General features: G+C 60.4%; 114 protein-coding genes (2 of these 114 only partly in view). 51 read left to right on the forward strand and 63 right to left on the reverse strand.

Annotated features, from left to right (window positions below; genetic code table 11):
• The 4 genes in view from EDD52_RS04625 to EDD52_RS04640 are tightly spaced (at most 36 nt apart) and all read right to left on the reverse strand, a layout consistent with a single transcriptional unit that may run on beyond the window.
• Window positions 1–155, reverse strand: the 5' portion of a protein-coding gene (locus EDD52_RS04625; protein ID WP_132242329.1) for a MarR family winged helix-turn-helix transcriptional regulator. 289 nt of this gene lie to the left of the window's left edge; only the first 155 of its 444 coding nucleotides appear in the window; it begins with the start codon at window positions 153–155; the stop codon falls past the left edge of the window.
• Window positions 155–985, reverse strand: coding sequence for a carbon-nitrogen hydrolase family protein (locus tag EDD52_RS04630; RefSeq protein ID WP_132242331.1), 831 nt, complete (start codon window positions 983–985; stop codon window positions 155–157). The genes EDD52_RS04625 and EDD52_RS04630 overlap by 1 nt, the downstream gene beginning before the upstream one ends.
• The gene (gene grxC, locus EDD52_RS04635; protein WP_132242333.1) at window positions 985–1,242 is read right to left on the reverse strand and encodes a glutaredoxin 3; all 258 of its coding nucleotides are present in this window, start codon (window positions 1,240–1,242) and stop codon (window positions 985–987) included. The genes EDD52_RS04630 and grxC overlap by 1 nt, the downstream gene beginning before the upstream one ends.
• A gap of 36 nt (window positions 1,243–1,278) precedes the next feature.
• Entirely contained in the window at window positions 1,279–2,028 is a 750-nt protein-coding gene (locus tag EDD52_RS04640; protein ID WP_132242335.1) for a ComF family protein, read from the reverse strand.
• On the opposite strand from EDD52_RS04640, the gene EDD52_RS04645 reads away from it, so the two are divergent.
• Together EDD52_RS04645 and hemH are read left to right on the forward strand one after the other, a co-directional pair.
• Window positions 2,027–2,845: a class I SAM-dependent methyltransferase gene (locus EDD52_RS04645; protein ID WP_132242337.1), complete on the forward strand. Its 819-nt coding sequence runs from the start codon at window positions 2,027–2,029 to the stop codon at window positions 2,843–2,845. The two genes, EDD52_RS04640 and EDD52_RS04645, sit on opposite strands and share 2 nt — an antisense overlap.
• A 55-nt stretch (window positions 2,846–2,900) precedes the next feature.
• Complete coding sequence (hemH, locus tag EDD52_RS04650) at window positions 2,901–3,962, forward strand: ferrochelatase (RefSeq protein WP_132242339.1); 1,062 nt, start codon at window positions 2,901–2,903, stop codon at window positions 3,960–3,962.
• A gap of 84 nt (window positions 3,963–4,046) precedes the next feature.
• Here hemH and EDD52_RS04655 read toward each other — a convergent pair whose 3' ends face one another.
• Window positions 4,047–4,247: a ferrochelatase gene (locus tag EDD52_RS04655; RefSeq protein ID WP_132242341.1), complete on the reverse strand. Its 201-nt coding sequence runs from the start codon at window positions 4,245–4,247 to the stop codon at window positions 4,047–4,049.
• Window positions 4,248–4,396: 149 nt separating this feature from the next.
• Window positions 4,397–4,999 (reverse strand): L,D-transpeptidase, encoded by a 603-nt coding sequence (locus EDD52_RS04660; protein ID WP_132242343.1) that lies wholly within the window; start codon window positions 4,997–4,999, stop codon window positions 4,397–4,399.
• A 167-nt stretch (window positions 5,000–5,166) separates the two neighbouring features.
• On the opposite strand from EDD52_RS04660, the gene dalA reads away from it, so the two are divergent.
• On the forward strand, window positions 5,167–5,685 hold the full coding sequence (gene dalA, locus EDD52_RS04665) for a divisome-associated lipoprotein DalA (RefSeq protein ID WP_132242345.1): 519 nt from the start codon (window positions 5,167–5,169) through the stop codon (window positions 5,683–5,685).
• 64 nt (window positions 5,686–5,749) lie between these two features.
• Here the strand turns inward: dalA and EDD52_RS04670 are convergent, their stop codons facing one another.
• The 7 genes from EDD52_RS04670 to hslO all read right to left on the reverse strand — a co-directional run bounded on the left by EDD52_RS04670 (window position 5,750) and on the right by hslO (window position 14,096).
• The gene (locus EDD52_RS04670) at window positions 5,750–6,244 is read right to left on the reverse strand and encodes a L,D-transpeptidase family protein (protein WP_132242347.1); all 495 of its coding nucleotides are present in this window, start codon (window positions 6,242–6,244) and stop codon (window positions 5,750–5,752) included.
• 100 nt (window positions 6,245–6,344) lie between these two features.
• The gene (locus EDD52_RS04675; RefSeq protein WP_132242349.1) at window positions 6,345–7,559 is read right to left on the reverse strand and encodes a class I SAM-dependent RNA methyltransferase; all 1,215 of its coding nucleotides are present in this window, start codon (window positions 7,557–7,559) and stop codon (window positions 6,345–6,347) included.
• A gap of 46 nt (window positions 7,560–7,605) precedes the next feature.
• On the reverse strand, window positions 7,606–9,438 hold the full coding sequence (locus tag EDD52_RS04680; protein ID WP_132242351.1) for an ABC transporter ATP-binding protein: 1,833 nt from the start codon (window positions 9,436–9,438) through the stop codon (window positions 7,606–7,608).
• On the reverse strand, window positions 9,435–11,291 hold the full coding sequence (locus tag EDD52_RS04685) for an ABC transporter ATP-binding protein (protein ID WP_132242353.1): 1,857 nt from the start codon (window positions 11,289–11,291) through the stop codon (window positions 9,435–9,437). The genes EDD52_RS04680 and EDD52_RS04685 overlap by 4 nt, the downstream gene beginning before the upstream one ends.
• A gap of 69 nt (window positions 11,292–11,360) precedes the next feature.
• On the reverse strand, window positions 11,361–12,515 hold the full coding sequence (locus tag EDD52_RS04690; RefSeq protein ID WP_132242355.1) for a CCA tRNA nucleotidyltransferase: 1,155 nt from the start codon (window positions 12,513–12,515) through the stop codon (window positions 11,361–11,363).
• Window positions 12,512–13,111: a CoA pyrophosphatase gene (locus EDD52_RS04695; RefSeq protein WP_243651837.1), complete on the reverse strand. Its 600-nt coding sequence runs from the start codon at window positions 13,109–13,111 to the stop codon at window positions 12,512–12,514. The genes EDD52_RS04690 and EDD52_RS04695 overlap by 4 nt, the downstream gene beginning before the upstream one ends.
• Entirely contained in the window at window positions 13,101–14,096 is a 996-nt protein-coding gene (gene hslO, locus EDD52_RS04700) for an Hsp33 family molecular chaperone HslO (protein ID WP_132242359.1), read from the reverse strand. Before hslO ends, EDD52_RS04695 begins: the two co-directional genes overlap by 11 nt.
• 175 nt (window positions 14,097–14,271) lie before the next feature.
• Between hslO and EDD52_RS04705 the strand changes: the two genes are divergently transcribed.
• On the forward strand, window positions 14,272–14,619 hold the full coding sequence (locus EDD52_RS04705) for an NUDIX domain-containing protein (protein ID WP_341539833.1): 348 nt from the start codon (window positions 14,272–14,274) through the stop codon (window positions 14,617–14,619).
• 3 nt (window positions 14,620–14,622) lie between these two features.
• Here EDD52_RS04705 and EDD52_RS04710 read toward each other — a convergent pair whose 3' ends face one another.
• Window positions 14,623–15,852 carry a PP2C family protein-serine/threonine phosphatase gene (locus EDD52_RS04710; RefSeq protein WP_243651838.1) on the reverse strand — a complete coding sequence of 410 codons (1,230 nt, stop codon included), beginning with the start codon at window positions 15,850–15,852 and terminating at the stop codon, window positions 14,623–14,625.
• A 212-nt stretch (window positions 15,853–16,064) separates the two neighbouring features.
• On the opposite strand from EDD52_RS04710, the gene EDD52_RS04715 reads away from it, so the two are divergent.
• On the forward strand, window positions 16,065–16,382 hold the full coding sequence (locus EDD52_RS04715; RefSeq protein WP_132242363.1) for an Hpt domain-containing protein: 318 nt from the start codon (window positions 16,065–16,067) through the stop codon (window positions 16,380–16,382).
• 26 nt (window positions 16,383–16,408) lie between these two features.
• Here EDD52_RS04715 and ilvA read toward each other — a convergent pair whose 3' ends face one another.
• Window positions 16,409–17,635, reverse strand: coding sequence for a threonine ammonia-lyase IlvA (ilvA, locus tag EDD52_RS04720; protein ID WP_132242365.1), 1,227 nt, complete (start codon window positions 17,633–17,635; stop codon window positions 16,409–16,411).
• Between the two features lie 38 nt (window positions 17,636–17,673).
• Window positions 17,674–18,426 carry a hypothetical protein gene (locus tag EDD52_RS04725; RefSeq protein ID WP_132242367.1) on the reverse strand — a complete coding sequence of 251 codons (753 nt, stop codon included), beginning with the start codon at window positions 18,424–18,426 and terminating at the stop codon, window positions 17,674–17,676.
• Between the two features lie 126 nt (window positions 18,427–18,552).
• Here EDD52_RS04725 and EDD52_RS04730 point away from each other — a divergent pair, with 126 nt between their 5' ends.
• Complete coding sequence (locus EDD52_RS04730) at window positions 18,553–19,776, forward strand: argininosuccinate synthase (RefSeq protein WP_132242369.1); 1,224 nt, start codon at window positions 18,553–18,555, stop codon at window positions 19,774–19,776.
• A 46-nt stretch (window positions 19,777–19,822) separates the two neighbouring features.
• Here EDD52_RS04730 and EDD52_RS04735 read toward each other — a convergent pair whose 3' ends face one another.
• A complete protein-coding gene (locus EDD52_RS04735; RefSeq protein WP_132242371.1) occupies window positions 19,823–20,542 on the reverse strand; it encodes a sulfotransferase-like domain-containing protein in 720 nt (239 codons plus the stop codon).
• 156 nt (window positions 20,543–20,698) lie between these two features.
• On the opposite strand from EDD52_RS04735, the gene msrA reads away from it, so the two are divergent.
• A complete protein-coding gene (msrA, locus tag EDD52_RS04740; RefSeq protein WP_132242373.1) occupies window positions 20,699–21,358 on the forward strand; it encodes a peptide-methionine (S)-S-oxide reductase MsrA in 660 nt (219 codons plus the stop codon).
• A 3-nt stretch (window positions 21,359–21,361) separates the two neighbouring features.
• Here the strand turns inward: msrA and EDD52_RS04745 are convergent, their stop codons facing one another.
• Both EDD52_RS04745 and EDD52_RS04750 read right to left on the reverse strand, forming a co-directional pair.
• The gene (locus EDD52_RS04745) at window positions 21,362–22,237 is read right to left on the reverse strand and encodes a ribokinase (protein ID WP_132242375.1); all 876 of its coding nucleotides are present in this window, start codon (window positions 22,235–22,237) and stop codon (window positions 21,362–21,364) included.
• 22 nt (window positions 22,238–22,259) lie between these two features.
• The gene (locus EDD52_RS04750) at window positions 22,260–24,515 is read right to left on the reverse strand and encodes an NADP-dependent malic enzyme (RefSeq protein WP_132242377.1); all 2,256 of its coding nucleotides are present in this window, start codon (window positions 24,513–24,515) and stop codon (window positions 22,260–22,262) included.
• 132 nt (window positions 24,516–24,647) lie between these two features.
• On the opposite strand from EDD52_RS04750, the gene mutS reads away from it, so the two are divergent.
• On the forward strand, window positions 24,648–27,287 hold the full coding sequence (gene mutS, locus EDD52_RS04755) for a DNA mismatch repair protein MutS (RefSeq protein ID WP_243651839.1): 2,640 nt from the start codon (window positions 24,648–24,650) through the stop codon (window positions 27,285–27,287).
• Between the two features lie 36 nt (window positions 27,288–27,323).
• Here mutS and EDD52_RS04760 read toward each other — a convergent pair whose 3' ends face one another.
• Both EDD52_RS04760 and hrcA read right to left on the reverse strand, forming a co-directional pair.
• Window positions 27,324–27,881 carry a nucleotide exchange factor GrpE gene (locus EDD52_RS04760; protein ID WP_132242379.1) on the reverse strand — a complete coding sequence of 186 codons (558 nt, stop codon included), beginning with the start codon at window positions 27,879–27,881 and terminating at the stop codon, window positions 27,324–27,326.
• 9 nt (window positions 27,882–27,890) lie between these two features.
• A complete protein-coding gene (gene hrcA / locus EDD52_RS04765) occupies window positions 27,891–28,955 on the reverse strand; it encodes a heat-inducible transcriptional repressor HrcA (RefSeq protein ID WP_132242381.1) in 1,065 nt (354 codons plus the stop codon).
• 116 nt (window positions 28,956–29,071) lie between these two features.
• Between hrcA and rph the strand changes: the two genes are divergently transcribed.
• The 3 genes from rph to hemW are packed head-to-tail and all read left to right on the forward strand — an operon-like array spanning window position 29,072 to window position 31,546.
• A complete protein-coding gene (gene rph, locus EDD52_RS04770; protein ID WP_132242383.1) occupies window positions 29,072–29,785 on the forward strand; it encodes a ribonuclease PH in 714 nt (237 codons plus the stop codon).
• Window positions 29,782–30,393, forward strand: a complete 612-nt coding sequence (gene rdgB, locus EDD52_RS04775; protein ID WP_132242385.1) for an RdgB/HAM1 family non-canonical purine NTP pyrophosphatase — start codon at window positions 29,782–29,784, stop codon at window positions 30,391–30,393. The genes rph and rdgB overlap by 4 nt, the downstream gene beginning before the upstream one ends.
• Window positions 30,356–31,546: a radical SAM family heme chaperone HemW gene (gene hemW, locus EDD52_RS04780; protein ID WP_132242958.1), complete on the forward strand. Its 1,191-nt coding sequence runs from the start codon at window positions 30,356–30,358 to the stop codon at window positions 31,544–31,546. The genes rdgB and hemW overlap by 38 nt, the downstream gene beginning before the upstream one ends.
• Here hemW and EDD52_RS04785 read toward each other — a convergent pair whose 3' ends face one another.
• The 7 genes from EDD52_RS04785 to hemJ form a co-directional block, all read right to left on the reverse strand.
• Entirely contained in the window at window positions 31,547–32,452 is a 906-nt protein-coding gene (locus EDD52_RS04785) for a ParB/RepB/Spo0J family partition protein (protein ID WP_132242387.1), read from the reverse strand. It abuts the gene before it with no gap.
• A gap of 15 nt (window positions 32,453–32,467) precedes the next feature.
• Entirely contained in the window at window positions 32,468–33,277 is an 810-nt protein-coding gene (locus tag EDD52_RS04790; protein WP_132242389.1) for a ParA family protein, read from the reverse strand.
• Window positions 33,270–33,881, reverse strand: a complete 612-nt coding sequence (gene rsmG / locus EDD52_RS04795) for a 16S rRNA (guanine(527)-N(7))-methyltransferase RsmG (RefSeq protein ID WP_132242391.1) — start codon at window positions 33,879–33,881, stop codon at window positions 33,270–33,272. The genes EDD52_RS04790 and rsmG overlap by 8 nt, the downstream gene beginning before the upstream one ends.
• Entirely contained in the window at window positions 33,878–35,743 is a 1,866-nt protein-coding gene (gene mnmG / locus EDD52_RS04800; protein WP_132242393.1) for a tRNA uridine-5-carboxymethylaminomethyl(34) synthesis enzyme MnmG, read from the reverse strand. Before mnmG ends, rsmG begins: the two co-directional genes overlap by 4 nt.
• Window positions 35,744–35,756: 13 nt before the next feature.
• Complete coding sequence (gene mnmE / locus EDD52_RS04805; protein ID WP_132242395.1) at window positions 35,757–37,034, reverse strand: tRNA uridine-5-carboxymethylaminomethyl(34) synthesis GTPase MnmE; 1,278 nt, start codon at window positions 37,032–37,034, stop codon at window positions 35,757–35,759.
• 25 nt (window positions 37,035–37,059) lie between these two features.
• Window positions 37,060–38,331 (reverse strand): transcription termination factor Rho, encoded by a 1,272-nt coding sequence (rho, locus tag EDD52_RS04810; RefSeq protein WP_132242397.1) that lies wholly within the window; start codon window positions 38,329–38,331, stop codon window positions 37,060–37,062.
• A 121-nt stretch (window positions 38,332–38,452) separates the two neighbouring features.
• Window positions 38,453–38,902 (reverse strand): protoporphyrinogen oxidase HemJ, encoded by a 450-nt coding sequence (hemJ, locus tag EDD52_RS04815; protein ID WP_132242399.1) that lies wholly within the window; start codon window positions 38,900–38,902, stop codon window positions 38,453–38,455.
• Window positions 38,903–39,322: 420 nt separating this feature from the next.
• Between hemJ and EDD52_RS04820 the strand changes: the two genes are divergently transcribed.
• The 4 genes from EDD52_RS04820 to dnaQ are packed head-to-tail and all read left to right on the forward strand — an operon-like array spanning window position 39,323 to window position 41,415.
• Window positions 39,323–39,922 (forward strand): Maf family protein, encoded by a 600-nt coding sequence (locus EDD52_RS04820; RefSeq protein ID WP_132242401.1) that lies wholly within the window; start codon window positions 39,323–39,325, stop codon window positions 39,920–39,922.
• Window positions 39,919–40,152, forward strand: a complete 234-nt coding sequence (locus tag EDD52_RS04825) for a hypothetical protein (protein WP_132242403.1) — start codon at window positions 39,919–39,921, stop codon at window positions 40,150–40,152. The genes EDD52_RS04820 and EDD52_RS04825 overlap by 4 nt, the downstream gene beginning before the upstream one ends.
• A complete protein-coding gene (gene coaE, locus EDD52_RS04830) occupies window positions 40,149–40,736 on the forward strand; it encodes a dephospho-CoA kinase (RefSeq protein ID WP_132242405.1) in 588 nt (195 codons plus the stop codon). Before EDD52_RS04825 ends, coaE begins: the two co-directional genes overlap by 4 nt.
• The gene (dnaQ, locus tag EDD52_RS04835; protein ID WP_132242407.1) at window positions 40,729–41,415 is read left to right on the forward strand and encodes a DNA polymerase III subunit epsilon; all 687 of its coding nucleotides are present in this window, start codon (window positions 40,729–40,731) and stop codon (window positions 41,413–41,415) included. The genes coaE and dnaQ overlap by 8 nt, the downstream gene beginning before the upstream one ends.
• 13 nt (window positions 41,416–41,428) lie before the next feature.
• Here dnaQ and secB read toward each other — a convergent pair whose 3' ends face one another.
• Entirely contained in the window at window positions 41,429–41,935 is a 507-nt protein-coding gene (gene secB / locus EDD52_RS04840) for a protein-export chaperone SecB (protein ID WP_132242409.1), read from the reverse strand.
• Between the two features lie 76 nt (window positions 41,936–42,011).
• Window positions 42,012–42,515, reverse strand: a complete 504-nt coding sequence (locus EDD52_RS04845; protein WP_132242960.1) for an FxsA family protein — start codon at window positions 42,513–42,515, stop codon at window positions 42,012–42,014.
• Window positions 42,516–42,620: 105 nt separating this feature from the next.
• Between EDD52_RS04845 and EDD52_RS04850 the strand changes: the two genes are divergently transcribed.
• From EDD52_RS04850 to EDD52_RS04860, 3 genes are read left to right on the forward strand one after another with little or no spacing between them, the layout of a single operon-like run.
• Entirely contained in the window at window positions 42,621–43,283 is a 663-nt protein-coding gene (locus tag EDD52_RS04850) for a Tim44/TimA family putative adaptor protein (RefSeq protein WP_132242411.1), read from the forward strand.
• Window positions 43,280–44,323: a murein transglycosylase A gene (mltA, locus tag EDD52_RS04855; RefSeq protein WP_132242413.1), complete on the forward strand. Its 1,044-nt coding sequence runs from the start codon at window positions 43,280–43,282 to the stop codon at window positions 44,321–44,323. The genes EDD52_RS04850 and mltA overlap by 4 nt, the downstream gene beginning before the upstream one ends.
• A complete protein-coding gene (locus EDD52_RS04860; RefSeq protein WP_132242415.1) occupies window positions 44,320–44,916 on the forward strand; it encodes a Smr/MutS family protein in 597 nt (198 codons plus the stop codon). Before mltA ends, EDD52_RS04860 begins: the two co-directional genes overlap by 4 nt.
• Before the next feature lie 2 nt (window positions 44,917–44,918).
• On the opposite strand, the gene EDD52_RS04865 is transcribed toward EDD52_RS04860, so the two are convergent.
• Window positions 44,919–46,082 carry an MFS transporter gene (locus EDD52_RS04865; RefSeq protein WP_341539834.1) on the reverse strand — a complete coding sequence of 388 codons (1,164 nt, stop codon included), beginning with the start codon at window positions 46,080–46,082 and terminating at the stop codon, window positions 44,919–44,921.
• 250 nt (window positions 46,083–46,332) lie between these two features.
• Here EDD52_RS04865 and EDD52_RS04870 point away from each other — a divergent pair, with 250 nt between their 5' ends.
• The 4 genes from EDD52_RS04870 (at window position 46,333) to EDD52_RS04885 (ending at window position 49,788) form a co-directional block, all read left to right on the forward strand.
• Complete coding sequence (locus tag EDD52_RS04870) at window positions 46,333–46,767, forward strand: c-type cytochrome (protein ID WP_132242419.1); 435 nt, start codon at window positions 46,333–46,335, stop codon at window positions 46,765–46,767.
• A gap of 148 nt (window positions 46,768–46,915) precedes the next feature.
• Window positions 46,916–48,235 carry a UDP-glucose dehydrogenase family protein gene (locus tag EDD52_RS04875; RefSeq protein WP_132242421.1) on the forward strand — a complete coding sequence of 440 codons (1,320 nt, stop codon included), beginning with the start codon at window positions 46,916–46,918 and terminating at the stop codon, window positions 48,233–48,235.
• 87 nt (window positions 48,236–48,322) lie between these two features.
• Window positions 48,323–49,180, forward strand: a complete 858-nt coding sequence (locus EDD52_RS04880; protein WP_165907458.1) for an NAD-dependent epimerase/dehydratase family protein — start codon at window positions 48,323–48,325, stop codon at window positions 49,178–49,180.
• Window positions 49,177–49,788: a sugar transferase gene (locus EDD52_RS04885; RefSeq protein WP_132242425.1), complete on the forward strand. Its 612-nt coding sequence runs from the start codon at window positions 49,177–49,179 to the stop codon at window positions 49,786–49,788. The genes EDD52_RS04880 and EDD52_RS04885 overlap by 4 nt, the downstream gene beginning before the upstream one ends.
• A 14-nt stretch (window positions 49,789–49,802) precedes the next feature.
• Here the strand turns inward: EDD52_RS04885 and EDD52_RS04890 are convergent, their stop codons facing one another.
• Together EDD52_RS04890 and EDD52_RS04895 are read right to left on the reverse strand one after the other, a co-directional pair.
• On the reverse strand, window positions 49,803–50,480 hold the full coding sequence (locus EDD52_RS04890; RefSeq protein WP_165907459.1) for a YjbF family lipoprotein: 678 nt from the start codon (window positions 50,478–50,480) through the stop codon (window positions 49,803–49,805).
• A 2-nt stretch (window positions 50,481–50,482) separates the two neighbouring features.
• Window positions 50,483–52,612 (reverse strand): YjbH domain-containing protein, encoded by a 2,130-nt coding sequence (locus tag EDD52_RS04895; RefSeq protein ID WP_132242429.1) that lies wholly within the window; start codon window positions 52,610–52,612, stop codon window positions 50,483–50,485.
• Window positions 52,613–52,837: 225 nt separating this feature from the next.
• Between EDD52_RS04895 and EDD52_RS04900 the strand changes: the two genes are divergently transcribed.
• The 9 genes from EDD52_RS04900 to EDD52_RS04940 all read left to right on the forward strand — a co-directional run bounded on the left by EDD52_RS04900 (window position 52,838) and on the right by EDD52_RS04940 (window position 63,203).
• Window positions 52,838–53,680: a flagellar motor protein MotB gene (locus EDD52_RS04900; RefSeq protein WP_132242431.1), complete on the forward strand. Its 843-nt coding sequence runs from the start codon at window positions 52,838–52,840 to the stop codon at window positions 53,678–53,680.
• A 110-nt stretch (window positions 53,681–53,790) separates the two neighbouring features.
• Window positions 53,791–55,092: a flagellar hook protein FlgE gene (locus EDD52_RS04905; protein WP_207905969.1), complete on the forward strand. Its 1,302-nt coding sequence runs from the start codon at window positions 53,791–53,793 to the stop codon at window positions 55,090–55,092.
• Between the two features lie 24 nt (window positions 55,093–55,116).
• Window positions 55,117–56,568, forward strand: coding sequence for a flagellar hook-associated protein FlgK (flgK, locus tag EDD52_RS04910; protein ID WP_132242435.1), 1,452 nt, complete (start codon window positions 55,117–55,119; stop codon window positions 56,566–56,568).
• Window positions 56,569–56,576: 8 nt separating this feature from the next.
• Window positions 56,577–57,581 carry a flagellin gene (locus EDD52_RS04915; protein ID WP_132242437.1) on the forward strand — a complete coding sequence of 335 codons (1,005 nt, stop codon included), beginning with the start codon at window positions 56,577–56,579 and terminating at the stop codon, window positions 57,579–57,581.
• The gene (locus EDD52_RS04920; RefSeq protein ID WP_424449890.1) at window positions 57,581–58,687 is read left to right on the forward strand and encodes a flagellar basal body P-ring protein FlgI; all 1,107 of its coding nucleotides are present in this window, start codon (window positions 57,581–57,583) and stop codon (window positions 58,685–58,687) included. The genes EDD52_RS04915 and EDD52_RS04920 overlap by 1 nt, the downstream gene beginning before the upstream one ends.
• A 201-nt stretch (window positions 58,688–58,888) precedes the next feature.
• Entirely contained in the window at window positions 58,889–60,916 is a 2,028-nt protein-coding gene (gene flhA, locus EDD52_RS04925; protein WP_243651853.1) for a flagellar biosynthesis protein FlhA, read from the forward strand.
• A complete protein-coding gene (locus tag EDD52_RS04930) occupies window positions 60,913–61,683 on the forward strand; it encodes a flagellar biosynthetic protein FliR (RefSeq protein WP_132242441.1) in 771 nt (256 codons plus the stop codon). The genes flhA and EDD52_RS04930 overlap by 4 nt, the downstream gene beginning before the upstream one ends.
• A 3-nt stretch (window positions 61,684–61,686) precedes the next feature.
• The gene (locus EDD52_RS04935; RefSeq protein ID WP_132242443.1) at window positions 61,687–62,775 is read left to right on the forward strand and encodes an EscU/YscU/HrcU family type III secretion system export apparatus switch protein; all 1,089 of its coding nucleotides are present in this window, start codon (window positions 61,687–61,689) and stop codon (window positions 62,773–62,775) included.
• The gene (locus tag EDD52_RS04940; protein WP_132242445.1) at window positions 62,772–63,203 is read left to right on the forward strand and encodes a hypothetical protein; all 432 of its coding nucleotides are present in this window, start codon (window positions 62,772–62,774) and stop codon (window positions 63,201–63,203) included. The genes EDD52_RS04935 and EDD52_RS04940 overlap by 4 nt, the downstream gene beginning before the upstream one ends.
• Before the next feature lie 64 nt (window positions 63,204–63,267).
• Here the strand turns inward: EDD52_RS04940 and EDD52_RS04945 are convergent, their stop codons facing one another.
• Genes EDD52_RS04945 through EDD52_RS04985 form a run of 9 tightly spaced genes read right to left on the reverse strand, consistent with a single transcriptional unit; the run spans window position 63,268 to window position 67,841 of the window.
• On the reverse strand, window positions 63,268–63,771 hold the full coding sequence (locus tag EDD52_RS04945; RefSeq protein ID WP_132242447.1) for a flagellar basal body-associated protein FliL: 504 nt from the start codon (window positions 63,769–63,771) through the stop codon (window positions 63,268–63,270).
• A 9-nt stretch (window positions 63,772–63,780) separates the two neighbouring features.
• Entirely contained in the window at window positions 63,781–64,512 is a 732-nt protein-coding gene (gene flgH / locus EDD52_RS04950) for a flagellar basal body L-ring protein FlgH (protein ID WP_132242449.1), read from the reverse strand.
• Window positions 64,509–64,928: a flagellar basal body P-ring formation chaperone FlgA gene (gene flgA / locus EDD52_RS04955; protein WP_132242451.1), complete on the reverse strand. Its 420-nt coding sequence runs from the start codon at window positions 64,926–64,928 to the stop codon at window positions 64,509–64,511. Before flgA ends, flgH begins: the two co-directional genes overlap by 4 nt.
• Window positions 64,928–65,713, reverse strand: coding sequence for a flagellar basal-body rod protein FlgG (flgG, locus tag EDD52_RS04960; RefSeq protein ID WP_132242453.1), 786 nt, complete (start codon window positions 65,711–65,713; stop codon window positions 64,928–64,930). Before flgG ends, flgA begins: the two co-directional genes overlap by 1 nt.
• Before the next feature lie 19 nt (window positions 65,714–65,732).
• Complete coding sequence (locus tag EDD52_RS04965; RefSeq protein ID WP_132242455.1) at window positions 65,733–66,446, reverse strand: flagellar hook-basal body complex protein; 714 nt, start codon at window positions 66,444–66,446, stop codon at window positions 65,733–65,735.
• A 1-nt stretch (window position 66,447) separates the two neighbouring features.
• Entirely contained in the window at window positions 66,448–66,717 is a 270-nt protein-coding gene (locus EDD52_RS04970) for a flagellar biosynthetic protein FliQ (protein ID WP_132242457.1), read from the reverse strand.
• Window positions 66,718–66,726: 9 nt separating this feature from the next.
• A complete protein-coding gene (gene fliE, locus EDD52_RS04975) occupies window positions 66,727–67,020 on the reverse strand; it encodes a flagellar hook-basal body complex protein FliE (RefSeq protein ID WP_132242459.1) in 294 nt (97 codons plus the stop codon).
• Window positions 67,021–67,038: 18 nt separating this feature from the next.
• Window positions 67,039–67,431 carry a flagellar basal body rod protein FlgC gene (gene flgC, locus EDD52_RS04980; RefSeq protein ID WP_132242461.1) on the reverse strand — a complete coding sequence of 131 codons (393 nt, stop codon included), beginning with the start codon at window positions 67,429–67,431 and terminating at the stop codon, window positions 67,039–67,041.
• A gap of 17 nt (window positions 67,432–67,448) precedes the next feature.
• The gene (locus tag EDD52_RS04985) at window positions 67,449–67,841 is read right to left on the reverse strand and encodes a FlgB family protein (protein WP_132242463.1); all 393 of its coding nucleotides are present in this window, start codon (window positions 67,839–67,841) and stop codon (window positions 67,449–67,451) included.
• Between the two features lie 85 nt (window positions 67,842–67,926).
• Between EDD52_RS04985 and EDD52_RS04990 the strand changes: the two genes are divergently transcribed.
• Entirely contained in the window at window positions 67,927–69,309 is a 1,383-nt protein-coding gene (locus EDD52_RS04990) for a FliI/YscN family ATPase (RefSeq protein WP_132242465.1), read from the forward strand.
• Between the two features lie 22 nt (window positions 69,310–69,331).
• Here EDD52_RS04990 and EDD52_RS04995 read toward each other — a convergent pair whose 3' ends face one another.
• The 6 genes from EDD52_RS04995 to EDD52_RS05020 form a co-directional block, all read right to left on the reverse strand.
• On the reverse strand, window positions 69,332–70,129 hold the full coding sequence (locus EDD52_RS04995; RefSeq protein ID WP_132242467.1) for a DUF1217 domain-containing protein: 798 nt from the start codon (window positions 70,127–70,129) through the stop codon (window positions 69,332–69,334).
• Window positions 70,126–70,530: a flagellar biosynthesis repressor FlbT gene (gene flbT, locus EDD52_RS05000; RefSeq protein ID WP_132242469.1), complete on the reverse strand. Its 405-nt coding sequence runs from the start codon at window positions 70,528–70,530 to the stop codon at window positions 70,126–70,128. The genes EDD52_RS04995 and flbT overlap by 4 nt, the downstream gene beginning before the upstream one ends.
• Window positions 70,527–70,892, reverse strand: coding sequence for a flagellar biosynthesis regulator FlaF (gene flaF / locus EDD52_RS05005; RefSeq protein WP_243651840.1), 366 nt, complete (start codon window positions 70,890–70,892; stop codon window positions 70,527–70,529). Before flaF ends, flbT begins: the two co-directional genes overlap by 4 nt.
• Window positions 70,893–70,984: 92 nt before the next feature.
• Window positions 70,985–72,193, reverse strand: coding sequence for a flagellin (locus tag EDD52_RS05010; RefSeq protein WP_132242473.1), 1,209 nt, complete (start codon window positions 72,191–72,193; stop codon window positions 70,985–70,987).
• A 196-nt stretch (window positions 72,194–72,389) separates the two neighbouring features.
• The gene (locus EDD52_RS05015) at window positions 72,390–72,740 is read right to left on the reverse strand and encodes a flagellar biosynthesis protein FlgN (protein ID WP_132242475.1); all 351 of its coding nucleotides are present in this window, start codon (window positions 72,738–72,740) and stop codon (window positions 72,390–72,392) included.
• The gene (locus tag EDD52_RS05020) at window positions 72,733–73,005 is read right to left on the reverse strand and encodes a rod-binding protein (RefSeq protein ID WP_132242477.1); all 273 of its coding nucleotides are present in this window, start codon (window positions 73,003–73,005) and stop codon (window positions 72,733–72,735) included. The genes EDD52_RS05015 and EDD52_RS05020 overlap by 8 nt, the downstream gene beginning before the upstream one ends.
• 114 nt (window positions 73,006–73,119) lie before the next feature.
• Between EDD52_RS05020 and EDD52_RS05025 the strand changes: the two genes are divergently transcribed.
• The 3 genes from EDD52_RS05025 (at window position 73,120) to EDD52_RS05035 (ending at window position 75,617) form a co-directional block, all read left to right on the forward strand.
• Window positions 73,120–74,376: a flagellar hook-length control protein FliK gene (locus EDD52_RS05025; RefSeq protein WP_132242479.1), complete on the forward strand. Its 1,257-nt coding sequence runs from the start codon at window positions 73,120–73,122 to the stop codon at window positions 74,374–74,376.
• Between the two features lie 9 nt (window positions 74,377–74,385).
• Entirely contained in the window at window positions 74,386–75,051 is a 666-nt protein-coding gene (locus EDD52_RS05030; protein ID WP_243651841.1) for a flagellar hook capping FlgD N-terminal domain-containing protein, read from the forward strand.
• A 371-nt stretch (window positions 75,052–75,422) separates the two neighbouring features.
• Entirely contained in the window at window positions 75,423–75,617 is a 195-nt protein-coding gene (locus EDD52_RS05035; RefSeq protein WP_132242481.1) for a hypothetical protein, read from the forward strand.
• A gap of 99 nt (window positions 75,618–75,716) precedes the next feature.
• On the opposite strand, the gene ubiB is transcribed toward EDD52_RS05035, so the two are convergent.
• Entirely contained in the window at window positions 75,717–77,249 is a 1,533-nt protein-coding gene (gene ubiB, locus EDD52_RS05040; protein ID WP_132242483.1) for a 2-polyprenylphenol 6-hydroxylase, read from the reverse strand.
• A gap of 3 nt (window positions 77,250–77,252) precedes the next feature.
• Complete coding sequence (gene ubiE, locus EDD52_RS05045; RefSeq protein ID WP_132242485.1) at window positions 77,253–78,005, reverse strand: bifunctional demethylmenaquinone methyltransferase/2-methoxy-6-polyprenyl-1,4-benzoquinol methylase UbiE; 753 nt, start codon at window positions 78,003–78,005, stop codon at window positions 77,253–77,255.
• Window positions 78,006–78,091: 86 nt separating this feature from the next.
• On the opposite strand from ubiE, the gene mutM reads away from it, so the two are divergent.
• Together mutM and EDD52_RS05055 are read left to right on the forward strand one after the other, a co-directional pair.
• Window positions 78,092–78,943, forward strand: coding sequence for a bifunctional DNA-formamidopyrimidine glycosylase/DNA-(apurinic or apyrimidinic site) lyase (gene mutM / locus EDD52_RS05050; protein WP_132242487.1), 852 nt, complete (start codon window positions 78,092–78,094; stop codon window positions 78,941–78,943).
• A 64-nt stretch (window positions 78,944–79,007) separates the two neighbouring features.
• Window positions 79,008–79,784, forward strand: coding sequence for an enoyl-CoA hydratase (locus tag EDD52_RS05055; protein WP_132242489.1), 777 nt, complete (start codon window positions 79,008–79,010; stop codon window positions 79,782–79,784).
• A 75-nt stretch (window positions 79,785–79,859) separates the two neighbouring features.
• Here EDD52_RS05055 and EDD52_RS05060 read toward each other — a convergent pair whose 3' ends face one another.
• Window positions 79,860–80,045: a hypothetical protein gene (locus EDD52_RS05060; RefSeq protein WP_132242491.1), complete on the reverse strand. Its 186-nt coding sequence runs from the start codon at window positions 80,043–80,045 to the stop codon at window positions 79,860–79,862.
• A gap of 271 nt (window positions 80,046–80,316) precedes the next feature.
• Here EDD52_RS05060 and rpsT point away from each other — a divergent pair, with 271 nt between their 5' ends.
• The 5 genes from rpsT (at window position 80,317) to gyrB (ending at window position 87,437) form a co-directional block, all read left to right on the forward strand.
• Complete coding sequence (gene rpsT, locus EDD52_RS05065; protein ID WP_132242493.1) at window positions 80,317–80,580, forward strand: 30S ribosomal protein S20; 264 nt, start codon at window positions 80,317–80,319, stop codon at window positions 80,578–80,580.
• 512 nt (window positions 80,581–81,092) lie between these two features.
• A complete protein-coding gene (gene dnaA, locus EDD52_RS05070; RefSeq protein WP_132242495.1) occupies window positions 81,093–82,466 on the forward strand; it encodes a chromosomal replication initiator protein DnaA in 1,374 nt (457 codons plus the stop codon).
• Window positions 82,467–82,614: 148 nt separating this feature from the next.
• Window positions 82,615–83,733, forward strand: a complete 1,119-nt coding sequence (gene dnaN, locus EDD52_RS05075; RefSeq protein ID WP_132242497.1) for a DNA polymerase III subunit beta — start codon at window positions 82,615–82,617, stop codon at window positions 83,731–83,733.
• Between the two features lie 49 nt (window positions 83,734–83,782).
• Window positions 83,783–84,892, forward strand: a complete 1,110-nt coding sequence (recF, locus tag EDD52_RS05080; protein ID WP_132242499.1) for a DNA replication/repair protein RecF — start codon at window positions 83,783–83,785, stop codon at window positions 84,890–84,892.
• Window positions 84,893–85,019: 127 nt separating this feature from the next.
• On the forward strand, window positions 85,020–87,437 hold the full coding sequence (gene gyrB / locus EDD52_RS05085; protein WP_132242501.1) for a DNA topoisomerase (ATP-hydrolyzing) subunit B: 2,418 nt from the start codon (window positions 85,020–85,022) through the stop codon (window positions 87,435–87,437).
• A 163-nt stretch (window positions 87,438–87,600) separates the two neighbouring features.
• Here the strand turns inward: gyrB and EDD52_RS05090 are convergent, their stop codons facing one another.
• On the reverse strand, window positions 87,601–88,197 hold the full coding sequence (locus tag EDD52_RS05090) for a TetR/AcrR family transcriptional regulator (protein WP_165907460.1): 597 nt from the start codon (window positions 88,195–88,197) through the stop codon (window positions 87,601–87,603).
• Between the two features lie 119 nt (window positions 88,198–88,316).
• On the opposite strand from EDD52_RS05090, the gene EDD52_RS05095 reads away from it, so the two are divergent.
• The 3 genes from EDD52_RS05095 (at window position 88,317) to EDD52_RS05105 (ending at window position 90,921) form a co-directional block, all read left to right on the forward strand.
• Entirely contained in the window at window positions 88,317–89,270 is a 954-nt protein-coding gene (locus EDD52_RS05095; RefSeq protein WP_132242505.1) for an SDR family oxidoreductase, read from the forward strand.
• A gap of 75 nt (window positions 89,271–89,345) precedes the next feature.
• A complete protein-coding gene (locus EDD52_RS05100; protein ID WP_132242507.1) occupies window positions 89,346–89,846 on the forward strand; it encodes a hypothetical protein in 501 nt (166 codons plus the stop codon).
• 121 nt (window positions 89,847–89,967) lie between these two features.
• A complete protein-coding gene (locus tag EDD52_RS05105) occupies window positions 89,968–90,921 on the forward strand; it encodes a magnesium transporter CorA family protein (protein WP_132242509.1) in 954 nt (317 codons plus the stop codon).
• Window positions 90,922–91,081: 160 nt separating this feature from the next.
• Here EDD52_RS05105 and ubiG read toward each other — a convergent pair whose 3' ends face one another.
• On the reverse strand, window positions 91,082–91,831 hold the full coding sequence (gene ubiG, locus EDD52_RS05110; protein WP_132242511.1) for a bifunctional 2-polyprenyl-6-hydroxyphenol methylase/3-demethylubiquinol 3-O-methyltransferase UbiG: 750 nt from the start codon (window positions 91,829–91,831) through the stop codon (window positions 91,082–91,084).
• Window positions 91,832–91,879: 48 nt separating this feature from the next.
• On the opposite strand from ubiG, the gene pip reads away from it, so the two are divergent.
• The 5 genes from pip (at window position 91,880) to EDD52_RS05135 (ending at window position 98,391) form a co-directional block, all read left to right on the forward strand.
• Window positions 91,880–92,851 carry a prolyl aminopeptidase gene (pip, locus tag EDD52_RS05115; RefSeq protein ID WP_132242513.1) on the forward strand — a complete coding sequence of 324 codons (972 nt, stop codon included), beginning with the start codon at window positions 91,880–91,882 and terminating at the stop codon, window positions 92,849–92,851.
• A 93-nt stretch (window positions 92,852–92,944) separates the two neighbouring features.
• Window positions 92,945–93,943 carry an ABC transporter permease gene (locus EDD52_RS05120; RefSeq protein ID WP_132242515.1) on the forward strand — a complete coding sequence of 333 codons (999 nt, stop codon included), beginning with the start codon at window positions 92,945–92,947 and terminating at the stop codon, window positions 93,941–93,943.
• A complete protein-coding gene (locus EDD52_RS05125; RefSeq protein WP_132242517.1) occupies window positions 93,940–95,112 on the forward strand; it encodes an ABC transporter permease in 1,173 nt (390 codons plus the stop codon). Before EDD52_RS05120 ends, EDD52_RS05125 begins: the two co-directional genes overlap by 4 nt.
• A gap of 4 nt (window positions 95,113–95,116) precedes the next feature.
• Window positions 95,117–96,766, forward strand: a complete 1,650-nt coding sequence (locus EDD52_RS05130; RefSeq protein WP_132242519.1) for an ABC transporter ATP-binding protein — start codon at window positions 95,117–95,119, stop codon at window positions 96,764–96,766.
• An 80-nt stretch (window positions 96,767–96,846) separates the two neighbouring features.
• Window positions 96,847–98,391 (forward strand): ABC transporter substrate-binding protein, encoded by a 1,545-nt coding sequence (locus EDD52_RS05135; RefSeq protein ID WP_132242521.1) that lies wholly within the window; start codon window positions 96,847–96,849, stop codon window positions 98,389–98,391.
• A gap of 96 nt (window positions 98,392–98,487) precedes the next feature.
• Here the strand turns inward: EDD52_RS05135 and hslU are convergent, their stop codons facing one another.
• From hslU to regB, 10 genes are all read right to left on the reverse strand, one after another.
• Complete coding sequence (gene hslU, locus EDD52_RS05140) at window positions 98,488–99,795, reverse strand: ATP-dependent protease ATPase subunit HslU (RefSeq protein ID WP_132242522.1); 1,308 nt, start codon at window positions 99,793–99,795, stop codon at window positions 98,488–98,490.
• A 65-nt stretch (window positions 99,796–99,860) separates the two neighbouring features.
• Entirely contained in the window at window positions 99,861–100,427 is a 567-nt protein-coding gene (hslV, locus tag EDD52_RS05145; RefSeq protein ID WP_132242524.1) for an ATP-dependent protease subunit HslV, read from the reverse strand.
• Window positions 100,428–100,568: 141 nt separating this feature from the next.
• Window positions 100,569–100,889 (reverse strand): thioredoxin, encoded by a 321-nt coding sequence (gene trxA / locus EDD52_RS05150; RefSeq protein ID WP_132242526.1) that lies wholly within the window; start codon window positions 100,887–100,889, stop codon window positions 100,569–100,571.
• A gap of 71 nt (window positions 100,890–100,960) precedes the next feature.
• Complete coding sequence (gene addA / locus EDD52_RS05155; RefSeq protein ID WP_132242528.1) at window positions 100,961–104,350, reverse strand: double-strand break repair helicase AddA; 3,390 nt, start codon at window positions 104,348–104,350, stop codon at window positions 100,961–100,963.
• Entirely contained in the window at window positions 104,347–107,277 is a 2,931-nt protein-coding gene (gene addB, locus EDD52_RS05160; protein WP_132242530.1) for a double-strand break repair protein AddB, read from the reverse strand. Before addB ends, addA begins: the two co-directional genes overlap by 4 nt.
• Window positions 107,270–107,929 carry a nucleotidyltransferase family protein gene (locus EDD52_RS05165; RefSeq protein WP_132242532.1) on the reverse strand — a complete coding sequence of 220 codons (660 nt, stop codon included), beginning with the start codon at window positions 107,927–107,929 and terminating at the stop codon, window positions 107,270–107,272. Before EDD52_RS05165 ends, addB begins: the two co-directional genes overlap by 8 nt.
• Window positions 107,929–108,927 carry an aminoglycoside phosphotransferase family protein gene (locus tag EDD52_RS05170; protein WP_132242534.1) on the reverse strand — a complete coding sequence of 333 codons (999 nt, stop codon included), beginning with the start codon at window positions 108,925–108,927 and terminating at the stop codon, window positions 107,929–107,931. Before EDD52_RS05170 ends, EDD52_RS05165 begins: the two co-directional genes overlap by 1 nt.
• Window positions 108,924–109,397 (reverse strand): tRNA (adenosine(37)-N6)-threonylcarbamoyltransferase complex ATPase subunit type 1 TsaE, encoded by a 474-nt coding sequence (tsaE, locus tag EDD52_RS05175; protein ID WP_132242536.1) that lies wholly within the window; start codon window positions 109,395–109,397, stop codon window positions 108,924–108,926. Before tsaE ends, EDD52_RS05170 begins: the two co-directional genes overlap by 4 nt.
• A 40-nt stretch (window positions 109,398–109,437) precedes the next feature.
• Window positions 109,438–110,952 carry a PAS-domain containing protein gene (locus EDD52_RS05180; protein WP_243651842.1) on the reverse strand — a complete coding sequence of 505 codons (1,515 nt, stop codon included), beginning with the start codon at window positions 110,950–110,952 and terminating at the stop codon, window positions 109,438–109,440.
• A gap of 79 nt (window positions 110,953–111,031) precedes the next feature.
• Complete coding sequence (regB, locus tag EDD52_RS05185; protein WP_132242538.1) at window positions 111,032–112,429, reverse strand: sensor histidine kinase RegB; 1,398 nt, start codon at window positions 112,427–112,429, stop codon at window positions 111,032–111,034.
• A gap of 106 nt (window positions 112,430–112,535) precedes the next feature.
• On the opposite strand from regB, the gene EDD52_RS05190 reads away from it, so the two are divergent.
• Window positions 112,536–112,589 carry the 5' end (the start) of an SCO family protein gene (locus EDD52_RS05190; RefSeq protein WP_424449892.1) on the forward strand. The gene runs 561 nt beyond the window's last position, so the window shows 54 of its 615 coding nt (coding positions 1–54); it begins with the start codon at window positions 112,536–112,538; the stop codon falls past the right edge of the window.

Consider the following 112,589-nt stretch of genomic DNA (forward strand, 5'->3'; position numbering starts at 1 on the left):
TCATCCGCAGAGCGGGCAAGATGGTTCAGCACCGAGAAATGCGAGATCTCCATCTTGTTCGGCAGCACCTTGTTCAGACGGTTCCGCAAGAGCTGATCGGCAGTCAGCAATTCGCTGAAGAGCAGAACGGCGGTGGCGTTGATCGATTCCGACATCAGGGGCCTTCAAAGCTGCGGTCATGGCTGAGCGAGGGGATGCGCGACCGTGCCGTCGCAACCTCATCCAGGTCAAGATCGACGATGGTCAGCCCCGGTACGGTCCCCGCATCGGCCACGATCTCTCCCCAGGGGGAGATGACCATGGAATGCCCGTAGGTCGTGCGGCTTTTCCCGGCGCTGGCGGGGTGTGTGCCGGTTTGTGCGGGCGCCAAAACCCAAGCACCGGCTTCTATGGCGCGGGCGCGCAGCAGAGGTTCCCAATGGGCCGCGCCAGTGACCGGAGAGAAGGCCGAGGGCACTGTCAAGATTTGTGCGCCCGCCTGCGCAAGTGCGCGGTAAAGATGCGGAAAGCGGATGTCGTAGCAAATGCTGAGACCCAGCGTGCCGAAAGACGTTTGCGCGACCACGGCACGGGCGCCGGGGGCGTAGCCAGAGGATTCGCGGTAGCTTTCCGTTTCTGACACGTCCACGTCGAACATGTGGATCTTGTCATACCGCGCGCGGACCCCGCCATCGGGCGCAATCAGGAAAGACCGGTTGGCAAAGCGGCCCTCTGGCGGGTCGGATTTCACCGCGAGCGAGCCGATCAACAGCCAGATGCCCAGTTCTGACGCGGTGTCTCGCAGCCCCGCCAAGGTTTCATCCTGCGCTTCGGGGCGAAGCGTCTGTGCCTGATGCGGCCTGCTCATCGACACGCAATTCGTCACTTCGGGGGTCAGGGCAAACCCTGCGCCTGCCGCAGCGGCCTCGTGCAGAAGACCCCGGACAGTCCCGAGGTTCTGTGCCGGATCATCCGACGAGGTCAGTTGCAGCAGGGCCGTGCGCATCAGCTGGCCAAGAGCGAATCCAGCTTGCCCGCGCGTTCCAGCGCGTAAAGCTCGTCGCAGCCGCCGACATGGGTTTCGCCGACAAAGATCTGCGGCACGGTGCGCCCGCCATTGGCGCGCTGGATCATTTCGGGCTTGCGACTGGGATCGGCCAGCACGTCGATTTCTGTGAAGGTCACGTCCTTCTGGGTCAGCAACCGCTTGGCCGCGTGACAAAAGCCGCAAAGCGGCGAGGTGTAGATTTCCACGTCTTGCATGTCTGGTCCCTTCTGACAGGCTTGCTTGTCAGGGATTTAGGACTCGTTTGCAACGCGCGTCAGTGCGATGACACAAACTTCACGCGCTCGGGAAGCGTAGCAGGCCTCTGTTGCCGCCGCCAGGGTCGCCCCGGATGTCATCACGTCATCGACCAGCAGGATCGAGCGGCCCTCCATCAAGGCGGTGCGTTTCGGGTGGGCGCGGATGCTGCCCATAAGGGTGGCGAAGCGTTCATTCCGCGTCAGCCCCTCCAGCGAGCGGGTCCGGTTGGCGCGGATCAGCAGGTCGGGGCAGGATGTGCGGCCTGTTTCGCGCGCCAGAGCGTCGGCCAAGAGGGCCGATTGGTTGAAACGACGGCGCGCCATGCGGGACCAGTGCAGTGGGATGGGCGCGATCAGCGTATCCTCGCGCAGAAGCGGCCTGGCGGAATGAGCCATCCACTTGGCCGCGGGGCGGACAACATCGTGCCGGTCGCCGTGCTTGAGCGACAGAACCAGCCGCCGCCCGGAATCGCGGTACATCAACGCGGCGCGGCCCTGTTGCCACGGGCGCTCCGTGGTCATGCAGCTGTCGCAATGGACCGGCACACCATCGTCGACCCCCGGAAGCGGTGTACCACACAGGTCGCAGACCAGCCCGCCGATAAATGGCGTGTCCCGCCAGCAGGGTCCGCAAAGGCCAAAGTCGCTTTCGACCATGCCGCCACAGGTCAGGCAGCGGGGCGGATAGATCAGTTGCAGTGCTGTTTGCAAACCCGCCCAAGCCACCTTATGTCTCCGCCCCATGACTGCTGTGCCCCTGACCGACCTTGCGGCGCTTGACCGCAACCGCGCCCGTGCCGCGCGTGCGCCCGCAATGTTCCTGCACGAGGCTGCACGGGATGAGGTCGAGGATCGACTCTCGATGGTTAACAGGCAGTTTACCAATCCAGCGATCATCACGCCTTTTCCCGAAATATGGCAGGATTTCCTGCCCGGCGCGAAGATCGTGGCCGATACCGAGGTTCTGGCGCTGCAAGAGGGCGCGCATGATCTGGTAATCCATGCGCTTGCGCTGCATTGGGCGAATGATCCGGTAGGGCAGCTGATTCAGTGTCGGCGCGCGTTGCGGCCCGATGGGCTGCACCTGTCGGTGGCATTTGGCGGACAAACGCTGCACCAGCTGCGCAGCGCATTGGCGCAGGCAGAAAGCGCCGTCACAGGCGGGTTGTCGCCGCGTGTCGCCCCCATGGCAGAGATACGCGATCTGGGCGCGCTGTTGCAACGGGCGGGGTTCAACCTGCCTGTCGCGGACAGCCTGCCCATGACCGCCAGCTATGCGACCCCGCTGCACCTGATGCAGGACCTGCGGGCAATGGGCGAAGGCAACGCGCTGAGCGCCCGGCTGCGCCATTTCACCCGCCGCGACGTGATCGCCGAGGCCACCCGGATCTATGCCGAAACATGGGGCGCCGCTGACGGCCGCATCCCCGCCACGTTCGAGATGATTTTCCTGACCGGCTGGGCCCCACATGACAGCCAGCCAAAGCCCCTGCGGCCCGGAACTGCGGCGCATCGTCTTGCCGACGCGCTTGGGGCGCGCGAAACGCCGCTGAAAGATTGACCTATGCTGCATTCAGGATATGTCGGACTTAACCAAATCGAACGGATGCCCGCCAATGCTTGATGCCACCCCCTCTGCCAGCCGTCCCGCCCATGCGCCCGCCGACCATCCAAAGGTGCAGGCCCCAAAGATCGGCGTGCTTCTTGCCAATCTTGGCACGCCGGACGGGCATGATTACTGGTCGATGCGGCGCTACCTGAACGAATTCCTTTCAGACCAGCGGGTTATCGACTACCCGCGCTGGAAGTGGCAGCCGCTGTTGCAATTGATCATCCTGACGAAACGTCCCTTCAGCTCCGGTGCCGCGTATCGGTCGATCTGGAACGAAGAGAAGGACGAAAGCCCGCTGATGACGATCACCCGCGACCAGACCGCAGCGATCGCGGCCGAGGTGAAGGCGCGGCATGGCGATCAGGTGATGGTGGATTTCTGCATGCGCTATGGCAACCCGTCGACCGAATCGAAGGTCCGCACGATGGTCGAGGCCGGCTGCCACAAGATCCTGTTTTTCCCGCTCTATCCGCATTACGCCGGCGCGACCTCCGGCACGGCCAATGACCAGTTCTTTCGTGCCTTGATGAAGGAAACCTGGCAGCCGACCGCCCGCGTGGTGGACCCCTATTTCGATCAACCGCTCTATATCGAGGCGTTGGCGCAATCAGTGGAACGTGCCTATGCCGAAATGGCGGAAAAGCCCGACATCTTGGTCTGTTCGTATCACGGAATGCCGAAACGCTACCTGATGCAGGGCGACCCCTACCATTGCCAGTGCCAAAAGACGACGCGACTGCTGAAAGAGCGGCTGGGTTGGGCGGATACCAAGATCTGCACCACTTTCCAGTCGGTCTTTGGCCCCGAAGAGTGGCTGAAACCCTATACGGTGAAAGAGGTCGCCCGGCTGGCAGAGGAAGAGGGCAAGAAGAAGATCGCGGTCATCGCGCCGGCGTTTTCTGCCGATTGCATCGAGACTCTGGAAGAGATCAACGAAGAGATTCGCGAAAGCTTTGAAGAAGCGGGCGGTGAGCAGTTCACCTATATTCCCTGCCTCAACGACGATCCGGCGCATGTCGCCGCGCTGGCAACGGTTATCGACGACAATCTGAAAGGCTGGGTCTGATCCCGCCTTTCGCTATCATCCAGGCATGAAAAAAGGGCGGCGCAATCGCACCGCCCTTCTTTTTGTCTAAATCCCTAGGGGATATTAGTCAGCAACGGCTGCTGCGATCACTGCCAGCAGAACCAGCGGAATGATCAGACCAGCGGAAGAGGAAGAAGCTTGTGCTTCTTCAACAACCACGACGGGCTCCATAACCACGTCGTCTTTTGCTGCGGAACCCATGGAACCAGCCATTGCGGTCGAAGCGGCTGCTGTCATTACAGCGGCGAGTGCGAGTTTCTTCATTGTATACCTCCAGTAATACGCTTGCCGTATCCACGCATGGAATAAACGGCAAGCACCCAAGACTTACCTCGTAACTCTGTCTAAGCAGCAATTTGGGCCGAATGCAAACCCAAGTTGGAGGCTCTGGAAACCGCTCCGGCGCAATGTCGTCAAATTAGCAACACTTGCGTTCCGACCTTGGCCAGACTGAACAGCTCTGCGATGTGTTCGTTGTACAAGCCGATGCAACCATTGGAAGAACGGCGTCCGATCTTGCGGGTGTCGTGCGTGCCGTGGATGCGATAATACTGCCAGCTGAGATAAAGCGCATGAGTCCCCAGCGGGTTATCCGGGCCGGGGCCGACATAATCCGGCCACTCCGGATTTCGCTGTTTCATCGACGGGGTCGGGCGCCATTCGGGGCCTTCGACCTTGCGCACAACGCTTGTCCGGCCGCGGCGCGTCAGATCCTCTGTCAATGGCACGGAGGAGGGGTAGAGCTTGTAGATCCGCTCATCCTCGGACCAGTAATGCAGCGCGCGTGACGTCAGATCGACCAGAACCGCACCATTATTCAGCGAACTGAAATACGGGCGCCAGTCCAGCGACCGAAAGCTGGATATGTTGCGGCGGACCGCACGGGAAATGTCACGTTCGATCTCGACGGTATCGGCACCATCCACATCCTGCGCCAAGGCGGGAGTGGCGGCAAAGGCGGCACCTGCGGCAAGAAAGCCGCGGCGGTCAAAAGCAGGAATGCTCGGCTTTTTCATCTTGGTACTCCATGAGTAAATCAGGCATTTGATACCATATTTATGGCTGGAATGCCTCAGTCGCAATCCAAACCGGCGTCATTGTGCCATTTCACACGGAAGTGGGTTTGAATAGCAACCAAAGCGGCGTTATGGCTGAATTAAACTAAAGAACGGATGACAGACTCATGATGCGCGTGACCTTTTTGATGATTTCGTTGGCGCTGGGGCTCGCAGCTTGTGCACCCGCGCCTGTCATCACCACCCCTGTTCTGGCAGATGGCAAACCCGCGCCATCAGTCTATCGGATCAGTTCGGCCCAGTCGGACCGCATCCAGTTCAGAATGCTTGATTCGGTCAACGCCCTGCGCCAGGAGGTCGGGGCGCAGCCGGTACAGCTGAATGCACAGCTCAACGCCGCCGCCGCCACGCATGCGCGCGACATGTCGGTGCAGAATCGCCCTTGGCACTTCGGATCGGACGGGTCCTCGCCCCTCGATCGCGTTCGCCGCGTCGGTTACACTGGCCAGATGCTGGGCGAGAACATCTCGGAAACCTACGAGACGGAACTCGAAACCCTCGCCGCCTGGATGGAATCCGAGGGAACGCGAACCGTGATCGTCGACCCGGATGCCCGCGAAATGGGCTTTTCCTGGTACCAGGAACCGAATGGCAAGATCTGGTGGACCCTTGTGATGGGCGGCTGACGCGCCACATCTGCCACCCCGCGATGCGTAGCCCCGGCCTTGAGCCGGGGCCTTGCGTTTCAAATCACGGCTGGATCGAGATCGGCGTCCCGTTCCGGACCATCGCGTAGATCTTTTCCATCTCACGGTCAGTCACGGCAATGCATCCGGCCGTCCAGTCACGCCCGCCTTTGCGGTATTTCTTGGGTCGGCCGTGAATGAAAATGTCGCCGCCCGGGCTTTCGCCCATCGCCAACGCCTCCGCGATATCGGCCTCGTTGGGATAGTTGATCCCGATCGAAAGATGGAATTCGCTGTTCGGATTACGCCGGTCGATAAGGTAGTTGCCCTCGGGCGTGCGCCCGTCGCCGCTGATCTTCTTGTCACCATTTGGCGAGAAGCCCAGCCCGATGTCATAGGCCTCAAGCACTTCGGTGTGGTGCAGCAGATACATCCGCCGCGCGCCCTTGTTGACGACGATCTGCGTCACCTCGGGACCATTGTAAGATTTGAACTTGCTCGCGCAGCCTGCCACGCCGATGATCAGCATGGCCGCCACGATTAACCTGATTACTCGCATATCTCTGCCCGTATCGTTTCTTATTGTCAGTGGGCGCAGAATACATTTTCACGGCGTTCAGAGGTAGAGGCAATTTTGACAAGCCCTCTGTTCGTCAGTTTTACAGACTGAACGCGGCGACAAGCTCGACATGAGTTGACCAGCGAAACTGGTCGACGACATCCAGCCAATCCAACTGGTAACCTGCATCGACAAGCAGCTTTGCGTCGCGGGCAAACGTCACCGGGTTGCAGGAAACATGGGCGATGACGGGAATCCCGCTCTTTGCCAGCTCTGCCACCTGCGCCTGCGCCCCTGCGCGCGGTGGGTCGATCACAGCCGCGTCGAACCCCTTCAGTTCAGCGGCATCCAGCGGATTGCGGAAAAGATCGCGCGTGGCATGGGTAACGGCGCGCAACCCTTGGGATTTGCGCCACCCGGCGTCCAGCGCCTTCATCATCTCGGCATCGCCTTCAACAGCGTGGACCGCTGCCTTTTCCGCCAATGGCAGGGCAAATGTCCCGCATCCGGCGAAAAGGTCGATGATTCGCGGGGCATTCCCGACTGCCTCGCTGACGGCACCACGCAGCGCAGCCTCGCCCTCGGGCGTGGCTTGCAGGAATGCCCCTGATGGCGGCACGACACGAACCGAGCCAAAGATCTGCTCTGCCGGACGCCGGTTCAAAGAAATCTCATCGCCCCATGACAGGCGCGCCAGATCGAACTGCTCTGCAATGGCGGCGATCTGCATCTGAAGCTGCGGATCAACCTCCTTGCCGCCCGACACGGCAACATCCAGCCCCATCAGCGAGGCTGTGACCATCACCGACAGCTCCGCCTTGCGACTGGTCCCGACAATGGCCAGCGCCTCGACCATCGGAAGCGCTGCGGCAATGGCAGGATCAACCAGCAGGCAATCAGGCACCTCGACAATCACGTCGGCGCCGCGCTTGTGGAACCCGGCCATCGCGCCCTTTTTGGTCCGCTTTGCTGAAAACCCCGCGCGGCGGCGGGTGGAGGGCGGCGACGTCACGATCCGGCGCGGCACCACATCCAACCCATGGGCAGAGAGCGCATGCCGGACCATTCCGATCTTCCAATCCGCAACGAACTGGTCAGACGCATGTTGAAGCTGGCACCCCCCGCAAGCCCCGGCATGGCGGCATGGCGGCTTCACCCGATCCGAGGAGGGCGTCACGATCTTCGGCTGAGGCATGGCCGTGCCATGTATGTCGCCCGCGACCACTTCGCCCGGCAAGGTGCGCGGCACAAAGACCGGCCCCGGCGCAATTCCGTCGCCGTGATGTCCCAGCCGTTCTATCGTCAGTCTTGTCATGGTGCTGCACTACCCCGGCGCGGCGGTACGATCCAGCCCGGATTGGTTACTCCGCAGCATCCTGCGCCCCGATGAACCCGCCCGACTGGCGACCCCAATAACGTGCATACAGCCCGCCGCGCGCCAGAAGCTGCGCATGCGTGCCTGTTTCTACAATACGCCCATCATCCATGACGATGATCCGGTCCATGGTTGAAAGCGTTGACAGACGGTGCGCGATGGCAAGGACGGTCTTACCCCGCATGACGCGTTCCAGCGCGTCCTGAATGGAGGCTTCGACCTCGGAATCCAAAGCACTCGTCGCCTCGTCCAGAACCAGGATCGGGGCATCCTTCAGGATGGCGCGGGCCAAGGCGATGCGCTGACGCTGACCGCCGGACAGCTTGACGCCCCGCTCGCCCAGATGCGCGTCATAGCCTTCGCGGCCCAGATGGTCCCGCATCTTGAGGATGAATTCATGCGCCTCCGCCTGTTTGGCCGCTTCGATCACCTCTTCGCTCGTCGCATCGGGGCGCCCGTATCGAATGTTGTCCAGCGCAGAGCGATTGAACATCGCGGTTTCCTGGGTGACCATCCCGATCGCACGGCGGAGCGATTCCTGCGTCACGCCGCCAATCTCCTGCCCGTCAATGCGGATCGTGCCATCTTCGGCATCGTAGAGCCGTAGCAGCAGCGCGACGAGCGTGGATTTCCCCGCGCCCGAAGCACCAACGATCCCCAGTTTCTCTTGCGGGCTAATCATCAGCGAAACACGCTCGATCCCGCCGCTTTGCCGCCCATAGGCAAAGCTGACATCGCGGAATTCCACGCGGGCATCCGACACGACCAGATCCTGCGCATCGGCCTTGTCCACCAGCGTATGGGACGGGGTCAGCGTACGCATCCCGTCCTCAACCTCGCCAATATTGGCGTACAGGTTCATCAGGGTGAAACTGACCCACCCGGTCATCTGCGCCAGCCGAAGCGAAACCGCCCCGGTGGCGGCAATGTCGCCGGCGCTCACCAGACCGAGGCTCCAGTAAAACAGCGCGCCACCCACCAGCAGAACCGGCAAGACGCCGGCCAGCGCCATCAGCCAGAACCGAAATGCAACCGAGATATGGCCAAACTCCACCGACCTGTCGCGATAGGTCTGCATGGCCCCCAATGCCGCGCGATCCTCGTAGTCGGCATGGGCGAACAGCTTGACCGTCTTGATATTGGTGATCGTGTCCACAATCTGGCCCGTAGCCATCGCCCGCGCCCCGGCCCGCGCCTTGGATCGTTTGCGGATGCGCGGCATGAAATGGCGGATAAGAAAGCCGTAGCCAAAGATCCAGACCAGCAGTCCGGCCGCGATCCGCAGGTCCACCGTGCCCAGCATCAACACGGCACCGACAACCGATGCCAGAGCGAACAGAACGGTGTGCAGCGTCTCGACCACCGAGTCGTTCATCGCCCGTGCTGTCTGCCACTCTTTCTGCGCAATGCGCCCGGCAAAATCATTGTCAAAGAAGGTCACCGCATGGCCCAGCGTGTACCGATGCAGGCGCGACAGGATCAGGTTCAGCACATTGGGCTGCACCATCACCGACTGCGTGACTGAGGCAAGCCCCAGCACCGTCGGGCGAAGCAGCAGGAAAAAGACCAGCGACCAGATCAGGATGCCGCGCTGGTCGGTGAAGATCGATCCAGAATCGGAGGCCAGCGCAGCATCGACCACCCAGCCCAGAAGAAGGGCGGCCACGACCTCTGTTATCCCGGCAATGACCGACACGACCCCGGCAAGCGCCAAAACGCGTTCCGCACCGCGCAAGCCCCAGCGAAAAAACGCAAGCAGCGTATGCGGCGGCGGGTCATCCGCAGGCGCGAAATGGTCGATCCAATTGGCAAGGTTCATTCTGCAGCCTCGGTGTCATCAGCATCGTCGGTTTTCAGGAAGCCGCCGGATTGGCGGGCCCAGAACCCGGCATATAGCCCGCCTTTTGCCAAAAGCGCGTCATGAGTGCCCTCTTCGACAATTCGGCCCTGATCCATCACGAGGATGCGGTCCATATGGGCAATGGTGGACAGGCGGTGCGCGATGGCGATCACCGTTTTCCCCTCCATCATGCCGTAAAGCGTTTGCTGGATCGCGGCCTCGACCTCGGAGTCCAGCGCGCTCGTTGCTTCATCCAGCAGCAGAATGGGCGCGTCCTTGAGGATCACCCGTGCCAGCGTCACCCGCTGACGCTGCCCGCCCGAGAGTTTGACCCCACGCTCGCCAACATGCACGTCATAGCCTGTCCGCCCGTTCGGGTCCTGCAGGGTCTGGATGAAGTCATGCGCCTCGGCCTTCCTGGCGGCTGCGATCATCTGCTCTTCAGTTGCCTCCGGCCGACCGTAAAGGATGTTGTCGCGGATTGACCGGTGCAGCAGCGCGCTGTCCTGTTGCACCATCCCGATCTGGCTGCGCAGACTGTCCTGCGTCACCGCCGAAATGTCCTGCCCGTCGATCAGGATGCGACCCTGTTCCACGTCGTAGAACCGCAGTAGCAGCTTGACCAGGGTCGACTTTCCGGCGCCAGACCGTCCAACGAGCCCAACCTTCTCTCCCGGCCGGATGCTGAGCGAGACGGTGTTCAACCCCCCTGCCCCGCGCCCGTAGTGATGCGACAGGTCTTCAATCTCGATCTGTCCGTCGGTCAGCGCAAGCGCCGGGGCGCCGGGCTTGTCCACCAATGTGATCGGCTGCGCAATCGTCTCCATCCCTTCGGCCACGACACCAAGCTGGCGGAAAAAGCTGGTCAGCGCCCACATGATCCATCCGGTCATCGCATTCAGCCGCAAGGTCAGCGCGGTCGCTGCCGCGACAACACCGACGGAAGCCGCCCCTTGCATCCACAACACAAGCGCCCAGCCAACAACCGCGGCAATCAGCAGCCCGTTCAGAATGACCAGCGCGACATCCATGATCGTGAAAATGCGCATCTCCGTGGCGAATGTCTCGCGCGCCTGCTCTATCGCTTCGCGGGCGAAATCAAGCTCGCGGTCGTGATGCGCAAACATCTTGACCGAATGGATGTTGGAATAGCTGTCGACCACCCGGCCCGTGACAAGGCTGCGGGCGTCGGATGCCGCTTTGGACGCGGGCCCCACACGCTTGATGGTCCAGCGGATCAGCAATCCGTAAAGGCCCAGCCACAGAACGAGCGGCACCATCAGCCGCGCATCGGCCTGGCCCAGCATGATCAGCGCACCGACCACGTAAGCCAGCGCGAAAGTGATGGCGTCAAAGACCTGAAACACCGCCTCGCCGGCGGCGGGCGGGGTTTGCATGATGCGGTTGGCAATGCGCCCGGCAAAGTCATTCTCGAACCACCCGACGGATTGCCGCAAGACATGCCCATGCGCGCGCCAGCGGATCAGCGTCCCGAAATTCGGCAGGATCGCGTTGTTCAGCAGCATCACATCCACCATCTGCAGCAGAGGGCGCAAGAACAGGATGAAGAGCGCCAACAGGATGAGGGTCGTGCCGTGATCCGCCCAGACCTGCTCTGGCTCGCCACTCAGCACGTCCACGATCCAGCCCATCGCCCAGATCAGCAGGATCTCGACCGCGGCGACGATGACGGACATCACCCCGGCATAGACAAAAACACGCCGAAACGGCACGGAATAGTCCCACATGAATGGCCACAGCCTCGTCGGCGGCCGATCCTTCTGGGGATAGTCGCAATAGGGATCAACAAGGCGTTCGAATAAGCGAAACACTGGACGGGACTCAACTTGGCTGGATGGGCGCACTCTCTCTGATTTGGTCGCCGAATGCCATGCCCAAGCTCAGGATTGGCGGAGCAATGCCTGCCGGTCCAATGTGAAATCGGACGCGATCCAACGGTCCTGGAGCTCTTTCAGCTTTGCGCCCAGCGCCGGGCCGGTCAATGCAGGCATCAGATCTGCGGCCCTGATCGGGAATTCGCGTGACGCCGCCTCGGCCGTGATACGTGGCCAATCCGGGTCTGGTGCGACCTCCAACATCGCGGCACGCAGAAGAAGCACCGAAAGCGCCACCTCAGCGCCATGAACGTAGCCCAGCGCGTTGGGACCGTCCGTTCCTCCGACCAGATCAAGCAACAAGGCAAGCTGGCGCTGCTGGGCCTTGGACAAACGAAGCGACGCACCATCCCCATAGCCCAGCGCAGCGATACGCCGCAGTGGTTCGGGCGCAAGGCCAAGGGCTGCCTCATGATGAATCAGCGGCGCCAGCGACCGGGTTGTCGCCCCGGGCATGATCACCCTCAGAACCCCGGTTTGCTCCATTACCGCCGCAGCCGGGGCGGGATCAGGCGCTGAGAACAGCTTGAGGATCTCGGCGCCAACCCGTTCGCGCGACAGGGTATCAAGCCCCTCTAGGTTGTCGGCAATCGCGGCGAGCGCCTCTGGGTCGAACCCCTGTTCGGGGTCGCCATACCATGCAGCGAAGCGGAAAAACCGCAGAGAGCGCAGGTAATCCTCGCGAATACGGTCAGCTGCGTTCAGGATGAACCGCACGCGCCGCGCCCGCAAATCCGGCAAGCCGTTCAGCGGGTCATGCACCCGGCCCGAGGCATCGGCGTAGAGCGCGTTCATGGTCAGATCCCGGCGCTTGGCATCCTCGACTATATCCTTTGAAAAGGCGACGACAGCGCGGCGACCGTCGGTTTCGACATCTGCGCGAAAGGTTGTCACCTCATGCGGGATGCCGCGCGCGACAATGGTGATGGTGCCGTGTTCGATCCCGGTCGGGACCGGCTTCAGCCCCGCGGCCTCTGCCAGTGCGACCACCTCGTCCGGTACCGCATCTGTCGCGATGTCCATGTCACTGACCGCAACGCCCAGCAGGTCGTTTCGGACGCATCCGCCCACAAGATATGCTTGATGCCCACCCGCTTGCAGTGCCTTCAGGACCGCCTGAGTTTCCGGGTTTCGGTACCAATCACCTGTCAGCTGCGTCATTGCGATAGTCTTTCTGCCAACCCCCGCAGAATACGGGCGGTGGCACCCCATATATAATAGGGACCGTAGGGCACGGCAAAATAGTGGCGCCTTTGCCCGCGCCAGCGTCGCCACTGCACCCCGTAATTGGCCGGATCCGCAAGGTGGCTGAGCGGCACGCGAAAGATTTCGTCAACCTCGCCGGGTTCCGGAACCGGGTCAAAATCCTGTGTGACCAGCCCAATGACGGGTGTGACGGTAAATGCCGTGACGGTCTCGTGGATAGGCAGGGTGCCCACAACCTCGACCAATTCGGACGGCAAACCGATTTCTTCGCGTGCTTCGCGCAGCGCGGCCGCAACGACATCCGGGTCGCCTTCATCCTGCTTGCCGCCGGGAAAGGCGATCTGACCAGGATGGTGTTTCAGGGCAGAGGACCGTTTGGTCAGGATCACCTCGGGGCCGCCCGGGCCTTCTGTCACCGCCACCAAGACACCGGCAGGCCGCAGCTTGCGACCCTCCGGCAGCACCACGCCCGGATTGAGATCAAAATCCGAGGAGGCACTGCCCGGTCTGTTCTGCGCGGCGCGCAAACGGGTCAGGGTGTCAGCTGTCACCCTCGGCACCTTTCGCTTCGAACCCGACGGTGGCCGGGTCCAACACGTAATGTGCGCCACAGAACTGGCAATCGGCGGTGACATGGCCATCTTCGGTTGTCATCTTCTCGATATCCTTCGCAGAATAGATCGAGAGGCTTTGCCGCACACGATCTTCCGAACATGTACACCCGAAACGAACCGGCTGCGTGTCGAAGACGCGCGGGTTTTCCTCGTGGAACAGACGCACCAAAAGGTCGGTCGCAGGCAGGCTCGGGCCGATCAACTCCATGTCTTCCACCGTGTCGAGCAGCAGGTTCGCCCGGTCCCAGTTTTCGGAGGCATCATCGTCCAGAACGTCATCCGCCGCCAACAGGCCACCTTCGCCGGACCCGCCGTCGCCGCTTGTCCCCGCAGACGCCTTGGGCATAGTCTGCAACATGATCCCGCCTGCGCGCCAGTGCTCCGGCGCGCCCGGCTCTGTCGAGCGTCCAAAACTCAACGCGAACCGCGTCGGCAGCTGTTCCGATTGCGCAAAATACGTCTCTGCACAGGCCGAAAGCGTCGCACCCGTCAATGGCGTGATCCCCTTATATGGCGTCATGCCTTTGCCCTGATCGACCATGATCGCAAAATAACCCTCGCCCACGTTTTCACGGATCGATCCTTCGGTCAGCCGACTGGCATCATAGCTAGCATAGGCACGGATGCGGGCCGGCTCGCCCTCTTTGCTGGGGCCGTAGAAATCAGTGGCAATCATCCGGACCGGGCCCTTTGATTGGACTTGCAGGGACAGTTTCCAGCGCAGTTTGATCGACTCGCCGATGAGTGCTGTCAACAAGGCCATCTCGGCAATCAACGCTTCGACCTGCGGCGGGTAGTCGTGCTGCTTCAGAATGCCGTCCAATACACCGTCAAGCCGGGTAATCCGGCCGCGAATGTCAGAGCGGTCAAGCTGAAAGGGCAGGACTGTATCGTCCCAGGCGAGTTTAGATCCGAGTGTCATGGGGGTTTCCTTGGACGTGGCGTCTTGGCATACCGCTTCCATATAGGCACGACAAGTGATCGGCCAAGGGGGCAATCGAGTGACACGGCAGTTCGGCAACAGTCCAGCAGCAGGAAGAGCCTATGTGGCCCGCCCCGGAGTTTACGCAATACTGCCGGGGCCCGGTGGCCTGTTGTTGACGCACCAATCCCAGCCCACCCCGGAATTCCAGCTGCCGGGAGGCGGCGTTGACGCAGGCGAACAGCCGCTGCATGCCCTGCACCGGGAAGTCCGGGAAGAGACAGGCTGGCGCATCGCCCGGCCGCGTCGGCTGGGGGTGTTCCGGCGGTTCACCTTCATGCCCGAATATGACATCTGGGCGGAGAAAATCTGCACGATCTACGTAGCGCACCCGGTCCGCCAGGACGGACCGCCCACAGAGCCCGGCCATGCCGCCTGCTGGATGAACGCGCGCGATGCCGCTCTTGCGTTGGGCAATCCCGGCGACCGGCATTTCGTTTCCAAGCTTTTAGGGTTGGTCTGACACCTAGATCGCGTTCGGCCCGGGGAATTCGAGCAGAGCCGCCGACACATCGTCACTCAGCTGCCCGGGATCTGCCATGTTCTCAGCCAGTCGCCAGAACATGTCCTGCAGGAAGTCCGATCCAGACCCTTCATAGGGCGTGGTTTGTGCAAGTTGCCGAAGCCCCTCGTCATCTAGCATTTTGCCATTATTCATCTGGCATTCCGGAAAGCCGTCGGAATAGAGAAGCAGCCTGTCACCGGGTGTCAGCTGTACCTGCGACTGTTCATAGCTCACGCCGGAAACGAGCCCCACCGGAACACCCCCGCATCCGATAAACTCCGTGCTGCCATCGGCCCGCATCAGCAACGGATGCGGATGGCCGGCTTGAACGAATTTTGCAACACCAGTGCGCAGGTCAACCACCGCATATAGCATCGACAGATATTCCTCGACGCCCGCATCTGCGTTCAGCCTGTCATTCAACATGCGCGCGACGACCTCTGGGGGGCGAAAGCTGAACGACTCGTCAGCCTCGCGCACCATGGCAATATTCTGATCCGGAAATGCGCTGTTGAGGTAGCCCGCCACACGTGCGGTCATCAGGGCCGAGGTGATGCCATGCCCTGACACGTCTATGCTGTAAAACCCAAGCTGCATGTCGTCGGGGCTGAACATGCCCACCAGATCACCGCCGACGTGACCACAGGGCTTCAACAGCAGGCTGACACGCGATTTTCCAAAGGACCGAACAGTTTCCGGAACGAGCGATTCCTGAATTTTGCGCGCCTGTTTGAGGTCTTTGTCGATGGCGTCATACAGCGTCTGCAAGGTTGCCAGCGTTTCCGAGATCACGCGGTTCTTCTGGCTGAGTTCACGCTCCATTTTCAGGATACGCCCGCCTGCCGTGATCCGGGCGCGCAGCTCTGCAGCATTGACCGGCTTGGTCAGGAAATCATCCGCACCGGCATCAAGCCCCCGCGCGATTTCGTCCTTTTCGCCTTTGGAAGTCAGCAGGATGAAATAGCCGTAGCTATCACGGCGCATCGCCCGGAATTGTCGGCAGAATTCCAATCCGTCCATGCCGGGCATCATCCAGTCGGACAAGACGAGATCAGGCTCTTGCGTCTTGCAGATCTCGATCGCCTCATCGCCCGAGGCGGCCTCGATCACGTCGAGATCCCATTTGCGCAACAGGCTGCTCATGATCTTGCGCTGGAGTCGGCTATCATCGACCACCAGGGCCAAACGCAAAGTTGCGCTGCCTGAAATGGACTTTAGTGATTTGTCCACCGCCGCGGTCACCGGAACACCCTTGTTTAAATACTGGTCAACGTATTGATAGATTTAGACTCAGCCGGATTAAGCAATGATGAATCCAGCGAAAATTTGGCAAAATCCTGTCGCAATTAAGATCGTAACAGCTCGTTAGCACTTTCCCGTTAATGTTTGCGCAGGAGGTCGCGATGATAGACTGGCAGCGCATAGCGCAACTACGCGATGAAATCGGGGTGGAAGACTTCGAAGAAGTGATCGAATTGTTTCTTGCTGAGGTTGAAGAAACGCTTGGCGCACTTCAGGATGCGCCAGAGGCGGAGCTGGAAGCCATGTTTCACCTGCTCAAGGGCTGCGCGCTGAACCTGGGTTTCCAAGGGTTCGCAGACGCCTGCCTGCGTGCCGAACTGGCCGCAAGAAATGGCGATTTCGCAAAGGTGGATAGATCAGCGGTAAAACAGATCTATGACGCCTCGCGCCATGATTTTCTTGCCGACGCCCCTGCCTGAAAGACGCTGACCCCGCTATCCCGGCCTCAGATGACGAATTGCGCCAGCGTTTCGTTCTCTGTGATGTCGGTATAGGTGAACCCGGCCACTTTCAGCTTAGCCAGGAAGGCATCGAAGTTGCTGGCATCCTTCGTCTCGATACCGATCAGGACGGAGCCGAAATTGCGCGCTGATTTCTTGAGATATTCGAACCGCGCGATGTCGTCTTCCGGACCCAGGAAATTCAGGAATTCTTTCAACGCGCCAGGCCGTTGCGGCATTCTCAGGATGAAATACTTCTTCAGACCCTGATAGCGTTGCGCCCTCTCCTTGACCTCTGGCAGGCGTTCAAAATCAAAATTCCCGCCGGAAGTCACGCAAACCACCTTGCGGCCCCGGATCGAGTGACCCAGATCCTGCAACGCGTCGATGGCAAGTGCGCCGGCCGGTTCCAGCACGATGCCTTCGACATTGAGCATTTCCAGCATCGTCACGCAAAGACGGTCCTCCGGCACAGCAAGCGCGTTTGCGAGCCCGACATCCTTGAGCCGCGCGAAGGTCCGCTCGCCGATCTGACCAACCGCCGCCCCATCCGCAAACGTGTTCACATGATCGAGCTTCACTGGTCGGCCCAGTTGCAGTGCCGCCCGCAGACATGCGCCGCCAGCCGGTTCCACAAAGGTATATTGTACATCCGCGCCAAAATAGCTGAGCACACCCGATGACAGCCCCCCGCCCCCTACCGGCAGGATCAGGTGATCGGGCTTCCCGCCCATCTGCTCTTCGACCTCCACCGCCACAGAGGCCTGCCCCTCGATCACATCCTCATCGTCGAAAGGGGACAGAAAATGGCCACCGGTTTCGGCGCAGTATGTTTGCGCCGCATGCAGAGTGTCGTCGAAATAGTCACCCGTCAGCTGGATTTCGATATTCTGGCCACCGAACATCTGAGTCTTCTGGATCTTCTGTTGCGGCGTTGTCACCGGCATGAAGATCACGCCGCGCTTGCCGAAATGTCGGCACATGAACGCAACGCCCTGCGCGTGATTGCCCGCACTGGCGCACACAAAGACCGGCGCGTCCGGTTGCTTGCGCATCGCATTAAAGGCCCCCCGCAGCTTGTAACTGCGCACAGGCGACAGATCTTCGCGTTTTAGCCAGACCTCGCAGCCATACCGCTCGGATAGGTGTGCGTTCAGCAAAAGCGGAGTCGCTGGAAAGACGTCCCGCATTGCGTTTGCGGCCTGACGCGCCTGTTCGATGAAATCACTCATAGCCGCCCATTTGGCGCATGATTGACCTTATGGCAAGGTCAGTCGATGGGCCGACCCTGGATGAAATGGCCATAGACCGTTGTCAGCAGCGATATGCCGATAATCGTGGCGAACCAGTTCACGACCAAAACGTAGATCAGGTTGATCACCGATGCCGGATCGCTGTTGATCAGGCTGGGCAGGAAAATTACCAAAGTCGCAAGCGTGATGATCACCCCAAGGACGACAAAAGTCGTGGCCTCTCCTCGCGTCGCGGCCCATGCCTCATTTAGCGAAAGCTTTTGTCCGATCGCACAAGCCGGCAGGATGGACCCGAGCCTGAAGAACAGGACCGCGCCCAGACCGATTGAAACTGGAAAGATCAGAAGACCCAAAGGCGGCGCGAGGAAGGCTACGACGCCTAAAATGAACCCTGCCCCGATCGTCCCAAGCATCACGATGATTCCGATCAAAAGGCTGCGTCCGAAATATCCAAGCATCTTGGCGCCATGCATCCTGGGCAGAAATCCGGTTGGATATTCCTCTTCTAGGACAAAACGATGCCATGCGACGGCGATCCACAGGCTGGCGACAAGGCCAAGCAGGCTGAGAAACAGTGTCGTCCCGTCGAGCTGAATTGCCTCCGGCGAAAACGCATCCGTCTCGACCTCGGCCATCGTGTCTGCATTCATGTAGCCATAGACCTGCGCCGCAGCAGATACGAGATACAGCACGAAGGAAATCCGGAAAGCGGCGCCGATGTTGTTAAGCACCAGCCGAACCGAATGTACGAAAATCTGCCAACCCTTCATCTTGCACCCCTGCATCACTTTGCAATCGTGCTAGCACGCAACAGCGCCCTGTCCAATGCCGTCATCTTGTATTGCGTCACGAAACCCGCTATCCGCCCGGCGATACTGAACAAGGAAATCCTGCACATGTCCGCGCCCAAGAAAGTCGTTCTGGCCTATTCCGGCGGCCTCGATACCTCGATCATCCTGAAATGGCTGCAGACCGAATACGGCTGCGAAGTGGTGACCTTCACCGCCGATCTGGGTCAGGGGGAAGAACTTGACCCCGCTCGCAAGAAGGCCGAATTGCTGGGCATCAAGCCCGAGAATATCTTTATCGAGGATGTCCGCGAAGAATTCGTGCGGGATTTCGTCTTCCCGATGTTCCGCGCCAACGCGGTTTACGAGGGTCTGTACCTGCTGGGCACGTCCATCGCACGGCCGCTGATTTCCAAGCGTCTGGTCGAGATTGCCGAAGCCACAGGCGCCGATGCCGTGGCGCATGGCGCGACCGGCAAGGGCAATGATCAGGTCCGGTTCGAACTTTGCGCCTATGCGCTGAACCCCGAGATCAAGGTGATCGCGCCCTGGCGGGAATGGGATCTCAGCTCCCGCACGAAGCTTCTGGCATTTGCCGAGGAAAACCAGATTCCGATCGCCAAGGACAAACGTGGCGAGGCGCCGTTCTCTGTTGATGCGAACCTGCTGCACACCTCGTCCGAGGGCAAAGTGCTGGAAGATCCCGCGCAGGACGCGCCCGATTATGTCTACCAGCGCACGGTGAACCCCGAGGACGCGCCTAACACGCCAGAATTCATCGAAATCACCTTTGAGAAAGGCGATGCGGTGGCCATCAACGGCGAGGCGATGTCGCCCGCGACCATCCTTACCAAGCTGAACGAATACGGCGGCAAGCATGGCATTGGCCGTCTTGATCTGGTCGAAGGCCGCTTTGTCGGCATGAAGTCACGCGGCATCTACGAAACGCCCGGCGGGACCATCCTGCTGGAGGCGCATCGCGGCATCGAACAAATCACGCTGGACCGGGGTGCTGCACATCTGAAAGACGAACTGATGCCCCGCTACGCCGAGATCATCTATAACGGGTTCTGGTTCTCGCCAGAGCGCGAGATGCTGCAGGCGCTGATCGACAAGAGCCAAGAGCACGTGACCGGCACCGTTCGGCTCAAGCTTTACAAGGGTCTCGCCCGCACGGTCGGCCGCTGGTCGGATCATTCGCTCTATTCCGAGGCGCATGTGACCTTCGAAGACGATGCAGGCGCTTACGACCAGAAGGATGCGGCCGGCTTCATCCAGTTGAACGCCTTGCGGCTGAAGCTCTTGGCCGCACGAAACCGTCGGCTGAAATAAGGATTACGGGCGGGACAATGTCCCGCCCGTTAAGCCGCTCCTGCGATCATGTCGCAAGACGATGACGCGCAAGCCGTTCGTAAAAGGGCAGCGCGGCCTCGACCAAACCCGCGGCGGCGCCTTCCAGCTGCGGCAAAGGTCCTTCGGGTCCCGCAAATCCCGATGACCTGTGAACAGAGCCGTACCAGACCGGCGCCCAGACACCATCAAATGGTTTGGGGCCCGTGGGCCATGACAGCATGGCCGGATCAAAATCCAACCCGATTTCGGCACAAACACGGCGCAACATGCCCTCCGGATCGTTGCGGATATCGGCGCTGTCCAGCACCAGCGGCGCGTGTCCCAAGGCCGTGACCTCGTCAAACAGCTCCGCCTGATGGGCAAAACCGATGTCATCCATCGTGGGATTTTCGTATTTCGCGGAAAAGCTGGCCACAACCCGCGCCGGGTGGCGGATCAAAAAGACATTCGTGACCTCGCCCAACCAATCGCGAGGCACGCCGGGGATCATATGTTGCGTCATATGCTTGTGATAGACATGTGGTGCGCCACCGGGATTGGGGCCCAGAAGCTCTCGCACAACCACCGCCGGATCTGTTGACTGAGACGCCACGACCTCCTCGCGCATCGGATGCGCCAGACCCGTCCGCGCCAGGTAGGCCGCGTAAAAGGGCTCATCCACCGCTGAGAAATCGGTACGGTTCGCGAAGGCGTACATCATGGCCGTCGACAGGTTGCGCGGCCCGGACCACATCGCAAGTTTCATGACACCTCCAAGGCTTGCTTTTTCGGCACGCTAGATACGCCTGCGGCCAAAGCCAAGCCGGTAAAATCGCGTCACCAATGCGTGACAAGCGATGTCACTGGCTGGACGCAAGGGGCGTCGCACTGGCACGGTCAACGGCAACGGAGGTACCAAGTCATGAACCAGTTCAAGAAATTCAAGCCTGTCCTGTTGTCCATCCTGATCTTTGCCGGTTTGGCGTTGCAGGGGCACAAGGCCGAAGCCGGCCCGACCAAGACAATCACTGTCGCCGGCGGTTGCTTTTGGTGTGTAGAGGCTGATTTCGAAAAAGTGCCCGGCGTGATTTCCGCCGTGTCCGGCTATACCGGCGGCAAGGTGAAAAACCCGACCTACAAGCAGGTCACGCGCGGCGGCACCGGCCATTACGAGGCTGTGCAGATCACCTATGATGCTGGGCGGGTCAGCCTTGATAGCCTCCTGTCCGCGTTTTTCCGCAGTGTCGATCCCACCGATGCGGGCGGGCAATTCTGTGACCGCGGTGAAAGCTATCGCACCGCGATATTCGTCTCTAACTCTGCCGAAAACGCGGCTGCAAAGAAGGCAAAGGCTGATGCTCAGGCCGCGCTCGGGACCAAAGTTGTCACGCCAATTCTGAATGCCGCGACCTTCTACAAGGCTGAGGACTATCATCAGGACTATTACAAGGGGTCCAGCCTTGTTGTGACGCGTTTCGGGCCGCTGAAACAATCCAAGGCGTACAAGCGCTACCGTGATGCTTGCGGCCGCGATCTGCGTGTCAAACAACTGTGGGGAAGTGCTGCCGCCTTTGCCAGCTGATCGCTAGAAGGCAGCGCCCTGAATATCCTTGAGGTCAGGAATAACATCCGCCGCGCCAAGCCTCGTGACTTGCAGCGCGGCGGCGCGTGTCGCCTGAGCGATCGCCTGTTCCATCGTCATGCCACGATCAAGGCCAGCCAGTACATAGCCCGTAAACGTGTCGCCGGCGCCTGTGGTATCGACCACCTCTACCGGGATCGCCGGAAAAGCGCGGCTTTCGCCGGTGTCGCTGCGGTGCCAGCGACACCCTTTTGACCCCAGCGTCACGATCACATCGCGAACGGGCAGCTTATCTGGCCCGAGGCCGCTTGCGTGTTCAAGCTGCGCGGCCTCCACCTCGTTCAGGATCAGAAAATCGCAAAACGGCAGCACGGATTCCACGGCAGCAGCGTCGAACGGTGCGGCGGCGTAGGCAACTTTCATGCCCCTCTCTGCGGCCAGTTTGGCTGCTTCGACCTGAGCGTTGGTTTCATTCTGGATCAAGAGCGTGTCGGCAGGGTCAGCCCCGGACAGGGCGGCCCCGATCATTTGCGTCGAAATTTGCCGATTGGTTCCCGGGTAGATGACGATAGAGTTCTCGCCCGCGTCGTCGACATAGATTATCGCGTGACCCGTGGCATCGGTATCCGGAACCGAGATGTGCTGCGTATCGACACCGAATTCCAGCAACCTGTCTTTCGCCCAGATACCATCAGGGCCAATGGCGCCAATATGGACAACACGGGCGGCAGCACGGGCCGCCGCGACCGACATGTTGGCGCCTTTGCCGCCCAGCCCCCGGGTCATCGAGGCGCAGGACAGGGTTTCCCCCGCACCGGGCAGATGGGGGACGCGGTAGACGATATCCGCGTTGATCGAGCCGAGATTGTAGATCGTCACTGTCGTGGCCCCCGCGCCGCCTTCAGCCCACCTTGCAGGCAGCAAGAACAGCCATGTTAAGAATATCGTTCGCGGTAGAGACGGACGAACAGATCTGAATGGACTCGCCAATGCCGGCCAGGATGGGGCCAATCACGGTTGCCCCGGCCATTTCCTGCATCAGCTTGGTCGAGATCGAAGCCGAGTGGCGCGCAGGCACGACAAGGATATTGGCCGGGCCGGTCAGGCGCGAGAACGGGTAGTTCTCCTGGCTGCGCGCGTTCAGGGCGACATCCACCGTCATTTCACCTTCGTATTCGAAATTGACGCCGCGCTTGTCCAACACCTTGGGTGCCATGTGCATCTTTTCTGCCCGCTCTGACACCGGATAACCGAAGGTCGAGAAGCTGACGAAGGCCACGCGCGGTTCCAACCCCAGATGGCGGGCCACGTCAGCGCTGCGTTCGGCGATGGTTGCCAGATCCTCTTCGTCCGGCCATTCGTGCACAAGCGTGTCGGAAATCAGCACGATCCGCCCCTTGTGAAGCAACGCGGTGACGCCAACCGCGCCGTGCTGCGCGTCGGCGTCGAAGACATGGTTGATGAGCTCCATCACATGCGCCGATTTCCGGGTCGCACCAGTGATCAGACCATCGCCATGGCCATGCGCCAGCATAAGCGCTGCAAAGACATGCCTGTCGCGGGCCGCAAGCCGGTGGATATCCTGACGGTCATGCCCCTTGCGCTGCAACCGCTCGTAAAGAAACTCCTTATACATCGGCAGGTGGCGGGTGTTCGCGGCATTCACGACTTCAAGCTCTCGCACGGCGTCGGCCATGCCGGCAGTCTCCAGCTTGGCCTTCACATCCTCTTGCCGGCCGACGACCAGCGCCTTGCCAAGACCGTTGCGCTGATACATCACGGCGGCGCGCAGCACGCGCGGATCGTCACCTTCGGCAAAGATCATGCGGGCCTGTGCCGCACGGGCGCGGGCGTTGATCCCGCGCAGAATGTTCGACGTCGGATCCATCCGCGCCTTCAGCGACGCCTCATAGGCATCCATGTCGATGATGGGGCGCCGCGCGGCACCTGTATCCATCCCTGCCTTGGCAACTGCGGGCGGGACCCTGTGGATCAGGCGCGGATCAAAGGGCGTCGGGATGATGTAATCACGCCCGAACGAAAGGTTGCGGCCGTAAGCCATCGCCACCTCGTCAGGCACGTCCTCGCGGGCAAGCTCCGCCAAGGCCTCGGCGCAAGCGATCTTCATCTCGTCGTTGATGGCGCGGGCATGGATATCCAAGGCCCCCCGGAACAGGTACGGAAAGCCCAGCACGTTGTTCACCTGGTTGGGATAATCGGACCGACCCGTCGCAACGATCGCATCCGCGCGCACCTCGTGTGCCTCTTCGGGCGTAATCTCGGGGTCGGGGTTGGCCATGGCAAAGATCACCGGATCGTCGGCCATCGACGCGACCATGTCCTGCGTCACGGCCCCCTTGGCTGACACGCCAAGAAAGACATCCGCGCCTTTCATTGCCTCTTCCAGCGTGCGGGCCTCGGTCTTGATCGCATGGGCAGATTTCCACTGGTTCATGCCCTCGGTCCGACCCTGATAGATCACGCCTTTGGTGTCGCACATGATGCAATTGTCGTGTTTGGCGCCCATGGATTTGACCAATTCAAGACAGGCGATGCCCGCTGCACCAGCACCGTTCAGAACGATCTTGCAGTCCTCGATCTTCTTGCCCGAGATGTGGAGCGCGTTGATCAGCCCTGCGGCACAGATGACGGCCGTGCCATGCTGGTCATCATGGAAGACAGGGATGTCCATTTCTTCCTTGAGCCGCTGTTCGATGATGAAACATTCCGGCGCCTTGATGTCTTCAAGGTTGATCCCACCGAATGTCGGCCCCATCAGCCGAACCGCATTGCAGAACGCATCGGGGTCTTCCGTATCCAGCTCGATATCGATGGAGTTCACATCGGCGAACCGCTTGAACAGAACCGCCTTGCCTTCCATCACCGGTTTGGACCCAAGCGCGCCCAGGTTGCCAAGTCCCAGAACTGCCGTGCCGTTGGAAATCACCGCCACAAGGTTGCCCTTGTTGGTGTAATCGTACGCAGTCTCGGGATTCTCGGCGATTTCCAGGCAGGGCACCGCCACACCCGGCGAATAGGCCAGGCTGAGATCACGCTGCGTGGTCATCGGAACCGTCGCTGCGATTTCGAACTTGCCGGGCGTTGGTTCCAAATGGAACGCAAGCGCTTCTTCGCGGGTGTATTTCAGTCTGGCCATGCGCCGGTCTCTCCTCGTGGACGGTCAATCTTGCTTAACTTAGGAAGCGGCGTGCCTCAACAGCCCGCGTTTTCGGCTTTTACCCGGAAGGCCCCTTTTGTAAGGTCACCGTCTCTAATCAAGGGGGTTCGCATGGGTGCGGCCGAAGCCACCGTTACGCCGATGATGGCGCAGTTTCTGGAGATCAAGGCGCAATATCCCGACGCGCTCTTGTTCTACCGGATGGGCGACTTCTACGAGATGTTCTTTGACGACGCCAAACAGGCGGCGGAAGCTCTCGACATTGCGCTGACAAAGCGTGGCAAACACGCGGGCGATGATATCCCGATGTGCGGCGTGCCCGTCCATGCCGCCGAAGGCTACCTGCTGACCCTGATCCGCAAGGGCTTTCGTGTGGCTGTCTGCGAACAGATGGAAAGCCCGGCCGAGGCGAAAAAGCGCGGCTACAAATCGGTGGTCAAACGCGATGTCGTGCGTCTGGTCACCCCCGGCACACTGACCGAAGAAAGCCTGCTGGAGGCGCGGCGGCACAATTTTCTGGCCGCGGTTGCGATCATTCGCGATGACGCGGCGCTGGCCTGGGCTGATATCTCCACCGGCTCTTTCTACGCGATGCCGCTGGAACAGAGCCGCATTGGCCCTGAAATGGCGCGGTTGCTTCCCTCTGAGGTTCTTGTCACGGAAGGCGCCGACATCTCGGTTTATGACGATCTTGGCATCGCCGCGACTGAACTGTCCCGTGCCAGTTTTGACAGTACTGGCGCAGAGAAGCGGCTTTGCGGCCTGTTCGGGGTCAAGACACTCGACTCCTTCGGCAGTTTTGGGCGGGCCGAGATGTCCGCGATGGGCGCACTTGTCGACTATCTCGACATCACTCAGAAAGGGCGCCTGCCTCTTCTGAACCCGCCGCAACGCGAGGTTCTTTCGGGCCTCATGCAAATCGATGCGGCGACCCGGCGAAATCTGGAATTGACGCATGCTCTTTCGGGTGGACGGGCGGGGTCCCTCCTGTCGGTGATGGACAGAACGGTTACCGCAGCCGGGGCGCGCTTGCTTGAACGACGCATCTCCAGCCCTTCGCGCGATATTCATGTCATCCACGCTCGTCTGGACGCCGTTGACTGGGCGGTAGAGGACCAGGAACAGAGACTGTTCCTGCGTGAGACGCTCCGAACCGTCCCGGATCTGGATCGTGCGATTTCGCGTCTCGCACTTGAACGGGGCGGGCCGCGCGACCTTGCTGCAATCCGCAACGGCCTGACCCAGGCAGACGCGATCGGAGGCTCTCTGGGCGAAGATCGGCCCGAACTGCTCGCCGTTGCCGCGCGTGATCTTGGCGGGCATAGCGAGCTGTCACAGCTGCTGGACGAGGCGCTGATCGCAGAGCCACCCCTTTTGGCGCGGGATGGCGGATTCATAGCCCCGGGTTTCGATGCAGAGCTGGACGAGGCGCGCAAGCTGCGAGACGAAGGGCGTGGCGTGATCGCGGCGATGCAACAGGAATACTCCGACGAAACGGGCATTTCGGCGCTGAAGATCAAGCATAACAACGTGCTTGGCTATTTCATCGAAACCACCGCCACCCACGCAGAAAAGATGCTGTCGCCTCCGCTGTCGGACAGGTTCATTCACCGGCAAACCACGGCCAATCAGGTGCGGTTCACCACGGTGGAGCTGAGCGAGCTGGAAACCCGGATCCTGAATGCCGGCGGGCGTGCAATTGAAATAGAGAAGCGGATGTTCGAAACGCTTCGGATGGCCGTGCTTGATTGTGCTGCCCAGATCAGCGCGACCGCCCGTGCTTTGGCCGAATTCGATCTAGCCTGTGGTCTGGCCGACCTCGCCACAGCGCAAAACTGGACCCGGCCCATTGTCGACAACAGCCGCTTTTTCCAGATCGACGCCGGACGCCACCCGGTTGTCGAAGCGGCACTGGCACGGCAGGGCGGCACTTTTGTTGCGAATGACTGTGCGCTGTTGGCCGAGGCGGACGCGCCCGCCATACAACTGCTGACCGGCCCCAACATGGCGGGTAAATCGACCTATCTTCGGCAGAATGCCCTGATCGCGCTTATCGCGCAGATGGGCAGCTTCGTGCCGGCCAGTTCGGCCCATATCGGAATTGTCAGCCAGATCTTCAGCCGTGTTGGCGCCTCTGATGATCTGGCACGCGGGCGGTCGACCTTCATGGTGGAGATGGTCGAGACTGCCGCGATCCTGAATCAGGCTGATGATCGTGCTTTGGTTATTCTTGACGAAATCGGACGCGGGACGGCGACCTATGACGGGTTGTCCATTGCCTGGGCCACGCTGGAACACCTGCATGACGTAAATCGCGTCAGGGCGCTATTTGCCACGCATTACCACGAGCTTACCGCGCTGGCGGGGAAGCTTCCGGGCGTTCGCAACAGCACGGTCGCAGTCAAGGAATGGGAAGGCGACGTCATCTTTCTGCACGAGGTCCGTCAAGGGGCGGCAGACAGATCCTACGGCGTTCAGGTCGCACAGCTTGCCGGCCTCCCGCCGGCTGTGATCCAGCGGGCCCGCAGTGTTCTTGACGCGTTGGAAAAGGGTGAGCGGGAACGAACCTCACCCAAAGCACTGATCGATGACTTACCGCTTTTCGCTGCAGCGCCGCCACCGATGCCAGCTGCCGCAGCCAAGACCTCTGTCGTGGAAGAGCGGCTGGCAGAAATCCTGCCGGACGATCTTAGCCCGCGAGAGGCCCTGCAAAAGCTTTACGAGCTGCGCGACCTACTGACCAAAGACTGATCCAAGAAAAATGCCCCCGAAATTCGGGGGCATTTCTTATCCGGTGAAAGAAGACACGCCGACCTGGGCCGGCCGCAAGAGCCGATCGTAGAGCAGGAACCCTTCGGCCGAGACCTGAATGATGTCGCCGGATTTCGTTCCGGGAAGCGGGGCTTCGAACATCGCCTGATGCAGCTTTGGATCGAACTTTTCGCCAACTGCGGGCGAAATAGGCTCTATCCCATGCTTCTTGAACACGTTGCGAAGCTCGCGCAGCGTCAGCTCCACGCCTTCGATCAACGCCTTGTTGTCGTCATTTGCCTCTTCAGCGGCACCCAGGGCGCGCTGGAGGTTGTCGTAAACTGGCAGCAGGTCGCGTGCCAGTTTCGAGCCGCCGTAACGCTCTGCCTCGCGGCGATCCTTCTCGGATCGTTTGCGCGAATTTTCAGCATCCGCCAACGCCCGCATGAAGCGGTCGCGCAATTCATCCCGTTCGGCCCGCAAAGCATCGAGTTCGATTGCTTCGTCGTCATCATCCGACATCACATCTTCATATGCGTCTTCTTCAGCCGAATCGATATCATCCAGGAAGTCGTCTTCCTTCGGTTCTGCCATACTTCACCTCTAGCTCCGGTCCGAGATCAATTTCCCGACCAGTTGTGCCGTGTAGTCCACAATCGGGACAATCCGTCCATAGTTCAGGCGCGTGGGTCCGATGACGCCAACCGCACCAATTATCTTTCGATCCGAGTTCATATATGGAGACACCACCAGAGAGGAACCCGAAAGTGAGAAAAGTTTGTTCTCTGAGCCAATAAAAATGCGCACGCCGTCGCCAGTTTCCGCCAATTCGAGAAACTCGGCTATGTCGCGCTTGCGTTCCAGGTCGTCAAACAGCGACCGGATGCGGTCTAGCTCGGCTTCGTCGGCCTCGTTTCCCAACAGGTGGGATCGTCCCCGCACGATAAGCCGTTCGTGGTTTTGTTCATCGCCCGTCCAGACGGCGATCCCGCTATCCACCATGTCACGGGCAAGCGAGTCGATCTCCTGCCGGCGGGCGTCAATCTCGATCTTCATCTCGCGCTGCAAGTCGGAAAGGGTCCGCCCTTCGATCAGCGCGTTAAGGAAATTCGCAGCCTCACGCATGGAGCTAGGCGTTTGGCCGGGCGGCGGGCTGAACAGCCGGTTTTCTACCTGACCATCGGCAAAGACCAAAACCACAAGGGCGCGGTCATGACCGAGGCTGACAAACTCAATATGCTTGATCGGTGCTTCGTGTTTTGGCGTCAGGACGAGCGAGGCGCCTCGCGTGACCCCCGACAGCGCAGATGTCACGCGGTCAAGCGCGTTGGACACGTCGTCCGTGTTGCTGGTCAACGTCGCATCCAGCTTTCGGCGATCATCGTCGCCCAGATCGCCGACCTCCAGCAATCCATCGACGAACATACGCAAGCCCAATTGGGTGGGCACACGCCCGGCGCTGACATGCGGGCTGTTGAGCAGGCCCAGAAATTCGAGATCCTGCATGACGTTCCGAATGGTCGCCGCGCTGACCTTTTCGCTGAGCGAACGGGTCAATGTCCGCGAACCGACCGGTTCGCCACTGTCCAGATAGCCTTCGACAACGCGCCGGAACACTTCCCGAGAGCGGTCGTTCAATTCGCCAAGTATCTTCTGACCGTCATTCATGATCAGCACCCGTATTTCGGACGGCCATTAAAGACGCTGGAGCGGAAAGGTCAATCGGGCTTGCGCCCGCCCCTTTGGCCCCTGTATCCCGGCAGCAAATCTGGGAAGGATACATCATGCGACCGTCTGGGCGAGATCTAAGCGAAATGCGCGCTGTTTCAATCGAAACCGGCGTAACAATGCATGCGGAAGGCTCTTGCCTGATCCGTATGGGCAACACCCATGTGTTGTGCACAGCCACCATCGAAGACCGCGTACCGCCCTTTATCAAGGGGTCTGGCCTGGGTTGGGTCACTGCGGAATACGGCATGCTGCCCCGCGCCACGAATACGCGGATGCGCCGTGAGGCCGCATCTGGCAAGCAAGGCGGGCGCACGGTGGAAATTCAGCGCCTGATCGGGCGCAGCCTTCGCGCCGGGGTTGATCGCGTGGCACTCGGCGAACGGCAGATCACAGTGGACTGCGATGTCATCCAGGCCGATGGCGGCACACGCTGTGCATCGATCACCGGGGGCTGGGTTGCTCTGCGTCTGGCCGTCAACAAGCTGATGAAGGTCGGTGACGTGCTGACCGATCCGCTGGTCGACCCTGTCGCTGCTGTTTCCTGCGGCATTTACGCAGGCCAGCCGGTACTTGACCTCGACTATCCCGAAGACAGCGAAGCCGGCGTTGATGGCAACTTCATCATCCACGGTGACGGTCGGTTGATCGAAGTCCAGATGTCTGCCGAAGGTGCCACATTCTCGCGCGATCAGATGAACCAGCTGATCGATCTGGCAGAAAAGGGAACGGCAGAGCTGATGGCCGCCCAGAAGGCCGCGACGGCATGACGCGGAAATTCTCTGGCGACACGCTTTTGGTCGCGACGCATAACAGAGGAAAGCTTGAGGAGATTGCAAATCTTCTTGAGCCCTTTGGCGTCAAGGTCGTGGGCGCAGCCGAGATGAACCTTGCGGAGCCGGAGGAAACGGAAACCACCTTTGTGGGCAATGCGCGTATCAAGGCGCACGCCGCGGCAAAGACCACCGGCCTGCCCGCCCTGTCTGATGACAGCGGGATCGAGATTGACGCGCTGGACGGTGCTCCCGGTGTCTATACCGCCGATTGGGCCGAAACAGAGACTGGTCGTGACTTTGTCATGGCCATGCAGCGCACTCATGACGCGCTTGAGGATGCCTCCGCGCCCTACCCGCGCACCGCGCGTTTCTGCTGCACTTTGGTCCTGGCCTGGCCCGACGGGCATGATGAGGTTTTTCCGGGCGTCATGCCGGGCCAGGTGGTTTGGCCGATGCGCGGCGATCAAGGTCACGGCTATGACCCGATTTTCCAGCCCGACGGTTATGACATAACCTTTGGCGAGATGGACCGGTGGGCAAAGAACAGGATCAGCCATCGTGCCGATGCGTTCCGAAAATTCGTCGCGGCTTGCTTTGACTGAAGACTGGCAACATGGCGGGTTCGGCCTTTATATCCATTGGCCATTCTGCGCGGCCAAATGCCCCTATTGTGACTTCAACAGCCACGTCTCGCGGCAAATCGATCAAGACCGCTGGGCGCGGGCCTATCTTTCAGAGATTGAACGCGTCGGCGCGCTGACCAAAGGGCGCGTGTTGAACACTGTGTTCTTCGGAGGCGGGACGCCTTCCCTCATGTCGCCCGACACGGTGCACGCAATTCTTGATCGAGTGCGGCGCGTTTGGCCCATGGCGAACGATCCCGAGATTACGCTCGAAGCGAATCCGGGATCTGTAGATACTGCGAATTTCGAAGCCTATGCGCAGGCCGGCGTGAACCGCGTTTCAATGGGTATTCAGGCGCTCAACGACACTGATCTTCGACGCCTTGGTAGAATCCACTCTGTCGCGGACGCGCGGGCGGCGTTTGACATCGCCCGAAAACAGTTTGATCGCGTCAGTTTCGATCTGATCTACGCGCGTCAGGATCAGAGCCTGTCGGCATGGGAGGCCGAGCTTCGCGCGGCGCTTTCAATGGCCGTCGATCACCTGTCGCTTTACCAGCTTACAGTCGAAAACGGCACAGCGTTCGGTGACCGGTTTCTGGCTGGCGGATTGCGCGGATTGCCAGACGACGACCTTTCCGCAGATATGTACCAGTTGACGCAAGATGTCTGCGGTGAACATGACATGTTTGCCTACGAGGTGTCTAATCATGCCCGCGCCGGTGCAGAATCCCGGCACAACCGGATCTATTGGCAGTACGGCGACTACGCCGGCATTGGACCTGGGGCACATGGCCGCCTGACCATAAACGGTCAAAAGCTGGCGACGGTGGGCTGGTCAATGCCTGACAAGTGGATATCCACCGCAGAGCGAGGTGACGGCACCAAGGACTCCACCGCGCTATCGGCTTTGGATCAGGCCCAAGAATACCTTCTGTTGGGGCTCCGTATCAGCGAAGGTATAGATCTTGATCGCCTTACTACATTTGGCAGAACTTATGTGGACGACAACAAGATAGACGAACTGGTCTCTCTCGGTATGGTCACACGGCGCGGCAACAGATTGGCGGCAACGAGCCGTGGTCGGCTCGTCCTGAATGCGGTGATTGAAGAGCTGATGCCGCTCGAATGATCAGCTTCCGCTGAGCATCCGGCAAAGATCATCAAGCTGGTCTAGATTGGCGTACCGGATCACCAACTGCCCGGCCTCGCCGCCAGGTTTGTGATCGACAGACACGGACATACCCAAAGCTGCGGACAAGTCCCCTTCGAGCGCCTTGGTATCTGCATCCTTCTCGACTGCACCGCGCTTTGTTTTTGGCGCGGCAGGGCCTCCGAACACATTTTCCATTGTCTTCTTCGCGGCCTTTTCGATGTCACGCACCGACCAACCATTCGCGACGGCTTTCTTGGCGAGGTCAACTGGCGCGTCCGCGGTAATCAAAGCGCGCGCATGTCCTGCCGACAACTCTCCATTCACGACCATCGTCTGGACTGGGTCGGGAAGGTTCAACAATCGCAACAGGTTTGCAATGTGGCTCCGGCTCTTTCCAAGCGCCTCTGCCATCTTTTCCTGCGTGTGCCCAAAACGGTCCATCAACTGTCGGTAGCCGGCAGCCTCTTCGATCGCATTCAAATCGGCGCGCTGAATGTTCTCGATGATCGCGACTTCGAGAACTTCGATGTCCGAAAATTCCCGGACAAGAACAGGGAGCTCATGCAAATTCGCCATCTGGGCCGCACGCCAGCGCCGTTCGCCGGCGACGATTTCGTAAAGCGCGTCATCACCCGGTTTTTTCCGAACGATCAGCGGCTGAATGACGCCCTTCACTTTGATTGACGCCGCGAGCTCTTCCAGTTGTTCCGGCGTGAAATGCCGTCTGGGCTGCTCTGGGTTGGGGACAATCTGCTCTATCGGGATCTTTCGATCTGGCCTCGGCGCTGGATCCGGCGACTCCCCGCGTGCGGGCTCTACATCCGCCATCAACGCCGTCAACCCGCGACCCAGCCCGCGCCGTTTCTCCCTGCTCTCTGCCATGCCTGCCCCCTCCGCTTATGCGGCCAATTGTGCGTTTTTTAGTAGTAGTTCGCGCGCCAGATTTCTGTACGCGGCCGCGCCCTTTGAGCTGCCGTCATACTGCAGCACCGGAAGAGCATAGGACGGCGCCTCACTCACCCGAACATTCCGAGGGATGACAGCCTCGAAGACCAGCTCCCCGAGATTGTCGCGCGCGTCGTTTTCAACCTGCTGCGACAAGTTGTTCCGAGCGTCATACATGGTCATCACCACGCCCTCAATGCGAAGATCCGGATTGGCGCTCTGCCGGACCTCCCGGATCGTCAGCATGAGCTGGCTAAGCCCTTCCAGCGCATAAAACTCGCTTTGGAGAGGCACCAGAATGGAATGTGAGGCAACCATCGCGTTCACTGTCAGAAGATTCAGCGACGGTGGGCAGTCGATCAGGATAAAGTCGAGATTGAATTCATCGATAGCTCTCTGGCGGAGTGCATCGTGTAACAGAAAACTTCTTTTTTCGTTTGAAATCAATTCGATATCGGCTGAGCTGAGGTCTACAGTCGCCGGAATTATCATCAATCCGTCAACAGCCGTCGCTTTCACTACGGAATCGAGGGCGACGTCATCAAGTAGCAGTTCATATGTCGTCAGATCGCGTTCAGAAGGCTCTATCCCCAACCCTGTTGAGGCGTTTCCTTGCGGGTCCAGATCGACAACGAGCACACGGCAGCCAAGCTCTGCCAGCGCTGCACCTAGATTTATCGTTGTCGTGGTCTTGCCGACCCCGCCCTTTTGGTTGGCGACGGCAATGATTTTCGGGCCGACGGGCCTGGTAGGATCAGACACGGGCGATGCCTCCGATGATGAGAATTGCGGCCTTCTTGTCCGTTTCACTTTGTACCACGTCTAGATCGAAACGCCATGTCTTGCGTGCGTTATCCACCTCTTTTTGCCAAGTTTCGCCTTTGGGAAAAACGGCGTGCCCCCCGGGAGCGAGGTGGCGCTCTGCAAAACCCAACAAAGCCTCCAAGGGCCCGAGCGCTCTCGCACTGATTACAGATGCGCCTACGGGATCAGCAACTTCAATGCGTTCAGAAATGACCTCCGCCTTTAGGTCTAACTCCCTAGAAACTGCCCTCAAGAATGTTGCTTTCCTGAGATCGGATTCGATCAACACAGTTTTGACGCCAGGTGCTTCGTGCTTCCTGATGGTCGCCAGAACAATGCCCGGAAGACCTCCCCCACTGCCAACATCGAGCCAAATCCCTTCTGAGCCTGAGATTGAGCGGTAAACTTGGACAGAATCTCGCACGTGGCGGTCCCAAATGACCGGAATCGTCGCCGCAGAGATCAGATTTATGCGCTTTGTCCACTTTTTTAGAAGGGTAACGTAGCGCTCTAGGTCATCAAATGTTTCACGTGAAACATCTAACTTATATGTCTCGCTCACGCCGACTTCCGCTTACGTTGGCGAAGTTTCGCTAGTAGCAGCATCAACGCAGCAGGCGTCATGCTGTCAACTTTTGCGGCCTCCGCGAGGTTACCAGGGCGTTTAGCCGTGAGCTTTGTCTTCAGCTCATTGGAAAGCCCATCGATAGTCGCGTAGTCAAAATCCGATGGTATCGCCTGCGCCTCATCTCGGCGGATAAGCTCGACATCTCTTTGTTGACGTTCAATATAATGCGCATAGAGCGCCTCAATGCTTAGCTGTTCACGCGTTTTTGCATCAATGTCCTCGAACGCGTCCGAAAGAATATCAAGATGCGAAAAATCTACGTTAGGGAACGACAGCAGTTGGAAACCGGACCGGCGCGCTCCGTCATGATTAATGCTAACACCGGCCCCACCAATTTCCTGTGATGTGAAACAGTTTTGATTCAGCAGCTCTCGCGCCGACGACAACCGCTCGCACTTGTCCTCAAACACCGCTTTGCGTTCATCCGAGACACACCCCAAAGTGATGGCATACGGAGTAAGGCGCTGATCAGCATTGTCTGCACGCAAAGAGAGGCGAAACTCTGCTCGTGACGTGAACATGCGGTAAGGTTCTTGGACCCCGCGCGTTACCAGATCGTCTATCATGACGCCAATATAGCTATCGGATCTGCTGAATTTCAACGGTCCAAGCCCATGCACTGATGCAGCGGCATTCAAGCCAGCAACCAGACCCTGTGCAGCGGCTTCCTCGTATCCTGTCGTGCCGTTGATCTGGCCTGCCAGATAGAGCCCCTTGACTGTCTTCACCGAAAGCGTCGCGTCCAAGGCGCGAGGATCGACGTAGTCGTACTCAATCGCATATCCGGGCTGTAAAATAACCGCATTCTCCAATCCGAGGATCGATGCGACATACTCGGCTTGGACATCCTCCGGCAGGGACGTCGAAATTCCGTTTGGGTAAACGGTGTCAACATCCAGGCCTTCGGGTTCGAGGAAAATCTGATGGGACTGCTTATCAGGAAAGCGAACAATTTTGTCTTCAACGGACGGACAGTACCGAGGACCAACCCCTTCGATATGACCGCCATACATCGCTGATTTACCTATGTTTTTCCTGATTATTTCATGAGTTCTCTCATTCGTGTGGGTGATTCCACAGCTGACTTGCGGCAGTGTAGTGCCGTTTGACAGGAATGAAAAAGTGACTGGATTCTCGTCCCCTGGCTGATCTTCAAGGACACTCCAATTAATACTGCGGCGGTCTAACCGCGGCGGTGTCCCCGTTTTCAGGCGCCCCAGAGAAAGATCGAATTCTTCGATGCGTGCCGCAAGCTTTATTGATGGCGCGTCGCCCATCCGACCTCCTGGACGCGATACGTCGCCGATATGGATAATCCCGTTGAGGAAAGTCCCAGTTGTGAGGACAACCGCTCTCGAGGCGATCTTTGATTGGTCGGCTAAAATAACCCCGCCGACACGGCCGCTTTCCATCATGAAGTCTGCGACCTCGCCTTCAATGATGTCCAGTTTCTGGATCGACATCAATTCACGCAACATTTCTTGACGGTAAACCTTTCGGTCAGCTTGTGCTCTAGGGCCTTGTACCGCAGGGCCCTTGCGTCTGTTCAGCAGGCGAAACTGGATCCCGGCCTTATCTGCGGCGCGGCCCATAACTCCGTCGAATGCATCAATTTCGCGGACAAGATGGCCTTTACCCAATCCCCCAATTGCGGGATTGCAGGACATTACACCGATACCGGCTTTCTTGAGCGTGACCAAAGCGGTCCGCGCACCCATACGAGCCGAAGCGCTGGCAGCCTCGGTTCCAGCATGTCCACCACCTACGATGACGACGTCGTATGCATAATGTTTCACGTGAAACACTCCATTACTTGCCAAGGCAGAAGCTGGAGAAGATTTCATCCAGCAAGTTCTCAACATCAATCCGCCCGATCAAGGCTTCCAGCTGCCGAATCGCGAAGCGCAACTCCTCTGCGGCAATATCATACTGGATGCTGCCCATATCAATAAGTGCAGATGCTTTCGCAATCGCATCCAGGGAATTTCTTATCGCGACCCGGTGCCGATCCCGCGTCGCAAGGCCAGCGCCTTGAGAGCGGGTTAGTAATGTCGACGTGATCTGCTTAACCAAATTGTCAACGCCTTGGCCGGTTAACCCGGAAACACCATCACCATTCTTATCCGCTTTTGCGACAATGGAAATATCTCCCGAAGACAACACGGCTTCTTTCGGTGGCGTACCCTCAAAAAGCAAGACCCGAAGGTCAGCCGTCCCTGCTCGCTCCATGGCCCGCTCGATCCCTAAGCCCTCGACGAAGTCGTCTGTTTCGCGAAGACCGGCGGTGTCAAGAAGCGTAACCGGCAACCCGCCAAGATCCATACGGACTTCTATGACATCGCGCGTCGTGCCCGCAATTTCAGAGGTTATTGCCGCATCACGCCCCGAGAGAGCATTCAGAAGAGTGGATTTTCCAACATTGGGCGCACCAATGATTGCGACCTCAAAACCGGTTCTGATACGTTCAGCTGCGTCAAAACCGGCCAGTTCTTTGCGCAGGGATACAGATATCTTTGTAGTGATTTCAACTACTTCTGGTCCGACATCTTCCGGGACCTCTTCGTCAGCAAAATCAATCACGGCCTCTAACAACGCCGCGGCTCTGATTAGCTGAGACCTCCAGCCCTCGACCGCTTTACCAAGATCACCTGACAAAGAGCGTAATGCCTGAACCCGCTGCGCCTCGGTCTCAGCTTCAATCAAATCAGCCAGACCTTCGACCTGCGCCAGATCGAGACACCCATTCTCCAACGCGCGTCGCGTGAATTCTCCTGGCTCTGCGAGGCGCAGTCCCGGGATGCCGGACAACTCCCGTAAAACCGCAGAGACGACGGCAACGCTGCCGTGCAAATGGAGCTCAACCACTTCTTCGCCGGTGAAGCTCGCCCCTTCGGGAAACCTTAGGATCAAAGCCTTGTCGAGAAATTCGCCGTGGACCGTGCGCACGTTTCGTACCGCATGGCGTCTAGGTTCCGGCAAGCTGCCACATAAGGCAATACCAGCGGCCTCAGCCTGAGGTCCAGAGATCCGAATAACGGCAACGCCGGCTTTGCCTTGCGCCGTCGCCAAGGCGTAAATCGTGTCCATAACTCACCTCGATCAGCAATCGTTCTCAGGTGTTCATGGAATCGAAGAATTCCGCGTTGCTCTTCGTCTGTTTGAGCTTCGACAGGAGGAATTCGATCGCGTCTGTCGTCCCCATAGGGTTCAGAATGCGGCGCAGGACAAAGGTCTTCTGAAGGTCAATTTTATCGACCAGAAGTTCTTCTTTCCGTGTACCGGACTTCAGAATATCCATGGACGGATATACGCGCTTGTCCGCCACCTTACGGTCAAGCACGATTTCCGAGTTACCTGTGCCTTTGAATTCTTCAAAGATGACTTCGTCCATCCGGCTACCAGTATCAATCAGTGCAGTAGCGATGATTGTCAGCGAACCACCTTCTTCGATATTCCGAGCCGCACCGAAGAAACGCTTTGGACGTTGCAGTGCGTTCGCATCCACACCACCCGTCAGAACCTTACCGGAAGACGGCACCACTGTGTTGAACGCCCTACCAAGTCTTGTGATAGAGTCGAGAAGAATCACAACATCTCGTTTGTGTTCGACAAGACGCTTGGCCTTCTCAATCACCATCTCCGACACTGCGACATGCCGGGTCGCAGGTTCGTCAAAGGTCGAGGAAATCACCTCGCCCTTCACAGAGCGCTGCATGTCGGTGACTTCTTCCGGCCGCTCGTCGATCAGCAGAACAATCAGATATGCATCCGGATGGTTCACCTCGATCGATCGGGCGATATTCTGCAACAGAACCGTCTTACCAGTCCGCGGCGGAGCAACGATCAGGGATCGCTGGCCCTTACCGATCGGCGCCACCAGGTCGATGACGCGCGCGGACTTGTCCTTGATCGTCGGATCCTCGACCTCCATCTTCAGCCGCTCGTCAGGATAAAGAGGTGTCAGGTTGTCAAAGGCAATCTTGTGGCGCGCCTTCTCGGGATCTTCAAAGTTGATCTTCAGAACGCTCATCAGGGCAAAATACCGCTCCGACTCCTCCGGAGCCTTGATCGTGCCTTCGATCGTATCCCCGGTGCGGAGCGAAAACTTGCGGATCATATCAGGCGACACGTAGATATCGTCAGGACCGGGCAGATAGTTCGCCTCTGGCGAGCGCAGGAAACCAAATCCGTCCTGAAGTACCTCCAGAACGCCGTCCCCGCCGATTTCCCAGCCTTCATCAGCCCGCTCACGCAGGATCTGGAACATCATTTCGCCCTTCCGCATGGTCGAGGCGTTTTCGATTTCCAGCTCTTCGGCCATCGCCAGAAGGTCTTTCGGGCTCTTGGCTTTCAGATCCGCGAGGTTCAGGGAGTCTTGTGTCATCGGAATATCCTGGTTCGCGCCATTTCGACGTCCACCGGTCCTGCAATGTGTCAGAGAACACGCACCCCGGACGGGGCGGTTGCAGGTAAATAGGCAAACTCGCCGTGACTGTCAATCGCCGTCAGAATTTCACGACAACGGAAAGGACGATCAAGACCATCAGGACAGTCGGAACCTCGTTCATCAGGCGATATTGGCGGCCAGTCAGGCTGTTCTCTCCGCGCAGGAAATCCTTTCGCCGAGCTGCCAGCCAATGGTGATACCATGTCATGCCCAATACCCCCGCTGCCTTCGTCCAGGCCCATAGCTGGCCCCAGTCAACGATGCCGGGCGTGAACACAAGCGCCAGCCCAAACAGCCAGGTCGCAATCATCGCCGGCCCCATGATGGCGCGCAGCAGCTTTACTTCCATCACTTGGAAAGTCGCGTCCGTCGCGTCACCGGTTTTACACCGCTCCACGTGATAGACGAACAATCTGGGCAGGTAGAACAGTCCAGCCATCCAGGAGATCACCGCCATGATGTGGATCGACTTTATCCATGGATAGGCCAGGCTCAGCATGTCGGACATCGTGTTCTCCCTGTGAGGTCGGGCATTCTTAAATAATTAAAGAATTATAGAAAAGATGATTAAGGAGTAGGGGACACCGACTCCTGTGGATCAATGACCTGTACCGCGACTTATCCCAAGTGGAAAACTCGGGCGTGACCCATGTGGAACATTTTGCAACATGAGAGGCAGGATGACGTTTTTTCATATTAATTTCTGATAGATAAATTATATCTCAGTCGTGGATAATTGCTGAATAACCCCGGTAGGTTCATTGCGGTTAATGAATGTACACATCGCGGATTCTATCCTTATCCTCTGTGTGGAAGGCCGAGCGACGGACTGAAAACTGCGGCTTTGGTCCCCAACTTGCAATGTCGGGGCTTTTTCCCCAGTAATGTTCCTTAACATACCCCTAAGCAAACCCACGGACTTACCCACATGCCAAATGAGTTGGTGCTTGCCTCAGGCTCCAGTATTCGGGCCCAGCTGCTTCGGGATGCGCGGGTGCCGTTCATCGTCGCTCCAGCGAAAATTGACGAATCTTCGATCAGGGCCGGCATGGAAGTGGAGGACGCGATCCCCCGTGATATTGCGGATACATTGGCCGAAATGAAAGCCAGGAAAGCCAGCGGTAAGACGCCGGGACGGCTGGTCCTAGGGTGTGATCAGGTCTTGGCGGTGGATCGTAAGGTCCTTGGAAAGCCCGACACGCCGAGAGAATTGCGGGAGCAGCTCGAGCTGTTGCGCAATCGGAAACATCAACTCCTGTCGGCCGCCGTCCTGTATAAGGATGGGGAACCCAAGTGGCGGCACGTTTCCACGGCGCGCCTGACGATGCGGGATTTCTCCAATGGCTTTCTCGACGACTATATCGCCCGAAACTGGGACAGCGTCCGGCACTGCGTTGGCGGGTATAAGCTGGAGGAGGAAGGTGTGCGGTTATTTGCGCGGATCGAAGGGGACTATTTCACCATCCTTGGCCTGCCGCTGTTGGAATTGCTGAACTATCTCGCAATCAGCGGCGAGATCGAGTCATGACCGCCCCACAGACCCTGCTGGCCGGCAAGATCGAGGTTTTGGCGTCCATGACGCGCGTGTGGCTGAATGATGCTCCCGCTCACTTCGATAGCATTTCGGCCCAACGGGAAGGATGCGTCTGCGTCGACGGTTCAGAGGCGGCGTTGAGTGAGTGGGCGCTGTCCAACAAGAAGTGGTTTGGAACCGCGGGCTCGAAAGACGATGCCGTCCGTGCTGCGGTGACGCTATGAGCTTTCGCCTCGGCCTGACCGGATCAATCGGTATGGGAAAGTCTACAACGGCGGCTATGTTCGCGGATGAGGGATGCGCCGTCTGGGACGCCGATGCGGCCGTGCATAGGCTCTATTCCGGCGCTGCCGTTCCGGCGGTCGGCGCCGTCTTTCCGAATGCGATTGTCGACGGCACGGTGTCGCGAGAGGCACTGAAGCAAATCATATCCTCTGACAGTGAAGCGCTGGGAAAGCTCGAAGCGATCATTCACCCGTTGGTACGCCAGGACAGGGCCCGGTTCGCCCGCGAAGCAGAGGCAGATATTCTGGTTTTCGACATTCCGCTGCTTTTTGAAACGGGTAGCCGGGACGAATTCGATGCGGTCACATGTGTCACTGTTTCACCTGAAATCCAGCGAGAGCGCGTGTTGGCCCGAGGAACAATGACGCAAGCCCAGTTCGAGATGATCCTTGCCAAGCAGATGCCGATCACCGAAAATGTTGCGCTCTCGGATTATGTCGTGGTCACCGACACGGTGGACCATGCGCGGACGCAGGTGAGGGACGTGGTGGCAGATATCAAAAGGCGGATGGCTGATGCGTGAAATCGTGATGGATACGGAAACCACTGGTTTTGACCCAGAAACCGGCGACCGGATTGTCGAGATTGGCGGCGTGGAGCTTTTCAACCATGTGCCGACTGGCCGGACCTATCATCAATACATCAACCCGGAACGCTCCATGCCGAAAGATGCGTTCGAGGTACACGGGCTCGGAGACGATTTTCTGCGCGACAAACCTGTTTTCGCCAAGATCGTCGATGATTTTCTGGAATTCGTCAGCGACGCGAAGCTTGTAATCCACAATGCCAGCTTCGACATGAAATTCCTCAATGCGGAACTCCGGTGGTTGAAAAAGCCGCTGCTCCCTTGGGAGCAGGCAATCGACACGCTGGAGATTGCCCGAAAGAAATTCCCCGGTTCGCCGGCGTCGCTTGACGCGCTGTGCAGACGTTTCGGAATTGATAACTCCAGCCGGACCCTGCACGGGGCGCTGTTGGACAGCGAGATCCTGGCAGAGGTCTATCTGGAGCTTATTGGCGGCAAGCAGCCTGACTTTGCGCTCGCTCCGGCGCGTGGCGAGAAATCGGCGGGGAATGCCGAGGATTGGAGGCCTTCTCGCAGGCCCACGCCCCTGCCCTCACGGATCACTGAAGAAGAAAAGGCGGCTCACGCCGCCTTTGTCGAGAAACTTGGGGATGGCGCGCTCTGGCTCAAAGGCTGAACGCGCCCGCTGCTCAGGCGTCCGCCTTGGGCTTTTCGGCCTGACGACGCTGAATTTCCGCGCGGTACAGCTGGAGAAAGTCGATATTCTCCAGGTTCAGCGGCGGGAAGCCACCATCGCGGGTCACGTCTGAAACGATACGACGCACGAAGGGGAACAGCATCCGGGGGCATTCGATCAGCAGGAACGGATGCATCTGGTCTTCTGGTACGCCCTCGATGTGGAAGACGCCGGCATAGTCAAGCTCCAGCAGGAAAAGGTGGTCGCCGGAATCCTTGGCCTTGCTGTCGACTTTCAGCTTCAGCACGACCTCGTACTGGTTGTCGGCGCTGCGCTTCTTGGCGTCCAGGTTCACCTGCACGGTAACATCAGGCTGAACTTCGCCAGTCGCACCCTTCTGCGACAGGATGTTTTCGAATGACATGTCGCGCACGAATTGTGCGAGAACATTCATCTTCATTTGCGGTGCAGCAGTTGCAGCGGCTGCATCGGGCGCTTGGGCCCCGTTTTCTTCGGCCATGCGTCGTCTCTCCCAATGGCGTAACACAATTTCGTCACCGGAGTATCAGGTACAGTCGGCGGCCTCAATGCTCTGATCAGTGCTTTGTCCAGCCCGAGGGCGGTTGATGCGTCGGTCGCTTGCCCGGCTTTACCTCGGTATACTCCCCCTCGACGACATCGCCATCAATGGGCCCTCTGGGGTGATGGTGCTGCGGACGATGTCGCTGTTGCGACCCCATTTCGAACTGCTGAACTGTCACGCGCTTTCGCGCCCATTCATATACCGCCTGGCGGATGGGCGGCGCCAACAGGGCAAAGCCCACTGCATCCGTGAAGAACCCCGGCGTGAGCAAAAGCACACCCGACACCAGGATCATTGCACCATGTGCGAGCGGCTCTGTCGGGTCACGCAGCTCTGAAAACGAAGACCGCAGGTTGGCCATGGCCTGAGCGCCCTGCGACCGGACAAGCCAGGTGCCCAAAATCGCGGTAAGCACCACGATACCGAGGGTCGGCCACAGACCGATAAAACCGCCAACTTGTATGAACAGGGCGATCTCGATCAGCGGAATCGACAGGAATGCTACTAACAGCCACATCGGCAGGGTTCCTTTCACAGCGGGCATGGTGGACTTGGCCCATCTCAGCCCCTACATAGGAAACCTGACCGCCTGTTTCCATGTGTGCCAGATAAAGAGGACCCTATGAGCTCTCCAATACTACAACTTCTGGTGCTTGCAGGCATCGTTATATTCCTGATTCTGCGCCTGCGGAGCGTTCTGGGCACGCGTGATGGCTTTGAGCCCACGCAAAAGCCCGCAGCAACCCCCGCGTCGACGCGTCGCAAGCCCGACCTGTCGGTGATCGACGGCGGCCCTGACCGTGACATTGTCGACCATGTGCCCGATGGCTCGCCCGCTGCTGCCGCACTTGCAAAGATGAAGAGTGTCGAACCCGATTTCGGGGTCGCGGACTTTCTGCAAGGCGCCCGCGGTGCCTATGAGATGATCCTCATGGGGTTCGAGCGTGGCGAAATGGCCGAGATCAAGCCGTTTCTTGCTGAAGACGTGTACCAAACGTTCGCAGAAGTGGTCGAAGCCCGCGAAGCGCAGGGCCTGACGATCGAGGCAGAGTTCGTGGGTGTCCGCGAACTATCTCTGGTCAATGCCGAGTTTGACGATACCACCCGTCTGGCAGAGATCACCGTGCGTTTCGTCGGTGAGCTGACATCTGTCGTGCGGGATCGCGCTGGCGAAATCATCGAAGGCAGCGCCTCGCAGATCAAGCGCCAAAAGGACATCTGGACCTTTGCCCGCACGATGGGTGCGGACGATCCAAACTGGCAGCTTGTCGCAACAGGCGAATGATCAAAGCACTGTGGGCAGCGGCGTTTGCGGGGGTGGTCATGTCCGGAACCGATACGGAAGCGCAGGGCGAACCTGTCCACAGATTGCTAGATTTCCAAGAGCTTGACGGCTGGGAAGACGATGATCACCGCGCCGCTCTTGATGTCTTTCTGACCACCTGCCGGGACATGAAGGATCCTGATTGGCGGGCGCTTTGCGCAGCCGCCGCCGATCAAAGCGACGCCAAAGCCTTCTTTGAACTCTTTTTTCGCCCGGTGCTGATCGAAGATGGGGCAGATGCCCTGTTCACCGGCTATTTCGAGCCGGAGCTGGAAGGCGCGCGCGAACCGTCGGACCGCTATCGTTACCCGATCTACGCCCTCCCGCCCGAAGCGCGCGAAGCATCGCCTTGGTTGACGCGCCGCGACATCCTGAGCGGCGAAGACATGCGTGATCGGGGTCTAGAAATCGCTTGGGTCGACGACCCGGTCGAACTGTTTTTCCTTCAGGTTCAGGGCTCTGGTCGCGTGCGTCTGCCCGGCGGCGGTTTTCTTCGCGTGGGTTACGGGGGCGCCAATGGTCATCCCTACCGCAGCATCGGCAAAGAGCTGGTGCGTCGCGGCGTCTATGAACCACACCAGGTTTCCGCGCAGGTGATCAAGAATTGGGTCCGGCGCAATCCTGAGGAGGGTGAGGAACTGCTGTTTCACAACCCCTCTTACGTATTTTTCCGCGAAGTCAGCGAGGTGCCCGCGCATCTTGGTCCCTTGGGCGCGATGAACCGTTCGGTCACGACGGGCCGGTCAATCGCGGTCGACCCGGCCCATACACCTTTGGGCGCGCCGGTCTGGGTGGAAAAGGACGGTGCCGATCCCATCCGGCGGCTGATGGTTGCGCAGGACACCGGCTCCGCGATCAAAGGCGCGCAGCGGGCCGACATATTTTTTGGAACGGGCGATCAGGCGGGCCTCGCCGCCGGTCGGTTGAAAGATCCGGGCCGGATGATCGTGCTTATGCCGATCCAGCGCGCCTACGCCCTTCTGCCAGAGAACGTGCAATGAGCAAGCGGCGCTTGCGCCCGGAAGAGCTTGATCTCTGGCGACAAGTGGCACGGACGACAGATCGGCTTGACGCTGACACGGTGTTTCAACCGAAAGCACCCAAACAGGCACCGGATCCCCGTGCCCCATCAAAAGATGCGGCACGCCAACCACTTACGCCATTCAAGATCGGTGAAAACTCTCACAAGCGGCAGAGCCAGTCAGCCATGCCCCCGAGCATTGGCGACCGTCTTCAGGCCGAAGCCGTCAGGATGGACCGAAAGTCCTTTACCAGGCTGAAGCGCGGCAAGCTGTCACCGGAAGCCCGGATCGATCTGCACGGTATGACCTTGGATCAGGCGCATGGCGCGCTGACGGGGTTCCTTATGCGGGCGCATTCAAACGGCAAACGGCTGGTCCTTGTCATCACCGGAAAGGGCGACAGGTTTGATCCGCATGACCCTGCGCCACGCCGGCGCGGCGTTCTGAAGCAACAGGTTCCGATGTGGCTGCGTCTCGCGCCGCTGTCACATGTCGTTTTGCAGGTGTCCGAGGCGCATATCCGTCACGGCGGAACAGGCGCCTATTACGTCTACTTGCGCAGATCGCATTAACATCAGGCAGCCAGCAACGGACGCGCGCGCCCTACCCCGATGATCATCAGTGCGCTCGTCGCAAGGAAGAAGGCGGTCACACACATATACTGTGTTTCGATCCCGATCTTCAGATCAATCAGGACGCCTGTCAGTCCCGGCCCCAGGGCCGAGCCAAGAACCATCACGGCCGCTGCCATCGCCTTGATCGCACCCATATGCCTGGTGCCATAAAATTCGGCCCAGAACGCATTTGGCAATGTGGTATTCGCGCCGATTGTCATGCCCATCAGCACCAGACCCACTGCGACGGCGACGGGTGACTGCGCGATGCCAAACACGAAAAATGCCGCGGCGATCGGCAGTTGGCACCACGGAATGAGCCGCGCGGTCCCCCATCGGTCAAGAAGGTAACCGGACACAATCATCGAGATTACGGACACGGTGGTGAACACCGGAAACAGCGCAACCAGCTGGATATGCTCCATATTCTTGACGTTTGCGAAATGGACCTGGTGAAAGAAAAATGAAGTGACAAAGGCTGCAGGTCCCAAAAGCGCGGGCACCATGAACCAGAACAGCCAGTGCTTCAGGCCTTGGACGCGGGTCCAGTGACGCCCCTCCATGCCCAGCGAGCTGCTGGAGTCAGCCATCGATTGCGGGGTGCGCTCATGCGTCAGCAAAGCCCGCAGCAGAGGTATAGCGAGGATCAGAATCGCGGCTGCAAAAAGCCACAGTTGCCGCCAACCCATAACCTGCAGTCCCGACACGAAGACCAATGGCAGCGTCGCCTCACCAACTGCGTAGCCAAGTCCCGCGCACATCAGTGCCTTTCCGCGGGTTGCCACGAACCAGCGAGAGACAGAGACAACCGCGATATGGCTCAGCATGCCCTGCCCCAAGAGCCGCAGAAAGAAGATCACACCGACCAGCATCCAGGCGGCATTTGCAAACGACATTGCGATACAGGCCAGGGCAAGCATCGCCAGAACGGCTGATCCGAGCGCGCGTGCGCGGAAAAGGTCGGTCAGCCCGCCGGCCCAGATCATCACCAGCGCGGAAAGCGAGGTGCCAAGCGTGTAGACCCCGCCCCATTGACCATGTGACAGCCCGTAATCCGCCCGGATCTCGCCGGCAAAGACCGAGATGAAATAGGTCTGCCCAAAGCCAGACAGAAAGGCCAGCATGGCGCCGGCCAGTAGCCATGGAGCATTATCTTTTACGAAGCCGGGAATCTGCATGCGCCATCTGTGCGCCGAAGCTTCGGCCGCCGCAACACCCTCCGGCATAGTTTTTCAAAGGGCTCTGGCACGGCTGGTCGCTCAACATTAGTGGCATCTATCCCGCAGTTCCGAGGCCACATCCCTGCATTGGGGGTTTTTAGAGGATGAATTTGACTCTACCGTGGTGGCAAAAGCGCTTCTTGGGAGACAAATCATGAAACACAGCATCGCAGCCTTCCTCGCCATGACCGCCCTCGCGACCTCTGCATTCGCAGACAGCCATACAGGTGTCGGCGATCCCGCGAAGGGCGAGAAGGAATTTGGCAAGTGCAAGGCGTGCCACATGATTCAAGACGCGGATGGCAATACGATCGTCAAGGGCGGCCGGACCGGACCGGACCTCTATGGCGTGATCGGCCGACAGGCGGGATCTGTCGAAGATTTCCGCTATGGCACCTCGCTCATAGAGGCTGGTGACGACGGACTGGTCTGGGACGAAGAAACCTTTGTCGCCTATATTCAGGACCCCGCCAATTTCCTGAAGAGCTATCTTGATGACAACAAGGCGCGTTCCAAGATGTCGTTTCGGATGCGCAAAGGTGCTGCAGACGTCTACGCCTATCTCGTGAGCGTTGGCCCCCAGATGTAACTCTCGCCCACCCAATCCGGTCCGCCGATGGCAACTGTTGCCGCTTTGAACACGCTTGCAGCAAGATTCATCCTATGCCGGGCCATGTTGTTGACGAGCGTGAACAAAGACCGCAATACCGCGCAAGCGAACGTGAAAGGAAGCACCCATGAAGATCGCGATGATCGGGACAGGCTATGTCGGTTTGGTCTCTGGCGTCTGTTTCTCTGATTTCGGGCACGAAGTGGTCTGCGTGGACAAGGACCCACGCAAGATTGAACGCCTGGAAAAGGGCGAGGTGCCGATCTTCGAGCCCGGGCTCGACATGCTGATGGCCAAGAATGTCGAGGCCGGTCGGCTGAGCTTCACAATGGATCTGGAAATGGCCGTGACCGGGGCTGACGCCGTGTTCATCGCGGTGGGAACGCCCACCCGTCGTGGCGACGGGCATGCCGACCTCACCTATGTGATGGCCGCCGCCGAAGAAATCGCGCGTGTCGCCAAGGACTATGTCGTGATCGTGACCAAATCGACCGTTCCGGTGGGAACGAACCGGCAGGTCGGAGAGGTCGTTCGCAATGCAAACCCGTCGCTGGATTTCGATGTTGCGTCCAACCCGGAATTCCTGCGCGAAGGCGCTGCGATTGACGATTTCATGAAGCCCGACAGGGTTGTCGTGGGTGTGCAGTCCGACCGTGCCGCCGAGGTCATGGCCGAGATTTACCGTCCGCTCTACCTGCGGGATTTTCCGATCGTGACCACCGATCTGGAATCTGCCGAGATGATCAAATACGCGGCCAATGCCTTCCTTGCTGCAAAGATCACCTTCATCAACGAAATCGCCGCCTTGTGCGAAAAGGTTGGCGCGGATGTGAAGCAGGTGTCGAAGGGCATGGGCATGGACAACCGCATCGGCAACAAGTTCCTGCACGCCGGTCCCGGCTATGGTGGTTCGTGTTTTCCCAAAGATACCAAGGCGTTGGCGCGGATCGGACAAGAGCACGCAGTTCCGATGCAGATCACCGAGACCGTCATCAAGGTCAATGAGGAGGTCAAGCGCCGGATGATCGACAAGCTTCGCGATCTGTGCGGCGGCTCTTTCAATGGGCGGTCAGTGGCGGTGCTGGGCGTGACCTTCAAACCCAATACCGATGACATGCGCGATGCCCCGTCCTTGACCATTGTGCCGGCGCTCGTCGGTGGCGGTGCCAAGGTCAAGGTGTGTGATCCGCAAGGACGACATGAAGGCGAAGCCCTGTTGCCCGGCGTTTCCTGGGTCGAAGACCCTTACGATGCGACCGATAAAGCGGATCTGGTGGTGTTGCTGACGGAGTGGAACGAGTTTCGCGCGTTGGACCTCAAGCGGATTGCGCAAAACATGGCGACACCCCGGATGGCGGATCTGCGCAACGTCTATGCGCCTGTCGATGCAGAGCGCGCGGGCTTTGATGCCTACGAGAGCATTGGCCGCGAAGGCTTTGGCTTGTGAGGCTTTACCGGGCATCGCGGTGCCCGGTGCATTCCCGGCGCGGGGACTATGTCATCGCGACCATCAGTGGAGAAGATCGAAAGAAGCGTGAGTAAAGCTGACACCCCTAGACGGATGGTGCTGTTGGGCGCCAGCGGCAAGCTTGGAACGTTGCTGCGGGAAGCATGGCAAGCCAAGCCGACAGAGGGCGTCGAGCTTATCCCGGTATATCGCAGTCGCGACGGTGCTGAAAGCTGGCAACCGGGTGAGGACGAGCCGGAGCTTGGCAAGGTCGACGCAATCCTCGCGATGTGGGGAGTCACGCCCGGTCCGGACGCCAATCTTAGCGAAAACACTCGGTTAGCGCTGGAGGCGGAAAGGCTCGGATCGGCTCTGGGTGCCGATCGCGTTCTGCATTGCTCGTCGGCAGCAGTCTACAAGCCCGGGTCGGAACCGTTGTCGGAGGATACGCAGCCGAACCCCCAGAACGCGTATGGCCATGCCAAGTTGGACATGGAAACGACGCTACTTGATTGGCAAACGCAGCATGGGACCGGGCCAAAGCCGTGCATCATGCGCATCGGCAATGTTGGGGGGGCTGAAAGCCTTTTCGCGGCGATGTCCGGCCGGGCGCCGGTGACATTGGACAGGTTTCCTGAAGGGCAGGGGCCTCGTCGCAGCTATATCGCGCCCGAAGACCTTCTGCATGTGGTTCTGGGGCTGGCAACATGCGCGCTGAAACAACTGCCGACCATCGTCAATGTTGCAGCACCGCGTGCCACATCCATGCAAGAGATAGTGCAGGCGGCTGGAAAAGACGTTGCTTGGCGCACCGCACCCGAGGGTGCAAATGCTTTGGTGGAACTCGATACCGCACGCCTGCAAAAGATCGTTCCCTTGCCGCAATCGGCGGCTGACCCGGAACGGCTGGTGCAGTTCTGGGCAAATCGGAGTGATGGCGCATGACCTTCGCAAAGCGGCTCACCGATTTGATTTGTGCCGCATTGCTGGCGCTTGTCCTTGTGCCGCTGGGCCTTCTTATTGCCGCCGTCTTATTGATCAATGAGGGCAGACCGGTCTTCTACCTTTCCGAACGGATGAAGACGGCCGATCAGGGCTTTCTGCTATGGAAATTCCGGACGATGCGCGTGGCCGAAGTGGACAGCGGCGTATCCGGCGGGGACAAGACCTCTCGCATCACGCCTGTCGGGGCGCTCCTTCGGCGCCACCGGCTGGACGAAATCCCGCAACTTTGGAACGTGTTTCGCGGAGACATCAGCTTTGTCGGGCCGCGCCCTCCGCTCAGACGGTATGTTGAGAAATTTCCCGATCTTTATCAAAGAGTTCTGCAATCCCGTCCGGGCATCACCGGAATGGCAACTCTGGTTTTTCATCAGACCGAAGAACGACTTCTGGCACCTTGCACCACCCCTGAGGAGACCGAAGCCGTCTATATCCGGCGCTGCGTTCCCAGAAAGGCGCGGCTTGATTTGATCTACGCGCGCAGAAGAACCGTGTGCAGCGACCTGAAGTTGATGCTGGCGACGGTCTTTCGGCGGATCCCTCTACATTAGGCAGGACGGCTCGGCTATTTCCGTAATTGTTGCGTTGCGACGTATCCGGTGAACGCACCAAGCCATTGGCGGCTGCCCAGAATGTCACCCGCGCCATCGACGAGATAGGTGTTGGTAAAGGTCGCATCGGGGCCGTCGCATTGGGCCGTTACCTGTCGCGCAGTCGTGTTGATCGCGCCAAGCTTTATCGGAGCAGTTCCGCCGCGGGCGACCGTGCAGGTGAATTTCTGGGTCACTGTCACGTCCTCGCCGGTCAGATACCGCATTCTGTAGGGCGCCGTGCCGCCGGATGCCCGGCTGACCAGTGCCAGAAGCGCGTCTTCGTCCGAAGACATCAGATCGCCGCCAAGCCCGCGTGTCGCGGTGATCATCCCGTCCCGAAACGTGATCGTCTGCCGCTGCTCGGTCGCGTAGGTTTCGTATGCCCCATTGCGGGCGATCGGGATAACCAGCGCGCTCGCCTTGCGCTGCTCGACGCTTACCAGCGCGAGCGGTCCCGGCTTGGTGGCCAGCACGTGGTTGATCTGCTCCACGGTGACCTGCGGCGGCGGGGTATTGCGCGACCCGGCCATTGTGCCAGCCACCAACTGCCGGAAAATCTCTGTCCGTTGGGTTTGTGCGGTATCGTTGCCGCAGCCGGACAGGCCGCCCAACGCGCTAAGGGCAAGAAGAACACCCGCTACACGTGGCATGATCATCTCCAGAACCTTCCCCAGGTCATGGCCATTTCGGGCCGGTGGTAATCGCGGACCTGTTCGTACAGTCGCCCATCAACATTCAGCCGCGCGCCGCCGTCGCGGGTCAACGACTTGATTTCGGCGTTGTTGGCCTGGCGGGACGGCTGACCCAAGACCCAGCCCAGCGGGATCGACAGACGGATACCCTTGTCAAAGGAGCCTTCGCCGAAATCGTCATATGAGACATCGGTGAAGGTCGCATATGCACCCACGCGCCAGCCATTGGCGAATTCACGATCCAGCGCAACGGTCGCGCCATAATCGCCGGCGAGGTAGCGGCCAACATCCAGCTGGCCGTGGAAGCCGTTGCCAAAGTCGTAATAAGCGGATGCGTGACCGGTCGCGACCTCATAATCCCGCAGACCGAACATCTGGTCGAAATCCCGCTGCTTGACGAAGTTCATCTCCACCCCGAGGGCGAGGGGGCTGTCCACCTTCTTCCACAACAGCTCTCCGGACACGCCGGCATACATCTGTTCCAGATACCCGACGGTGACACGGCTGTAGAGATCCGTCGCAGGGCGCCCATAGACGGAGGCGGTAAGATGCTCGATCGCCGGGTCGCCTTCCTTGGAATATTTCGCATAGTCCGTACGCACGCGGGGCAGGCCAGAGGGATCTTCGCGCGTGACCTCGTCCAGATTGCCGCCCAGCTTCTTCGTGACAGCACCGGAAAGGACCACGTTTGGCAGAATTCGAATGTCGCTGCCAAGCCGCAGCCCGGCATCGGCACGGACCGGGTTGTCCGGATCAAAGGCGCTAAGCGCAACATAAGGGCTGAGCGACCATGTGAAGCGCGGGTAAATCCCGGCCTCGGGGTCAGGGGCCATATTGTAGCCATCCAGAATGCGGGTGCGCGCCAGAATTTCTGTTGCGGCATCGTTTTCCAGCGTTTCAAGATCGCTCCGCCGGATCGAGACCGCAGACAGCGCCATGCCGTTGACCACCGGGACGATGACAAATTCTTCGATTGATCCCGGCAGGACGCGGCTCATGGCGCGCGCCGTGCGGCCGATTGCCTGTGGCGTGGCGCCATATTTGGGGTTGCGCAGGCGGACGGTGGCGCGGCGAGGTTCCAGCGCCAGCCCCTCGAAAACCAATCCCTCGCGTTCGAGAGAGGTTTTCAGCGCGGTTTTCGCGTTGGCGGTGGTCGATGCAGAGTCCGTGGTCCAGCCAAGGTCTTGCGCCGCGGCGGGGCTGCGGACCGCGACGGGAAGCGGCGCGGTTTCGCTGCCGCCCGGAACCTGGGCGTGCTTGGGGTTGGTAAACAGCGTGACCTGTGCCCCGATTTCCGAGCCGTAGACATGATAAAGCGACAGCTGCGTGCCGTTGTTGAACCGGTAGTCGATCCCGTAATTCCAAGGTGATTTCTTGTCGAACTCGCCGGTCGTGCTTTCCTGAGCATAGTCGTCCGAGGAATATTCCAGCTTAAAGGAAAGGTTCTTGTTGGGCGAGTAGCTGACACCGCCGAACGGGGCCACATCGCCCCTGAACCAGCGGTCATAAGTCGGGATGCCGCCTTCGCCCAAAAGCTCGTCCGGACGGTTCCCGGTACTTCCGATGTCGCCAAAGCTGCCCAACCGTCCCCAGCCCAGGCCGCCGGTCACGCGCAACCCGGGGAAAAGCTCTTTCGTGGCGACGAGGTATTCCCCGCCATAAAGGCCGGTCCCGATGAAATCCTGCAAACCGACGGTGATCGCGGGCCGGTTCGGGGTTTCGGTCAGAAGCTCGTAGCGCAGATCAAAGCTGCGGTCGAAGTAACGCCCGTCGACATTGCCGGGTGCCGGGAAATTATCGATGGCCGAATACCGGAAACTGCCCGACAGGCGCGGCGCGATCTGGAAGTTAAGCGTTGTGCGCGTGTTGTCGCCAAACCGCGAGACAGTCACGCCCAGCGTCGCATCAGGCGCGGGGCCGGCGGTTGGCATATCGATCAAGCCGGGACTGCCATAAAGGTTGTAGCCCGGAATTTCCTGCGCCTGCGCAAGCGTTGTCGGCAGGGCAGTCAATAGCGCGATAACGCTGGACGTATGCAGCGTGCGGCGACGCCAGGGGCCAGGTTTCAGTGCTGTGCCGGGTTGCGTCATATCTGGTTCCGTCCGTCCTTCAGGCGCATCTCCCTTTTGCTAAGCCAACTGGAAGCGCGAGTCTATTGTCTGGCGAGTCGTCTGGCGGGCAATGTGGGATATTCGGCACGTCGCAAGGGCCGGTTCCGGCGATCTGCGGTTATTAACTGCACATTTTTAATTGTTAAGCTGCGCGTAACCCCTGCGCTGCTACGCCTTGTTCCGGGTGAGTAAAGGTGATGGATCATGAGTGCGCAAAAAAATGCGTTGCCGGTCATCATCAAACGGAAAAAGATCGTCGTAGCCGGCGGGCACCATGGTGGTGCCTGGAAGGTTGCGTATGCGGACTTCGTGACCGCGATGATGGCTTTTTTCATGTTGATGTGGCTGCTGAACGCGACGACCGAAAAACAACGACAAGGCATAGCGGACTATTTCAGTCCGACCATTTCGATAAACCGCATCTCGGGCGGGGGCGATGGCAGTTTCTCCGGAAGCAGCGTCTTTTCAGAAGAAACGCTTCCGCAGGAAGGCACGGGCGCAAGCAGCCTACGGCCAACCGAAGCGGATGCAGCCCGGGGATGGACAGAGGCGGGCACCGACGCGGCGGACAAAACTGCGCAGGACGCGGAATTCGCGGCTGTCGAAGAAAAGCTGTTGGGTCAGAGTGGCGAAAGCATGCTTGCTGACGACCTTCTGCAACACATCGTCAGCAAGGTCACCGATGAGGGGCTCGTCATAGAAATGCACGACATTCCCGGTGCGCCGCTTTTCTTCGACGACATGACAGCGACGCCAGTTCTGCTCAGGATCGTCGATGCACTTGCCGAAGCGTCTAAAATTGTCAGCAATCCGATAGCTGTCGAAGGGCATGTGCGTTCGGTACCGATCGTGAAATCGGAAAGCGCCGTTTGGGATCAATCTTCGGATCGCGCCGATACTGTTCGAAAATCGCTTGAATCCAACGGGCTTGCGCCGAACCGACTGGCCAGGATCACGGGCCATGCGGATCGCGAGTTGGCCAGCGACAATCCCATGTCCGTACGCAACAACAGGGTCGAAGTCGTCTTTCTTCGCACGAATATCTGAGGGTGCATTCAGCGCAGCGTGCGACGAATTTACTGTCATTAGCGCACTGTTAAGCGGGCGAGCGTATCTGTTGTGGCGAGAACGACTCGATGCAACAGAAGGGCTCGTCCATGACAATCTCCAGTTCGCTCAATGCCGGTGTGGCCGGGTTAGCAAGCAATGCGACCAGACTCGGGACTATTTCCGACAACATCGCCAACTCTTCCACATATGGTTACAAGCGCGCTGAAACCGATTTCCAATCGATGGTTCTGGCGTCCAACGGATCATCCTATACTGCGGGCGGCGTGCGTGCGACGACTCAGCGGGCAATTGACGAACGCGGCGCGCTTACAACGACAACAAACGCGACGGACCTTGCCGTGCGGGGGCGGGGCTTCCTGCCGGTTGCACAGGCGACAGACGTCAAGGCCGGGAACGGCGACCCTGACATGCTGCTGACGACCACCGGCTCTTTTCGAACCGATGACGAAGGGTATCTGCGCAGCACAAGCGGTCTGGTCCTGATGGGCTGGCCGGCCAATACCGACGGCACCATCCCGAACTACTCGCGCGACACCAGTAGCGGTCTGGAACCTGTGCGGGTCAACCTCAACCAATATGCCGGAGAGCCCACCACCCAGATGTCGCTGGGCGTCAACTTGCCCGCGACCGCCACCGACGCCGGGTCCGCCGGAACCGCGCAGCCGCTTTCCGTCGAGTATTTTGACAATATGGGCCGCTCGGAAAGCATCGGGGTCACCTTCACCCCGACCGTGCCTGCAACGGGCACCTCGAATGAATGGACGATGGTTCTGACGGACAGCGCCTCGGGCGGTGCCGTGATCGGCGAGTATGTCCTGACCTTCGACGATGGCCGCAGTTCCGGTGGAACACTTTCCAGCGTAACCACGACCTCTGGGGGAACTTACGACGCAGCCACCGGCGCATTGATCGTCAACGTGGATGGTGGCCCGATGGAGATCAACATCGGCAAACCCTTCGAAAGTGATGGCCTGTCTCAGCTAAGCGACAATTTCGCGCCGTTGAATATTTCGAAGGACGGGTCGCCGGTTGGCACCCTGACCTCGGTCGAGGTGGACGAGTCCGGTATGGTACATGCCTATTTCGATTCCGGCATCACCCGCACGATCTACCAGGTGCCAATTGTCGACGTGCCCAACCCCAATGGCGTCGTCGCGATGGACAACCAGACCTTCGCCCATTCAGAGGATAGCGGCGCCTTTTTCCTCTGGACCGCCGGGGACGGTCCGACGGGCGATATCGCAGGCTTTGCGCTGCAGGAGTCCACCACCGACGTCGCGAATGAGCTGACGGACATGATCCAGACGCAGCGGGCCTATTCGTCCAACGCCAAGGTCATCCAGACCGTGGACGAGATGCTTCAGGAAACCACGAATATCAAACGCTGATTTAGCTGAGCCAAGGAGGTTGCAATGACCCTTAGCGGAGCACTTTCCAACGCGTTGAGCGGACTGAACGTTTCAACTCGCGCCACGATCAATGTGTCGTCCAACATCGCGAATGCTCTGACCGAAGGGTATGGCCGCCGCGAACTGACAGTTGAAAGCCGTATGCTGTCGCAGCATGGCGGCGTCGCGGTAACGGGCACTTTGCGCCATGCTGATCCGGTGCTGCTTGCGGATCGGCGCCTCGCCGATGCCGAGCTGAGCAACGCCAGCGTGATGGCCGATTTCGCAGCGCGCATGGAAACGCGGATCGGCCTGCCCGGTGAGCAAGGCTCACTGTCGCAGGCTCTGGCAGAGTTCGACAGTGCGCTGGTCAGCGCGGCGTCGCGGCCGGATTCCGACGAGCGGCTGGTCGTGGCGGCGCTCAAAGCCGAAGCGCTGGTCAATACGATTAACGATGTGTCTGAAGGCATCGGCAGCGCACGCGAGGACGCCGATGCCGAAATTGGGACGATTGTGAAACAGCTCAACACCGCCCTGGAGAGGGTTGTCGAACTGAACACCCGGATTTCAAGCGCCATTCACAAGGGCGAGGATACCTCCGGCTTCGAGGACACCCGCCAGACGGTGATTGACGCGATCAGCGAGATGGTCCCGGTTCACTCCGTCGAACGCGACCGCAGCGCTGTCGCACTCTATTCAACCGGGGGCGCCATTCTGCTAGAGGGCGGCGCCGTTGAAATCGGCTTCTCTTCCACCGGCAAGATCGAACCGCAGATGTCTTTGCCAAACGGGCAATTGTCGGGGCTGACCTTGAACGGACGCCCCGTCGACACGTCCTCTGAGAGCGGCGCGTTGCGTGGCGGCAGGCTGGCTGCGCAGTTCGAAATTCGTGACGAGCACGCGCCGGATTTGCAAGCATCGCTTGACGGATTCGCGCGGGATCTGGCCGAAAGGTTCGGTCAGGGCGGACCTGACGGCTCCCTTGCCGCTGGTGATGCCGGGATGTTCACCGATTGGGGTTCGCCCTTTGATCCCGGCCTCGAAGCGGGATTCGCAGGCCGCATGCAGCTGAACCCGGCGCTGGACCCTGATGGCGATACCCTGTGGAAGTGGCGCGCAGGGATTGAAGCGTCAAACCCCGGCGAAGTCGGCGATGCGACGCTGTTGAACAGCCTGAAACAGGAGCTTTCCCGCAGCAGCTCCCCGTCGTCCAGCGCTCTTACCAGCGTCAGTGCGTCACCCGAACAGCTTGTGGCGCATGTCTTGTCAAAGGCTTCCGCCATGCGGCTGCATGCGGATGACGAACTGGCCTTTGCCTCCAGCGCACAGGCCACGCTGAAAGAACTGGAGCTCGGGGAGGGTGTGGATACCGACTACGAGCTTCAAAAGCTGATGGAATTCGAAACCAACTACGCCGCCAATGCCCGTGTCATCCAGGCCGTGGATGAAATGTTGCAAGCCATACTCAGCATCTAGGAGCGATCATGCAGACACTAGGCGATCTTGCACAGGGCATGACCCTTCGCGTTCATCAAAGCCGTATCAAATCCGAAATGAACAAGTTGACGACCGAAATCTCCACCGGTCAGGTGCTTGATCAGGGGGAACGCGTTGGCGGCGATTTTCGGCAGCTTGCGGGCATTCAGCACAGTCTTACCCGGCTGGAGGGGTACCGAACGGCGACGGTTGAAGCGACGCAGATCGCGGACACTTTGCAGACGATCCTCGGCAAGGTGCAGGACGAGGCTCAGGCCCTCGCGGCACCTTTGGCGAGCGTAACCTCGAACAGTCTGCCGACGGTTCGGGACACGCTGGCAAACGAAGCGCTTGATCGGCTGGGATCGATGATCGGTGCGGTGAATGTCCAAACTGCCGGGCGCAGTTACCTTTCCGGAACACAGACCGACCAGTCGCCGCTTGCTGATGTGTCCACGCTTATGACTGAACTGCGAAGCGCTGTCGCGGGCGAGGTCACGTCCCAAGGGGTGGTTGCGGCATTGGACGCATGGTTCGACACGACGGGCGGGGGGTTCGACACGGTCATGTATCGTGGCGGCACTCAGGATCTCGCATCGCTGCGGCTGAGCGAGAGCGAAACCGCCGATATTTCGTTGCGCGCTGACGATCCGACATTGCGAAACATCCTCAAGAACACGGCCCTGGCTGCGCTCGCAACCGATGATGCGGCGGGTTTGCCCTTTTCGATCCAGGGCGATCTGCAGCGTGCTGCTGGCGAAGGGCTGCTTTCCGCCAATGACGGGATGACCGGCCTGCGCGCCAAGATCGGCACGCTCGAGGCGCGGATTGAAGAGACATCCATCGCCAACGAGGCCGAAGCTTCGAGCCTTGCACAAGCGCGCAACGTGCTACTGGAAGCTGACCCATACGAGACTGCAAGCCGGCTTGAAGAGGTGCAATATCAGCTGGAGACTGTGTATGCCCTGACGGCACGGTCGGCGCGGCTCTCACTTTTGGAGTATCTGCGTTGATCAACTTTTTGAAATGGTTCGTCATTGCCTTGACCATCGCGGGTACTTTGCCCGCGCAGGCGCAATCCATCCGCATCAAGGATTTGGTCGAATTCGACGGCGTTCGCGGCAATGACCTCGTAGGTTATGGCCTCGTCGTGGGCCTGAACGGCACCGGAGACGGTTTGCGCAACGCGCCCTTCACTGAAGAGATCATGAGCAATATTCTCGAAAGGCTTGGCGTGAACGTCGCGGGCGAACAGTTCCGCCCCAAGAACGTCGCAGCCGTCTTCGTCACCGCTGCGCTGCCGCCATTCGCAAGGGCAGGGGGGCAGATAGATGTGACGGTCTCTGCGATCGGGGATGCAAAGAGCCTTCTTGGTGGTACGTTGGTCATGACCCCGCTCAATGCCGCGGATGGCGAGATTTATGCGGTCGCGCAAGGCACGGTGATTGCCGGTGGCGCGTCAGCCGAAGGCGAGGCTGCTTCGGTGGTTCAGGGTGTGCCCACATCGGGCGTGATCCCGTCCGGGGCGCGCGTCGAGCGAGAGGTGGATTTCGATTTCTCCAGCCTGTCCACCTTGCGGCTCGCCCTGCGTGAGCCTGACTTTACCACCGCGGCGCGGATTGAAACCGCCCTCAACAACAGTTTTCGAAAGCCGGTTGCACGCATGTTGGATTCTGGCACGGTCGAGCTGGATGTAGGGCGCACCGGCGCTGCCTCGCCGGCCCATGCGTTGGTCCGTGTGGAAAATGTCGTTATTGAACCGGAACGTCGCGCGCGCGTCGTGGTGGATCAACGTTCTGGCACAATTGTCATGGGCTCTGACGTGCGGATATCCCGCGTGGCGGTGTCGCAGGGCAACCTGACGCTACGCATTGCCGAACAGCCCGTCGCGGTTCAACCAAGCCCCTTCAGCGAAGGCGAGACAGTGGTGGTGCCGCTGAGTCAGGCCGAGATCACCGAAGAGCCGGGCCCTAGCCTGGCCGAAGTCCCGGGCGGCACCTCCTTGTCCGAAGTCATCGCAGGGCTCAACGCGCTGGGCGTCAATCCGCGCGACATGATCGACATCCTCAAGAGCATAAAGGCCGCAGGCGCGCTGCATGCGGAATTTGTTGTGCGGTAACCACTTGGCGGCTCCGCATGGGGCCGCCAGTCACCGTATTTGGCAAATTTGATTAACTTTGCAGCAATCAATCGCGCGTAACTCTTCAGGGGCGGCCTGTGCTCATTTCGGGCCTGCGCCAATTACATTACTTGGAGTCAAGAAGTGACATTCCAGCTGGGCGGGCTCTCTCAATCCAAGATCATCCTGACGATCGCTTTGATGGCGACGATCCTTATGATGATCCTGCCGGTTCCCGCCTTCCTGCTGGACGTGGGCCTTGCCGCCTCCTTCTCGCTGGCCGTGCTGATCTTCACCCTGACGCTCTTCATCGAAAAGCCACTGGATTTCGCCGCCTTCCCGACAGTTCTTCTGGCTGCGCTGATGCTGCGGCTGTCCCTGAACGTCTCGTCCACCAAGCTGATCATCGGCAAGGGCCACGAAGGAACCCATGCTGCGGGCAACGTGATCGAAGGGTTCGCGAGCTTCGTGATGAGCGGGAGCGTCTTTCTTGGCCTCGTCGTGTTCGGTGTTCTGCTGATCGTGAACTTCATGGTGATCACCAAGGGCGCCGCGCGCATGGCCGAGGTCGGCGCGCGTTTCGCACTGGATGGGATGCCCGGCAAACAACTCGCGATTGACAGCGACCTGAGCGCCGGTGCGATCACGCATGAAGAAGCGCGCGCGCGGCGCGAGCGGGAGCAGCAGGAAACGACCTTTTTCGGATCGCTTGATGGTGCATCGAAATTTGTCAAAGGCGATGCAGTTGCCGGCCTGCTGATCACCCTCCTGAACCTTGTCATGGGGTTGATCATGGGCGTGGCTGTACATGGCATGCCTCTTGGCAGCGCGTTCGAGACCTATGCCATCCTGACCGTCGGCGACGGTTTGGTAACGCAGATCCCGGCGGTCATCATCTCCATCGCCGCAGCGCTTCTTCTGGCACGCGGCGGCGCGATCGGCGCAACCGACGTGGCGCTTGTTGCACAGATCAGCAAACATCCCGCCGCCTTGGGCACTGTTGCCGCGCTCATGGCGATCTTTGCTCTTGTGCCCGGCCTGCCTTTCATCCCGTTCACGATGGGGGCGCTCGGCCTGGGCGCTGCCGCCTTCATGATTTCGCGCAAGAACAGTGAGGACACGGCACAGCCCGACGAAGCGGCAGCCCAGGAGGTTGTTCCCAGAGCACCATCAATTGCCGACATACTTGATCTTGATGATATCCACGTCCAATTCGCACCGGATCTTGTGAACATGGTCCTTGATCCGGGTTCCGGGCTCGACGTGCGCATCACGAATATGCGCAGCCATATTGCCAGCAGTTACGGTCTGATCATGCCGGAAATCCGCCTGACCGACGATGCGAGCCTGTCAAGCGGCACCTATGTCGTCCGGATACAGGGCGTGGAGGCGGCAAAGGCTGAACTGAATCCCGACATGGTGCTTGCTTTGGTTCCCGACGGGGTCGACAACCTTCCGCAGGGTGCAACCGTGACAGAGCCCGTCTACGGCGCGCCCGCCCGGTGGATAAAGCCGACCGATCAGGAAAAGGCCGCATTGGCGGGCGCCACCATCGTCACCCCGGCAGAGATCCTTGCGACGCATCTACTGGAGACGATCAAGCGCAACTTCTCGCGGTTGCTGACGCTGAAGGCGCTGCGGCGGTTGCTGGACGAAATGACGGCGCTTTCCAACGATGTTCGCGCAGATGCCAATCGCAAGTTGCTAGAGGACTTGATCCCCGACCGTGTCCCGATGGATCTTCTGCACTCGGTGCTTCGGCTGCTGCTGGAAGAACAGGTGTCGATCCGGAACATGCCGCTGATCCTGGAGTCCATCGCCGAGGCGCGCCGCCTGCATGCGCATCCGGATGGAATATGCGAACATGTTCGTCAGCGCCTCGGATTTCAGCTCGTTTCGACGGTTTCACGTGACGATGGGTCCATCCCGCTGATCCAGCTCGCGCCCGAATGGGAGGATACGTTCAGCCGCTTCCAGATTGACGGGGACAAGGGCGGGCTTGATGTCGCCCTGCCGCCGGACGAATTCGAACGGCTGACCTCCAGAGTGGCCGAGCAAGTCTCCAAGGCGGGCGAACGGGGCGTAAGCCCGGCGGTCGTGACCAGTGGTCGCCGACGCAGGTTCATCCGTACGGTTCTGGCCGCGAAAGGTATCAACACGCCGGTCCTGTCCTTTGAAGAAATCGGAATGGAGGCCCGGCCCGCCCTTGTCGGCGTTGTGGCGGCATGACGGCAGCAGCAGAAGCTTTGACGCAATCCTCGTTCTGGTTCTGGTCGCTATTTGTGGCCTTTCTTCGGGTCGGCACCGCCATTCTGGTGCTTCCGGGACTGGGCGAGCGCAGCATCCCGGTGCGGATCAAGCTGGTTCTCGCCGTGGCACTCAGCCTGCCAATCGCGCCGACCATCTGGTCAGATCTTCCGGAAATTCCGGGCAGTTTTGTCGAAATGGCGCCACTTATCCTGACCGAGACCGTAAATGGCTTGGCAATCGGCTTATTCCTCCGGCTTCTTATTCTGGGCCTTCAGATCGCAGGGTCCATTGCCGCGCAATCCACGTCTCTGTCGCAGATTGCGGGCAATACGGGGGCGGATCCCATGCCCGCGATTGGCAACCTTTTGACAGTCGGCGGGCTCGCACTGCTTTTCGCGACCGGCTATCAGGTCAAAATCGTGCTGTTTCTTGCGAATTCCTACCTGATCCTGCCGTTTGGCACCTTTCCCGATCCGTCTTCCATCGCAACTCTGGGCGTTGCCCGGACGGCCAAGGCCTTTGCCACCGCGTTCACGCTGGCGGCGCCGTTCATCATCCTGTCTGTCCTCTACAACCTGGCGCTTGGGGTGATCAATCGCGCGATGCCGCAGCTGATGGTCGCCTTCGTGGGCGCGCCCGCAATCACGCTTGGCTCGCTGGTCATGATGTTCGTTCTTGCGCCGACACTGCTGGCCGTGTGGCTTCGCGGTTTCGACGCATTCCTCTTTGCGCCACTGGGACCGTGACCCATGTCGCAGGGTGACGACGATTCAGACAAGAGCCATGAACCATCCCAGCGAAAGCTTGAACAGGCGCGCAAGAAAGGGGATGTCGCGAAGTCTACCGATATTTCAACCTGGGCGTCCTATTCCGGTTTGCTGATTGCCCTTTATGCGATGGGGGCCTCTGCTGCGTCGGAATTTGGCGCTCTTCTGACGGGCCTTCTGGACCGGCCGGATGAACTGGCGAAGGTCATCTTTCAGCCGGGTGCGACCCAACCGGTAATCGGGTTGAGCGGAGGGGTTCTGGCCAATATCGCGCCGATCTTTGTGATGCCGGCCGCTCTGGTTCTGCTCAGCCTGATTGCGCAGCGCGCCTTGGTCTTTGCCCCGACAAAGCTGGAGCCAAAGCTTTCCCGCATCTCTCTGATATCCAACGCAAAGAACAAGTTCGGCCGGAACGGGCTGTTCGAGTTTGCAAAAAGCTTTGCGAAACTTCTGATCTACTCGATCTGTGTGGCTCTCGTGATCCGGTCGCGAATGGATGAGATATTGGGGTCCGTCCGGTCGGACCCGGCGACGGCAATCCTGCTTCTTGCGACACTAGCCATGCAGTTTCTGCTCATCGTCGTGATTGTATCCGCAGCAATCGGCGCGCTGGATTTCTTCTGGCAACATGCCGAGCTGATGCGCAAGAACCGGATGTCGCACAAGGAATTGCGGGACGAGCACAAAGAATCCGAGGGCGACCCCTATATGCGGCAGGCCCGCCGCGCCAAGGCGCAAGAGATTGTCAGCAAACAAATGGTTTCAGACGTGGCCCAGGCGGATGTGGTTCTGGTCAATCCGACGCATTACGCCGTTGCCTTGAAATGGAGCCGCGCTCCGGGTGAAGCGCCTGTTTGTGTGGCCAAAGGTGTTGACGAAATCGCCAAACGCATCCGCGAGGTCGCGCAGGAAAACGGCGTTCCGATGCACTCTGACCCTCCGGCCACGCGCGCGCTTTATGCCTCGACAGAGGTGGGCGATATGATCGCGCCGGAACATTACAAACCCGTCGCCGCCGCCATCAGGTTTGCAGAAGAAATGCGCCAACGCGCGAAAGGTTTTCGAAGATGAGCCCGAAGCTGAAAGCGTTATCAGAGCTGATGGACATGCAGCTCAAACAGAAGATGTCCGAGCTTCAGCGGATCGAGCGTGACCAGCAACAGATCCGAAACGAGCTGTCAGAGCTTGCATCCCTTGGGCATACCCGGTTCGACGGCGCGTCGGACGTTCAGGCGCGGGTTGCCGCAGGGGCGGACTCTGCCTGGCATGTCTGGGCGACCCAGCGCCAGACACAACTGAACGGCCAGCTTGCGCTGCTGGCCGCCGAACGTCTTACCTATCTCGATGAGGTGCGTCATGCCTTCGCGCGTGATCAGGCAGCACAGGGACTGGTGTCGTCGGCGGCGCTCCAGCGTGCGCAGGCAACGACTGCCCGCGAGGCGGAAAGCCTCATTGCTCTGGTCATCACGAATGCAGCGAAGGGCCGGGACGCGGTTTGAACGTGGGAACTATTCGCCGCGTCCGGGCGCCTTGAGATGTAGCTATCGGCGGTTTGCCAAATGGTCAGGCATCTTGCCGTGCGATTTCGACAATCAGCACTCCCTGCAAGGCAGGCCCGAGCACCGCGACACCATCTTTGTAAAGACCATGCCTGAGCGTATCGAGCTGGTCGGAGCCCGTGAAATACCCGTCAAAACCACCCCGGTTCGCATGATCGAACATCGATTGCAGGAACACATCGCGAAGCTTCGGTTCGCGCGAAAGCACCAAATCCCTGCTTTCCGGCGTGATCTCAAGCGACAGTGACACAATCACCAGTGAAGTCACTCTTTCGTCGCGAACCACGGGTACGACAAACTGGTTGCCGAGCTTTATGAAGTCATTCTCGCTGGGCGGCGCCGCCGAATGCGCATCACCCGCCGCGGCCGCATGCTCCTGCTCGGGGCCGCATGGGCCCACGGGCTCTGCCTGCGCCGTCTCAGGCTCCGGAGCAAGAATGACTGCGGCGGCGATACCGGAACCGGTGCCAAGCGCTGCAAGAAGGACGGGAAGTATGAGCTTGAGCATCTGCTTTCCTTAGAAGGGGGCGATGGCATCAAGAACCTGTTGCCCGATCCTTGGTTGCTGCATGTCAGAGATCTGCCCGCGCCCGCCATATGAAATGCGTGCCGAGGCGATCTTGTCATAGGTGATTTCATTCGCGCGCGAGATGTCTTCGGGACGAACATAGCCCGAAACGAGCAGCTCGCGGATTTCAAAGTTCACCCGGACCTCCTGAAGGCCCTCAATCGCAAGCACACCATTTGGGAGCACATCTGTCACCGTCGCTGCAACACGCAGGGTCAGCTTTTCATTCCGACGTACCGAGCCGTCGCCGCTGGCGTCGCTGGCACTGCTGATGGAAATCGCTTCGTCCAAGCTGGCACCATCGGGAAGGTCCTTGTTGACCCGCTGCGGTACGCCGAAAAGATGCGGAAGACCCAGACTCTCGGAACCGCTGCGCGACCGCGAGGTGGCGTTGGAAATCTCGGCCTTTTCGTCGATCTCGATCACCACCGTCATGATGTCACCGCGCTTTTCGGCCCGCCTGTCACCCAGCAGGGATCGGCGACTTCCGCTCCAGAGCGATGCCTCGTCGCGCGGCTCCAACCGGGTGGTGGTCTCCGGCAGGCCGGCAAAGACCATCGCCTGATGTTCCGGCCCTTGGGTGGCCGGGGTGAATTCCGGGGCCTTCCCGATGTGATCCATCTTGCCACAGGCGGCGAGGCCGACACAAAGGCCAGCAATGAAAAGCGTTTTCGTATTCATTTGGAGACTACCACCTGACCTTGAGAATCTATCTGACCGAACACGCTGGTCCGGGAACTTAGGTTCATGACGCGGATGCGGTCGCCTTCACCGCCCCGGCCCAGCGACCTGCCATCGGATGTGATGACTAGTCCGCCTTGTTCGAAAACGAGCGTGACGATGTCGTTGCGGTCGACGATTGCGGGCGGACCGACATCGCCCATCCGCAGGGGGCGCCCGGCGTAAATGGTGACGCGCGCTTCCTGGCCCACCGCATCTTCGACAAGGGCCAGAGTGCCCGGAATCGTCGCATCCGAAATCACCAGATCCTGCTCGGACAAGAGCGATTGCGCGCGAATTGTGCGTGCGGCCACCAGGGTTTCGGCAAAAACGGGTGCCGCAATCAGGCAAAGAGGCAGGGCAAGAAGCGTTTTCATCACCGCACCTGCGTCGTCGCGCCCAGCATCTGATCTGCTGCTGAGATGACTTTGGCGTTCAGTTCATAGCCCCGTTGCGCTTCGATCAATTCGGTCACCTCGCGCACGGCATCGACGGAGCTGTCTTCAAGATACCCCTGGCGCAAAGTGCCCAGACCATCTTCGCCCGGGGTGGCCGTCAGGGCCGCGCCAGAGGCTTCGGTTTCAAGAAAAAGGTTGCTGCCCATCGCTTCCAGTCCTTTCGGGTTGCTGAACCCGACAAGGTTGAACTGTCCCAGCTCTTGTGCTTCGGCGGAATCGTCGAAATAGGCGTAGACCTCGCCGTCGGCATTGATCGAGATGGACCGCGCGTCCGTCGGGATCACGATATCCGGCGCGACGGGAAAGCCTTCGGAAGTGACAATCAACCCGTCTGCGCTGCGCTTCAGCCCGCCGTCACGAGTATAGGCGGCGCGGCCAGACGGCAATGTCACCTCCAGATAGCCCAGGCCGTCAATCGCGATATCAAGATCGCCGCCCGTTGCCGACAATGCACCTTGTTGCAATTGCACGGAAACCGCGGCAGGCCTGACGCCAAGGCCAAGTTGCACGCCGGTCGGCAAGACCGTTCCGTCGGAGGCGTTGATTGATCCTGCGCGGCTAAGCTGCTGGTAATGCAGGTCCGCGAACTCGGCACGACGGGCATTATAGCCGGTGGTGCTCATGTTCGACAGGTTGTTCGAAATGACCTCGACCCGCATTTGCTGGGCGGTCATCCCGGTGGCGGCAATCTTCAGGGCACGCATTCTGCTCTCCTGCTATGATCTATTTGATGAAGGTTTTCATTGCGGTGCGGATCCGCTCATCTTCGGCATCCATGAAACTTTGGCCCATCTCATAGGCGCGCTGCACTTCGATCATCCGGGCAAGCTGGCTGATCGGATCGACGTTCGACGCCTCCAGAAAACCTTGCAGGACACGGGCGTCCTCGACCGGTTCGGCGCCTGCATCGCTGCGGAACAGAACGCTGCCCTCGCGGATCAATCCTTGCGGATCGTTTGGCGCGAAAAGACCGACTTGCCCGATTGGCTGGCCGTTTGCGCTGATCGTTCCGTCCGGGGCGACGCTGACAGGACCGTCGCCGGTTGGCACGAATACAGGCGCTTCGCCAAGATCCAGAACCGGGTATCCGTCGGCTGTCACCAGATTTCCCTGCGCATCGGGCGTGAACATGCCTGCGCGCGTCAGCCGGTTGCCCTCAGGTGTCTGGACCATGAAGAATCCGTCGCCTTCGATGGCGAGGTCAAACGCGTTGCCGGTCTTGGTCAGTTCGCCTTGCGAATACGAGGTGTCCGCGACCCGTGCCGAGGCCATGGACAGGCTGTCCCCGCCCCTTGACCGCATGATATATTCAGAAAAGATCAGGCCTTCCTGCTTGAAGCCCGTGGTTGCGGCGTTCGCGATATTGTTCGCGACGACCTGCATTTCGCGCTTCAGCCCGGATTGACGGGTAAGTGCTGCGTAACCTGCGTTATCCATTTTATCCCCCGATTATCAGCGGCATCAGGTGGTCCTGAAAGAACGACACCAAAGATTGAGTCATGAAGCTCATCGAGAGCCAGAAAACGGCGACGATCGCGATCATTTTCGGAACGAAAGTCAGGGTCATTTCCTGCACCGAGGTCAGCGCCTGAAAGAGGCCGACGCTGACCCCCGCGACAAGGGCGGCGGTCAGGATGGGGACGGATGTGATCACCGCGACCCAAAGACCCTGCCTCATCGTGTCGTAAAAGACGGCTTCGCTCAGCATGACCGCACCTCAGACCGGCATGCGCAGGATTTCCTGGTACGCCTCAACCACCTTGTTGCGGACCGTGACAGCGGTTTCGACCGCCAGTTCGGATTGTGCCAGAGCCTGTACCAGGGCATGTGGGTCCGCCTTGCCGACCATCGCGGCCTTGGCCGTTTCCTCGCCCGCCTGAACGGTCTGGGCGAAGTCCTCTGCCAAAGCGACAAAGCTCTGCTTGGCAGTGGCCGTGGTTTCGGGCGCGGGTTCAAGCGCGGGCCTTGTGCTGGCATAGCTGCGGGCGGCAAAAAGCGATTGGATATCCATTCTGGTCTCCGTTTGAAATTAGCGTCTCAGAAGTTCGAGCAGTCCGGTCGACATTTGCCGGGCCTGGTCGAACATTTTCAGGTTGGCCTCGTAGCTGCGCTGGGCTTCGCGCGCGTCAGCCATCTCGATGATCAGGTCGACATTCGACGCCTCGTAATGGCCGGACTCATCGGCCATCGGATGCGCAGGGTCGTGAATTTTATCCAGTTCCGACCGGTCAAGGGTCACGCGCCCGGTGGCGACGCTCCCAACGCCCGTTTCGCGGTTCACTTCCATTTCGAAAGGGACCAGCTTGCGGCGATACCCGGGCGTGTCGGCATTCGCGATATTCTCGGAAACCAGCCGCAGGCGTTTTGCCTGAGCCTGCAAGCCGCTGGCGGAAACGAAGAGGGATTCGGAAAACGCGCTCATTGTCTACCCTTTCTGGATCAGCTGCGGCCAATACTGGCGCGCAGAATATTGAGGCTGGACTTGTAGACGGCGAGCGCCTGGTCGTGATGGCGTTTCGCCTCCACAGCCTTGACCATCTCCTGCTCGACAGAAACCCCGTTGCCGTTCGGGCTGTGAGAGGCGCTGTGGATGACGTCCACTTCGGCTTTCGCTGCCGATTGGGTACCATTCAGGTGGCCCGCCCGCGTTGCTTTTTGCACGCCCGCCGCTTGCGTATCTTTTGCCGCATAGGTGGCGAAATCGGTGACCTGTCGGGCACGGTAATCCGGCGTATCCGCATTCGCGATATTCTGCGCGATCACGGCTTGCCGTGTTCCTGCATGCTGCGCCAGCGAGATTGCTGTGCGGAAGATCTCAAGTTTTTCGTACATCGGGGCTTCTCCCTCGATTGGCTTCAATCAAGGCTTAACCCCGATTCCTTTAAAAAAAGTTTGTGGAACATTTCAGGAGCGTTCGATGCAAACTCGAGGAATTACAGAACTCAGGCAAAAGATCGCTGGACTGAGCGCGATTCAGGCGGTTGGCCGTGTGGCCGAGGTCGAAGGTACGCTGGTTTGGGTAAAGGGCATTTCCGGCGATGCCCGGATTGGCGACAGGCTTTGTCTTTACCGCCGGGGGGCCGCACCGCTTGGCGGCGAGGCACTGATGATTCGCGATGGCAAGGTTGCGATGTTGCCAGAGGGCAGTATCGAGGGTGTCACGCTGGAGGATCGGGTTGCCGTGCTTGGGCGCAACACACTTGCGCCAACCGATTCCTGGATCGGCCGGGTCATCGACCCATTTGGCCGGCCGCTGGACGGGGCGCCCATGTCCTCCGGAAGTGATGCGAGAGAGCTTCGCGGTGACCCACCGGAGCCGTCACAACGCATGCCGTTGGGCCAGCGTCTGGAAACAGGCCATGCTGTGTTCAACACGTTTCTGCCGATTGCACGGGGGCAGCGCCTCGGGCTCTTTGCTGGGTCCGGTGTCGGCAAATCGAGTTTGCTGGCAAGTCTGGCCCGCAAGATCGAAGCGGATGTCGTCGTGGTGTCTCTCGTCGGTGAAAGGGGCCGGGAGCTTCGGGAATTCGTGGACGAAACGCTCGGCGCGGAGGGGATGCAAAGATCGGTCGTGGTCGCCGCGACTTCGGACAGGTCGCCGCTGGTTCGCAGGCGCTGTCCGCTGGCAGCGATGGCGGTTGCCGAACATTTTCGCGATCAAGGCGCACATGTTTTGCTGTTGGTCGATTCGATCACACGATTTGCCGAAGCACATCGCGAGGTCGCCATCGCATCGGGCGAGTTGCCTGCATTGCGAGGATATCCGCCCTCGACAGCTCACCAGATCATGTCACTTTGCGAACGTGCGGGCCCGGGAACAAGCGGTGCCGGTGACATTACGGCCATCTTTTCGGTACTTGTTGCGGGATCAGACATGGAGGAGCCGGTGGCAGATATCCTGCGCGGTGTTCTGGACGGTCATGTCGTGATGGACCGCAAGATTGCGGAACGTGGCCGGTACCCGGCAATTGACCTGCTTCGCTCCGTCTCGCGTAGCTTGCCCGGCTGCGCATCCGCGGAAGAAAACCAGATGCTGACAGCGGCGCGACGGCTGATGGGATCATACGCAGAATCCGAAATGATGGTTCGTGCGGGGCTTTACAAGGAAGGCACGGATGCGGCCCTGGATCAGGCGATCCGCGCATGGCCTGATCTGGATGATTTTCTGTCCCTGTCGGAGAGCGGTAATTCGCAGGACAGCTTTTCCAGGCTGCACCTGCTCCTGCGCAAGGTCGGGGTGCAGATCGCGTCGCCCAAGCCTGCAATTAAAAGCGGCGGGGCCCGAGATAAGTCAGCGTGATCAAATCAGGGCAACCGGTTCGTCAGAGGCTGGAAGATTGCAGAAGCGTCAGCGCAATCGATCCGGCCTGGTTGACCGGTTGAGCCTGTATCTGCGAGCGCAGCAAATAGGTCTCAACGACTTTGTTCATGGTCTCAGGGTCCGAGATTTTCGCCAGATCGGATGTGCCGAACATGCGTTCGGCCTTGCTCTGAAATGTTTCCAACTGCTTGTCGATGTCCAGCTTGCCAAAGTCGCTCGGAAGCCCCAATGCCGTTTCAAACACGTTCCGCAGCGCGGTGGTGCCCATGATGCGAAACCATTTCGTATCATTCCCGACAGTCGATTGCGCGACCTCAGGAAAGGCCCGCGTAAAATTCAATGCCAAGCGCATATCGTCATCCTGTTCGCCGACGGCGACCTCGAAGCTCTGGCTTTGATATTTCTCCACGATTTCTTGCGGAAAGTCCGACAGCTTGCTGCGTGGGACAGAAAAGTCGCCAAAGCCAAATGCCTTCGAGAATTCCAGATAACGCGAATCCGACAGCTTGTTCGCCAGCGCCGAGGGGTCAAGCGTGCCTTCTTCCAGCACCTTTTGCACCAGATACTTGCTGTCGATATCATCGGACAGCCCAAATGCACCCAATGCGACGCGCAGCAATCGCCGATCTGACACCAACTGCTCTGCGGTCTCGATCTCGCCGATCTTTTCCTTGAAGTAATCGGTATCACGACGGATTTCGACGGAGCCCGCATGAGCATCCATCTGGGTCACCAGCGTCCGATCCAGGAATTTCCACCCGGCCAGACCGGTCATGGGAATGACGGGCTGGTAGCTCATGAGTGATGCGCCGCAAGAAGCCGGTCTTCGCGGGGGATGAGAGCCCGGAGCGCGCGGAGGCATTGGTAGAATTGTTGGCGCACCAAGGCGTCAGTTGCTTGGCCCAGGATCGTCCGGCTGTCATTGTCGGTCAGGATTTGGCTCAATTCCTCAATCCGGCGCAAGAGCTGCAGTTTCACCTCTTCGGGGGCGGCGTCGCCGCTCAACACCAGCTGAGCGGCATAGCACACTCGTCGTACCGGTGTCGTGGCCTCGTCAGGGTGGATGGCGTCACGCAGCCGCAAGATGTTGGCGTTTGGCGAAAGGATCGTGAACCTGCTGCGCCGGTCGCCGTTTTCGATCACGGCACCATTGATCAACACGCGTTCCTTTGGCCCCAGTTTCAGCACCAGACCTGTCATCGCTGCGTACCTCCGTTGCTGAGACCTTTCAGAATGGCTGCGTTGATTTGCAAAAGTGGCGCAACGCTGGCCTCGCGCTTGAGCACTGCGCTGGTGTGAAGCTGTGTGAACTGCGCGAGATAAACGATACGCGCGCGCAGCGATGCGGGCAGTTGGTTCCCGTCTCCGGCAACGTCGACCGCAAGGGCGGTCCAGAGTTTTCGATTGTCGTGCAGAGCCGATACCAGATCCGTAAAACCGGCGGTCCCTCTCAATGCTGCGGCACGGATGCGATGGGTCACCTTAGCGATGAGCTCATATTCAGTGCTTCGCGCGGTGCGCGTCGCGGATGCAGAATTCGAATAGGCGCGTTGAGCCAACATGTGAGCGTTCACGTCACATCCTTCCGGAAATTGCGATGTAGGGGATCAGTGGGGAATGCGGAGGCCCTGTACCGGGCCTCCGCGTAAGTCGCTTAACGGAACAGCGACAGCAGCGATTGTGGCGCCTGGTTGGCAATCGAAAGCGCCTGAACGCCCAGCTGTTGCTGTACCTGGAGCGCTTGCAGCCTTGCGGAGGCCTCTTCCATGTCTGCATCGACCATGGCGCCGATACCCGAGGTCAGCGAGTCCGACAGGTTGGAGATGAAATCGGACTGGGTCGAAATCCGGTTCTCCACCGAACCAAATGCCGCTGCGGCATCGATGGCGGTGTCGATCAGCGTTTCGATAGTGCCAAGCGCGGTGGATGCGCCACCGCCCGTGCTGACGTCGATCGTCGACAATGCGCCGAGCCCACCGGAACCTGCGTTGGTGTACTGGCCGCTGACGGTCAGGTCCGTCGCGCTCGCGTTGGTGAAATCGAGCGTGCCGGGCGTGCCGCTGTCATAGTCGACGGTAAGACCGGCGATGTTCAGGCTGTCGATCTGGCTTTTCAGACCCACGGCCACCAGATCTGCCGTTGTGGTGGATGCAGCATCATCGGCGGAAACCGTGTAGGTGACGGTTTCGCCTGCCACGCTCAACGACACCTTGTCGCCCGCGACCAGTGCGGCACCGTTCTCGGCGATCTCAACCTGTTCGTTGCCGCCACCGCCGTCGAGGCTGAATGCAACCGCGTCACCATCGGAAGACGCGCCAGCCGAACTGCCCGACAGGACGTCATTGGCAGTGTAGCCACCCTGCGAGAGATCCTGCCCGGCAACCGTGATCGAGGAGGACGTGACAGTGCCCGCAGCATCGCGGTCGAGGGAGGACAGAATGTTTGCGCCCCCGGAACCGTTTACAAGGTTGAGGCCGTTGAACTGTGCAGCGCCCACAACCGATGCTATCTGCTCTTTCAGGGCAGAGACGTCGGCGTTGATCTTGACGCGGTCGACGTTGTCTTCCTGCGCGGCAACGATCTTGCCTTTCATCTGGGTAAGAAGGTCGGTCACTGTTTCCGATGCCTGGCGGGCAACGGCGACGGTGGATTCACCCAAGGACAGGCTGTCCGAAATCGCCTTGAAGCCCTGAACGTCCGATTCCATCACTTTCGAGATGGCCCAGACGGCGGAGTTGTCCTTGGCGCTGGCAACGTTCTTGCCGGTCGCGATCTGGCTTTGCGTGTCCGCCAGGCCAGAGTTGATGGATTTCAGCGTTTGCAGAGCAACCATTGCGCTGTTGTTTGTCAGAATGCTCGACATGGCATTTCCTTTCTAAACTGGGCTTTCGGCCCTTTGATAATTGACGCGTCAAATTGCGCCGGATGTGTCATTCTGACCTCTACAGCCCGGTTTTCCGGACGCTGCGCCACCTCATCGGATGCAGGGCTACCTTGCGTCGCAGAACCCTAATGGAGCGCTAATTCCGCCAAACCAGTTACGGCGGATTTTATTCAACTCACGCTCGCTTCTCGAGACGGGATTCGCCGATGCTGTCAAACGCAGATTTCCGGCCGTCCTTGTCATAGGTTTCCAGCGATCGCCGGATTCGACGCAGGCTTCCCAACCGGTTGGCCACGGACCTTATCCCAAGCAGTGCGCGGTCAAGAAGCACCTGATTTCTCGCCATTTTGCGTTGCAGCCGTTCAATCTCTGACACGTCCGCCCCGTGAAGATCGGCCACAAGCGATTCCTTTTGCGTCACCAGCCTGCCGATCTGGTCAAGGTCCCCGGCCAGAAGCGCCGCGCGTTCTGCATCCAGCAGGTCGTCCAGGGCGTCATGGGCCCGAAGGGTTGTCGTCTTACTCATTCTGTCTCTCCTTCAATGCGTGAAAAATCGTTTCGGCCAGGCCAATTCCGCCGCCTGAAACCATGGCGCGCGCCTGTTCCAACCTCAGGAAGGAAGAAAATTGCTCTTCTCCCGCGCCGCCCCCGAATCCGTCCGGCGCCTCGCCCAGCCCGGCGGATTTCAGCATCTCGGACAGAAACTGCGCCTCAAGCTCCTGCGCGGCTTTTCTCAATGCGGAATCCCCGGATGACGTCACCGGAGGGGGAAGTGAGGATTGGATCAACATTGGACGGTCCCGATATGATTCAAGTTTTTTTCGATCTGACGCGACAGCGGTAAAGATGCGGTAACCAACCGGCGCAATACTGGCGCGGTGATCAAAATCGGCAGGAGATCAGGCATGCTGGAAAAAACGCTCCCGTTTACGGCGGGCGCCCCAACGACCAATTATGCCGTCAAGCAGAAGCCTGAGTCGTCGGGGCCGGATTTCAATAGCTATCTGAGCACCGGCTCCTCTGCCGAGAGGGATTCCGAACAGACCGAGGAGGCGGATGCCGATTCTCGGGATGATCAGCGCACCGGCACGGCGACCGAGGCCGCCGCCCCCCCGACAAAGGATCATACGGAGGACAAAAATGCCGGATCAGATGAGGCCGAGCCAACATTCGACGAGCGTGACCCGAGCGGTGCAGATGGTACGACCGCAGACGCTGCGGGGGCTGTGAGCACAGTTGAAACGGCGGAAGAGCAGCGTCCTGACGAAGCAACTTTTGCCAATCTGGCCCAATTTAGCGACGATAAAGGCGGGCTTGACGGGGCTGAGACGCGTGCGCCCGGCCAATCGGTCAACGAGGCCCAACGGCAGATGGGTGTGGCTGCACCGCAAGGCGCCCTTAGCGGCCAATCCGGGCCTCAAACCGCCGAAGCACACAGAGCCGCATCCGCTCAGACAGCCGAGATTGCGAAGCGCGCAGAGGGGCGCGATGCCGCCGAGGACACAGCGCAATCACAATCTGAAGAGGGCGAGGCAGTTCGCGCCGCCTCTGTTCAAAACGCCAACCGTTACCTTGCGACAACGGCCCCGCAGGCTGCTGCAAACGCCTTGGCGGCGGCCTACTCTCTGTCACAGAAGGACGCAGAAGGTTCGGGCGATTCGGACGCTCTGCTAAAGGTGGATAACGAACTGGCAACGCAGGGGTTTTCCGGAAGCGGTCAGTATTCGGCATATGCGCAGGAATTGGGTCAGAAGGCCCCGACTCAGGCGACCTACCGGCCAGAGGCGGTCATGCGCCAAGTGGCCGAGGCGGTCCAACGCAACGGCGATGGCCGCGTGGAAATCCGACTGAACCCGGACGAATTGGGCCGTGTCCATATCCAGATGACAACGACCGACAGCGGCATTGCCATGACGGTCAATGCCGAACGGCCCGAGACCACGGAACTTCTTCGCCGCCATATCGAGATGCTCGCGCGGGAGTTTGAGGGGATGGGGTTCGAGAACATCGAATTTCAGTTCGGCAGCGACAGCGATTCGAACCAGAACGCTTCGCCATCGCAGGGGGCGGCATCGCTTGATGCCATCGCAGCGGCCGCGCCCGAAGATCGCGTCGGCCACTCCCCGATCTATGCCCCGACCGGGCTCGACATCAGAATCTAAGGAACCCTTATGGAAATTTCGAACACCCTCCCGCCCGCCTATTCCGCATCAAGCGATACATCGCAAATAGCCTCCAACGATCCCGCGATCAGTTCTGATTTCGAGACGTTTCTGCGCATGCTTACCGCCCAGATGCAGAATCAGGATCCGCTGAACCCGGTGGATTCCACGGATTATGCAACCCAGTTGGCGACGTTCTCCTCCGTGGAGCAACAGGTGCTTTCAAACGATTTGCTGCGCAATATCTCCACCGCGCTCGACGCGGGTGGCCTGTCCCAACTGTCAGGATGGGTTGGCATGGAGGCATTGTCGACGGCACCCGCGCATTTCTCCGGAACGCCGATCTCTTTGCGGCCAGAGATCCCGGCGGATGCGGCCAAGACCGAACTTGTCGTCAAGGACGGGTCTGGCGCTGTCGTCGAGCGTCAGAATATCACCGGAGAAACCGGGGTGATCGAGTGGTCGGGCAGCACCATTAATGGCAATCAGGCGGCCACTGGCAGTTACAGTTTCGAGCTGAGCGTGTCGTCAAAAGATGGCGAAACGGAGGTGCTTCCCGTCCCGACGTACGACCGAATCGTCGAGGCGCGCACGGTTGCGGGCACACTTGTGCTAGGGCTGGAAAGTGGCACGGATATCTCTGCCGACGACGTTGCAGCATTGCGCTCCACGTGACTGCATTTCGATGCAACAAGCGAGGAAACAAAGGCCCGTTTCGACAGATAGCTCTGCAAGTGAAGGTTTTGAAACAGACTTTGCCCAATAGCTGAGCAAACCACCCAAGCAGACCCGACGTATCGGGCGCGAACTGATCACCATTGTCCAAGCCGTTGAGATGTTTTCACAAATGCACGTTTCTCCGCCTCGCCTTTTGCGTCACCGCCATTATCAAGGCCATTGACAGTGTTGCTTGAAAGCCGCGAAGGCGATTTCGAGCGAAAACTCGCCCAGTTGACGCCAGAAACAGGTTTGAACGGTAGCAGCATCGTGTATAACATCGGGGCTTGAGGTGTGTTTGCGCCGTAAAAGACTGTTTGGAGAGAATCATGAAAAAGTTTTCGATGATCGCCGCAGCTGCTGCTGTTGCCGTATCGACCGCTGCTCCGCTGGCTGCTGAAACCGCAGCTGTCGACAGCGATCCCTTCGTAGCGACTCAGGGCCTGTCGGCTGTTCCGGCAATCGGCATCGTTGCCGGCCTGATGGCAATCGCTGTGATTGCTGCATCCTCGTCGGGCACCTAAACCCCTCGATCGGATCTGAATTTGAATGCGGCGACCCTTGGGTCGCCGTTTTCGTTTCTTCTGTCGCCCATCGGATTTTGACGAGTCTTTCGCAGCAAATCAGGACACGGCCTGGACGGCCAGGGTTGTCAAAATGCCGACAACCACACCCGACACCCACCAGACAGAGCGCATTCTGCCAAGTTTCGGCCCCTCAGGGGGCGTCTGATCTGACTGGCGGATCAGGGCGGCCTCGACAAGCCCGGGCAATCGCGGCCCGAACCGCGCCATGACCTTTGCCGTCCGGCCCAGATCCCGGGCGACGGCGGCGGGTCCGATAGAGCTCTTGATGTAATCTTCGACCACCGGCTTGGCGACTTCCCAGATGTTCATCTGCGGATTGAGAGAGCGCGCGACACCTTCGACCACGACCATCGTGCGTTGCAGCAGGATAAGCTCTGTGCGGGTTTCCATGCCGAACCGCTCTGTCACCTCGAAGAGGTAGGACAAGAGCCGCCCCATCGAAATGCGCGTCGCGTCCATGCCGAAAATCGGTTCGCCCACAGCGCGCAGCGCGCGGGCGAATTCATCCACATCCCGGTCCGCAGGCACATATCCCGCTTCGAAATGCACCTCGGCAACGCGCTTGTAATCGCGCCGGATGAAGCCGAACAGGATCTCTGCATAGACCCTGCGGGTATATTCGTCGATATGCCCCATGATACCGAAATCATAGGCGATGATATTGCCATTCGCGGCGACTTTCAGGTTCCCCTGATGCATGTCCGCATGGAAAAAACCGTCCCGCAACGCATGTTGCAGGAACAGTTGCAGCACCCGTTCGCTCAGCACGCGGCGATCATGCCCTGCGGCGTCGATGGCCTGATTGTCCCCCATCGGAACACCTTCGGCCCATCCCAGCGTCATGACGCGGCGACCGGACAGGGACCACTTCACCTGAGGCAGCTCGAACCCCTCGTCCTTTTCGGTATTGGCTGCGAATTCAGATGCGGAAGCGGACTCCAGACGCAGGTCCAGCTCTCCCATCACGACGCCTTCGAAATGGGCGATCACATCCATCGGGCGAAGCCGCCGCGAGGCGGGTGACAGCAATTCGATCATCCGGGCGGCAAAATAGAACGCGTCGATATCGGTGCGGAAAGCCCGCTCGATGCCGGGGCGAAGCACTTTCACGGCCACGGTTTCGCCGGTTTCGGCAATACGTGCCTTGTGAACCTGCGCGATGGAGGCCGCGGCCACCGGCTCTTCAAACTCCGAGAAGATCTGATCGGCGGGAATTTCCATTTCCCGTTCGACCTCTGCCTTGGCAAGCACGGTCGGAAAGGGGGGCAGCTTGTCCTGCAACACGCGCAGCTGAACGGCCAGCTCGTCACCCACAACATCCGGCCGGGTCGAAAGCACCTGCCCGAACTTGATATAGGCCGGCCCCAGCGCGGTGAGCGCACGGGTGGCGGGGGGCATAGACGGATCGCCCTTGTAGCCCAGCCACTTGAAGGGCCAGCCCAGCGTGCGCGCCGCGATCCGCAGCGATGGTGGCGCGTCGAAAGCATCCAGCACGACGCCCATGGCGCCAGTGCGTTCAAGCGTGGCGCCGGTTCGGATCAGCCGCCAGATGTTGTGAGGTCCGCGCATCCCTCAGATTTTCCAGCCCGAGTGCAGGCAGGCCACGCCCATCGTCAGATTGCGATATTTTGCCTGCTCAAACCCCGCTGCCTGAACCATGCCCAGAAAGGTCTCCTGATCGGGGAAGCGGCGAATGGATTCGACCAGATATTGGTAACTGTCGCGGTCCCCGGCAATCGCCTGCCCCAAACGCGGAATGATGTTGAAGGAATAGAGATCATAGATCTTCTGCATCATGTCATTCGGGATCTGGCTGAACTCCAGCACCATCAGGCGCCCGCCCGGACGCAGCACGCGGAACGCCTCTGCCAGCGCATCCTGCGGGCGTGTCACGTTCCGGATCCCGAAGGAAATCGTGTAGACGTCGAAACTGTTGTCAGCGAAGGGCAGGGACATGGCGTCGCCCACGACCCAGTCCAGACTGTCGGCCATTGCCTCAGCCTCTGCCCGTTTCCGGCCTTCGATCAGCATGGGTTCGGTCAGGTCCAGCACCGTCGCATGCCCGTGCCCGGCGCGTTTGAGAAACCGGAAAGAGATGTCACCCGTCCCGCCGGCCACATCCAGCAATTGCTGTCCGGGCCGTGGCGCAAGCCAGTCCATCATCGCATCTTTCCAGATCCGGTGGATGCCCATCGACATGGCGTCGTTCATGACGTCATATTTGGAGGCAACGGAATTGAAGACGCCCTGAACGCGTCCGGCCTTTTCGTCTTCGGGAACGGTCTGAAACCCGAAATGCGTGGTTTTCTCAGTGTCGTCGGTCATCGGGTCTTGTGATCCTCGTGTGTGACCCTTCTTATAGAGCGCCGTTCCGCCGTTACAATGCGACCCAGCCGTCAGGAGGCTCTCCAGTGCCCGAATTGCCAGAAGTCGAGACAGTCCGTCGCGGGCTGGCGCCGGTCATGGAGGGGGCGCGGATCGCGCGCGCGCTGATCAACCGCCCGGATTTGCGCTGGCCCTTTCCCCCGGATATGTCCGCCCGGCTGACCGGGGCCAAGGTGGAACGGCTCCGGCGACGCTCGAAATACCTTCTCGCCGATCTGGATCGCGGCGAGTCGCTCTTGATCCATCTCGGCATGTCGGGGCGGATGCTGGTTTCGGGCGATCCGCTTGGTCGGTTCGTGCACGCGCATCCGGCGGCCGAGAAACACGACCATGTCGTGCTGGATATGGATAACGGTGCGCGCATCACCTTCAACGATCCGCGCAGGTTCGGAGCGATGGATCTTCTGCCAACAACCGGTGCCGAGGCGCATCCGCTGCTGGCCAAGCTGGGGCCGGAACCGCTGGGCAATGAATTCTCGCAAAGCCATCTTGTCGAGGCGCTGCGCGGTCGGAACACCCCGATAAAATCGGCGCTTCTGGATCAGAGAATCGTTGCGGGGCTGGGCAATATCTATGTCTGCGAGGCGTTGTTTCGCGCCGGAATTGCGCCCACGCGAAAGGCGGGACACATCGCAGAGGCGCGGGTGGCCGGGCTGGTGCCGATCATTCGCGATGTCCTGTCAGAGGCGATAGATGCCGGGGGGTCATCGCTGCGCGATTTTCGTCAGGCAGATGGCGAATTGGGCTATTTTCAGCATAGTTTCGATGTCTATGGCCGCGAGGGGGATGCCTGCAGACGAGAGGGGTGTAACGGGCAAATCCGACGAATCGTTCAGGCCGGAAGATCGTCTTTCTACTGTAGGCAATGCCAAAGATAACTTGATCGGGCGCGCTCAGGTGGTAAGGAATCGGGTTTGTACGGAACAACCGAAAGCAGGTTTCATGGCCTATGAGACGATCATCGTCGACGTAGAAGACCACATCGCAACCATCACGCTGAACCGGCCGGACTCGCTGAACGCGTTGAATTCGCAGCTGTTGGCCGAACTGGCAAAGGCGCTGAAGGAAGCTGATGGGAATGATCGGGTGCGCTGCATCATCCTCACCGGCAATACCAAAGCCTTCGCTGCCGGCGCGGACATCAAGGAGATGTCCGAGAAGTCCTTCGTTGACATGTACCTGTCAGATTTCTTCGGTGATGAGCATGAAGCGATCACCCGTATCCGCAAGCCGATCATCGCCGCTGTGGCGGGATATGCGCTGGGCGGCGGATGTGAATTGGCGATGATGTGCGATTTCATCATCGCTGCCGAAAACGCGAAATTCGGCCAGCCAGAGATCAACCTCGGCGTGGTTGCAGGGATTGGCGGGACGCAGCGGCTGACCCGGTTTGTCGGGAAATCCAAGTCGATGGACATGCATCTGACCGGGCGTTTCATGGATGCAGAAGAGGCAGAGCGGTCCGGGCTTGTCAGCCGGGTGGTGCCCGCCAAGAAGCTGATGGAAGAGGCGCAAGGCGCTGCGTCAAAGATCGCGGAAAAGTCGATCCTGACGGCGATGGCGGTCAAGGAATCCGTTAACCGCAGCTATGAGACGACGCTGGCAGAAGGCATCCTGTATGAACGCCGCCTGTTCCAGTCGCTTTTTGCCACGGACGATCAGACCGAGGGCATGGCGGCTTTCCTGGAAAAGCGCGCGGCCCAGTTCCGCGACAAGTGACAGGCGATTACGGGAGGGTCGAGCGGCGCTGTTCCGGCCTTGCCGGAAGGCGCCCCGCCCGCCATCCCGTCGCGGTCAGGCCTGGCCCGGCCCGCGCAGCTGTGAAATTGCCTGTCGGATCCGGCGCCAGTTCTCGGCCTCGTCCTGATTGCCGGTCTGTTCGCTTTGTCGCAGGCGCGATGCCGCTTCGGCTTCGGCTTTGTTGCCATGGGCGCGGTAGAGTGCGCGGGCATATTCAGAGATCTTAAGTGGATCGAGCATTGCTTCCTCCTCTTCTGATCCCGGATCCAGTGGGCCGAGATCCGTTTCGGCCTCGTGCTCCGGGAGTCGCACTATACCCGAAGCGGCGTTTGCATTCCATAGCAAGGGCGCCAGCCTGGAATTTGGGCTTTGCATTGCCGGGCAAACTCTTTATAGGACGCCGCTACATGCGCGTGATGCCCGCTTTGGCAAGATTCGACAGGTTCGGCTGAACCCTGTTGCGGGTTTCATGGTGCGAGAGATTTGAAACTTGCAAACTGGGAATACGAACATGGCAAATACGCCGCAGTCGAAGAAACGTGCAAAGCAGAGCGAGAAGCGCTTTCTGGTAAACAAGGCGCGCCGCTCGCGCATCCGGACCTACCTGCGCAAGGTCGAAGAGGCGATTGCATCCGGCGACAAGGATGCTGCAACCGCCGCCCTGCGCGCAGCCCAGCCAGAGCTGATGCGCGGCGTCACCAAGGGCGTCTTCCACAAGAACACCGCTTCGCGCAAGATGTCGCGCCTGACGGCACGCGTGAAGGCGATCGGCTAAACCGATCTAACTGTTTGATGAAAAAGGCATCGCCGCGGGCGGTGCCTTTTTTGCGTTGTGGCATTCCTGCATGGGGGCCAGAGATTCTTTTTCCGATTAATGAGAGTCAAGATCGAAGATCAGTTGCCGCTCCGCAGGCGCAATTGATAGTTTGAGCCTGCGAGTCACATCGCTGGGGGGACAGGCGAAGGCAGAACCGCATCTGGGCCGAATTAATGGCCCGTGTTTTCTGCACCTCTACGCTGGCTGCCAAATGGTGGCGTAGAGTAGTTGGGGGTTATACCCCCTTGCCAGTCCATTATTTACGCGCTTGTCGCGGCCATGGCATTTTGCGTCGTCGGATTGGGACTCCGTCGGGGCTTGCCGTGCCTGTCACATGCCCGTGGATGACATCCGCTCTCCGTTGCTGTTGCGGCAACGGTGCAAGGAGTGTTTGCCTGGTCGATCTGGCCGCCCGCCGCTGCCGCGGTTGGTAGACGTTGGGAGAATGGCATGAAATGGGGCCGATTTAAATGACACTGGAACAATGGGGCGCGTTGCAGGACAGTCTTTGCCAGACTGTGGGCAAGAATAACTATACGAATTGGCTGAAACCGCTGAAGTTTTCTGGTGTCGAGGATGGCGTGGCGAAGTTCCACGTGCCGACGCATTTTCTGGGCAGCTACGTGTCGCAGAATTTTGGGGAACTGCTGCTGGCAAAGATCTCTGAGGGCACGAAATCCGTGCGTCGATTGCAATTCGACGTACCGTCGCAAGCGGGTGCGGCCGCTGCCAAACCGGCGCATGCGCGGCCCGAACCTGTCGAACCGGTCAGGGATGTTGCGGCACCGGCCTCTGCCGACGCTCTGCCGGGCGCACCGCTTGATGCGCGGTTCACCTTCGATTCCTTCATCGTCGGCAAACCGAACGAGCTGGCCCATGCCGCCGCAAGACGGGTGGCCGAAGGTGGCCCTGTCACCTTTAACCCGCTGTTTCTCTATGGCGGCGTTGGCCTTGGTAAGACGCACCTGATGCACGCGATCAGCTGGGAATTGCGCGAGCGCAGCCCGCAGCTGAACGTGCTTTACCTTTCGGCCGAACAGTTCATGTACCGCTTTGTCCAGGCGCTGCGCGATCGCAAGATGATGGACTTCAAAGAGATGTTCCGCTCTGTCGATGTGCTGATGGTGGATGACGTGCAGTTCATTGCCGGCAAGGATTCCACCCAGGAAGAGTTCTTCCACACGTTCAATGCGCTGGTGGATCAGAACAAGCAGATCATCATCTCGGCGGATCGTGCCCCGGGCGAGATCAAGGATCTGGAAAACCGCATCAAGTCGCGTCTGCAAAGCGGTCTGGTGGTGGATCTGCACCCCACCGATTACGAATTGCGGCTGGGCATCCTGCAATCCAAGGTCGACGGTCACCGGCTCCAATACCCTGATCTGGAGCTTGAATCGGGCGTGTTGGAATTTCTTGCGCTGCGGATCTCGACCAATGTGCGTGTGCTTGAAGGGGCGCTGACACGGCTTTTTGCCTTTGCGTCGCTGGTTGGCCGTCCGATCACCATGGACCTGACGCAGGATTGCCTGTCGGATGTGCTGCGCGCGTCCGAACGCAAGATCACCATCGAGGAGATCCAGCGCAAGGTGTCCGAGCATTACAACATTCGTCTCAGCGACATGATCGGCCCGAAGCGGGTGCGCAGCTTTGCCCGTCCGCGGCAGGTGGCCATGTATCTGTGCAAGCAGATGACCAGCCGTTCCCTGCCAGAGATCGGCCGCCGGTTTGGCGGGCGCGACCACACCACTGTCATGCACGGGGTGAAGCGCATCGAAGAGCTCAAGCAACAGGACGGCCAGATTGCCGAGGATCTGGAGCTTCTGCGCCGGGCGCTAGAGGCCTGAAGTCGCAACAGTTCGGTAGCAAAGGGCGTCTTCTTGTGGAAGGCGCCCTTGACGCCCCGAAAAATCCAATGGACAAACCAACAAAGCGCTTGGAACCGCCTTTGGCTGCGGCTACCGTGTGTGTCCCGGTAAATCGGAGGGTCGAGGGATGAAGTTCAGCATGGAACGCGGCACGTTGCTTAAGGCAGTGGCGCAGGCGCAATCGGTTGTGGAGCGCCGCAACACGATCCCAATCCTTGCAAACGTCCTGATCGAGGCCGAGGGAGACACCGCATCCTTCCGCGCGACGGATCTTGATATCGAGGTGGTGGACAAGGCGTCGGCACAGGTCGAACGCGCAGGCGCCACGACGGTTTCCGCCGTCACGCTGCATGAAATCGTTCGCAAACTGCCGGATGGCGCTCTGGTCACGCTGACCGAGGAAAGCGCGTCCGGGCGGATCACGGTCGAGGCGGGCCGGTCCAACTTCAGCTTGGCCACCCTGCCCAAAGAAGACTTCCCGGTGATGGCGTCTTCGGAATATTCAGCGAATTTCTCGGCTGATGCGAAAGTGTTGCGGCGGCTGTTCGACAAGTCGAAATTCGCGATTTCGACCGAAGAAACACGGTATTACCTGAACGGCGTCTACATGCATGTCGCCGATGGCGAAGATGGCAAGGCGCTGCGCTGCGTGGCGACCGATGGCCACCGCCTTGCCCGGATCGACGCGCCCCTGCCGAAGGGCGCCGAGGACATGCCCGGCATCATCGTGCCCCGCAAGACCGTGGGCGAACTGCGAAAGCTCTTGGAAGACGACGACATGCAGATCGCCGTTTCGGTTTCGGAAACAAAGGTGCGCTTTGCCACGCCGGATATCACGCTGACCTCCAAGGTGATCGACGGTACGTTCCCCGATTACACACGCGTGATCCCGCAGGGCAACACCCGCCGGATGGAGGTGGACGCCGCCGATTTCGCCAAGGCGGTGGACCGCGTGGCAACCGTGTCTTCGGAACGTTCGCGCGCCGTCAAGCTGGCCCTGGACGAGGATCGGCTGATCCTGTCGGTGAACGCACCGGACAGCGGCGCGGCAGAGGAAGAACTGGCCGTCGCCTATAGCGACGAACGGCTGGAGATCGGGTTCAACGCGAAATACCTGCTGGAGATTGCCAGCCAGGTGGACCGCGAGAATGCGGTGTTCCTGTTCAACTCCTCCGGGGATCCCACGTTGATGCGGGAAGGCAACGACACCAGCGCCGTCTACGTGGTCATGCCGATGCGCGTTTGACGGCGCGGGCCGCACCAAACCTGCCCGCCGCCGGGGCTGCGGACCTTTCATGACGGGCCTCTATCTCGAACAGCTTACCCTGTCGCATTTCAGGTCGCACAAGCGCGCGGTGCTGCACGTCGATCAAAGACCGGTTGCTCTGTTCGGGTCGAACGGGGCCGGCAAGACCAATATCCTCGAAGCGATCTCGCTGTTCTCGCCCGGCCGCGGGCTGCGCCGGGCCTCTGCCGAAGAGATGACGCGGCGACCGGAGGCGCTTGGCTGGAAAGTCACCGGGCTTCTGCACAGCCTTGGCCAAATCCACGAGGTTGCCTTTCAGTCACAGGCAGGGGCGGCGCGTCAGGTCCGGCTTGATGAAAAGGCCGCCACGCAAACCGCGCTTGGCCGGATTGGCCGCGTGCTTTGGCTCATCCCGTCGATGGACCGGCTCTGGATCGAAGGCGCCGATGGCCGCAGGCGGTTCCTCGACCGGATGACGCTGTCCTTTTTTCCCGACCATGCAGAGGCGTCGCTGGACTACGAAAAGGCGATGCGGGAACGCAATCGCCTGCTCAAGGACATGGTGCGCGACCCGTACTGGTACACCGCGCTGGAGGTGCAGATGGCCGATGCGGGCGCCGCGATCCACGCCAACCGCGTCGCTGCACTGGCCGCGTTGCAAGCTGCACAGGCAGAGGCCGAAACGGCATTTCCAACCGCGGATCTGGAGCTTCTTCAGCCCGAGGGCGAGATGCCCGCCAATGCCTCGGACCTGCGCGATGCGCTGGCGGCAAGCCGGTCCCGCGACATGGCGGCGGGCCGCACGCTGATCGGGCCGCACCGCGCCGACATGGCAGGCACCTTTGCTGCCAAGGGCGTTCCCGCGCGCGATTGTTCCACCGGCGAACAGAAGGCGCTGCTGATCTCGCTGATCCTGGCCAATTCCCGCGCGCTTGCCCGCAGCTTCGGTGCGCCGCCCCTGTTGCTGCTGGATGAGGTCGCCGCACACCTTGATGCCGGGCGCCGCGCGGCGCTTTATGACGAGGTCTGCGCCCTGGGCGCGCAGGCCTGGATGACCGGCACCGGGGCAGAGCTTTTCGAGGATCTGGGCGACCGGGCGCAGCGACTTGAAATCAGCGAAACGGATGGCGTGTCGCAGGTGCATCGGCAGGGCGATTGACGGCGCCACACACGCCTTGGTTGTGACGCACGGTTTGATGCCGCCAAACCACCAAATCATGTGTCAATCGCGTGACAATGCCCCCAATGATGGGTATAAAATGCGCAAAAGACCAAGGAAGGCCGGCATGTCCGATACCGAGCAAGAACAAACAGAATATGGCGCAGAATCCATCAAGGTTCTCAAGGGCTTGGAAGCGGTGCGCAAGCGCCCCGGCATGTATATCGGTGACACCGATGACGGCTCTGGCCTGCACCACATGGTCTACGAGGTCGTGGATAACGGAATTGACGAAGCACTGGCAGGCCACGCCACCAAGGTTTCGGTAAAAATCCACGCCGACAGCTCTGTCTCCGTACGGGACAACGGGCGCGGCATTCCGGTGGATATTCACGAGGAAGAGGGCGTCTCGGCGGCCGAGGTCATCATGACCCAGCTGCATGCGGGCGGCAAATTCGACCAGAACTCCTACAAGGTGTCCGGCGGTTTGCACGGCGTGGGCGTTTCGGTGGTCAACGCGCTGAGTGACTGGCTGGAATTGCGCGTCTGGCGGAACGGCAAGGAACATTACGCGAAATTCGCCCATGGCGATACGGTCGAACACCTGCGGGTCGTCGGCGACGCGAATGGCGAAAAGGGCACAGAGGTCCGCTTCTTTGCCTCGACAACCACCTTCTCCAACCTCGACTATTCCTTCGAGACGCTGGAAAAGCGCCTGCGCGAACTGGCCTTCCTGAATTCGGGCGTGCGCATCTTGCTGGAGGATGAGCGCCCCGCAGAGCCCCTGCGCAGCGAGCTGTTCTTCGAAGGCGGTGTGCGTGAATTCGTCAAATATCTCGACCGTTCCAAGACGCCCGTCATGCCTGTTCCGATCTACATGACCGGGGAACGCGACGGTATCGGCGTCGAGGTCGCGATGTGGTGGAATGACAGCTACCACGAAACCGTGCTGCCCTTCACCAACAACATCCCGCAGCGCGATGGCGGCACGCATATGGCCGGGTTCCGGGGCGCCCTGACGCGGACGATCAACAGCTACGCCCAATCCTCGGGCATCGCCAAGCGCGAGAAGATCAACTTCACCGGTGACGACGCTCGCGAAGGGCTGACCTGCGTGTTGTCGGTCAAGGTGCCGGACCCGAAATTCTCCAGCCAGACCAAGGACAAGCTTGTCTCGTCCGAGGTGCGCCCGGCCGTCGAAGGCCTGGTGAACGAAAAGCTGGCCGAATGGTTCGAGGAAAACCCGAACGAGGCCAAGCAGATCGTCGGCAAGATCGTCGAAGCCGCGATGGCCCGCGAAGCCGCCCGCAAGGCGCGCGAACTGACCCGGCGCAAGACGGCGATGGATGTGAACTACCTTGCCGGCAAGCTCAAGGATTGTTCCGAAAAGGACCCGGCAAAGACCGAAGTCTTCCTCGTCGAGGGTGACTCTGCCGGCGGATCTGCGCAAACGGGCCGGGATCGGCGCACGCAGGCCATCCTGCCTCTGAAGGGCAAGATCCTGAACGTCGAACGGGCGCGGTTTGACCGGATGCTGGGCAGCCAGGAGATCGGCAACCTTGTCATGGCGCTTGGCACCGGCATCGGTCGGGATGAATTCGACATCTCCAAGCTGCGCTACCACAAGATCGTCATCATGACGGACGCGGATGTCGACGGTGCGCATATCCGGACCTTGCTTCTGACCTTCTTCTACCGCCAGATGCCGCAGCTGATCGAGGGCGGCTATCTCTACATCGCGCAGCCGCCGCTTTACAAAGTCGCGCGTGGCAAGTCCGAGGTCTATCTGAAAGATCAGGCCGCGATGGAAGAATACCTGATCCAGCAGGGCGTCGATGGCGCGCTGCTGCGGCAGGGGAACGGCGAAGAGATTGCAGGCCAGGATCTTATCCGTGTGATTGACGAGGCGCGCCAGTTGAAGCGCGTTCTTGACGCCTTCCCAACGCATTACCCGCGCCACATCCTTGAACAGGCGGCCATTGCGGGGGCATTCGTGCCGGGCGCGGTGGAATCCGACCTTCAGGGCGTGGCCGACAAGGTCGCCAGACGGCTTGATCTGATCGCCGTTGAATACGAGCGCGGCTGGCAAGGCCGGATCACCCAGGATCGCGGCATCCGGCTGGCCCGTATTCTGCGCGGCGTCGAAGAGGTGCGCACGCTGGACGGTCCGATGCTGCATTCGGGCGAGGCCCGCAAGACCGGCAGCTTCACCCAGAACCTGCAAGCCGTCTACGACCTGCCCGCCACGCTGGAGCGCAAGGATCGTCGGCAATTGATTCACGGTCCGCTCGACCTTCTGAAGGCCATTCTGGACGAAGGCGAAAAGGGTCTCTCGCTCCAGCGCTACAAGGGTCTGGGCGAAATGAACCCCAGTCAGCTGTGGGAAACCACGCTGGACCCCGACGCGCGGACGCTTCTGCAGGTCAAGGTCGACGACATGGCCGAGGCCGATGACCTGTTCACCAAGCTGATGGGCGACGTCGTCGAACCCCGCCGCGAATTCATCCAGCAAAACGCCCTGAGCGTCGAGAATCTGGACTTCTGAATTCCGGCGCCGTGACAGGCTGCACCCTTGGCGCCGGATGACATGTCGGCGCCGGGGTGGTCTTCAGGAAAACGTATGTGGGACTGACCGGGCTTGTGTCTGGCGTTTTAGACCGGGAGGGGCCGTGCCATGCGGCCCGCATTTTGGCGGGGGCAGGGGGCGTTCACCTCTCCGTGCCATAAAAGGCAAGGAACATGTCCACGCAATCCGTGATGACCGTGTCATTGTCCAGTTCGGCCTTCGCGCCCATGAGGAACAGCGGCCAGACGAGGAAATGCTTGACCATCGACAAGAGCTGACCGGCCGCGAAACCGGGATCGGCCTGCCGCAGCGCACCGGCCTGCATCGCCCCTGAAATCAGCGCCTTGATCGGGCCATCCTGCATCGCCGCCTTTGACAGAAATGCCCGCGCCAGATCCTGATCGCGCAGCAGTTCAGACATCACAAGCCGGTTCAGCCCCATATAATGCTCGCCATTCAGATGGCTGACATAGTCGCGCACCGCTGCGACCAGCTGATCGCGCAGCGGCGCATCGGGTCGATAGCTTAATTTCGGCGCGGCCGCGATCTGTTCCAACAGGATGTCGGTGATCGCCTGAAACAGCAGCTCCTTGCTTTCGAAATGCTTGTAGAGGGTCCGCTTGGAAACGCCCGCCAGCTCTGCAATCCGGTTCACCCGTGCGGCCGGGAAACCCTGCTCGCGGAACTCCTCGATGGCTGCATCCAGAATATCTTTTCGTTTCTTTTCAGTCAGTTTCATCGATCCAGCCTCACTCCGCGCGACAAAAGTAAACATTTGGGTTTACAAGCGCGCCTTCCATCCATATGTAAACCCCGGAGTTTACAAACGCAAGCGCCACGGCGCCAGAGGATCACCAGATGAAAGACACGCAATTCGGACCCAAGGGCTGGACTCCAGACCGCCTCGGCACCCTCGCAGGCAAGACCTATGTCATCACCGGCGCCAATGCCGGGGCGGGGTTTCAGGCCGCGCGCATCCTGCTTAGCAAGGGCGCGAAAGTGGTCATGCTGAACCGAAGCGCCGAAAAATCGGCCGCTGCGATACAGGAACTGACGCAGGAATTCGGCCCGGATGCCGAGGTCAGCTTCATCCGCATGGACCTTGCCGAACAGGCCTCTGTCCGCAGGGCCGCTGCGGAGGTGCTGCAAACCGTGCCGCGCATCGACGCGCTGATCTGCAACGCCGCCATCGCGCAGGTGCCGACCCGCAAGCTGACGCCTGATGGTTTCGAAAGCCAGCTGGGCACCAACCATTACGGCCATTTCACCCTTTGCGGAATGCTGTTCGACCGGATCGAGGCGTCGCAGGGCCGGATCGTCGTCGTGGCCAGCCTTGGCTACAATATGGGGCTGAAAACGATCCGCTTTGACGACATGAACTGGGAAACGGATTACGGCCCCAACACTGCCTATTCGCAAAGCAAACTGGCGCAGATGATGTTCGCCTACGAGCTTCAGGACAGGCTGGTCGCCGCAGGCCGCACCGGGGTCGAGGTCTTTGTCTGTCATCCCGGCTCTTCGGCGACCTCTCTGATTTCCACCAGCGGCAGCCGGACGATGCGGCTTATCTGGTGGCTGATGACCAAGACGCCGATGGTCCAGACCGCCGAGCAAGGCTCCTACCCCGAGGTGATGTGCGCGACCGAAGAGGCGCTGACCGAACAGCGCGCGCTCTACGGCCCCACCGGGACAAGGGAATTTGTCGGCCCGGTCGGCAAGGGCACGCTGAACGCCCATGCCTATGACAAGCAAGTCATGACCCGGCTTTGGGAGCGGTCCGAAAAGGACACAGGCTTCACCTGGGCGCTTTGACCCGCCTGGATACCGGGGGCGTCTCAAACGCAACGGGTCGCCCTCGGACCGGATATTCGCTAGAAAGGCCGCCTTATGGATATCGTGAAAACTGCCAGTGACTGGGCGCGGTTCGAAATGCACGCCGCCTTGGTCTTCGCGGGCTTCGGGCTGGCCTTCCTGCTGTCAGGTCTGGGCTTTCGCCAGCTTGGCAGCACCGATCTGGCCCGCGCATTTGTCATCCCGATGCTGGTGGCGGGCGTCTTGCTGTTGATCCTTGGGGTCGGTCTGTTCCTGCCTGCCCAGACCCGGCTTGCCTCCCTGCCGACGACCTATGCCAGCGACAGCACCGCCTTCCTGACCGCCGAGCTTGCCCGCGCCGACAAGGTGCTGAACGATTACCGTTTCGCGGTGTTTCGGCTCTTCCCGGCGATCATCGCGCTCTGTGCGCTGGCGCTCCCGTTCCTTACCGGCCCCTATTGGCGGGCAAGCCTGATCACCGCGATCGCCATGTTCACCGCGCTTATCCTCGTCGACAGCAACGCCAATGCGCGCCTGCTCGCCTATAAGGCCGAACTGACCAGAGCACCCGATTAGGCGCGCCGACGCGATCCAACCTTGCCTTTGATACGCGCCAAAGGCATGTCGGAAGGGTGTGAAAGGGGCGCGCCCGCGCTGGATCGCACGCAGCAGTTTACGGCACGGATGGTCACGGCACATGCTGAAACGATACGGACATTCCGACAAAACCGGCCCGGACGGCCGGCCCACAGGCGGGTGGATCGACGTCGTCTCGCCCACGCCTGCGGATGAGGCAGAGGTCGAAACGCTGCTTGGCATCGACATCCCGACCCATGACGACATCCGCAGCATCGAACCCTCCAGCAGGCTTTACCGCGACGGTGATGGCGTCTTTGCGGCGGCCCAGATCGTCCTTCGCGGCGACAGCCCCTCCCCGCGCACCATGAGCGTGGCCTTCGTGCTGAAGCGCCAGACGCTTCTGACCGTGCGCTATGATGACAGCAAGGTGTTCGATCTCTTCGCCGCAGATTGCATCCGAATGCCCGATACCGCCCGCTCCGGGGAGCACGGGCTGATCGGCCTCCTCGAAGCCATTGTTGACCGCACGGCAGAGCTTCTGGAGACGGTTGGCGACGCGGTCGATGACATGCCGGAACGTATCCACCCGGCGGCGGGCGAGCTGGGCAAGCGCCGCGATGTGGCAGAGCTTCAGACCGTACTGGCCGAAATCCAGCTCATGCATCGGCGCACCGCGAAGGCGCGCGAAAGTCTGGTGTCGCTGGGGCGGATGATCGGCTACCTGATGGTGCAGCCCGAATTTCAGGGCGCAGAGATCGGGCCGCGCGCCAAAAGCGTCGCAAGCGACATCGTTTCGCTGTCGGATCATGCAAGCTTTGTCGCGCAGAACATCCAGTTTGTCCTCGACGCCGCCCTGGGCATGGTCGGGATCGAACAGAACGCCATTGTGAAGTTCTTCTCCATCGTTGCGGTCGTGCTGCTGCCGCCGACGCTGATCGCCGGAATCTACGGGATGAATTTCACGGCCATGCCAGAACTCTCCTGGCCCTGGGGTTATCCCCTGGCGTTGCTGGCCATGACCTCTTCGGCGATTCTGCCCTATCTCTGGTGTCGCCGTCGCGGCTGGTTGTGATCGCCCCCGAAACGACGCGATCTTTCCCGAACGAGGCGGCGCAAAGCCCCTGCCGAACCCGCCGCCTGTCAGCCTCGGATCGGTCGGATTCTGGCGGATCTGCGGGGCTACAGGGCTTTTGTACCAAACGGGGGTACAAAAAGCACAAAAGGCCCCAAACTCAGGCGTCGGGTCGCAGGCTGGCGGTGACGTAATTGACGCTCAGATCCCGGTCAGACAGGCTCCATTGCCACGAGATCGGGTTGAAGACAAAGCCCTTGCGATCCACCGGGTCCAGCCCCGCCTCGCGCAACAGCGCGAAAAGCTCCTCCGGCGTGATGAACTTGGACCATTCATGCGTGCCCTTGGGCAGCCAACGCATGACGTATTCCGCGCCAACGATCGCCACGGCAAAGCTCTTTGGGTTACGATTGATCGTCGAACAAAGGTGTAACCCACCGGGTTTCAACAGATTTTTGCAGGCGGTAAGATAGGTGAGCGGATCGGCCACATGCTCGACCACCTCCATGTTCAGCACCACGTCGAACTGTTCACCCGCCTCTGCCATCGCCTCTGCCGTGGTGTGGCGATAGTCGATTTCCAGCCCGGATTGCTGCGCATGGACCTGTGCGACAGGGATGTTCCGCTCTGCCGCGTCCGCGCCGATCACCTTGGCCCCAAGACGCGCCATGGGTTCACATAAAAGCCCGCCACCACAGCCGATATCCAGAATGCGCAAGCCTTCGAAGGGACGCAACTCCTTGAGATCACGATCAAATTCCGCAGCGATCTGCGAAGTGATGTAATCCAGCCTGCACGGGTTGAGCATATGCAACGGCTTGAACTTGCCGTTCGGGTCCCACCATTCGGCAGCCATCGCTTCGAATTTGGCAATTTCCGACGGGTCGACCGTTGTCTGTGTTGCCTGCATTGCGAAGTTCCTGTGTTCTTTGTCCGTGCACGATTATATAGAACTGATATGGACAAATTCTCGGGCCAAAAGCGCGCAGTGCAGCATCTTTATCCCCCCGTCGATCCTTTCGACCAACGCATGATGGAGGTCGGCGGCGGCCACACCATCTATGTCGAGCAGTGCGGCAACCCGGACGGCATTCCGGTGATCGTGCTGCACGGTGGCCCCGGCGGCGGGTGCAGCCCGGCGATGCGGCGCTATTTTGACCCCAAAGCGTTTCGGGTGGTGCTGTTCGATCAGCGCGGATGTGGCCGTTCAAGACCCCATGCCAGCGTGGTGAACAACACCACATGGGACCTCGTCGCCGACATTGAACGCATCCGGGACACGCTGGAAATCGAGCAATTCATCGTCTTTGGCGGCAGCTGGGGCGCCACGCTTGCGCTGATTTATGCAGAGGCCCATCCGGAACGTGTCAGCAATCTTGTGCTGCGTGGCGTCTTCATGATGACCCAGGCAGAGCTTGACTGGTTCTACGGTGGCGGAGCCGGGCTTTTCTGGCCTGAACCGTGGGCGCGGTTTTCGGATCTGATCCCCGAGGAAGAGCGCGGCGACATGATCGGCGCCTATCACAAGCGACTCTTCTGTGGCGATCTCCGGATCGAGACGCAATATGCAAAGGCTTGGTCTGCTTGGGAAAATGCGCTTGCGTCGGTTTATTCCAGCGGATCCGGCGGCGATGCCCCCGGTGAATATGCGCGCGCCTTTGCGAGGTTGGAAAACCACTATTTCACCAATGCCGGTTTCCTTGATTTCGACGGACAGATCTTGGCGCAGGTCGACCGGATCGCGCATATTCCGGGCGTCATTGTTCAGGGGCGTTATGACATGATTTGCCCGCCCGCGCGCGCCTGGCAGCTGGCAGAGGCCTGGCCCAACGCCGAGATGCGGATGATCCGCAACGCAGGCCACGCCCTGTCCGAACCCGGCATCAGTGCAGAACTTGTGCGCACGATGGATCAATTGGCCGCGCGTTGAGTCAATATCACCTTTGATAACCAAAGGGCTTTACAGATCGCGTTCAGCCGTTAGGCTTTGATGCTCTGATAGCAACCGAGCGAAAGAGGTCAGGTGTCGCAAGTACTCCGCATTATCCTGCAACGTATCGCCTTGGGTATTCTGACCCTGTTCATCGTTTCCATCGTCATTTTCACCGCGGTAAACATGCTGCCGGGGGACTTCGCTCAGGCGATCCTTGGGCAGGGCGCCACGCCGGAGGCCATCGAGTCGATCCGCCGGGACCTCGGGCTCGACCAGCCGCCGATACAGCGCTACTTCGCCTGGCTCGCGGGAGCTGTGCAGGGCGATCTGGGCACATCCTTTGCCCAGGCAAACTTTTCCAGCTTTGTCGGCGCTGACAGCGGGGGGAGCGATGTCACCGTCGCCACGCAGATTGCCCCGAGATTTGCCAACACGATGTTTCTGGCCGGGGTAACCGCCTGTATCGCCGTGCCTTTTTCGATCATGTTGGGCGTGCTGGCGGCGCTTTACCGGAACTCTGCCTTTGACAGGGCGGCGAACATCTTCACGCTCAGCTCGATCTCCAGCCCGGAATTCTTTCTGGCCTATGTGCTGATCCTGTTCCTCGCGGTGCTGAACCCGGTGCTTCCGTCCCTGTCCAATATCTATGACGGCATGGAATTCGGCGAACGCCTGCAAAAGACCCTGCTGCCCGCGCTGACCCTGACGCTGGTCGTGACGGCACATATGATGCGCATGACACGCGCCGCGATCATCAATCTGCTCGCCTCCCCGTATATCGAGATGGCGCGCCTCAAAGGTCTGTCGCCGCTGCGGGTCATCGTGAAGCACGCCCTGCCGAACGCGCTGGCGCCGATCATCAACGTTGTCGCGCTGAACCTGGCCTACCTGATTACCGGCGTGGTCGTGGTCGAAGTGGTCTTTGTCTATCCCGGCATTGGGCAGCTCTTTGTTGACGGGGTCAAAACGCGGGATATCCCGCTGGTGCAGGCTTGCTGCCTGATCTTCGCGGGGGCCTATATTCTTTTGAACCTGACCGCGGATATCCTGTCCATCCTTTCCAATCCGCGGCTGAGGCACCCGAAATGAGCGTCATTCTCTGGATTCTGGCAGCGCTCGCCGCGATTTCCCTGAGCGGCTGGGTCTTTCGACTTGCCGGGCAGAAGATCACCGGAAACAGCCCGCGCTTTCGGGACATGCCCTTCGCCGTCGCTTTCGGATACGCGCTGGCCGCCGCAGCCGTGTTGGGCGGTGTCTGGCTGTGGTTTCAGCCGGGGGCGACCTTTTTCCGCTGGGCGGTGCAAGGCTTTGTGATCTTTGCCATCGCGGCGTGGCTGTTCCGCCTTCTGGGGCGCGCGGTCGGCACGGCGGGTACGAGAAAGCTGTTCCGACAAATGCCGCTGACGGCGAGCTTTGGTATTCTGGTCATCCTGATCTACGCCGTCCTGTCGATTTTCGCAGGCGTCATCGCGCCCTATGGGCAGGCAGAGGTGTTTGACCAGGTCAACGCGCTGCCCGGCGGCAACGCTGCCACGGGGGGCAATCCCGATCACCTTCTGGGCACGGACCAGATTGGCCGCGATCTGCTCTCCCGCCTGATCTACGGCGCGCAGAATACCGTGGGCATCGCCTTCGTAACGACCTGTATCGCCTTCTTTCTGGGCGGCTCTCTGGGGTTCCTCGCCGCGACGTTGCAGGGGTGGCTCGATCAGGTGCTCAGCCGGGCGGTGGATGTGCTGATGGCCATTCCGTCGCTGATCTTTGCCCTGCTGCTGATGACCATCGCCAGCGCCTGGGCCGGGTCGGAAAAATGGCTGCTGACGGTCTACATGGTCCTCATCATCGCCGTGATCGATTCCACCCGGGTGTTCCGACTGGCCCGCGCGGTCGGGCTGAACATCGTTGTGATGGATTATATCGAGGCCGCCAAGCTGCGCGGCGAAGGGCTGAGATACCTTATCTTCAAGGAGATCCTGCCCAACGCCTACGCGCCTTTGCTGGCGGAATTCGGGCTGCGCTTCTGCTTTGTCTTCCTGACCATCGCGTCGCTCAGTTTTCTGGGTGTCGGCATCCAGCCACCGCTGGCCGATTGGGGCACGATGGTGCGTGACCTTGCGCAGTTCATCAACTTCGCGGCGTTCTCACCGCTGACTGCCGCGCTTCCCCTGATGGCCGCAGGTGCCATCGCGCTGTTGACCGTGGCGGTGAATTTCGTGGTGGACTGGATGCTTCACCGGACCTCCGGGCTGAAGGATTGATACAGTGACCGACCTCTTGTTGAAAATCCGCGGGCTGAAGATCGAGGGCCGGTCGGATGAAATTTGGAACCCGATCATCAACGGCGTGGATCTTGATCTGCGCAAGGGCGAGGTTCTGGGCCTGATCGGTGAAAGCGGCGCGGGCAAATCCACCATCGGGCTGGCGGGGATGGGCTTTACCCGCGACGGGGTGCGCATATCCGGCGGGTCGGTGGAATTTGACGGCATCGATCTGGTCAACGCCTCGGCCGAGGTCAAACGCAAGTTGCTGGGCAGCCGCATCGCCTATGTCGCGCAATCCGCCGCTGCCAGCTTTAACCCGGCCCACAAGCTGATTGACCAGCATACCGAAGCACCCGTGCAGCACGGGGTCATGTCGCGTGCCGAAAGCGCCGCCGACGCGGTAGAGCTATACCGGCGTCTGCGCCTGCCAAACCCCGAAGAGATCGGCTTTCGCTACCCCCATCAGGTTTCGGGCGGGCAGTTGCAGCGGGCGATGACGGCGATGGCGATGTCCTGTCGGCCCGATCTCATCATCTTTGACGAGCCGACAACTGCGCTGGACGTGACCACGCAGATCGAGGTTCTGGCCTCTATCCGTGACATCGTGGAGCAGTTCGACACGGCGGCAATCTACATCACCCATGATCTGGCGGTGGTGGCGCAGATGGCCGACCGCATCAAGGTTTTGCTGAAGGGTGACGAGGTCGAAGAGGCCGAGACCCGCGAAATGCTGTCCCATCCCAAAGAGGATTACACCAAGAGCCTTTGGGCCGTCCGCGAATTCAAGCGCCCGCAGAAACCGGCCGTCGCCGCGGGCGCTACCCCCGTCGTGTCCGTCCGAAAGGTGACTGCGGCCTACGGCAAGGTGAAGGTGCTGCAGAATGTCAGTTTCGACATTCACGAGGGCCGGACCGTCGCCGTTGTGGGAGAGAGCGGGTCCGGCAAATCCACGACCGCGCGCTGCATCACCGGATTGTTGCCGCCGCTGAGCGGGTCGATCCAGTTCGACGGGGTCGAGATGCCCGCCGATTACCGCAAGCGCAGCAAGGACCAGCTTCGGCAGGTGCAGATGATCTACCAGATGGCCGATACCGCGCTGAACCCGCGCAAGAGCATCGGCGAGATTATCGGCCGACCGGTCCAGTTCTACATGGGCCTTCGCGGTCGCGAGAAACGGCGCCGGGTAGAGCAGCTTCTGGACGAGATCGAGCTGCCCGCAGATCAGTATTTCGACCGGTTGCCATCGGAACTGTCCGGTGGCCAGAAACAGCGCATCGGCATCGCACGCGCACTGGCGGCAGAGCCGCGATTCATCATCTGCGACGAGGTCACCAGCGCGCTGGACCAACTGGTTGCCGAGGGTATCCTGAAACTGCTTGCGCGTTTGCAGGATGACCTGAAGCTTAGCTACATGTTCATCACGCATGACCTGGCCACCGTAAGGTCCATCGCCGACGAGGTGGTCGTGATGAAAGAGGGCAAGGTGATCGAGCAGGGCCCGAAGGCCGAAATGTTCCGCCCGCCGCATCACGCCTATACCGATCTTCTGCTCAGTTCCGTACCGGAGATGGACCCGGATTGGCTGTCGAATCTGCTGAAAGAACGTGGAGTTGATAACATCGGCGACGCGGCTGTTGATAAGATGGGATGAGAATCACCCCCCGCCTGACGGTACGGGTGCAAAAATTCGCGGGAAATCCGCGATAGGAAATAACAGGGAGACTACGAAAGATGATGAGTATTAGTAGACGCGGACTGCTCAAGACCGGTGCAGCTGCGGGTGTGCTGGCGGCAACCGGCCTGCCCCTTCGGGCGGAACCCAAACGCGGCGGCATGCTGCGCCTTGGTATCGCGGGCGCGAATACGTCCGATTCCTGGGACGGCCGTACCCATTCAGACAGCTACATGATCATGACCGCTCATGGCGCGGTATTCGACTGCCTGACAGAGGTGTCCGCGAGCGGCGAGCTTGTCGGCGAGCTGGCCGAAAGCTGGGAAGCCTCGGCAGATGCGAAGACCTGGACGTTCAAGCTGCGTCAGGGTGTGACATTCCACAACGGCAAGGCCTTCGGCGCGGATGACGTCATCGCCTCGCTGAACATGCACACGGCCGAAGGGGCGAAATCCGCCGCCAAGCCGCTTGTTTCCGCGATCACAGAGATCAAGAAGGTCAACGATCACGAGATCGTCTTCACCCTCGCCGCCGGAAACGCAGACTTCCCGTTCCTGATGTCGGATTACCACCTGCTGATGTTCCCGGCGGGCCAGATCGACGAGGCCATCGCAAACGGCATCGGCACCGGTCTTTACAAGGTCGAATCCTTCGATCCCGGTGTGCGCACGCTGCTTAGCCGCGTCGACGGGCATTACAAGGATGGCAAGGCCGGCTGGTTCGATCAGATCGAGGTGATCGCGATCAACGATTCCTCGGCCCGCATGAACGCGCTGATGACCGGACAGGTCGACGCCGTGAACCGCGTCGATTTCAAGACCGAGGCGTTGCTGAAGGCCAACCCGAACGTCGAAATCCTTGAAGTGACGGGCAACCAGCACTTTACCTTCCCGATGCTGACCAAGCTGGATCCGTTCAGCGATCTTAAGGTCCGTCAGGCGCTCAAGCACGCGATCAACCGGCAAGAGATGGTCGACAAGATCCTGCTTGGCCACGGTGCGGTTGGCAACGACCACCCGATCGGCCCTGCCAACCAGTATTTCGCCTCTGATTTGCCGCAGAACGATTATGACCCGGACAAGGCCAAGGCTCTGCTGGCCGAAGCGGGGCTGGACGGTCTCAGCGTCGATCTGTCTGCATCTGATGGCGCCTTCCAAGGGGCCGTGGACGCGGCGCAGCTGTATCAGGCATCGGCCAAGGCCGCTGGCATCAACATCAACGTCGTTCAGGAGCCTGCGGATGGGTACTGGTCGAATGTCTGGCTGAAGAAGCCGTGGTGTGCCTGCTACTGGTCCGGCCGTGCGACCGAGGATTGGATGTTCTCCTCTGCCTATGAGAAGGGCGTGCCGTGGAATGACACAGGCTGGGAGAATGACCGCTTCCAGGAGCTTCTGCTCATGGCACGTGCCGAGCTTGACAGTTCCAAGCGCAAGGAGATGTACACGGAGATGCAGATGCTGTGTTCCTCCGAAGGCGGCACCGTGGTTCCGATGTACGCCAACTATGTTGACGCACATTCGACCAAACTGGCGAATTCCGGCACCATCGGGAATGTTTTCCAGATGGACGGCAGCCGCATGATGGAACGCTGGTGGATGGCGTAAGCCACACTGCTTCCACAAAAGAAAAGCCCCGCATCACGCGGGGCTTTTTGCTGTCTCGGGGTAGGTATCTGGCGCCCAACCCCTGCCGACATGCTGTCAGAGAACGTAGCGGCTCAGATCGGTGGAACGTGTCAGCTCGCCCAGATGTTTCTCGACGAAATCGGCATCAACCGTGACGCTGAGGCCGGACTTGTCCGGCGCCTCAAAGGAAAGTTCCTCGAACACCCGTTCCATCACCGTGTAAAGCCGCCGGGCGCCGATATTCTCGATCGTCTGGTTGACCTCGGCCGCGATCTTGGCCAGCGCGGAAATCCCTTCGTCCGTGAAATCGACGCTGACCTCCTCTGTGGCCATCAGGGCGGTGTACTGGCGTGTCAGGGCGTTGTCGGTCTCGGTCAGGATCCGGACGAAATCAGCCTCGGTCAGGGCGCGCAGGTTGACCCGGATCGGCAGGCGCCCCTGAAGTTCCGGCAGAAGATCCGAAGGCTTGGCGATGTGAAACGCGCCGGAGGCGATGAACAGGATATGGTCGGTCTTGACCGACCCGTGTTTTGTGCTGACCGTCGTGCCCTCTATCAGCGGCAGAAGATCGCGCTGCACCCCTTCGCGGCTGACATCGCCACCACGGGCGTCACTGCGGGCGCAAACCTTGTCAATCTCGTCAAGGAAAACGATGCCGTTCTGTTCAACGGCTTCCAACGCTGCGGTCTTGACCGTTTCATCGTCCAAGAGCTTGTCAGCCTCTTCGGATATGAGCGCCTCATAACTTTGGGCAACAGTCAGGCGTTTACGCGTCGTCCGGCCCTGGAAGGCTTTTCCAAACAGGTCGCCAAGGTTCATCATGCCCATATTGCCGCCGGGCTGACCGGGAATGTCCAGCATCGGCATCGGGTTGGAAGTATCGAGCAGGTCCAGCTCGATCTCGGTGCCGTCCAACTCGCCCGAGATCAGCTTCTTGCGGAACATGTCCCGCGTGCCTTCGCGGGCATCTTCACCGGCAATGGCGGTGATAACGCGCTCTTCGGCGGCATGGTGGGCGGCTGCCTTGACGTCCTCGCGCATGTTTTCACGCGTCATGGCGATAGAGGCATCCACAAGATCCCGGATGATCTGTTCCACGTCGCGCCCGACATAGCCCACTTCGGTAAATTTCGTGGCCTCCACCTTGATGAACGGCGCACGCGCAAGCTTTGCAAGGCGGCGGCTGATCTCTGTCTTGCCCACACCGGTCGGGCCGATCATCAGGATGTTCTTGGGATAAACCTCGTCGCGCAGATCGTCAGACAGTTGCTTGCGCCGCCACCGATTGCGCAGGGCCACGGCCACGGCGCGCTTCGCATCGTTCTGACCGATGATGAACCGGTCAAGCTCGGAGACGATTTCGCGAGGGGTCAGGTCAGTCATTGCGGTTCCTTTTGAAACAGGCAGGCCGGGTTGGATTTCGTGGGACAGGTGGCGGGACGTCGGCGTTATGCGTCCTGGCCACTGATGCTTTCGACCGTGAGGTTCCCGTTGGTATAGACGCAGATATCAGCCGCAATCGCCATGGCGCGGCGGGCGATACTTTCGGCGTCGAGTTCGGATTCCATCATGGCGCGCCCGGCGGCAAGCGCGTAGTTCCCGCCCGACCCGATCGCGGTCACGTCATGTTCGGGTTCAAGCACGTCGCCTGCACCGGTGATGACATAAAGCTCTGTCCCGTCGGTCACGATCAGCATCGCTTCGAGCTTCTGGAGGTATTTGTCAGTCCGCCAATCCTTGGCGAGTTCGACGCTGGCTCGCTGCAACTGGCCCGGCGTTGCTTCCAGCTTGGTTTCCAGACGCTCCAGCAGGGTGAAGGCGTCGGCGGTGGATCCGGCAAAGCCCGCGACAATATCGTACCCGCCCGGCGAAATGCGCCGCACCTTGCGGGCAGTGCCCTTGATCACGGTTTGGCCAAGGCTGACCTGCCCGTCGCCTGCAATCACGACCCGGCCGCCCTTGCGGACGCCGATGATTGTCGTTCCGTGCCAACCGGGAAAGTCGTTCTCTGCCATGTCGGGCCTCCGTTCCTTCTCCGGGGTATATGGCGGGCAAGGCGGCGTGGTGCAAGGGTGGCCGCATCAACGCAACGCGGCGCGCCAAGAAAAAGGGCACCGCGAGGGTGCCCTTGATCGTTCAGTTTCTGAAGTAGCCGATCAGATCGACTCTTTGATCCAGCTTTCCAGCGCGGCCTTGGGTGCAGCGCCAGCGCGGTTGGAGATGACCTGCCCGTCCTTGAAGATGAACAGGGCGGGGATGCCGCGCACGCCCATTGCAGCAGCTGCATTGGGGTTGGAATCGACATCGACCTTGGCGATCTTGACCTGGCCGTCCATCTCTGTCGCCAGCTCTTCCAAAGCCGGACCGATCTGTTTGCAAGGACCGCACCATTCGGCCCAGAAATCCACGACAACGGGGATTTCGGAATTTTTCACTTCGGCGTCGAACGTGTCGTCGGTCACTGCCACGGTTGCCATTGAATGTCTCCTAGGGGGATTCGAGGGGGTTCTGTCTTGGGGGAGAAACCTAGGTAGCCCGGCGCATGGCGTCAAGATGTGGCGGTCATACGCAGCGCCATACTCACCATATCGTTAGGTAGGGGCATATACCGTGCGGTCTGGGTCCAGAGAATTCCAGTCTCGATTTCGCGATCAGGATAGATCTGCGCAAGTGCGGCCGCATAAGCCCCCATCTGCCGCAAAAGCCCGTCCGGGCAAAGCGCGGGGCCGTCGGGCACCGTCCGGTTCGATTTGAAATCCACGGCCGTTACCTTGGTGGGCGTCACGATAAGGCGATCAATGATGCCGTGGATCCGCCGCCCCCCCAGTTCCGTGAGCGACGCGCTGACAGGCACCTCGGCAAGGCTGCCTGCGGCGAAGAAATGCCTCAGCTCCGGCGTCTCAAGGACGTGCAGCGCCTGTTCGACCAGCTGATCACGGGCAGTAACCGGAAGATCGCCCCCCATCCGCGTCAGCAAAAGGTCCGCTCGTGCCGCGCGCAGATCCGGGGCCACGGGCGGCAGATGTTCCAGCAACAGGTGAAGCGCGGTGCCCATTGCCTTCGCGGTGTCTTCGTCCAGCCCGGCATCCCCCGGCATCGCCTTTGCGCCGCCCAGATCCGAAGGCTTCAACGTTTCGACAAGGGCAGGGGCGTCCGGGGCGGGGTGCCGCATGAAGGCCGGCAACTCTGGCGAGGTGACAGCGGGGTGCGCCTTTTTGGGCCGCGGCGGGCTGTCCCAGTCACCCGTCTGGAGGCGAAGCCCCGGCCCCGACCCGTGCTCGCCAAAGTCGAATCCGTGTTCGGCTGCGCCGACCCGCACCATACCGGCCCGGACCCTGTCGTGCCAGGCCTCCCCATCCTTGCCCAGCTCTCCGGCGGCTGCGACGATCAGCCATTGCTCTGCGCGGGTCATCGCCACGTAAAGCAACCGGTCGCGTTCGTTGCGCTGTGCCGCGCGTTCCGCCTCTTGAGCCTCGGTCTGAAGGGGGGGGCTTTGCGTGGCGCCCGATGGCCAGATGACCGTATCACCGCATTGCATCAGGCCGCGGGTCGAACGTTCGATACGTTGGGCGCAATCGGGCAGGATGACGATGGGTGCCTCCAGACCTTTCGCGCCATGGACGGTCATCACTCGGATCCTGTCGCCCGCGCTGTCAGCCTGCCGCTTGATCTCGAAATCGTCGGTCTGCATCCATTCCAGAAAGCCCGTCAGGCTGGGGATGTCCGATTGCTCGTAGCCAAGCGCTTGCGACAGAAGCGCGTTGATCCCGTCTTCGGCCTCTTCGCCCAGCCGGGACAGCAGCTTTCGCCGGCCGTCGTGACGGGTCAGGATGCGTTCGATCAGGTCGTAGGGCCGCAGGAAATCGGTCTTGCCCATCAGGTCGTTCAGCACGGCCCAGACGTCTGGAAACTCGTCGCGGCGGCGGCGCAGTGCTGTCCAGAGGAACGGGCTGTCACGGCGATGGGCAAGGTCAAAGACCTGTTGTTCGGACCAGCCGAATAGGGGAGATTTCAGCGCCTCCGCCAGCGACAGGCTGTCCTCGGGCGTCGCCAGAACTTTCAGCACGGCGGCGAGGTCTCGCACCGCCAGTTCCGCACCGACCTTCAGCCGGTCGGCCCCTGCGATGGGCAGCCCGGCGGCCTTGCAGGCGCGAATGATCTCATGAAACAGCGGCCCGCGGCGCTGGACGAGGATCAGGAAATCCCCGGCATGGATCTGGCGCGGCACGTAATGCCCGGTATGGCCAACCTCACTGCCGATCGCTTTCCCCAGCTGGTCGCGAATGAAATCAGCGATCCGCGCGGCCAATGTCACCGTGTGGTGGCGCGTTCCGGGCCGGTCAAGCGGGTCGTACCACGGCGTGTCGTCCTTTTCGGTGCTGCGCTCGACAACGGGCCAAAGATCGACGCGGCCGGGCATCTTTTCCTTGAAGGCGCGGTGTGTCTCTGCGCTGCCAAAGCCGGCGTCGTCACGTCCGGCAAAGGTTTCATCCACCAGCCGCAGCACGGGCGAGGCCGACCGGAACGAGAATTGCAGCGTCAGGTCCTGCAGAGGCGTCGCAGAGGCCGCGAGCCTTGTCGCGAATTCATCGCGCATCCGGTCGAATTCCCGCGGGTCGGCGCCCTGAAAGGAATAGATCGACTGTTTCTTGTCCCCCACGACAAAAACCGTGCGCACATGGTCCGACCGGGCCGTTTCGCCCGCGGTGAATTCCTGCGCCAGCCGTTCGATGATCTGCCACTGCACGGGACTGGTATCCTGCGCCTCATCGACAAGGATGTGATCAATCCCGCCATCCAGCTTATACAGCACCCACGCCGCGACCTTGGGGTCATTCAGCAATGCGCGCGCCTTGAAGATCAGGTCGTCGAAATCAAGCCACCCCCGGCGCTGCTTGGCGGCATCGTAGCGGGGCAGGAACTGCACGGCGAACCGGTGCAGCGCGCTGGTCTTTTCAGCAGCCAACAGCCCGAGCCGCTCGGTCCGCGCGCTCTCGACCCGGTGCATCAGATCTTCGAGCCGTGGCATCAGATGCGGGATGGCTTTTTGCAGGCCCTTGGTGGGAAAGCTCCCGATCTTGGCCGAGAAGGGTTCGGCGGCCTTGGCGCCGGTCAGGAAAACGGTTTCCAGCACCGGCAGCGCGTCTATATCCAGCTGCCCTATCCCGCCAAGCGGCCCGCTGGCCCGGATATCCATGGCGCTGCTGGCCTTGAGCGCGGGCACAAGCTCTGCCAGCAGCTCTGCCTCGCCGCCCAGAAAGACCTTGCGGACAATGCTGTCGCGGGTCACGTCCGGCGCAAGCCCGTAAAGCGATTTGATCTCCGCCTCCGTCAGGGGATCGGCCAGCACGGTCCGGTGCTGCACGATGTTCTGGGTCAGCCCGTCAAGATCATCGTCGCTGGAAAAATGCCAGGCCACAGCAGTGACTTCCTTAGGATGGGAGACCGACAGCTCATCGACCACTTCAGCCTGAAGCAACGTCGCGGCGCGGCCCTCCATCTCCTTGAATTGCGGGCTGATGCCGGCCTCCAGCGGGAAACGCCGCAAAAGCGCCGCGCAGAAAGAGTGGATCGTCTGGATCCGCAACCCGCCCGGCGTTTCAATCGCGCGGGCAAAGAGCGTGCGCGCCTGTTGCAGGTAGCTCTCGCCCAGCGTGGCCTCGACACCCAGCTGGTCCAGTTCGTTGCTAAGTGCGGCATCGTCAAGCATGGCCCATTCGCCAAGCCGCTTGAAAAGGCGGTTTTGCATCTCGCTGGCGGCGGCCTTGGTATAGGTCAGGCAAAGGATGTGCGATGGGTCGACCTTGTTGAGCAGCAGCCGCGCAACGCGGTCGGTCAGAACCCGCGTCTTGCCAGAGCCCGCATTGGCCGAAAGCCACGTGGACTTGGCCGGGTGCGCTGCGCGAACCTGCGCCTCGGTCGCGTCATCCCGGATCATTCCAGCATCTCCCTGACGGCTTCGTCGGCGACGTCCCATTCGCCAAAACGGCTAAGCTGATCGTAGTCCGAGCCCAGCCTGTCCTCGCGCATGGCGCGGCGCGCGGTAAAGCCCTGATCCTCGGTCAGGTAGGCGGCGATCAGGGCGGTGAAGTCCTCCCACACCTTTGCGGGCGGTTCCTTGTCAAGCGGCGCGGCCACCTCGCGCGGCGGTGCGGTCAGCCCGATGAAAAGCGCCTGGGCCACCTCTGCCGGGGCAAGGTCGGCAAAGGCGCCCTGTTCCGCCATTGCTGCCTCCAGCAGTAGCTGCTTGTCGAACTTGGCCTGTTCCGAGGGGCTGGGCGGCGTCCCGGTCTTGTAGTCGAAAATATGCAGCCGGCCTTCGCCATCACGGTCGATCCGGTCGGCTTTGGCGGTCAGGGCGAACCCCAGCGCAGGGATTTCGGCAACGCCGCGGCGCTCTTGCGCGACAGGCTTGGCGACCTGCTGTCGCTGCGCCTCATTCGCCACGAAGCCATGCGCGGCGCGGTCCAGCCGCGCCTGCCAGATCCGTCGGGTGGACGGCCATGGCACATCCTGTTCCAGCGTTTCCTTCGCGATTGTGGACAGGTGCCGTGGCGACAGGAGCGCGTTGTCCTCGGTGGCATCGCGCACGAACCGCTCCACCACGCTGTGCAGCAGGATCCCGCGCAACAGTGCGTCGGGTGCGCGTTGCAGCGGGTCCAGCGGGCGCAGGCGCAAGACATGGCGTGCGTAGATCGCGTAAGGGTCGCGGATCAGCCGCTTGATCTCTGTCACCGACAGCTTCCTTGGCCGGGAAAGAACTGGCGGGCAGGGCGATGGACGCGGCGCAGGGGCGACGGTTTCGGTTGCTTCCAGGGCGCGGGCATGGGCCAGCCAGGTCTCACCACGCGCCTTCATCTGGCGCAATGCCTCGTCACCATTTCGGCCATGCAGGCCGTTCATCAGGTTTGTCAGGCGGTTGAGCCAGCGCGCCGCGACAGTCTCCGCGTCATCGGACCTCAGCGACCGGGTCAGCCAGACCTCTGGCGCGGCGGCGGCTTGCTGGAAATCATGCGCCGCAAGCCCGATACGGCGTTCGGGCAGCAGCAGCCCGGCGTCGTGGCGCATTTTCCGGTTAAGCCACGGGTCCGCGCCGGGAAGCTCCGGCCAGCTGCCTTCGTTCAACCCGCCAAGGATCAGCAGATCTGCCCCCTGAACACGGGCCTCCAACGTGCCCCAGATCAGGATATGCGGATGTGGTGCATCGCGGTCGCGCAAAGGTTCGGCCGAGACCAGGATGCCAGATACAAGCGCATCGTAATCCGCAGCATCGACTTCTCCGCCATGGGCGGCTTCGTTGGCGAGCTCCTGCATGGTCTTGAGCGCCCCGCGCCCGGCGGCCTGTTCCCACAGGATGCCGCTGCCCAGCCCGACCGGACCAGCAGCAATTGCTTCGGCCCGCGCCATGTGGTCTGACGCCCAGTCGGCCAGAGGACGTTTGCCCGGAACCGGATCGGCCATCAGGCAGGCGCCCAGCCAGTCAAGCCATTCCTGCGCCTCGAATTTTTCGGCCCATTCCTGCAACGCCGCGACAGTCGGGAAGGGGATGCCGTGGCGACGAATGTAAAGCTCCAGCTCGCGCGTCAGGATCAGGTGCCGGTTGCGGTCTTGCCCGGAATGCGTCAGCGGATGCTTGAGAAGCGTCAGCAGCATTTCGGCCGTACAGGTCCGCTGAAAAAGGTCGACCACGTGCCGCAGGAACCGGCCCGGCGGGGTCAGTTGCAACGGCGTGCCCGCGCTGTCATCGGGAACAATATCCCATCTGTCGAGCGCCGAGGTGACCTGCCGGGTGAGCATGCGGTCGGGTGTGATCAGCGCGGCGGTCTGGCCGTCCTCTGCCGCCTGTCGCAGCCGCATCGCGATGGCCAGCGCTTCGTCCCGGCGGGTTGGGGCCTCGACCAGCGTGACATCCCCGGTTGCGCCGACCAGATCCGGCAAGGTCGGGCCGTCGGTCAGCCATTGATCCGTGACGGGGGCGGGCCGCAACGCGAGCGACAGCAACCGGTTGCGATCCGGCGAGGGCGCGGGTGTCTCTGACCAGGGCGGCACTTGCGACGGGCCAAGCTCCAGCTGCTGCATCAGTCGGGCAAAGCGGTATTGCGGGTGATCTTCGCTGGTCAACCCGTCGGTAAGCGCGCCCCAGACATGATCGGGCATGTCATAGTCAAACCCGGGCAGGACCACCGCCCCCTGCGGAAGCTGCGCAACCGCCCGCATCAACAGCGCGGTCGTTCCGCGCGATCCGGTGGACCCGGCGAGGATGATCGGGTGAGAGGGCGGCGACAGCTCCCACTCCCTGATCAGGCGCAGCGTCGCCCGCCTTTGCCAGGCGGCCATGTCAGGCGGCTCTGCCTCTGCGTCGAAATAGGTCTGGACGATGCTGATGAAGCGCTGTGTGCGTTCCCAATGCCCGCTGAGATCCGAGACATCCAGCCCGGCGATGGCTTCGGGGGGCACGCCTTCGCCCTGCATTTCATCCATCAGGGTGGCAAGGCTGTCGGCAAGATCGAACAGGGAGCTGCGCGGCGCTAGGTCGGGTTGCTGGTCCAGCAGGCGCGTGATCAGTTGCGACAGTTCCAGCCTGCGCCTCAGCGATGGAACAGGCTGCGGCAGATCCGGCATTTGCGTTCCATCCGCGAGCGAGGTGAGCAGGCGGACGCGCGGCAGCAACCTCGGCGGGCCTTCATCAAACAGCGTGCGGATGCGGCGCGACATGCGGCGGGTGTTCACGATCAGCTCGACCTGCGCCCAGTCCTCTGGGGTGGCGTCTGCCATCCGTTTCGTCAGCCCGTCGATCAATGCCGCCGGAAAATCCACACCGGGGGCGAGGCCGAACAGGCGCGGCGCGGGCGAGCCATCAAACATGCAGCATGTCCTCGGCCAGCGCGATGCCTTCGGGGTGGCCGACATCGCACCATTTGCCGTCATATGGCAGACCGTAAAGCCGGCCGCTTTCCGCGATCCGGTTCCACAGCAGATTGAGCGAGAAGGCCCGTTCGGGAATGTCATGCAGCCCGTCCGTCCGGATGATCTGCACGCCGCTATAAACCAGCCCGGGCCCGCGGGTCAGCTGCCCGTCGGGCGCCAGGGTGAAATCGCCGCTGCCCTTGTGGCCCACCGCGTTCTGAAGGGGCACGCAGAGCAGTAGCGCGTCCATCTCCTCCGGTCGCCATGCCGCGGCCAAAAGCTCGAACGGGTTCGGCCCGCGCCAGACAGCATCCGTGTTCGTGGTGAAGACCGGGTTCGACTGCAAAAGCGGCAATGCCTGCCGCAACCCGCCGCCAGTGTCGAGGATTTCGGGCGTCTCGTCGCTGAGGTGGACGTCAGTGTTTGATAGATGGGCGCGCAAAAGGTCCGGCAGGTAATGCAGGTTGACCACGCGGCGCAGGCCGGGAAGCGTCTGTGTCAGCTCCAGCGCATGGTCGATCAGGGGGCGCCCCGCGACCTCGATCAGGGGTTTCGGACGGGTGCGGGTCAGCTCCTTCATCCGCGTGCCAAAGCCTGCGGCAAAGATCATTACGGCTTGCGGGTCGGACACTGCGATTTAAGCCTTTCAAGGGTCGAGATTTCAGGGGATGGCAGCAGCGGCAGCAGCTTTTCGGCAAGATCTGCCAGTGCGGGATGCCGCAAGTTGTCTTGCAGATGGGTCCATACCCGAGGGATCAGATCGATGTAATGCGATTTGCCCGCCGAGATGCATAACCGGGTGAAGACCCCCAGAATGCGCAGGTTTCGTTGTGCGCCAAGCGTGGCGGCAGCAGCAGAAAACTGGTCCGGATCATGTCCGGTCAGGGTCAGGAAATGCGCCGTCGTGTCCTCCGCAATCGTCTGCGGCACGTCGCGACGGGCGTCTTGCAGCAGCGACACAAGGTCATAGGGCGAATGGCCCAGCATGGCATCCTGAAAGTCCAGAAGACCGGCGCGGGCGCTGCCTTCGCGGTCCGGCAACCAAAGCAAGTTTTCGGCATGAAAGTCGCGCAACATGGTCACTGACGGCGCACCGGCATGGGCTTCGAGTGCGGCCAGCAAGGCGTCCATCGCCTCTGTCTTCGCCGCCTGCGGCACATCGTGGCCTGCGCGTGCGGCGTACCAGTCAAAGGCAAGATCCGTGGCCTGTGCCAGCATCACCGGTGTCGCCCGCGGCAGATCCGCAGGGGGTGGGAGTCGATGGAGCCTGGCCAGAACCTCTGCCGCCGTACGATAAAGTACGGGCTCCAGCGAGGGCTGCTCGATCGCCAGTCGCGCGAATAATGCGTCACCCAGATCCTCCAGCAGCAGCAAACCGTTCTGCGTGTCGGCGGCCAGAATGCGCGGTGCGCTCAGCCCATGCGCCACGAGGTATTCCGCGAGCGATTGGAAAAGGCCCGTGTCGCCGGTCGGATCGATCATCAGGATGGCAGAGGCCGTCTGCTTCGTCAGGCGTTGATAGGCCCGCGCCGAAGCGTCCCCTGCAAGGGCCGTTCTCTCGGCGTCGGCCCAGCCCGCGCGCGCAAGGAATGTGTCTTGCGCCGTCATGTGGCCACCCCTTCAAGACGCGTTTCCCATTTCGGGTCAGTCCAGGATAATTCCAGGGCGCGCGCACCTTCCGTGCCGGTCGCGGCAAGGGTGATCGTCAACGCCCCGACCGGCGCCAGTGACCCAAGCCTGTCTGGCCATTCAACAAGGCAGATCGCGGTGTCAAACGCGTCTTCCAACCCCAGTTCGATGCATTGCGAAGGATCCGAAAGCCGGTAGAGGTCGCAATGCCAAATCTCGCCGGGCGCGGCATCATAGACCTGCACCAGCGTGTAAGTGGGCGAGGGCACATCTTCTGGCACAAGCAGAAGCGACTGGATCAGGTGGCGCGCGAAAAAGGTTTTGCCCGCGCCGATGCCCCCCTCCAGCAGCACAGTGTCACCGGGCCGCAGCCCTGCGCCAAGCGCCTCGGCAATATTGCCGGTCGCCTGTTCATCAGGGCAGGAAAGGGTCTTTGATCTGCGAGACATGCGGCGACATTAACGCCCGTGCCTGCGGCTGCAAGCGGGTTCAGACCCCCTCAGTGTTCAATTGCCGCTGGGGCAATGCAGGTGTTTCGCAGTTGAAGCTGACCAGCGTAGACCCCCCTGCGACGGGTGTGACCCGGCACAGAATCCGCATGTTGTTCTTGTGTTCGACATGCATCTCCCATGCTGCGCGGTCGTGCCCCTGAACAACGAAGTCGCGCAGCTCTCCCCAGATGGGGGAGGGTTTGCACATTTCCTGCCACTGGCGCGTTGCGTCCACGACGGTCAATTCGGCAAAGCTGCTGTCGGGATCGGATTTCCACAAGGTGCGGTATGCCGCGTTGGAGAATGTCAGCACCCCATTCTGGGAAAAGATCGCAATGGCATCATCCAGCGTGTCGATCACGCATTGGCTGAGTTCCAGTTCGGACCGGAAGCGCCGCGTCAGCGAGATCTCGGCGCTGATATCCTCGATCAGAAAGGCGATGGCCCCGTCGGGATGCGGCCGCCCGGTCACCTTGTAGGTCAGTCCCGATGGCAGGGACCAGGTCTCGGAATAACGGTCGTCACTGGCGGCGGCGACAAGATCGGCCATCTGTTCGCGCCAATCGTTGTAATTCTTCGGCTCCGGCATCATGCGGCCTTCGCGCAACCGGTCAAAAAATGAAAGCAGGTTAGGCCGCCCGGACAGGAATTCCGCCGAAAGCTGGGTCAGGTCGATCATCGCCGGATTGAACAGTGCAAGCTGCCTGTTCCTATCAAAGATGGCGAGGCCAATGGGCAGATGTGCAAACGTCTTTGTCAGGGTCTGGACGAAATTGCGCTGCGCGATCTCTGCGCGGACCACGGCGGTAACGTCGATTCCGTAATGCAGCCACGCGTTGCCCTGCTGCGCCGAGGTAATATCGAACCAGCGCTGTGCGTCGCCCTTTGGCGAGGCGAGGCAGGTGCGCCGCGTCCGCATATGTTCCGGCCCGCCCGGTGGCATGTCGAAGATTGGTGCGCCGGGTTCGGGCGATGCGACATCTGCAGCCAGCGACTCGTAGGCCTTGTTGCTCCAGTCCGTCCGGCCCGTTTCGTCGCTTTTCCAGATCGGGTTCGGTGCTGTGCCCAGGGCCGTTCGCAGCACTTCCAACTCTGTCTGTGCGGCACGAAGCTGGTGGAGGTCGGCAGAGTTCGCGGGTCTGTCACATAGCGACAGCCGCATCCGGCTGCCCACCTGTTCAAGCTCCAGATAGCCGTCGTCGCCCGGGCTGCCGGATGCAAACAGGCGCCGCTCCGTGGGCGCCTTTCTGGGCAGCGACGGAAACCGAGGGCGCAACGCAGCAGAGAGTTCAGCCCAGGTCTCTTCAGAACCGGTGATCAACGCGCGGGCCTCGTCGGTGGCGTCCACGATGTCCTGACCCCTGAACAGGGCCGAGATGGCGGGTTCGGCATCCGAAGCGGGTCGGCCTGCATGCGGGGTCTCACCCCCGGCCTTTCCCAGCAGCGCCAGAATGACAAGCGCGGTGACGAGAGCTGCGGCGCAGACAATCAGAATATTGTAGATGTCGATCATAGTGCCGTTTCCGTCGCTCCACTTGGTCGTGTGAACAATTCCTTACCCGCGTTAATAACTCCTTAACCGAGATTTCGTTCTACGCCTCGATCGGGGTGTTCTCTCCGATAGGTTGGGTCTGTTTGCCCAGGTCGGTTTCGATCTTGCTGCGCGGCCAGACGACCTCGACAATCGCGCCGCAGCGTTCAGTCTGGCTGCGCTGGGGGCCATGCGCGTCCGACCCGTTCGCAAAGCTCAGCTGCGCGCCCGTCCGTTCCAGCAGCGTCTTGGCGATGAAGAGGCCCAGCCCCATGCCTTCGTATTCAGGCCGCGCCTTGCGATCACGGTCAGACCGTCTGTTGCGCACGAAAGGGTCGCCGATGCGTCCGATCAGATGCGGCGGGTAGCCCCGCCCGTCATCGATGATGCGGACCGTGACGTTGCTGTCTGTCCACATCGCCTCGATCCAGACGGTGCTGCGGGCAAAATCGACGGCGTTCTGCACCAGATTGCGCAGGCCGTGAATGATTTCCGGCTGACGCAGGATATTGGGCTGTTCTTCTTCTCCGCCTGGGCCGGGCCCTTCGTCGAACAGGATGTTCTTGCCGCGCCCCTCATGCGGCTCGGCCGCTTCTGCGATGATCTGGGCCAGAGGCGCCTGACGCATGTGCAGGTCTTCTTTGCCCGCCCGCCCCATAGACCGCAGGATATCGCGGCAGCGATCGGCCTGTTCGCGGATAAGGCGCGCATCTTCCTGACGCTCGGGCTGGTCGCTCAGATCCTCGATCAATTCGGAAGAGGTCAGCTTGATCGTGGCAAGAGGCGTTCCAAGCTCGTGCGCGGCTGCCGCCACGACCCCGCCCAGATCATTCAGTTTCTGGGCGCGCGACAATGCCAGCTGGGTAGCGGCCAGCGCGTCATCCATGGAATGCATCTCTTTCGCGATCCACCGCGAATAGACCGAAAGGAAAAGCAGCGCGATGGTGATCGCCACCCAGTTTCCGTAAAGAAACGTGTCCGGGATTCGCAGGATGAACCCCTGATCGGTGCGCAGGGGAAGGTGGTATTCGATCAGCAGGGTCACAAGTACAAAGGCGGTGATGCCCAGAAAAGCCGTCGAGCGCAGCGTCAAGACAGACGCCGAGATCGTCACCGGCCCCAGCACCAGCAACGAGAACGGATTGTGCAACCCACCGGTCAGATAGAGCAGGAACGACAGCTGCAACACGTCGAACAACACCATCAGGAAATTTTCGGATTCGCTGAGGCGTTTGTTCTCGGGAAAAATGAACAGGGCGATCAGGTTGCCGATAACCGACACGCCGACCGTCATCAGGCACAGGCCGAGTTCAAGCGACAGGTTGAACATCCGCTGCGCGACGAACAGCGCAACAAGCTGTCCGATAATGGCCATCCAGCGGATCAGGATCATCGTGCGCAGACGGATCCAGTTGCCGCGGTTGCGACCGCCGTGGAATATGGTGTCGGCGTGGCTCATCTGCGGCTATTGATCCCTTGCAAAACGTCCGTCAATTGTTAGGTCTGCGGCGGCCCCGGATCAAGCACCGGGGCAGACATCCCTTTGTCCCGGAGCGCCCAGAATGATGAAAACAGCCTTGTTCGCCGCAACCATAGCAGGGGCCGCAGCTCTGGGTGTT

This window comes from Primorskyibacter sedentarius, assembly GCF_004342065.1.
Classification (GTDB): Bacteria; Pseudomonadota; Alphaproteobacteria; order Rhodobacterales; family Rhodobacteraceae; genus Primorskyibacter; species Primorskyibacter sedentarius.

Coding starts and splice junctions, on each gene's coding strand:
- EDD52_RS04630 (WP_132242331.1), bottom strand. CDS start 985: ATGCGCACGGCCCTGCTGCAACTGACCTCGTCGGATGATCCGGCACAG.
- grxC (WP_132242333.1), bottom strand. CDS start 1,242: ATGCAAGACGTGGAAATCTACACCTCGCCGCTTTGCGGCTTTTGTCAC.
- EDD52_RS04645 (WP_132242337.1), top strand. CDS start 2,027: ATGACTGCTGTGCCCCTGACCGACCTTGCGGCGCTTGACCGCAACCGC.
- EDD52_RS04640 (WP_132242335.1), bottom strand. CDS start 2,028: ATGGGGCGGAGACATAAGGTGGCTTGGGCGGGTTTGCAAACAGCACTG.
- hemH (WP_132242339.1), top strand. CDS start 2,901: ATGCTTGATGCCACCCCCTCTGCCAGCCGTCCCGCCCATGCGCCCGCC.
- EDD52_RS04655 (WP_132242341.1), bottom strand. CDS start 4,247: ATGAAGAAACTCGCACTCGCCGCTGTAATGACAGCAGCCGCTTCGACC.
- EDD52_RS04660 (WP_132242343.1), bottom strand. CDS start 4,999: ATGAAAAAGCCGAGCATTCCTGCTTTTGACCGCCGCGGCTTTCTTGCC.
- dalA (WP_132242345.1), top strand. CDS start 5,167: ATGATGCGCGTGACCTTTTTGATGATTTCGTTGGCGCTGGGGCTCGCA.
- EDD52_RS04670 (WP_132242347.1), bottom strand. CDS start 6,244: ATGCGAGTAATCAGGTTAATCGTGGCGGCCATGCTGATCATCGGCGTG.
- EDD52_RS04675 (WP_132242349.1), bottom strand. CDS start 7,559: ATGACAAGACTGACGATAGAACGGCTGGGACATCACGGCGACGGAATT.
- EDD52_RS04680 (WP_132242351.1), bottom strand. CDS start 9,438: ATGAACCTTGCCAATTGGATCGACCATTTCGCGCCTGCGGATGACCCG.
- EDD52_RS04690 (WP_132242355.1), bottom strand. CDS start 12,515: ATGACGCAGCTGACAGGTGATTGGTACCGAAACCCGGAAACTCAGGCG.
- hslO (WP_132242359.1), bottom strand. CDS start 14,096: ATGACACTCGGATCTAAACTCGCCTGGGACGATACAGTCCTGCCCTTT.
- EDD52_RS04715 (WP_132242363.1), top strand. CDS start 16,065: ATGATAGACTGGCAGCGCATAGCGCAACTACGCGATGAAATCGGGGTG.
- ilvA (WP_132242365.1), bottom strand. CDS start 17,635: ATGAGTGATTTCATCGAACAGGCGCGTCAGGCCGCAAACGCAATGCGG.
- EDD52_RS04725 (WP_132242367.1), bottom strand. CDS start 18,426: ATGAAGGGTTGGCAGATTTTCGTACATTCGGTTCGGCTGGTGCTTAAC.
- EDD52_RS04730 (WP_132242369.1), top strand. CDS start 18,553: ATGTCCGCGCCCAAGAAAGTCGTTCTGGCCTATTCCGGCGGCCTCGAT.
- EDD52_RS04735 (WP_132242371.1), bottom strand. CDS start 20,542: ATGAAACTTGCGATGTGGTCCGGGCCGCGCAACCTGTCGACGGCCATG.
- msrA (WP_132242373.1), top strand. CDS start 20,699: ATGAACCAGTTCAAGAAATTCAAGCCTGTCCTGTTGTCCATCCTGATC.
- EDD52_RS04750 (WP_132242377.1), bottom strand. CDS start 24,515: ATGGCCAGACTGAAATACACCCGCGAAGAAGCGCTTGCGTTCCATTTG.
- mutS (WP_243651839.1), top strand. CDS start 24,648: ATGGGTGCGGCCGAAGCCACCGTTACGCCGATGATGGCGCAGTTTCTG.
- EDD52_RS04760 (WP_132242379.1), bottom strand. CDS start 27,881: ATGGCAGAACCGAAGGAAGACGACTTCCTGGATGATATCGATTCGGCT.
- hrcA (WP_132242381.1), bottom strand. CDS start 28,955: ATGAATGACGGTCAGAAGATACTTGGCGAATTGAACGACCGCTCTCGG.
- rph (WP_132242383.1), top strand. CDS start 29,072: ATGCGACCGTCTGGGCGAGATCTAAGCGAAATGCGCGCTGTTTCAATC.
- rdgB (WP_132242385.1), top strand. CDS start 29,782: ATGACGCGGAAATTCTCTGGCGACACGCTTTTGGTCGCGACGCATAAC.
- hemW (WP_132242958.1), top strand. CDS start 30,356: ATGCGTTCCGAAAATTCGTCGCGGCTTGCTTTGACTGAAGACTGGCAA.
- EDD52_RS04785 (WP_132242387.1), bottom strand. CDS start 32,452: ATGGCAGAGAGCAGGGAGAAACGGCGCGGGCTGGGTCGCGGGTTGACG.
- mnmE (WP_132242395.1), bottom strand. CDS start 37,034: ATGGACACGATTTACGCCTTGGCGACGGCGCAAGGCAAAGCCGGCGTT.
- rho (WP_132242397.1), bottom strand. CDS start 38,331: ATGACACAAGACTCCCTGAACCTCGCGGATCTGAAAGCCAAGAGCCCG.
- hemJ (WP_132242399.1), bottom strand. CDS start 38,902: ATGTCCGACATGCTGAGCCTGGCCTATCCATGGATAAAGTCGATCCAC.
- EDD52_RS04820 (WP_132242401.1), top strand. CDS start 39,323: ATGCCAAATGAGTTGGTGCTTGCCTCAGGCTCCAGTATTCGGGCCCAG.
- EDD52_RS04825 (WP_132242403.1), top strand. CDS start 39,919: ATGACCGCCCCACAGACCCTGCTGGCCGGCAAGATCGAGGTTTTGGCG.
- coaE (WP_132242405.1), top strand. CDS start 40,149: ATGAGCTTTCGCCTCGGCCTGACCGGATCAATCGGTATGGGAAAGTCT.
- dnaQ (WP_132242407.1), top strand. CDS start 40,729: ATGCGTGAAATCGTGATGGATACGGAAACCACTGGTTTTGACCCAGAA.
- secB (WP_132242409.1), bottom strand. CDS start 41,935: ATGGCCGAAGAAAACGGGGCCCAAGCGCCCGATGCAGCCGCTGCAACT.
- EDD52_RS04845 (WP_132242960.1), bottom strand. CDS start 42,515: ATGTGGCTGTTAGTAGCATTCCTGTCGATTCCGCTGATCGAGATCGCC.
- EDD52_RS04850 (WP_132242411.1), top strand. CDS start 42,621: ATGAGCTCTCCAATACTACAACTTCTGGTGCTTGCAGGCATCGTTATA.
- mltA (WP_132242413.1), top strand. CDS start 43,280: ATGATCAAAGCACTGTGGGCAGCGGCGTTTGCGGGGGTGGTCATGTCC.
- EDD52_RS04860 (WP_132242415.1), top strand. CDS start 44,320: ATGAGCAAGCGGCGCTTGCGCCCGGAAGAGCTTGATCTCTGGCGACAA.
- EDD52_RS04865 (WP_341539834.1), bottom strand. CDS start 46,082: ATGCTGGCCTTTCTGTCTGGCTTTGGGCAGACCTATTTCATCTCGGTC.
- EDD52_RS04870 (WP_132242419.1), top strand. CDS start 46,333: ATGAAACACAGCATCGCAGCCTTCCTCGCCATGACCGCCCTCGCGACC.
- EDD52_RS04875 (WP_132242421.1), top strand. CDS start 46,916: ATGAAGATCGCGATGATCGGGACAGGCTATGTCGGTTTGGTCTCTGGC.
- EDD52_RS04885 (WP_132242425.1), top strand. CDS start 49,177: ATGACCTTCGCAAAGCGGCTCACCGATTTGATTTGTGCCGCATTGCTG.
- EDD52_RS04890 (WP_165907459.1), bottom strand. CDS start 50,480: ATGCCACGTGTAGCGGGTGTTCTTCTTGCCCTTAGCGCGTTGGGCGGC.
- EDD52_RS04895 (WP_132242429.1), bottom strand. CDS start 52,612: ATGACGCAACCCGGCACAGCACTGAAACCTGGCCCCTGGCGTCGCCGC.
- EDD52_RS04900 (WP_132242431.1), top strand. CDS start 52,838: ATGAGTGCGCAAAAAAATGCGTTGCCGGTCATCATCAAACGGAAAAAG.
- EDD52_RS04905 (WP_207905969.1), top strand. CDS start 53,791: ATGACAATCTCCAGTTCGCTCAATGCCGGTGTGGCCGGGTTAGCAAGC.
- flgK (WP_132242435.1), top strand. CDS start 55,117: ATGACCCTTAGCGGAGCACTTTCCAACGCGTTGAGCGGACTGAACGTT.
- EDD52_RS04915 (WP_132242437.1), top strand. CDS start 56,577: ATGCAGACACTAGGCGATCTTGCACAGGGCATGACCCTTCGCGTTCAT.
- flhA (WP_243651853.1), top strand. CDS start 58,889: ATGGCGACGATCCTTATGATGATCCTGCCGGTTCCCGCCTTCCTGCTG.
- EDD52_RS04930 (WP_132242441.1), top strand. CDS start 60,913: ATGACGGCAGCAGCAGAAGCTTTGACGCAATCCTCGTTCTGGTTCTGG.
- EDD52_RS04935 (WP_132242443.1), top strand. CDS start 61,687: ATGTCGCAGGGTGACGACGATTCAGACAAGAGCCATGAACCATCCCAG.
- EDD52_RS04940 (WP_132242445.1), top strand. CDS start 62,772: ATGAGCCCGAAGCTGAAAGCGTTATCAGAGCTGATGGACATGCAGCTC.
- EDD52_RS04945 (WP_132242447.1), bottom strand. CDS start 63,771: ATGCTCAAGCTCATACTTCCCGTCCTTCTTGCAGCGCTTGGCACCGGT.
- flgH (WP_132242449.1), bottom strand. CDS start 64,512: ATGAATACGAAAACGCTTTTCATTGCTGGCCTTTGTGTCGGCCTCGCC.
- flgA (WP_132242451.1), bottom strand. CDS start 64,928: ATGAAAACGCTTCTTGCCCTGCCTCTTTGCCTGATTGCGGCACCCGTT.
- flgG (WP_132242453.1), bottom strand. CDS start 65,713: ATGCGTGCCCTGAAGATTGCCGCCACCGGGATGACCGCCCAGCAAATG.
- EDD52_RS04965 (WP_132242455.1), bottom strand. CDS start 66,446: ATGGATAACGCAGGTTACGCAGCACTTACCCGTCAATCCGGGCTGAAG.
- EDD52_RS04970 (WP_132242457.1), bottom strand. CDS start 66,717: ATGCTGAGCGAAGCCGTCTTTTACGACACGATGAGGCAGGGTCTTTGG.
- fliE (WP_132242459.1), bottom strand. CDS start 67,020: ATGGATATCCAATCGCTTTTTGCCGCCCGCAGCTATGCCAGCACAAGG.
- flgC (WP_132242461.1), bottom strand. CDS start 67,431: ATGAGCGCGTTTTCCGAATCCCTCTTCGTTTCCGCCAGCGGCTTGCAG.
- EDD52_RS04985 (WP_132242463.1), bottom strand. CDS start 67,841: ATGTACGAAAAACTTGAGATCTTCCGCACAGCAATCTCGCTGGCGCAG.
- EDD52_RS04990 (WP_132242465.1), top strand. CDS start 67,927: ATGCAAACTCGAGGAATTACAGAACTCAGGCAAAAGATCGCTGGACTG.
- EDD52_RS04995 (WP_132242467.1), bottom strand. CDS start 70,129: ATGAGCTACCAGCCCGTCATTCCCATGACCGGTCTGGCCGGGTGGAAA.
- flbT (WP_132242469.1), bottom strand. CDS start 70,530: ATGACAGGTCTGGTGCTGAAACTGGGGCCAAAGGAACGCGTGTTGATC.
- flaF (WP_243651840.1), bottom strand. CDS start 70,892: ATGTTGGCTCAACGCGCCTATTCGAATTCTGCATCCGCGACGCGCACC.
- EDD52_RS05010 (WP_132242473.1), bottom strand. CDS start 72,193: ATGTCGAGCATTCTGACAAACAACAGCGCAATGGTTGCTCTGCAAACG.
- EDD52_RS05015 (WP_132242475.1), bottom strand. CDS start 72,740: ATGAGTAAGACGACAACCCTTCGGGCCCATGACGCCCTGGACGACCTG.
- EDD52_RS05020 (WP_132242477.1), bottom strand. CDS start 73,005: ATGTTGATCCAATCCTCACTTCCCCCTCCGGTGACGTCATCCGGGGAT.
- EDD52_RS05025 (WP_132242479.1), top strand. CDS start 73,120: ATGCTGGAAAAAACGCTCCCGTTTACGGCGGGCGCCCCAACGACCAAT.
- EDD52_RS05030 (WP_243651841.1), top strand. CDS start 74,386: ATGGAAATTTCGAACACCCTCCCGCCCGCCTATTCCGCATCAAGCGAT.
- EDD52_RS05035 (WP_132242481.1), top strand. CDS start 75,423: ATGAAAAAGTTTTCGATGATCGCCGCAGCTGCTGCTGTTGCCGTATCG.
- ubiB (WP_132242483.1), bottom strand. CDS start 77,249: ATGCGCGGACCTCACAACATCTGGCGGCTGATCCGAACCGGCGCCACG.
- ubiE (WP_132242485.1), bottom strand. CDS start 78,005: ATGACCGACGACACTGAGAAAACCACGCATTTCGGGTTTCAGACCGTT.
- EDD52_RS05055 (WP_132242489.1), top strand. CDS start 79,008: ATGGCCTATGAGACGATCATCGTCGACGTAGAAGACCACATCGCAACC.
- EDD52_RS05060 (WP_132242491.1), bottom strand. CDS start 80,045: ATGCTCGATCCACTTAAGATCTCTGAATATGCCCGCGCACTCTACCGC.
- rpsT (WP_132242493.1), top strand. CDS start 80,317: ATGGCAAATACGCCGCAGTCGAAGAAACGTGCAAAGCAGAGCGAGAAG.
- dnaA (WP_132242495.1), top strand. CDS start 81,093: ATGACACTGGAACAATGGGGCGCGTTGCAGGACAGTCTTTGCCAGACT.
- dnaN (WP_132242497.1), top strand. CDS start 82,615: ATGAAGTTCAGCATGGAACGCGGCACGTTGCTTAAGGCAGTGGCGCAG.
- recF (WP_132242499.1), top strand. CDS start 83,783: ATGACGGGCCTCTATCTCGAACAGCTTACCCTGTCGCATTTCAGGTCG.
- gyrB (WP_132242501.1), top strand. CDS start 85,020: ATGTCCGATACCGAGCAAGAACAAACAGAATATGGCGCAGAATCCATC.
- EDD52_RS05090 (WP_165907460.1), bottom strand. CDS start 88,197: ATGAAACTGACTGAAAAGAAACGAAAAGATATTCTGGATGCAGCCATC.
- EDD52_RS05095 (WP_132242505.1), top strand. CDS start 88,317: ATGAAAGACACGCAATTCGGACCCAAGGGCTGGACTCCAGACCGCCTC.
- EDD52_RS05100 (WP_132242507.1), top strand. CDS start 89,346: ATGGATATCGTGAAAACTGCCAGTGACTGGGCGCGGTTCGAAATGCAC.
- EDD52_RS05105 (WP_132242509.1), top strand. CDS start 89,968: ATGCTGAAACGATACGGACATTCCGACAAAACCGGCCCGGACGGCCGG.
- ubiG (WP_132242511.1), bottom strand. CDS start 91,831: ATGCAGGCAACACAGACAACGGTCGACCCGTCGGAAATTGCCAAATTC.
- pip (WP_132242513.1), top strand. CDS start 91,880: ATGGACAAATTCTCGGGCCAAAAGCGCGCAGTGCAGCATCTTTATCCC.
- EDD52_RS05125 (WP_132242517.1), top strand. CDS start 93,940: ATGAGCGTCATTCTCTGGATTCTGGCAGCGCTCGCCGCGATTTCCCTG.
- EDD52_RS05135 (WP_132242521.1), top strand. CDS start 96,847: ATGATGAGTATTAGTAGACGCGGACTGCTCAAGACCGGTGCAGCTGCG.
- hslU (WP_132242522.1), bottom strand. CDS start 99,795: ATGACTGACCTGACCCCTCGCGAAATCGTCTCCGAGCTTGACCGGTTC.
- hslV (WP_132242524.1), bottom strand. CDS start 100,427: ATGGCAGAGAACGACTTTCCCGGTTGGCACGGAACGACAATCATCGGC.
- trxA (WP_132242526.1), bottom strand. CDS start 100,889: ATGGCAACCGTGGCAGTGACCGACGACACGTTCGACGCCGAAGTGAAA.
- addA (WP_132242528.1), bottom strand. CDS start 104,350: ATGATCCGGGATGACGCGACCGAGGCGCAGGTTCGCGCAGCGCACCCG.
- addB (WP_132242530.1), bottom strand. CDS start 107,277: ATGTTTGATGGCTCGCCCGCGCCGCGCCTGTTCGGCCTCGCCCCCGGT.
- EDD52_RS05165 (WP_132242532.1), bottom strand. CDS start 107,929: ATGATCTTTGCCGCAGGCTTTGGCACGCGGATGAAGGAGCTGACCCGC.
- EDD52_RS05170 (WP_132242534.1), bottom strand. CDS start 108,927: ATGACGGCGCAAGACACATTCCTTGCGCGCGCGGGCTGGGCCGACGCC.
- tsaE (WP_132242536.1), bottom strand. CDS start 109,397: ATGTCTCGCAGATCAAAGACCCTTTCCTGCCCTGATGAACAGGCGACC.
- EDD52_RS05180 (WP_243651842.1), bottom strand. CDS start 110,952: ATGATCGACATCTACAATATTCTGATTGTCTGCGCCGCAGCTCTCGTC.
- regB (WP_132242538.1), bottom strand. CDS start 112,429: ATGAGCCACGCCGACACCATATTCCACGGCGGTCGCAACCGCGGCAAC.